The 112,144-nt window shown below is 61.3% G+C and carries 112 protein-coding genes, 1 tRNA gene, 1 other RNA gene, 7 pseudogenes and 1 riboswitch (2 of these 122 cut by a window edge); of the genes and pseudogenes, 63 read left to right on the top strand and 58 right to left on the bottom strand.

Features of this window, described 5'->3' with window-relative positions:
* Both SB772_RS15420 and SB772_RS15425 read left to right on the top strand, forming a co-directional pair.
* Positions 1 to 80, top strand: the final stretch of a protein-coding gene (locus SB772_RS15420; protein ID WP_410834109.1) for a YheT family hydrolase. 1,063 nt of this gene lie to the left of the window's left edge; the window shows 80 of its 1,143 coding nt (coding positions 1,064-1,143); the start codon falls outside the window, past its left edge; the stop codon is at positions 78 to 80.
* Positions 73 to 645: a DUF2946 family protein gene (locus SB772_RS15425; protein ID WP_410834110.1), complete on the top strand. Its 573-nt coding sequence runs from the start codon at positions 73 to 75 to the stop codon at positions 643 to 645. Before SB772_RS15420 ends, SB772_RS15425 begins: the two co-directional genes overlap by 8 nt.
* Positions 646 to 669: 24 nt before the next feature.
* On the opposite strand, the gene SB772_RS15430 is transcribed toward SB772_RS15425, so the two are convergent.
* Complete coding sequence (locus SB772_RS15430) at positions 670 to 2,379, bottom strand: M48 family metalloprotease (RefSeq protein WP_410834111.1); 1,710 nt, start codon at positions 2,377 to 2,379, stop codon at positions 670 to 672.
* 221 nt (positions 2,380 to 2,600) lie between these two features.
* On the opposite strand from SB772_RS15430, the gene moaC reads away from it, so the two are divergent.
* Positions 2,601 to 3,077, top strand: coding sequence for a cyclic pyranopterin monophosphate synthase MoaC (gene moaC / locus SB772_RS15435; RefSeq protein ID WP_410834112.1), 477 nt, complete (start codon positions 2,601 to 2,603; stop codon positions 3,075 to 3,077).
* A 57-nt stretch (positions 3,078 to 3,134) separates the two neighbouring features.
* On the opposite strand, the gene SB772_RS15440 is transcribed toward moaC, so the two are convergent.
* The 8 genes from SB772_RS15440 to recA form a co-directional block, all read right to left on the bottom strand.
* Positions 3,135 to 4,919 (bottom strand): PglL family O-oligosaccharyltransferase, encoded by a 1,785-nt coding sequence (locus tag SB772_RS15440; protein WP_410834113.1) that lies wholly within the window; start codon positions 4,917 to 4,919, stop codon positions 3,135 to 3,137.
* A 122-nt stretch (positions 4,920 to 5,041) separates the two neighbouring features.
* Positions 5,042 to 5,665: a pilin gene (locus SB772_RS15445; RefSeq protein ID WP_410834114.1), complete on the bottom strand. Its 624-nt coding sequence runs from the start codon at positions 5,663 to 5,665 to the stop codon at positions 5,042 to 5,044.
* Positions 5,666 to 5,801: 136 nt separating this feature from the next.
* The gene (locus SB772_RS15450; protein ID WP_410834115.1) at positions 5,802 to 6,506 is read right to left on the bottom strand and encodes a TerC family protein; all 705 of its coding nucleotides are present in this window, start codon (positions 6,504 to 6,506) and stop codon (positions 5,802 to 5,804) included.
* A 146-nt stretch (positions 6,507 to 6,652) separates the two neighbouring features.
* Positions 6,653 to 7,534 (bottom strand): succinate--CoA ligase subunit alpha, encoded by an 882-nt coding sequence (sucD, locus tag SB772_RS15455; RefSeq protein WP_410834116.1) that lies wholly within the window; start codon positions 7,532 to 7,534, stop codon positions 6,653 to 6,655.
* A gap of 118 nt (positions 7,535 to 7,652) precedes the next feature.
* Positions 7,653 to 8,822 (bottom strand): ADP-forming succinate--CoA ligase subunit beta, encoded by a 1,170-nt coding sequence (gene sucC, locus SB772_RS15460; protein WP_410834117.1) that lies wholly within the window; start codon positions 8,820 to 8,822, stop codon positions 7,653 to 7,655.
* Positions 8,819 to 9,565, bottom strand: coding sequence for a DUF2889 domain-containing protein (locus SB772_RS15465; RefSeq protein ID WP_410834118.1), 747 nt, complete (start codon positions 9,563 to 9,565; stop codon positions 8,819 to 8,821). The genes sucC and SB772_RS15465 overlap by 4 nt, the downstream gene beginning before the upstream one ends.
* Before the next feature lie 99 nt (positions 9,566 to 9,664).
* Positions 9,665 to 10,357, bottom strand: coding sequence for a recombination regulator RecX (gene recX / locus SB772_RS15470; protein WP_410834119.1), 693 nt, complete (start codon positions 10,355 to 10,357; stop codon positions 9,665 to 9,667).
* A 7-nt stretch (positions 10,358 to 10,364) separates the two neighbouring features.
* On the bottom strand, positions 10,365 to 11,441 hold the full coding sequence (recA, locus tag SB772_RS15475) for a recombinase RecA (RefSeq protein ID WP_410834120.1): 1,077 nt from the start codon (positions 11,439 to 11,441) through the stop codon (positions 10,365 to 10,367).
* A 235-nt stretch (positions 11,442 to 11,676) separates the two neighbouring features.
* Between recA and SB772_RS15480 the strand changes: the two genes are divergently transcribed.
* The 4 genes from SB772_RS15480 (at position 11,677) to SB772_RS15495 (ending at position 16,051) form a co-directional block, all read left to right on the top strand.
* Positions 11,677 to 12,444, top strand: a complete 768-nt coding sequence (locus SB772_RS15480) for a response regulator (protein ID WP_410834121.1) — start codon at positions 11,677 to 11,679, stop codon at positions 12,442 to 12,444.
* A gap of 9 nt (positions 12,445 to 12,453) precedes the next feature.
* On the top strand, positions 12,454 to 13,992 hold the full coding sequence (locus SB772_RS15485) for a sensor histidine kinase N-terminal domain-containing protein (RefSeq protein WP_410834122.1): 1,539 nt from the start codon (positions 12,454 to 12,456) through the stop codon (positions 13,990 to 13,992).
* A gap of 237 nt (positions 13,993 to 14,229) precedes the next feature.
* Positions 14,230 to 15,888, top strand: a complete 1,659-nt coding sequence (locus tag SB772_RS15490; protein WP_410834123.1) for an MFS transporter — start codon at positions 14,230 to 14,232, stop codon at positions 15,886 to 15,888.
* An 86-nt stretch (positions 15,889 to 15,974) separates the two neighbouring features.
* Positions 15,975 to 16,051 (top strand) — tRNA-Met (locus tag SB772_RS15495).
* 140 nt (positions 16,052 to 16,191) lie between these two features.
* Here SB772_RS15495 and SB772_RS15500 read toward each other — a convergent pair.
* On the bottom strand, positions 16,192 to 16,488 hold the full coding sequence (locus tag SB772_RS15500; protein WP_410834124.1) for a hypothetical protein: 297 nt from the start codon (positions 16,486 to 16,488) through the stop codon (positions 16,192 to 16,194).
* Between the two features lie 80 nt (positions 16,489 to 16,568).
* Here SB772_RS15500 and SB772_RS15505 point away from each other — a divergent pair, with 80 nt between their 5' ends.
* The 3 genes and pseudogenes from SB772_RS15505 (at position 16,569) to SB772_RS15515 (ending at position 19,214) form a co-directional block, all read left to right on the top strand.
* Positions 16,569 to 18,089, top strand: a complete 1,521-nt coding sequence (locus SB772_RS15505; protein ID WP_410834125.1) for a site-specific integrase — start codon at positions 16,569 to 16,571, stop codon at positions 18,087 to 18,089.
* Between the two features lie 250 nt (positions 18,090 to 18,339).
* Positions 18,340 to 18,618: pseudogene (locus SB772_RS15510) on the top strand (transposase domain-containing protein); the annotation flags it as partial.
* A gap of 2 nt (positions 18,619 to 18,620) precedes the next feature.
* Positions 18,621 to 19,214 carry a plasmid pRiA4b ORF-3 family protein gene (locus SB772_RS15515; RefSeq protein ID WP_410834126.1) on the top strand — a complete coding sequence of 198 codons (594 nt, stop codon included), beginning with the start codon at positions 18,621 to 18,623 and terminating at the stop codon, positions 19,212 to 19,214.
* A gap of 633 nt (positions 19,215 to 19,847) precedes the next feature.
* Here the strand turns inward: SB772_RS15515 and benD are convergent.
* The 5 genes from benD to catA form a co-directional block, all read right to left on the bottom strand.
* Entirely contained in the window at positions 19,848 to 20,624 is a 777-nt protein-coding gene (gene benD / locus SB772_RS15520; protein ID WP_410834127.1) for a benzoate diol dehydrogenase BenD, read from the bottom strand.
* Positions 20,621 to 21,643: a benzoate 1,2-dioxygenase electron transfer component BenC gene (benC, locus tag SB772_RS15525; protein WP_410834128.1), complete on the bottom strand. Its 1,023-nt coding sequence runs from the start codon at positions 21,641 to 21,643 to the stop codon at positions 20,621 to 20,623. Before benC ends, benD begins: the two co-directional genes overlap by 4 nt.
* A 39-nt stretch (positions 21,644 to 21,682) precedes the next feature.
* A complete protein-coding gene (gene benB, locus SB772_RS15530) occupies positions 21,683 to 22,171 on the bottom strand; it encodes a benzoate 1,2-dioxygenase small subunit (RefSeq protein ID WP_410834129.1) in 489 nt (162 codons plus the stop codon).
* Positions 22,168 to 23,526 (bottom strand): Rieske 2Fe-2S domain-containing protein, encoded by a 1,359-nt coding sequence (locus SB772_RS15535; protein ID WP_410834130.1) that lies wholly within the window; start codon positions 23,524 to 23,526, stop codon positions 22,168 to 22,170. The genes benB and SB772_RS15535 overlap by 4 nt, the downstream gene beginning before the upstream one ends.
* A gap of 113 nt (positions 23,527 to 23,639) precedes the next feature.
* Positions 23,640 to 24,575, bottom strand: coding sequence for a catechol 1,2-dioxygenase (gene catA, locus SB772_RS15540; protein ID WP_410834131.1), 936 nt, complete (start codon positions 24,573 to 24,575; stop codon positions 23,640 to 23,642).
* Positions 24,576 to 24,749: 174 nt separating this feature from the next.
* On the opposite strand from catA, the gene SB772_RS15545 reads away from it, so the two are divergent.
* The 3 genes from SB772_RS15545 to catC all read left to right on the top strand — a co-directional run bounded on the left by SB772_RS15545 (position 24,750) and on the right by catC (position 27,277).
* On the top strand, positions 24,750 to 25,673 hold the full coding sequence (locus SB772_RS15545) for a LysR family transcriptional regulator (RefSeq protein WP_410834132.1): 924 nt from the start codon (positions 24,750 to 24,752) through the stop codon (positions 25,671 to 25,673).
* A 105-nt stretch (positions 25,674 to 25,778) separates the two neighbouring features.
* On the top strand, positions 25,779 to 26,906 hold the full coding sequence (locus tag SB772_RS15550) for a muconate/chloromuconate family cycloisomerase (RefSeq protein ID WP_410834320.1): 1,128 nt from the start codon (positions 25,779 to 25,781) through the stop codon (positions 26,904 to 26,906).
* 92 nt (positions 26,907 to 26,998) lie between these two features.
* A complete protein-coding gene (catC, locus tag SB772_RS15555) occupies positions 26,999 to 27,277 on the top strand; it encodes a muconolactone Delta-isomerase (protein ID WP_410834133.1) in 279 nt (92 codons plus the stop codon).
* A gap of 486 nt (positions 27,278 to 27,763) precedes the next feature.
* Here the strand turns inward: catC and SB772_RS15560 are convergent, their stop codons facing one another.
* Positions 27,764 to 27,988, bottom strand: coding sequence for a hypothetical protein (locus tag SB772_RS15560; protein ID WP_410834134.1), 225 nt, complete (start codon positions 27,986 to 27,988; stop codon positions 27,764 to 27,766).
* Between the two features lie 473 nt (positions 27,989 to 28,461).
* Here SB772_RS15560 and SB772_RS15565 point away from each other — a divergent pair, with 473 nt between their 5' ends.
* The 4 genes from SB772_RS15565 (at position 28,462) to SB772_RS15580 (ending at position 31,966) form a co-directional block, all read left to right on the top strand.
* Positions 28,462 to 28,680: a hypothetical protein gene (locus SB772_RS15565; RefSeq protein ID WP_410834135.1), complete on the top strand. Its 219-nt coding sequence runs from the start codon at positions 28,462 to 28,464 to the stop codon at positions 28,678 to 28,680.
* Positions 28,681 to 29,059: 379 nt separating this feature from the next.
* The gene (locus SB772_RS15570; RefSeq protein ID WP_410834136.1) at positions 29,060 to 30,364 is read left to right on the top strand and encodes an MFS transporter; all 1,305 of its coding nucleotides are present in this window, start codon (positions 29,060 to 29,062) and stop codon (positions 30,362 to 30,364) included.
* Between the two features lie 617 nt (positions 30,365 to 30,981).
* Positions 30,982 to 31,662, top strand: a complete 681-nt coding sequence (locus SB772_RS15575) for a hypothetical protein (RefSeq protein ID WP_410834137.1) — start codon at positions 30,982 to 30,984, stop codon at positions 31,660 to 31,662.
* Positions 31,640 to 31,966, top strand: a complete 327-nt coding sequence (locus SB772_RS15580; RefSeq protein ID WP_410834138.1) for a hypothetical protein — start codon at positions 31,640 to 31,642, stop codon at positions 31,964 to 31,966. The genes SB772_RS15575 and SB772_RS15580 overlap by 23 nt, the downstream gene beginning before the upstream one ends.
* Positions 31,967 to 32,050: 84 nt before the next feature.
* On the opposite strand, the gene SB772_RS15585 is transcribed toward SB772_RS15580, so the two are convergent.
* The 7 genes and pseudogenes from SB772_RS15585 to SB772_RS15615 form a co-directional block, all read right to left on the bottom strand.
* On the bottom strand, positions 32,051 to 32,323 hold the full coding sequence (locus tag SB772_RS15585) for a hypothetical protein (protein WP_410834139.1): 273 nt from the start codon (positions 32,321 to 32,323) through the stop codon (positions 32,051 to 32,053).
* A 221-nt stretch (positions 32,324 to 32,544) separates the two neighbouring features.
* A pseudogene (locus SB772_RS15590) lies at positions 32,545 to 32,724 on the bottom strand (hypothetical protein); the annotation flags it as partial.
* A gap of 98 nt (positions 32,725 to 32,822) precedes the next feature.
* A complete protein-coding gene (locus SB772_RS15595; RefSeq protein ID WP_410834140.1) occupies positions 32,823 to 33,290 on the bottom strand; it encodes a hypothetical protein in 468 nt (155 codons plus the stop codon).
* Positions 33,291 to 33,505: 215 nt separating this feature from the next.
* On the bottom strand, positions 33,506 to 34,573 hold the full coding sequence (locus tag SB772_RS15600; RefSeq protein WP_410834141.1) for a 4-hydroxyphenylpyruvate dioxygenase family protein: 1,068 nt from the start codon (positions 34,571 to 34,573) through the stop codon (positions 33,506 to 33,508).
* A 52-nt stretch (positions 34,574 to 34,625) separates the two neighbouring features.
* Entirely contained in the window at positions 34,626 to 35,579 is a 954-nt protein-coding gene (locus tag SB772_RS15605) for an MBL fold metallo-hydrolase (protein ID WP_410834142.1), read from the bottom strand.
* A 144-nt stretch (positions 35,580 to 35,723) separates the two neighbouring features.
* Positions 35,724 to 36,137 carry a RidA family protein gene (locus SB772_RS15610; RefSeq protein ID WP_410834143.1) on the bottom strand — a complete coding sequence of 138 codons (414 nt, stop codon included), beginning with the start codon at positions 36,135 to 36,137 and terminating at the stop codon, positions 35,724 to 35,726.
* Between the two features lie 19 nt (positions 36,138 to 36,156).
* Positions 36,157 to 36,477 (bottom strand): annotated as a pseudogene (locus tag SB772_RS15615) (LysR family transcriptional regulator); the annotation flags it as partial.
* Between the two features lie 577 nt (positions 36,478 to 37,054).
* Here SB772_RS15615 and SB772_RS15620 point away from each other — a divergent pair.
* Positions 37,055 to 37,984 (top strand): lipid A biosynthesis lauroyl acyltransferase, encoded by a 930-nt coding sequence (locus SB772_RS15620; protein WP_410834144.1) that lies wholly within the window; start codon positions 37,055 to 37,057, stop codon positions 37,982 to 37,984.
* A 231-nt stretch (positions 37,985 to 38,215) separates the two neighbouring features.
* Here the strand turns inward: SB772_RS15620 and SB772_RS15625 are convergent, their stop codons facing one another.
* Complete coding sequence (locus SB772_RS15625; protein ID WP_410834145.1) at positions 38,216 to 39,697, bottom strand: PAS domain S-box protein; 1,482 nt, start codon at positions 39,695 to 39,697, stop codon at positions 38,216 to 38,218.
* A gap of 1,164 nt (positions 39,698 to 40,861) precedes the next feature.
* On the opposite strand from SB772_RS15625, the gene SB772_RS15630 reads away from it, so the two are divergent.
* The gene (locus SB772_RS15630; protein ID WP_410834146.1) at positions 40,862 to 42,175 is read left to right on the top strand and encodes a DUF2254 domain-containing protein; all 1,314 of its coding nucleotides are present in this window, start codon (positions 40,862 to 40,864) and stop codon (positions 42,173 to 42,175) included.
* A gap of 18 nt (positions 42,176 to 42,193) precedes the next feature.
* Positions 42,194 to 42,871, top strand: a complete 678-nt coding sequence (locus SB772_RS15635) for a carbonic anhydrase (protein ID WP_410834147.1) — start codon at positions 42,194 to 42,196, stop codon at positions 42,869 to 42,871.
* A 313-nt stretch (positions 42,872 to 43,184) separates the two neighbouring features.
* Here the strand turns inward: SB772_RS15635 and SB772_RS15640 are convergent.
* Positions 43,185 to 43,427: pseudogene (locus SB772_RS15640) on the bottom strand (MFS transporter); the annotation flags it as partial.
* A 209-nt stretch (positions 43,428 to 43,636) separates the two neighbouring features.
* Between SB772_RS15640 and arsH the strand changes: the two are divergent.
* The 3 genes from arsH to SB772_RS15655 are packed head-to-tail and all read left to right on the top strand — an operon-like array spanning position 43,637 to position 45,232.
* Positions 43,637 to 44,413, top strand: coding sequence for an arsenical resistance protein ArsH (arsH, locus tag SB772_RS15645; RefSeq protein ID WP_410834321.1), 777 nt, complete (start codon positions 43,637 to 43,639; stop codon positions 44,411 to 44,413).
* Positions 44,414 to 44,422: 9 nt separating this feature from the next.
* Positions 44,423 to 44,761: an ArsR/SmtB family transcription factor gene (locus SB772_RS15650; RefSeq protein ID WP_410834148.1), complete on the top strand. Its 339-nt coding sequence runs from the start codon at positions 44,423 to 44,425 to the stop codon at positions 44,759 to 44,761.
* Positions 44,762 to 45,232 carry an ArsI/CadI family heavy metal resistance metalloenzyme gene (locus tag SB772_RS15655; protein ID WP_410834149.1) on the top strand — a complete coding sequence of 157 codons (471 nt, stop codon included), beginning with the start codon at positions 44,762 to 44,764 and terminating at the stop codon, positions 45,230 to 45,232.
* 165 nt (positions 45,233 to 45,397) lie between these two features.
* On the opposite strand, the gene SB772_RS15660 is transcribed toward SB772_RS15655, so the two are convergent.
* Together SB772_RS15660 and SB772_RS15665 are read right to left on the bottom strand one after the other, a co-directional pair.
* Positions 45,398 to 45,739, bottom strand: coding sequence for a metalloregulator ArsR/SmtB family transcription factor (locus SB772_RS15660; RefSeq protein WP_315697086.1), 342 nt, complete (start codon positions 45,737 to 45,739; stop codon positions 45,398 to 45,400).
* Between the two features lie 88 nt (positions 45,740 to 45,827).
* A pseudogene (locus tag SB772_RS15665) lies at positions 45,828 to 45,977 on the bottom strand (DNA-binding response regulator); the annotation flags it as partial.
* 312 nt (positions 45,978 to 46,289) lie between these two features.
* Here SB772_RS15665 and SB772_RS15670 point away from each other — a divergent pair.
* Genes SB772_RS15670 through SB772_RS15680 form a run of 3 tightly spaced genes read left to right on the top strand, consistent with a single transcriptional unit; the run spans position 46,290 to position 48,135 of the window.
* Positions 46,290 to 46,814, top strand: a complete 525-nt coding sequence (locus tag SB772_RS15670) for an arsenate reductase ArsC (RefSeq protein WP_410834150.1) — start codon at positions 46,290 to 46,292, stop codon at positions 46,812 to 46,814.
* Positions 46,815 to 46,858: 44 nt separating this feature from the next.
* The gene (locus SB772_RS15675; protein WP_410834151.1) at positions 46,859 to 47,359 is read left to right on the top strand and encodes an arsenate reductase ArsC; all 501 of its coding nucleotides are present in this window, start codon (positions 46,859 to 46,861) and stop codon (positions 47,357 to 47,359) included.
* A gap of 41 nt (positions 47,360 to 47,400) precedes the next feature.
* On the top strand, positions 47,401 to 48,135 hold the full coding sequence (locus SB772_RS15680) for an aquaporin (RefSeq protein ID WP_410834152.1): 735 nt from the start codon (positions 47,401 to 47,403) through the stop codon (positions 48,133 to 48,135).
* Positions 48,136 to 48,188: 53 nt separating this feature from the next.
* On the opposite strand, the gene SB772_RS15685 is transcribed toward SB772_RS15680, so the two are convergent.
* Both SB772_RS15685 and SB772_RS15690 read right to left on the bottom strand, forming a co-directional pair.
* Positions 48,189 to 48,497 (bottom strand): acylphosphatase, encoded by a 309-nt coding sequence (locus tag SB772_RS15685; protein WP_410834153.1) that lies wholly within the window; start codon positions 48,495 to 48,497, stop codon positions 48,189 to 48,191.
* Positions 48,498 to 48,536: 39 nt separating this feature from the next.
* Positions 48,537 to 49,874, bottom strand: coding sequence for a sigma-54-dependent transcriptional regulator (locus SB772_RS15690; RefSeq protein ID WP_410834154.1), 1,338 nt, complete (start codon positions 49,872 to 49,874; stop codon positions 48,537 to 48,539).
* Positions 49,875 to 50,015: 141 nt separating this feature from the next.
* Here SB772_RS15690 and SB772_RS15695 point away from each other — a divergent pair, with 141 nt between their 5' ends.
* On the top strand, positions 50,016 to 50,540 hold the full coding sequence (locus SB772_RS15695) for an arsenate reductase (azurin) small subunit (RefSeq protein WP_410834155.1): 525 nt from the start codon (positions 50,016 to 50,018) through the stop codon (positions 50,538 to 50,540).
* Positions 50,541 to 50,556: 16 nt separating this feature from the next.
* Positions 50,557 to 53,037: pseudogene (locus SB772_RS15700) on the top strand (arsenate reductase (azurin) large subunit).
* Positions 53,038 to 53,184: 147 nt separating this feature from the next.
* Here SB772_RS15700 and arsC read toward each other — a convergent pair.
* Together arsC and SB772_RS15710 are read right to left on the bottom strand one after the other, a co-directional pair.
* A complete protein-coding gene (gene arsC / locus SB772_RS15705; protein ID WP_410834156.1) occupies positions 53,185 to 53,607 on the bottom strand; it encodes an arsenate reductase (glutaredoxin) in 423 nt (140 codons plus the stop codon).
* Between the two features lie 35 nt (positions 53,608 to 53,642).
* Positions 53,643 to 54,269: a class I SAM-dependent methyltransferase gene (locus SB772_RS15710; protein WP_410834157.1), complete on the bottom strand. Its 627-nt coding sequence runs from the start codon at positions 54,267 to 54,269 to the stop codon at positions 53,643 to 53,645.
* 249 nt (positions 54,270 to 54,518) lie between these two features.
* Here SB772_RS15710 and SB772_RS15715 point away from each other — a divergent pair, with 249 nt between their 5' ends.
* Positions 54,519 to 54,839, top strand: a complete 321-nt coding sequence (locus SB772_RS15715) for a hypothetical protein (RefSeq protein ID WP_410834158.1) — start codon at positions 54,519 to 54,521, stop codon at positions 54,837 to 54,839.
* 140 nt (positions 54,840 to 54,979) lie between these two features.
* Here SB772_RS15715 and SB772_RS15720 read toward each other — a convergent pair whose 3' ends face one another.
* On the bottom strand, positions 54,980 to 55,423 hold the full coding sequence (locus tag SB772_RS15720; RefSeq protein WP_410834159.1) for a MarR family winged helix-turn-helix transcriptional regulator: 444 nt from the start codon (positions 55,421 to 55,423) through the stop codon (positions 54,980 to 54,982).
* Between the two features lie 136 nt (positions 55,424 to 55,559).
* On the opposite strand from SB772_RS15720, the gene SB772_RS15725 reads away from it, so the two are divergent.
* Entirely contained in the window at positions 55,560 to 57,098 is a 1,539-nt protein-coding gene (locus tag SB772_RS15725) for a DHA2 family efflux MFS transporter permease subunit (RefSeq protein ID WP_410834160.1), read from the top strand.
* 26 nt (positions 57,099 to 57,124) lie between these two features.
* Here the strand turns inward: SB772_RS15725 and SB772_RS15730 are convergent, their stop codons facing one another.
* Complete coding sequence (locus SB772_RS15730; RefSeq protein WP_410834322.1) at positions 57,125 to 57,832, bottom strand: FadR/GntR family transcriptional regulator; 708 nt, start codon at positions 57,830 to 57,832, stop codon at positions 57,125 to 57,127.
* Between the two features lie 195 nt (positions 57,833 to 58,027).
* Between SB772_RS15730 and dgoD the strand changes: the two genes are divergently transcribed.
* From dgoD to SB772_RS15745, 3 genes and pseudogenes are all read left to right on the top strand, one after another.
* Positions 58,028 to 59,176: a galactonate dehydratase gene (dgoD, locus tag SB772_RS15735; RefSeq protein ID WP_410834161.1), complete on the top strand. Its 1,149-nt coding sequence runs from the start codon at positions 58,028 to 58,030 to the stop codon at positions 59,174 to 59,176.
* Between the two features lie 279 nt (positions 59,177 to 59,455).
* Entirely contained in the window at positions 59,456 to 59,758 is a 303-nt protein-coding gene (locus SB772_RS15740) for a hypothetical protein (protein WP_410834162.1), read from the top strand.
* Between the two features lie 28 nt (positions 59,759 to 59,786).
* Positions 59,787 to 59,957: pseudogene (locus SB772_RS15745) on the top strand (YodC family protein); the annotation flags it as partial.
* Between the two features lie 47 nt (positions 59,958 to 60,004).
* Here the strand turns inward: SB772_RS15745 and SB772_RS15750 are convergent.
* Together SB772_RS15750 and copC are read right to left on the bottom strand one after the other, a co-directional pair.
* Positions 60,005 to 60,934, bottom strand: coding sequence for a CopD family protein (locus SB772_RS15750; protein ID WP_410834163.1), 930 nt, complete (start codon positions 60,932 to 60,934; stop codon positions 60,005 to 60,007).
* Positions 60,931 to 61,308 carry a copper homeostasis periplasmic binding protein CopC gene (copC, locus tag SB772_RS15755; RefSeq protein WP_410834164.1) on the bottom strand — a complete coding sequence of 126 codons (378 nt, stop codon included), beginning with the start codon at positions 61,306 to 61,308 and terminating at the stop codon, positions 60,931 to 60,933. The genes SB772_RS15750 and copC overlap by 4 nt, the downstream gene beginning before the upstream one ends.
* A gap of 370 nt (positions 61,309 to 61,678) precedes the next feature.
* Between copC and SB772_RS15760 the strand changes: the two genes are divergently transcribed.
* From SB772_RS15760 to SB772_RS15775, 4 genes are all read left to right on the top strand, one after another.
* A complete protein-coding gene (locus SB772_RS15760; protein WP_410834165.1) occupies positions 61,679 to 62,410 on the top strand; it encodes a c-type cytochrome in 732 nt (243 codons plus the stop codon).
* Positions 62,411 to 62,431: 21 nt separating this feature from the next.
* Positions 62,432 to 63,730, top strand: coding sequence for a c-type cytochrome (locus tag SB772_RS15765; RefSeq protein ID WP_410834166.1), 1,299 nt, complete (start codon positions 62,432 to 62,434; stop codon positions 63,728 to 63,730).
* A gap of 120 nt (positions 63,731 to 63,850) precedes the next feature.
* The gene (trhA, locus tag SB772_RS15770; protein WP_410834167.1) at positions 63,851 to 64,471 is read left to right on the top strand and encodes a PAQR family membrane homeostasis protein TrhA; all 621 of its coding nucleotides are present in this window, start codon (positions 63,851 to 63,853) and stop codon (positions 64,469 to 64,471) included.
* A gap of 202 nt (positions 64,472 to 64,673) precedes the next feature.
* Positions 64,674 to 66,242, top strand: coding sequence for a DEAD/DEAH box helicase (locus SB772_RS15775; RefSeq protein ID WP_410834168.1), 1,569 nt, complete (start codon positions 64,674 to 64,676; stop codon positions 66,240 to 66,242).
* A gap of 34 nt (positions 66,243 to 66,276) precedes the next feature.
* Here the strand turns inward: SB772_RS15775 and SB772_RS15780 are convergent, their stop codons facing one another.
* The 4 genes from SB772_RS15780 to SB772_RS15795 form a co-directional block, all read right to left on the bottom strand.
* Positions 66,277 to 66,807 carry a hypothetical protein gene (locus SB772_RS15780; protein WP_410834169.1) on the bottom strand — a complete coding sequence of 177 codons (531 nt, stop codon included), beginning with the start codon at positions 66,805 to 66,807 and terminating at the stop codon, positions 66,277 to 66,279.
* Positions 66,808 to 66,925: 118 nt separating this feature from the next.
* Complete coding sequence (locus SB772_RS15785) at positions 66,926 to 67,753, bottom strand: ferritin-like domain-containing protein (protein WP_410834170.1); 828 nt, start codon at positions 67,751 to 67,753, stop codon at positions 66,926 to 66,928.
* 348 nt (positions 67,754 to 68,101) lie between these two features.
* Positions 68,102 to 68,461: a hypothetical protein gene (locus SB772_RS15790; RefSeq protein ID WP_410834328.1), complete on the bottom strand. Its 360-nt coding sequence runs from the start codon at positions 68,459 to 68,461 to the stop codon at positions 68,102 to 68,104.
* Complete coding sequence (locus tag SB772_RS15795) at positions 68,406 to 70,043, bottom strand: gamma-glutamyltransferase family protein (protein WP_410834171.1); 1,638 nt, start codon at positions 70,041 to 70,043, stop codon at positions 68,406 to 68,408. Before SB772_RS15795 ends, SB772_RS15790 begins: the two co-directional genes overlap by 56 nt.
* Before the next feature lie 309 nt (positions 70,044 to 70,352).
* Here SB772_RS15795 and SB772_RS15800 point away from each other — a divergent pair, with 309 nt between their 5' ends.
* From SB772_RS15800 to SB772_RS15810, 3 genes are all read left to right on the top strand, one after another.
* On the top strand, positions 70,353 to 71,132 hold the full coding sequence (locus SB772_RS15800; protein ID WP_410834172.1) for a DeoR/GlpR family DNA-binding transcription regulator: 780 nt from the start codon (positions 70,353 to 70,355) through the stop codon (positions 71,130 to 71,132).
* Positions 71,133 to 71,442: 310 nt separating this feature from the next.
* Positions 71,443 to 71,640, top strand: coding sequence for a hypothetical protein (locus tag SB772_RS15805; protein WP_410834173.1), 198 nt, complete (start codon positions 71,443 to 71,445; stop codon positions 71,638 to 71,640).
* 212 nt (positions 71,641 to 71,852) lie between these two features.
* Positions 71,853 to 72,485: a TetR/AcrR family transcriptional regulator gene (locus tag SB772_RS15810; RefSeq protein ID WP_410834174.1), complete on the top strand. Its 633-nt coding sequence runs from the start codon at positions 71,853 to 71,855 to the stop codon at positions 72,483 to 72,485.
* A 54-nt stretch (positions 72,486 to 72,539) separates the two neighbouring features.
* Here SB772_RS15810 and SB772_RS15815 read toward each other — a convergent pair whose 3' ends face one another.
* Positions 72,540 to 72,914, bottom strand: coding sequence for a hypothetical protein (locus tag SB772_RS15815; protein WP_410834175.1), 375 nt, complete (start codon positions 72,912 to 72,914; stop codon positions 72,540 to 72,542).
* Between the two features lie 200 nt (positions 72,915 to 73,114).
* Here SB772_RS15815 and glpD point away from each other — a divergent pair, with 200 nt between their 5' ends.
* From glpD to SB772_RS15835, 4 genes are all read left to right on the top strand, one after another.
* Positions 73,115 to 74,650, top strand: a complete 1,536-nt coding sequence (gene glpD / locus SB772_RS15820; protein ID WP_410834176.1) for a glycerol-3-phosphate dehydrogenase — start codon at positions 73,115 to 73,117, stop codon at positions 74,648 to 74,650.
* A gap of 161 nt (positions 74,651 to 74,811) precedes the next feature.
* Complete coding sequence (gene glpK / locus SB772_RS15825) at positions 74,812 to 76,311, top strand: glycerol kinase GlpK (protein WP_410834177.1); 1,500 nt, start codon at positions 74,812 to 74,814, stop codon at positions 76,309 to 76,311.
* A 94-nt stretch (positions 76,312 to 76,405) separates the two neighbouring features.
* The gene (locus SB772_RS15830; RefSeq protein WP_410834178.1) at positions 76,406 to 77,119 is read left to right on the top strand and encodes an MIP/aquaporin family protein; all 714 of its coding nucleotides are present in this window, start codon (positions 76,406 to 76,408) and stop codon (positions 77,117 to 77,119) included.
* Positions 77,120 to 77,259: 140 nt separating this feature from the next.
* Entirely contained in the window at positions 77,260 to 77,946 is a 687-nt protein-coding gene (locus tag SB772_RS15835) for an HAD family hydrolase (RefSeq protein ID WP_410834179.1), read from the top strand.
* A gap of 161 nt (positions 77,947 to 78,107) precedes the next feature.
* On the opposite strand, the gene ribB is transcribed toward SB772_RS15835, so the two are convergent.
* The 4 genes from ribB to SB772_RS15855 form a co-directional block, all read right to left on the bottom strand.
* Entirely contained in the window at positions 78,108 to 78,827 is a 720-nt protein-coding gene (gene ribB, locus SB772_RS15840) for a 3,4-dihydroxy-2-butanone-4-phosphate synthase (RefSeq protein ID WP_410834180.1), read from the bottom strand.
* Positions 78,828 to 78,950: 123 nt separating this feature from the next.
* Positions 78,951 to 79,326: riboswitch (FMN riboswitch) on the bottom strand.
* Positions 79,327 to 79,467: 141 nt separating this feature from the next.
* Positions 79,468 to 80,157: a helix-turn-helix domain-containing protein gene (locus SB772_RS15845; protein WP_410834181.1), complete on the bottom strand. Its 690-nt coding sequence runs from the start codon at positions 80,155 to 80,157 to the stop codon at positions 79,468 to 79,470.
* Positions 80,158 to 80,344: 187 nt separating this feature from the next.
* Positions 80,345 to 81,511: an MFS transporter gene (locus SB772_RS15850; protein WP_410834182.1), complete on the bottom strand. Its 1,167-nt coding sequence runs from the start codon at positions 81,509 to 81,511 to the stop codon at positions 80,345 to 80,347.
* A gap of 16 nt (positions 81,512 to 81,527) precedes the next feature.
* The gene (locus SB772_RS15855) at positions 81,528 to 81,944 is read right to left on the bottom strand and encodes a VOC family protein (protein WP_410834183.1); all 417 of its coding nucleotides are present in this window, start codon (positions 81,942 to 81,944) and stop codon (positions 81,528 to 81,530) included.
* A gap of 118 nt (positions 81,945 to 82,062) precedes the next feature.
* Here SB772_RS15855 and SB772_RS15860 point away from each other — a divergent pair, with 118 nt between their 5' ends.
* The 7 genes from SB772_RS15860 (at position 82,063) to lnt (ending at position 89,776) form a co-directional block, all read left to right on the top strand.
* Positions 82,063 to 83,046 (top strand): LysR family transcriptional regulator, encoded by a 984-nt coding sequence (locus tag SB772_RS15860; RefSeq protein ID WP_410834184.1) that lies wholly within the window; start codon positions 82,063 to 82,065, stop codon positions 83,044 to 83,046.
* Positions 83,047 to 83,195: 149 nt separating this feature from the next.
* A complete protein-coding gene (gene miaB, locus SB772_RS15865) occupies positions 83,196 to 84,596 on the top strand; it encodes a tRNA (N6-isopentenyl adenosine(37)-C2)-methylthiotransferase MiaB (protein WP_410834185.1) in 1,401 nt (466 codons plus the stop codon).
* A gap of 34 nt (positions 84,597 to 84,630) precedes the next feature.
* Positions 84,631 to 85,698, top strand: a complete 1,068-nt coding sequence (locus tag SB772_RS15870) for a PhoH family protein (protein WP_410834186.1) — start codon at positions 84,631 to 84,633, stop codon at positions 85,696 to 85,698.
* A 69-nt stretch (positions 85,699 to 85,767) separates the two neighbouring features.
* On the top strand, positions 85,768 to 86,229 hold the full coding sequence (gene ybeY, locus SB772_RS15875) for an rRNA maturation RNase YbeY (protein ID WP_410834187.1): 462 nt from the start codon (positions 85,768 to 85,770) through the stop codon (positions 86,227 to 86,229).
* A 27-nt stretch (positions 86,230 to 86,256) separates the two neighbouring features.
* Complete coding sequence (locus SB772_RS15880; protein WP_410834188.1) at positions 86,257 to 86,943, top strand: gamma-glutamylcyclotransferase; 687 nt, start codon at positions 86,257 to 86,259, stop codon at positions 86,941 to 86,943.
* A gap of 198 nt (positions 86,944 to 87,141) precedes the next feature.
* Complete coding sequence (locus SB772_RS15885) at positions 87,142 to 88,035, top strand: HlyC/CorC family transporter (protein ID WP_410834189.1); 894 nt, start codon at positions 87,142 to 87,144, stop codon at positions 88,033 to 88,035.
* A 49-nt stretch (positions 88,036 to 88,084) separates the two neighbouring features.
* The gene (lnt, locus tag SB772_RS15890; RefSeq protein WP_410834190.1) at positions 88,085 to 89,776 is read left to right on the top strand and encodes an apolipoprotein N-acyltransferase; all 1,692 of its coding nucleotides are present in this window, start codon (positions 88,085 to 88,087) and stop codon (positions 89,774 to 89,776) included.
* 79 nt (positions 89,777 to 89,855) lie between these two features.
* On the opposite strand, the gene SB772_RS15895 is transcribed toward lnt, so the two are convergent.
* Positions 89,856 to 90,470, bottom strand: a complete 615-nt coding sequence (locus SB772_RS15895; RefSeq protein ID WP_410834191.1) for a glutathione S-transferase C-terminal domain-containing protein — start codon at positions 90,468 to 90,470, stop codon at positions 89,856 to 89,858.
* Between the two features lie 310 nt (positions 90,471 to 90,780).
* Between SB772_RS15895 and SB772_RS15900 the strand changes: the two genes are divergently transcribed.
* From SB772_RS15900 to SB772_RS15940, 9 genes are all read left to right on the top strand, one after another.
* Entirely contained in the window at positions 90,781 to 92,187 is a 1,407-nt protein-coding gene (locus SB772_RS15900; protein WP_410834192.1) for an aminopeptidase P N-terminal domain-containing protein, read from the top strand.
* 6 nt (positions 92,188 to 92,193) lie between these two features.
* Entirely contained in the window at positions 92,194 to 93,420 is a 1,227-nt protein-coding gene (locus SB772_RS15905) for a UbiH/UbiF/VisC/COQ6 family ubiquinone biosynthesis hydroxylase (RefSeq protein WP_410834193.1), read from the top strand.
* 230 nt (positions 93,421 to 93,650) lie between these two features.
* Positions 93,651 to 94,718 carry a tRNA dihydrouridine synthase DusB gene (dusB, locus tag SB772_RS15910; protein ID WP_410834194.1) on the top strand — a complete coding sequence of 356 codons (1,068 nt, stop codon included), beginning with the start codon at positions 93,651 to 93,653 and terminating at the stop codon, positions 94,716 to 94,718.
* On the top strand, positions 94,715 to 94,948 hold the full coding sequence (locus SB772_RS15915) for a Fis family transcriptional regulator (RefSeq protein ID WP_007180440.1): 234 nt from the start codon (positions 94,715 to 94,717) through the stop codon (positions 94,946 to 94,948). The genes dusB and SB772_RS15915 overlap by 4 nt, the downstream gene beginning before the upstream one ends.
* Positions 94,949 to 94,994: 46 nt before the next feature.
* The gene (gene purH / locus SB772_RS15920) at positions 94,995 to 96,560 is read left to right on the top strand and encodes a bifunctional phosphoribosylaminoimidazolecarboxamide formyltransferase/IMP cyclohydrolase (protein WP_410834195.1); all 1,566 of its coding nucleotides are present in this window, start codon (positions 94,995 to 94,997) and stop codon (positions 96,558 to 96,560) included.
* A 200-nt stretch (positions 96,561 to 96,760) separates the two neighbouring features.
* Positions 96,761 to 97,303, top strand: a complete 543-nt coding sequence (gene ruvC, locus SB772_RS15925) for a crossover junction endodeoxyribonuclease RuvC (protein ID WP_410834196.1) — start codon at positions 96,761 to 96,763, stop codon at positions 97,301 to 97,303.
* A gap of 224 nt (positions 97,304 to 97,527) precedes the next feature.
* Positions 97,528 to 98,109, top strand: a complete 582-nt coding sequence (ruvA, locus tag SB772_RS15930) for a Holliday junction branch migration protein RuvA (RefSeq protein WP_063497311.1) — start codon at positions 97,528 to 97,530, stop codon at positions 98,107 to 98,109.
* A 158-nt stretch (positions 98,110 to 98,267) separates the two neighbouring features.
* Positions 98,268 to 99,332, top strand: a complete 1,065-nt coding sequence (gene ruvB, locus SB772_RS15935) for a Holliday junction branch migration DNA helicase RuvB (protein ID WP_410834197.1) — start codon at positions 98,268 to 98,270, stop codon at positions 99,330 to 99,332.
* Positions 99,333 to 99,365: 33 nt separating this feature from the next.
* The gene (locus SB772_RS15940) at positions 99,366 to 100,304 is read left to right on the top strand and encodes an oxygenase MpaB family protein (protein ID WP_410834198.1); all 939 of its coding nucleotides are present in this window, start codon (positions 99,366 to 99,368) and stop codon (positions 100,302 to 100,304) included.
* 24 nt (positions 100,305 to 100,328) lie between these two features.
* Here SB772_RS15940 and SB772_RS15945 read toward each other — a convergent pair whose 3' ends face one another.
* The 3 genes from SB772_RS15945 to tyrS form a co-directional block, all read right to left on the bottom strand.
* Positions 100,329 to 100,994 carry a histidine phosphatase family protein gene (locus tag SB772_RS15945; protein ID WP_410834199.1) on the bottom strand — a complete coding sequence of 222 codons (666 nt, stop codon included), beginning with the start codon at positions 100,992 to 100,994 and terminating at the stop codon, positions 100,329 to 100,331.
* A 108-nt stretch (positions 100,995 to 101,102) separates the two neighbouring features.
* Entirely contained in the window at positions 101,103 to 101,561 is a 459-nt protein-coding gene (dtd, locus tag SB772_RS15950) for a D-aminoacyl-tRNA deacylase (RefSeq protein WP_410834200.1), read from the bottom strand.
* Positions 101,562 to 101,598: 37 nt separating this feature from the next.
* The gene (tyrS, locus tag SB772_RS15955; RefSeq protein WP_410834201.1) at positions 101,599 to 102,843 is read right to left on the bottom strand and encodes a tyrosine--tRNA ligase; all 1,245 of its coding nucleotides are present in this window, start codon (positions 102,841 to 102,843) and stop codon (positions 101,599 to 101,601) included.
* Between the two features lie 226 nt (positions 102,844 to 103,069).
* Here tyrS and SB772_RS15960 point away from each other — a divergent pair, with 226 nt between their 5' ends.
* On the top strand, positions 103,070 to 104,200 hold the full coding sequence (locus SB772_RS15960; protein ID WP_410834202.1) for an anhydro-N-acetylmuramic acid kinase: 1,131 nt from the start codon (positions 103,070 to 103,072) through the stop codon (positions 104,198 to 104,200).
* 91 nt (positions 104,201 to 104,291) lie between these two features.
* Here the strand turns inward: SB772_RS15960 and erpA are convergent, their stop codons facing one another.
* Genes erpA through rplM form a run of 4 tightly spaced genes read right to left on the bottom strand, consistent with a single transcriptional unit; the run spans position 104,292 to position 105,758 of the window.
* A complete protein-coding gene (gene erpA, locus SB772_RS15965; RefSeq protein WP_007180424.1) occupies positions 104,292 to 104,657 on the bottom strand; it encodes an iron-sulfur cluster insertion protein ErpA in 366 nt (121 codons plus the stop codon).
* A 20-nt stretch (positions 104,658 to 104,677) separates the two neighbouring features.
* Positions 104,678 to 104,902, bottom strand: coding sequence for a hypothetical protein (locus tag SB772_RS15970; protein WP_410834203.1), 225 nt, complete (start codon positions 104,900 to 104,902; stop codon positions 104,678 to 104,680).
* Positions 104,903 to 104,925: 23 nt separating this feature from the next.
* Positions 104,926 to 105,318 (bottom strand): 30S ribosomal protein S9, encoded by a 393-nt coding sequence (gene rpsI / locus SB772_RS15975; protein ID WP_011489810.1) that lies wholly within the window; start codon positions 105,316 to 105,318, stop codon positions 104,926 to 104,928.
* Positions 105,319 to 105,329: 11 nt separating this feature from the next.
* A complete protein-coding gene (gene rplM, locus SB772_RS15980; protein WP_020069304.1) occupies positions 105,330 to 105,758 on the bottom strand; it encodes a 50S ribosomal protein L13 in 429 nt (142 codons plus the stop codon).
* Between the two features lie 683 nt (positions 105,759 to 106,441).
* Between rplM and SB772_RS15985 the strand changes: the two genes are divergently transcribed.
* Positions 106,442 to 106,864, top strand: coding sequence for an OsmC family protein (locus SB772_RS15985; RefSeq protein WP_410834204.1), 423 nt, complete (start codon positions 106,442 to 106,444; stop codon positions 106,862 to 106,864).
* Between the two features lie 97 nt (positions 106,865 to 106,961).
* On the opposite strand, the gene rnpB is transcribed toward SB772_RS15985, so the two are convergent.
* From rnpB to pyrC, 3 genes are all read right to left on the bottom strand, one after another.
* Positions 106,962 to 107,375, bottom strand: an RNA gene (rnpB, locus tag SB772_RS15990) — RNase P RNA component class A.
* Positions 107,376 to 107,480: 105 nt separating this feature from the next.
* Entirely contained in the window at positions 107,481 to 108,308 is an 828-nt protein-coding gene (locus tag SB772_RS15995) for a DUF3025 domain-containing protein (RefSeq protein ID WP_410834323.1), read from the bottom strand.
* 20 nt (positions 108,309 to 108,328) lie between these two features.
* On the bottom strand, positions 108,329 to 109,390 hold the full coding sequence (gene pyrC, locus SB772_RS16000; protein WP_410834205.1) for a dihydroorotase: 1,062 nt from the start codon (positions 109,388 to 109,390) through the stop codon (positions 108,329 to 108,331).
* 176 nt (positions 109,391 to 109,566) lie between these two features.
* On the opposite strand from pyrC, the gene SB772_RS16005 reads away from it, so the two are divergent.
* The gene (locus tag SB772_RS16005; RefSeq protein WP_410834206.1) at positions 109,567 to 110,487 is read left to right on the top strand and encodes a class II glutamine amidotransferase; all 921 of its coding nucleotides are present in this window, start codon (positions 109,567 to 109,569) and stop codon (positions 110,485 to 110,487) included.
* 113 nt (positions 110,488 to 110,600) lie between these two features.
* Here SB772_RS16005 and SB772_RS16010 read toward each other — a convergent pair whose 3' ends face one another.
* The 3 genes in view from SB772_RS16010 to SB772_RS16020 are tightly spaced (each overlapping or abutting the next) and all read right to left on the bottom strand, a layout consistent with a single transcriptional unit that may run on beyond the window.
* Positions 110,601 to 111,326 carry an amino acid ABC transporter ATP-binding protein gene (locus SB772_RS16010; RefSeq protein ID WP_410834207.1) on the bottom strand — a complete coding sequence of 242 codons (726 nt, stop codon included), beginning with the start codon at positions 111,324 to 111,326 and terminating at the stop codon, positions 110,601 to 110,603.
* The gene (gene gltK / locus SB772_RS16015) at positions 111,323 to 112,000 is read right to left on the bottom strand and encodes a glutamate/aspartate ABC transporter permease GltK (RefSeq protein ID WP_410834208.1); all 678 of its coding nucleotides are present in this window, start codon (positions 111,998 to 112,000) and stop codon (positions 111,323 to 111,325) included. Before gltK ends, SB772_RS16010 begins: the two co-directional genes overlap by 4 nt.
* Positions 112,000 to 112,144: the 3' portion of an amino acid ABC transporter permease gene (locus SB772_RS16020; RefSeq protein WP_410834209.1), read on the bottom strand. It continues 596 nt past the right edge of the window; only the last 145 of its 741 coding nucleotides appear in the window; its start codon lies off the right edge, out of view — the gene reads right to left on this strand; it ends in the stop codon at positions 112,000 to 112,002. Before SB772_RS16020 ends, gltK begins: the two co-directional genes overlap by 1 nt.

A 112,144-nucleotide genomic window follows, 5' to 3' on the forward strand; every position in this document is an offset into this window, starting at 1 on the left:
CCGGACCGTTCCCGGGCCGCATCGACTGGCTGTCGCGACGCGTGTTCGGCTACCTGGAGCGCCACGTCGATCATGGATGACATTGTCAGGCAGGCTTTGGCCAAATGGCCGAATGTGCCGAGTTGCACGGGTTGGTTGTTGCTCGACCGGCGCGGCAACTGGCGCATGAGGGATGAGGCCGCGCAGGCTAGTGGTGCGCCCGGTACGCCGATTCGGCATGCGGCGCTGCTCGCGTTTATCAATCGGAATTACGAGGCGGATGAACGTGGACAGTGGTTTTTTCAGAATGGGCCGCAGAGGGTTTACGTCGAGTTGGGGTATACGCCCTGGGTTGTGAGGTTATCCGCCGACGCTGGCGGCGTGCTTTCCTTGACTGATCAAACCGGTGGTGCTTTTGAGCCTTCGGCCGTGTTGGTCGATGATGACGGTGGAATTCTGTTTGTTGACGACTCCGTGCCGCCGAGAGTTGCCGTTTTGCACGATCACGATCTTGAAGTTTTTTCTGATCATGCAAGGTTGGCTGACGATGCCGTCAGCGGGGATTTTTTCTGGCGAAATGGGGTTGTTTTGCCGCTACGGCCGGTGCGGCGAAGTGACGTTGCTGCAAGGTTTGGGTTTGTTGTTAGCCCAGCAGTGGGGCAGTAGTTTTTTGCCTTTGGCAAAAACCATTTACCCCTTCTCTTCAAGCCGCTCCTCCCGATAGCGGTTCTCCATCTCATGTAATCGCGCGTCGACGGTGGCGAGATCATAGTATCCAATGGTCTTGATATCGCGCGCTTCCTTCAGTTGCCGGATGGCAGAAAGCCAAGCCCCTTCGAGGGCAAACTTTTCGGCAAGCGCCCGATGCTGCGTCAACGCATCGCCATTGCCGGCACTCGCCTGCGCGAGATATAACCACCACGCCGGCTGCTCCGGATAAGCACGCGTTTCCTTCAACGCCAACGCCTGCGCCTCAGCAAACCGCCGCATCGTCAACAACGTCCGGATATGCATGTCGATCGCGGCGTTAGACTGCGGCCACCGCTTCTGCGCGAGCTCGGCAAGGCGAGCCGCCTCGTCATCGCGCCCGGCGCGGCGCGCAATATCGGCAGCCAGCACGTCCAGACTCGGCGAACTACGCGCCGCCACACCTTCACTGCGCTCGCCCGCAACAAATACGGCACGAGAAGAAGCAAGCGACGCCGCCGCGTCGTCATAACGCTCGAGCAGCATCTGCCCATACGCGATGCCGTACCAGTTCGCGGCAACATTCAGCGCCGTCCGGTCCTCGATCTCGGAACGCAGCCGAGAAGTCTCATCGGCATATTCGCCGCGTGAGCGATCCTGAAGCAAGCGTGCCCTCGCCCGCACGAAACCATATTCGGACGCCTGGTGCGGTTGCCGGTACGGCGCGCGACGCGCACGGTCCTCCATGTCGGCGATCCGTTCGCCAGTCAGCGGATGCGTGCGCGCGTACGCCGGCACACCCGTGTCGCTCATCGAGGCACGGTCGAGCCGGCTGAAAAACGTCGCCATCGCGTACGGGTCGTAGCCGGCGCCGACCAGCAGCAGGAAACCGACGCGGTCCGCTTCGTGCTCGGCGGAACGCGAGAAGCGCAACTGGTTGTCGACCGCATATGCCTGGCCGCCGATCGCGATCGCACTGCCAAGATCACCGCTGTGCGCGATCACGCCCGCCAGAATCCCGAACAACAGGCCGGCGAGCGCGGCATAGCCGCTGCGCTCGCCGGTCGTGATCATCCGCGAGATGTGCCGCTGCAAGACGTGCCCCATCTCGTGCCCGAGCACGGACGCGAGTTCGGATTCGGTCTGCGTCGTTACGATCAAACCCGTGTTCACGCCGACGAAGCCGCCCGGCAACGAGAATGCATTGATCTGTGAATCGCGGATCGCGAAGAGGTCGAATTCCGGGCGATAGCCGCCGATATATTGCGCGTTGGCGGCCGCGGCGAGCTTCGTCGCGACCGAGTTCAGGTAGTCACGCACCAGCCAGTCGTCGAGATAGTCGGGGTCGCGGCGCAACTCGCGCATCACGCGTTCGCCGAGCTTGCGTTCGGCTTGCGGCGTCAGCGACCCCGCACCGCCATTGCCGAGGTCGGGCAGTTGCTGGGTGACGATCGGCGCGCGCCAGCCGGTGTTTGCGCCGGCGTTGCCAGAGAAGCGACTCTGGGCGCCGCCGTAGACACCGAACACGCCCTGCGCAATCTCCGGCGGCACGATGGGTTCAACATAGGCGTTCAGCGGACCGATTTCCATCGGCGGCCCTTCAGTCTGTGTGCCGATGCCGATGGTCGAAGCGCCGCGGGACTGCGCGAACGCGCCCGGCTGCGTCACGAGCGCGACGGATAACAACGCAGCAAGAAACCGTTTCGGACGCATCGCGAGGTCGGCAGGACGGAGTCGAAAGGCGACGCCCGCCACTCGGACTAAGATAGCGGGCATACGACAATTGTAATCAGTCACCGCGGCGATTCGGGCCACTTCGACGCCAGGCTCGCCAAGTGCGGCCCGATGACGCGCTCGACGCGGCAAGTTCAGCCCCGGCTGCCGATCGGCGTCGCCACGCTGCTATGATAGGCGCCCTCTGAAGGAGCCCAACCATGCCTGAACTCACCCATTTCGACGCCGCCGGCCAGGCGCATATGGTGGACGTCGGCGGCAAGCAGGAGACCAGGCGCATCGCTGTCGCGCGCGGCTCGATTCGCATGCTGCCGGAGACGTTCGCGCTGATCCGCGACGGCAACGCCAGGAAGGGCGACGTGATCGGCATCGCGCGCATCGCCGCGATCCAGGGCGCAAAGCGCACCGCCGATCTGATCCCGCTCTGTCATCCGCTCGCGCTGACGCGCGTCAAAGTGGACTTCGAACTCGATGAAACGCTGCCCGGCGTGCATTGCACGGCCCAGGTGGAGACGCTCGGACGCACCGGCGTGGAAATGGAAGCGCTGACCGCCGTGCAGGTCGGGCTGCTGACGGTGTACGACATGTGCAAGGCGGTGGATCGCGGCATGACGATCACCGAGGTGAAAGTGCTGGAGAAGCACGGCGGCAAGTCGGGGGACTGGGTGGCAGGTTAATGACGGCCACCGTCATCGCCCCACTTCATCGCTGAAGCTCAGGAACGACAGCGCGACTTATTCCTCGTCGCTGTCCTCGTCCTGATTGACGTTGCTCGGCGGCATTCCATACTGCTTCACCAATTCCGCCTTGAAGCCGGTCAGCGTCTTCTGCTCGTCGCACAGTTCGTACAGATAGCTCAACTGCGACGGCCAATCCTTCAATTCCTCGGCAAAAATCTTCAGGCGAGCGACAGAGTCGAACGCCGCCGCGGTATCGCCGCTCAACGCCTGCAGCACCGCATAGCGACGCAGCACCGTTTCGCCCGGCAATAGCGCTATCGCCTGCTTGTGCATCGCGAGCTTGTGTTGCAGGTCCATCGAATTCATCGGCAGCAGCGTCGCAAGACCATACTCGCCCCACGCCTGGAACAGGAACGACGGGTCCGCACGGTACTGTTCGGCGGGACGCGAGCCGTAATACAGCACCTCGGCACGCGTGTAATCGCGATACACCGGATACAGCGCCGCCACGCCGCCGAACACCACCGCCGCGAACACGCCGAACGACAGGCGGCCAGGCACGAGGCGCAGCGGGCGCGTCTCCAGCAAACCGAACACGAACATCGCCGGCAGCAGAAAGAACATGTATTGCTGCGGATATTCGACCAGCGCATGCATCACCAGAACGCCGATCAGCGCAATGCCGAACACGCGCGCGGCGGTGTGCGGCGCGCGCCCCACGCGCACCAGCCAGGCGACCAGGCCGAACAGCACGATCGCAAAGCCGATCAGGCCGGTTTTCGCGAGCAGATCGATAAAGATATCGTGCGAATTATTGGCGATCTCGACGCCGCCGAGCGTCTTCACAAACTCGTACTGGTAGCTCGGAAACTCGCCCCAGCCGACACCCAATAGCGGATGCGTCCTGAACATCGTCCAGCCGTACTTCCACAGCGCGAGACGCGGCGCGATCTGGCCGGCGTCCTTGAAACGGTCGGCCGCGGACTGTCCGAGTTCAAGGTGATAGTGCACGTTGGCCCAGCGGATCAACGCATTGATGACAAAGAACAGCACTGCCAGCGCAATCGGGATAAGCCATACGCGGTTACTGCGGCGTAGAAGCGGCTGATTGCGCGTCTGCGCAAACGCCATCCAGAGACCCGCAACCACGATTACACCCATCTGCAGCCAGGGGCCGCGCGACACGGTCAGCGCCAGGCCAACAGCAAAGATCGTGGACACCAGCAGCCAGAGGCCGACGGCAAGTTGCCGCGTCTGCACGAGGAACAGCGCACCCGCCATCGCGAACGCGATATAGGTGGCGAGGTGGTTCGCCTGCGCCATATTGCCGAACGGCCGGCGCTCGACGGTCACGTTATAGGCAACGACGAGCGGCGATACCCTCACCTCGAGGTGAAACAGCTGGATGACCTGGCAGAACACCGCAAACAGGCCGCCGACGATCAACGCCCAAGCTGCCCAGCGCAACGCGGTTTCGGTCATTTTTGCGCGTGTGAAGCCATAGCCGGCGTGCACGGCCATGAACGCGGCGAGCAGATAACCGCCACCGAGCCAATTCATCGATGGCTGCGTGACCGGCAACAACACCGATTGCGCGACCAGCACCAGCCCGAAAAACAGCGGCACCAGCGCGACCACCGGCGACGCAAACGTCATGCGCGGCTTGGCGCTCCACACGAGCAGTACGACGCCCGCGCCGGTCAGCAGATACAGCGCGAGTGCCGTGAATTCGGCATAAAACGTCGGAATCGGATATGTGTGGCCGACAACTGCATAAGGCAGCACCAACGCGAGAGCCAACAGAATGAGAGACAGGTAGCGCGCAAATGGGGTGGGCATTGAGTAACCGGAGGCGTCAGCAACCGGCGCACTATACAAAAAAATTCTTCCGCTGTGCGCCGGGTGCGCCGAAATATCCTGAAAATCAGCCTTTTAGGTTCGGCTACTACTCAGATAGCGACTCATGCGCGGCACTCCGGTGGTGCAAGATTCGACGGCAACGTCGGCGCATCGACCGGCGCGGGACCTGCACCCGGCGCAGGCAACGAAGACGCCGTCTTACCGCCGGTGAAACATTCCCACGCGAGCGCACCAGGCTGCGCCGAACCCTTGCTCAACGCGATCCGCGCGGTGGGCGCGTCGACGTTGTCGGGAACCGAAGGCACCAGCGTGAGCGTGTTCGAACCGGCCGGCGCCACGCGCGTCGTGAAAGCGACGGTGACCTGGCCGGTGTCGCCGTCGACGTGAATCGACTCGACGTTGCGGGTGGCCGGCGGCGATGCGTAACCGCCGCCGAACGCATTGCCGCTGGCGGCGTTCTCGGCCACCGCGAGGCGCGCGGACGCGGCCAGCGACAAGCCTTCGCCGACACGGCTGCGAGCCAGATGGTCCTGATACGCCGGAATCGCGTAAGCGGCGATCACTCCGACGATCGCGAGCACGATCATCAACTCGATCAGCGTAAAGCCGAAGCCGACACTGCGGCAGGCGTGTGCGAGCCGCGCGGCCCACAGCGCTCGCCGGGAGGTTGAGCGCGGCGAAAGCGTGGACTGTGAATAAGAGGAATACGGCAAAGTAACGATCATCGGCAGGCTCCTGAAACGAAAAACGCCTGTCCCGCAAATCGGGGACAGGCGCTTCCATCGTAGCCAGCGTCGCTCGTCCTACACAGTCGGCCGGACGGCTAACGTTGCGCCAGCACGGCAATGTTCCGCTCGAGGTCTAGGCCGCAGCGCGCTTCGCATTGCGGCGCTTGAGCAGGTAGCCGAGCAGCACGACGAACACCGCGCACGCGATGCTCATGCCGTACTCGGCAACCGGCGTATCGAGGATCGGCCAACGGTCGCCAGCCGGGTCGTTGATGATCAGACCGCCCGCAATCCAGCCGAGCAGCGCGGCACCGAGCGTGATGACGATCGGAAAGCGGTCGAGCAGCTTCAGCACCAACTGACTGCCCCACACGATCAGCGGAATGCTCACCACCAGCCCGAAAATCACCAATGCGAGACGATGTCCCGGATCGGCTGCCTCGGCGGCGCCGGCGATCGCGATCACGTTGTCGAGGCTCATTACCGCGTCCGCGAGAATGATTGTCTTGATCGCCGATATCAGCTTGTCGGCCGGCTTGACGTTCTCGTGAATATCATGCGCGGGCGCCATCAGGCGCACGCCGATCCACAGCAACAGCAGACCACCGGCGAATTTCAGCAGCGGCACGTCGAGCAGCGCGACCGCGAACGCGATCAGCGCGACGCGCAGCAGAATGGCGCCGGCCGTGCCCCACAGCACGCCCTTCGTGCGCTGCGCAGGCGGCAGATTGCGGCAGGCAAGCGCGATCACGACGGCATTGTCGCCGCCGAGCAGGATGTCGATGACGATGATCTGGATGACGGCGCCCCAATGGAGCGTGGCGAAGAACTCGAGCATGAACGGAGGGATAAAAGGAAGCTGAACGCTCGGCCAATAAAAAAGCGGAAGAGTCGAAAACTCCCCCGCTTTTTAAGACCGCACGCTTACGAAAGTGTTTCGTAAGCATATCAAAAAACGCGCCGCTACAGCGCGCGAATTTCGAATTACAGCATCGCCTTCAGAAGACGCGCCATTTCCGACGGGTTCTTCGTCACCTTGATGCCGCAAGCGTCCATGATTTCCAGCTTGGCTTCTGCCGTATCCGCACCGCCCGAGATCAGCGCGCCGGCGTGGCCCATGCGCTTGCCCGGAGGCGCCGTGACGCCGGCGATGAAGCCAACCACCGGCTTCTTCATGTTTTCCTTGATCCAGTACGCTGCGTTCGCTTCATCCGGACCGCCGATTTCGCCGATCATGATGACGGCGTCCGTTTCCGGATCGTCGTTGAACATCTTCATCACGTCGATGTGCTTCAGACCGTTGATCGGGTCGCCGCCGATACCGACTGCCGACGATTGGCCGAGGCCGATCGCCGTCAATTGGCCGACTGCTTCGTACGTCAGCGTGCCCGAACGCGACACGACGCCGATGCGGCCCTTGCGGTGGATGTGACCCGGCATAATGCCGATCTTCAGTTCGTCCGGCGTGATCGTGCCCGGGCAGTTCGGTCCGAGCAGCAGCGTCTTGCGGTTTTCGCGACGCATACGGTCCTTGATCTCGATCATGTCACGGACAGGAATGCCTTCCGTGATACAGATCGCCAGATCCAGGTCGGCTTCGACCGCTTCCCAGATCGCAGCCGCAGCGCCTGCCGGCGGCACGTAAATCACCGACACGGTCGCGCCCGTTTCAGCCTTGGCTTCAGCGACGCTTGCGTAGATAGGAATGCCTTCGAAATCTTCGCCGGCCTTCTTCGGGTTCACACCCGCGACATACGCCTCGCGGCCGTTTGCATATTCACGGCAGGCGCGCGTGTGGAACTGACCGGTCTTGCCGGTGATGCCCTGCGTGATGACCTTGGTGTCTTTGTTAATCAGAATCGACATGTATTGACCTCTGTTCGTTTGGCGTCGCGCTGTTGCGCCAAGGGACGAAATATTCTTCGCCCGCGTCGCTCACGCGCCGCCATTCGTAATCCTGGGTGGTAAACGCCGTGGACCTGGCTTACGCCTTGCCCGAAGCGGCCGCGACGACCTTCTGAGCAGCTTCTTCCATGCTGTCCGCCGAGATGATCGGCAGGCCGGATTCAGCGAGCATCTTCTTGCCGAGGTCTTCATTCGTGCCCTTCATGCGCACGACGAGCGGCACCTGCAGATGAACCGCCTTCGACGCGGCGATCACGCCTTCCGCGATCACGTCGCAGCGCATGATGCCGCCGAAGATGTTGACCAGGATCGCCGTCAGGTTCGGGTTCTTCAGCATCAGCTTGAACGCTTCGGTGACCTTCTCGGTCGTCGCGCCACCGCCCACGTCCAGGAAGTTCGCCGGTTCGCCGCCGAAGAGCTTGATGGTGTCCATCGTCGCCATTGCGAGGCCAGCGCCGTTCACGAGGCAGCCGATATTACCGTCGAGCGAGATGTACGCGAGATCGAACTTCGACGCTTCGACTTCAGCCGGATCTTCTTCGTCCAGATCGCGATACGCGACGATTTCCGGGTGACGGAACAGTGCGTTCGAATCGAAGTTGAACTTGGCGTCCAACGCGATGACCTTGCCGTCGCCGGTCAGGATCAGCGGGTTGATTTCGGCCAGCGATGCGTCGGTTTCCCAGAATGCCTTGTACAGACCTTGCAGGATCGCGCGCGCTTGCGGGATCGACGCGTCGGGCACGCCGATTTTCTTCGCGAGGTCGTCAGCTTCGGCGTCCTTCAGACCGGTCGACGGGTCGACAGCAACCTTGTGGATCAGCTCAGGCGTCTTTTCCGCGACTTCTTCGACGTCCATGCCGCCTTCGCTCGATGCCATCACGACGATCTTCTGCGAAACGCGATCGATCACCAGGCCGACATACAGTTCCTTCTTGATGTCAGCGCCTTCTTCGATCAGCAGACGATTCACCTTCTGGCCTTCCGGACCGGTCTGGTGCGTGACGAGCTGCATGCCGAGGATCTGGTTCGAGTATTCACGAACCTGCTCCAGCGACTTGGCGACCTTCACGCCGCCGCCCTTGCCACGGCCACCCGCGTGGATCTGAGCCTTCACGACCCATACCGGACCGCCGAGCTCTTCCGCGGCCTTGACCGCATCATCCACCGAGAAGACCGGCTTGCCGCGCGGTACCGCGACGCCGAATTTCCGCAGGATTTCCTTACCCTGGTACTCGTGAATCTTCATGCGTGATTCCCTTCAGTCTGAGAGTTGGATTGAACTTCGTTTGCGCTGCCGTCGTTCATGCCGGACGCGCCGCCGTTGCCTGCCTGGCGAGCCGCTCCGTCGCTTGACCCGGCCGCGCGATCCGCTGAACGCGGTGCGTGGCCATACCAGCGCGGATAAAACTGTTGCACCGCCTCGCCGTCGAAACGCAGCGCGTGGCAGCGTCCCAGTTGGAATGGCGGTTTGTCGTTGGAATGCTCGTCAGCGCTGTCTGCGCTTTTGGCCTGCCCGGTCCCTGAACTCGCTGTGCCACCCGGCGTGCCTTCATTGACGTTCCACACGTCGCCGGCGAAAGCCTGGATCGCGGCGGTCGGCAGGAGCGCGCACAACTCGGTGAGATGCGCGCAGCCAACCGTGCCGGCCAGCAAACGGGCAGCATCGCGACGGAAATTGTGGAACAGATTGAGCCCGATGAGGGCACGGTAGGCGGGATTGCTGGCCTGGCACAAACCCGGATAGGGCACCCAGTCGGACGACGCTTGCGCGTCGACGACATTGAGCTTGCGATCGATGGTGATGCGAAGCCAGAGTTCATGGATCGGCTGACCCTTGGGCCGGACGCCCGACGCTAGCACCACATCGCGCGGCTTTTCGTCGGTCAAGCACGCTTCCACATCCCACAGGCCATCGGCTCGCTCGTAAGCTTCCGCTCTGATTGCGCGACGGTGGCGCAACTGACGGGACACTGGCGGGGAGAGCGGCATGCGGAAAGGAAAGGCCGGATTGGAAAACCCACGAATTTTAGCATACTGGGTATTTGAGACAGGGCGGAATGCGCGAGGCCGCCCGGCGGGACGAGGCAGCTAGTCGCCGCTCCATTCCTCGTCGATACCTTTAAGAATTTTGCCGATCGTCGCGCCGGAGAAACCACGTGACGCCAGAAAACGCGTCTGTTTAGCCCGGTCGGCGGCCGTTTCGGGAAGCTGACCGAATTTCTTTCGCCAAACGGCTTGAGCACGAGCCAGCTCGGTTTCGCGCAATTGCGCGCTGGCTTCTTCGACCAGAGTCTGATCGACTGCGTGCTGCTTCAACTCGCCAACGATCCGGCTCGCGCCCAACCGCGACGAGCGCCGATGAATCAGGCTTTCCGCAAAACGCGAATCGGACAGCCAGTTTTCGGCTTCAAGCGCGTCGAGCAGGGTTTCGAGCGAATCGGTTTCTTCGACAAACGGCTTGAGCTTGCGCGCAAGTTCGACGCGGCTGTATTCACGCCGGGACAAGTAGCCGAGCGCGCGGCCTTTTAGAGAACGGGCGGGACGCTGGGACTTTTTGGAATCGCCCCGATCCGATTTCGCTTCGCCTGGTGCGCGGCGCGAACGGGTGTAGGTAGTTTCGGACGGGTCCGCCGCGGACTGCGCGGAAGAATCGGACTGCAAGCTCCCGCCTGCCGCCCGATCATGTGCGTCAAACGACTCGAACGGATCGAACGGATCGACGTCACGCGGGCCGCCCGCGTGACGTCCAGCATTGGACAACGGCCGGCCCTTGCGTATCACGCGACGGTTACTCTTCTTCGTCCGCGACTTCGACGCCTGCGCCGGTCACCGCTTCGGCCATCGCATTCACGCCCAGCGATTCACGGATACGGTTTTCGATTTCACGGGCGATGTCCGGATTTTCGCGCAGGAATTCGCGCGCGTTGTCCTTACCCTGACCGATCCGTTCACCGCTGTAGCTGTACCAGGCGCCGGCCTTGTCGACGATCTTCGCTTGCACGCCGAGGTCGATGATTTCGCCCTGACGCGAAATACCTTCGCCATACAGAATGTCGAAAATCGCTTCGCGGAACGGTGGCGACACCTTGTTCTTGACGACCTTCACGCGCGTTTCGTTGCCGATCACTTCGTCGTTCTTCTTGATCGAACCGATCCGGCGAATGTCCAGACGCACCGATGCGTAGAACTTCAGCGCGTTACCGCCCGTGGTGGTTTCCGGGTTGCCGAACATCACGCCGATCTTCATGCGAATCTGGTTGATGAAGATCACGAGGCAGTTCGTGCGCTTGATCGTGCCGGTAAGCTTGCGTAGCGCTTGCGACATCAGACGCGCTTGCAGACCCGGCAGCGAGTCGCCCATTTCGCCTTCGATTTCAGCCTTCGGCACGAGTGCCGCGACCGAGTCGATCACGATCATGTCGATCGAGCCCGAGCGCACCAGTGCGTCGGCGATTTCGAGCGCCTGTTCGCCGGTGTCCGGCTGCGAAACCAACAGGTCGTTCACGTTCACGCCGAGCTTGCGCGCGTACTGGATGTCCAGCGCGTGTTCCGCGTCGATAAACGCTGCCGTGCCGCCAAGCTTCTGCATTTCGGCGATGACTTGCAGCGTCAGCGTGGTTTTACCGGACGATTCCGGGCCATAGATTTCGACCACACGGCCACGCGGCAAACCGCCGACGCCCAAGGCGATGTCGAGGCCGAGCGATCCGGTTGAAACCACCTGGATGTCTTCGACTACCTCACCTGCGCCGAGCCGCATGACCGACCCTTTGCCGAACTGCTTTTCGATCTGCGCGAGTGCGGCAGCAAGTGCCTTGCTCTTTTCAGCAGTCAGTCCAGCCGAGCCTTTCTTGCTTTCTTCCATGAATCGTCCTTTGCTATGATGAACGGCGTCTGAGGCAGATGTGCAGCCCATGTTTGAAGGACAGCACACGAAACCCAGACACTGTATAAAAAAACAGTAGTTTTGGCAAGCACGATTCTCATGCGAACGCGCATTTTTACCGTCGCGCCGCCCAAACTACCCACAATAATTTTCGGAGACCGCCGCGCGCCCGGGGGACACCCCACGGTGCCGGCAATGCCCAGGCTGGCGCATCATGCGAATTCTGATTGCCGAAGACGACAGCATACTCGCGGACGGTCTGATTCGATCACTCCGCCAATCGGCCTATGCCGTCGATCACGTCAAGAGCGGCGTCGAGGCGGATACTGCCCTGTCGATGCAAACGTTCGACCTGCTGATTCTCGATCTCGGCCTGCCGCGCATGTCCGGGCTCGAGGTGCTGCGCCGCCTGCGCGCGCGCAATTCGACCGTGCCGGTACTGATCCTCACGGCCGCCGACAGCGTCGACGAACGCGTCAAAGGACTCGACCTCGGCGCCGACGATTACATGGCCAAACCCTTCGCGCTGAACGAACTCGAAGCGCGCGTGCGCGCGTTGACGCGGCGCGGCGCCGGCGGTGGCCCGACGGTGGTGCGGCATGGTTCGCTGTCGTTCGATCAGGTCGGCCGGATTGCCCATGTCAACGAGCAGGTGATCGACCTGTCGGCGCGCGAACTGGGGTTGCTCGAAGTGCTGCTGCAGCGGATCGGCAGGCTGGTGTCGAAGGAACAGCTCGTCGACCATCTGTGCGAATGGGGCGAAGAAGTCAGCAATAACGCGATCGAGGTCTACGTACACAGGCTGCGCAAGAAAATCGAGCCGAGCGGCGTACGCATCATCACCGTGCGCGGGCTGGGATATTGTCTTGAGAAAACCACGCTGCCGGCCAATGCAAACACGATTGCAACGCCTGCGGCCGACCCCGAGCCGCCCTCCTCGCCCCCGTCCGGCGCGATGCCGGCGAGCCACCACTACAAATAGAAGGCGCCCATGTCCGCACGCGCAGATCGCGCCACGGCGCACGCGGCGGACCTCGACGAGGCGCGCGACGAGCGCTACGCCAACCCGTTCGCCCCGCCCGACGAGACCGAAGCCGCCGCCCAGGCACGCCCGCGCTCGCTGTTCGGCGAGATTCTCGACTGGATGCTGGCGCCGCTGCTGTTGCTATGGCCGATGAGCCTCGCGGTCACCTATCTGGTCGCCAAGTCGATCGCCAATGGGCCGTTCGACCGCGCGCTCGAAACCGACGCCTACGTGCTCGCCCGCCAGATTCATCCGGTCAACGGCGTGGCTGAGCTGTCGCTGCCCGACTCCACCCGCGATTTTCTGCGCACCGACAACGTCGACAGCGTGTTCTATCAGGTGCTCGGCACGCGCGGCGAACTGGTGGGCGGCGAGCGCGACATGCCGCTGCCGCGCGAGGAAGACCGGCCGCAGCCCGGCCTCGTCGAATTTCGCGACGACGTGCTGCGCGGCAACGATATTCGCGTCGCCTACACGACCGTCGAGTTTCCGCAGACGCCCGGCGCGCAGCCGGTGCTGGTGCAAGTCGCCGAGACGCTCGACAAACGCAGCCAGCTGGCCAACGACATCATCAAAGGCGTGATCCTGCCGCAGTTCGTGATCTTGCCGCTGGCGATCCTGCTGGTGTGGTTCGGCCTGTCGCGCGGCCTCGCGCCGCTGCACGCGCTGCAGGCGCATATCCGCGCGCGCCGTCCTGACGACCTGTCGCCGCTCGAAGCACGCCGCGCGCCGCCGGAAATCGAGCCGCTGGTCACGTCGTTCAACGATCTGCTAACGCGCCTCGAACAGAATATGGAGCTGCAAAAGCGCTTCATCGCCGACGCCGCGCATCAGATGAAAACGCCGCTTGCCGGCCTGCGCACGCAGGCCGAGCTGGCACTGCGCCAGGACGCCTCCGAGGAAGTCCACCGTTCGCTCGAACAGATCGCCACCAGCTCCGAACACGCGGCGCGCCTTGTCACGCAGCTGCTTGCGTTGGCGCGCGCGGAGAACCGCATGTCGGGGCTGGTTTTCGCGCCGGTCGAGCTGACCGAGGTGGCGCGCAACGCCGTGCGCGACTGGGTTCAAGCCGCGCTCGCCAAGCAGATGGACCTCGGCTACGAAGCGCCCGACGAGCCGGTCGAAGTAGACGGCAATCCGGTCATGCTGCGCGAGATGCTGTCGAACCTGATCGACAACGCGATCCGCTACACGCCGGCTGGCGGGCGGATCACGGTGCGGGTACGTCGTGACGTACCGGCGCGGCTCGTGCATCTGGAAGTCGAAGACACCGGAATCGGCATTCCGGCGGCCGAGCGCGAGCGGGTCATCGAGCGCTTTTACCGGATTCTCGGCCGCGAAGGCGACGGTAGCGGCCTGGGGCTTGCGATCGTCCGCGAGATTGCGACGATGCACGGCGGCGAATTGACCATCGACGACAACGTCTACCAAACCTCGCCGCGGCTCGCCGGAACGCTTGTGCGCGTCAGCTTACGCGTGCTCGAACGAGTACGGGACTTACCCTAACACGCGAACGCCGAAAAAACCGGAAATCGCGCGAATACGGAAATTTAGACGAACGTTGTAGATATTTAGCCTCGCATTGACAGACGTTACGCGAACCCACCCACCTCATCCCGCCCCCTCATTTCACCCCGCCACGTCAGTACGCCGTAAGTTTCCACTCCAATAATCGGTTCCACGGGAACGCCTTTGCCGGCGAACCGTGTGTACGCGTGTACATATCAATATTGGAGACGACATATGGCTACCGTTGGCGGGCAACTCTCGCACGAGCCCATGACGCGAGAAGAGAAGCGGGTGATCTTCGCATCGTCGCTGGGTACGGTTTTCGAGTGGTATGACTTCTATCTGGCCGGTTCGCTCGCGGCCTTTATCAGCAAGAGCTTCTTCTCCGGCGTCAACCCAACCGCAGGCTTCATCTTCACGCTGCTCAGCTTCGCTGCGGGCTTCGCGGTGCGCCCGTTCGGCGCGATCGTGTTCGGGCGCCTCGGCGACATGGTCGGCCGCAAGTACACGTTCCTCATCACGATCGTGATCATGGGTCTGTCGACGTTCCTGGTCGGCTTCCTGCCGGGCTACGCGGCAATCGGCATCGCATCGCCGGTGATCTTCATCGCGATGCGGATGCTGCAAGGCCTTGCGCTCGGCGGCGAATACGGCGGCGCCGCCACGTACGTGGCCGAACATGCGCCCGCGGGACGCCGCGGCTTCTACACCGCATGGATCCAGACGACCGCGACGCTCGGCCTGTTCCTGTCGCTGCTGGTGATTCTCGGCGTGCGCACGACAATGGGCGAAGACGCGTTCGGGGCTTGGGGCTGGCGCATTCCGTTCGTCGCGTCGATCGCCCTGCTCGCCGTGTCTGTGTGGATCCGGCTGCAACTGCATGAATCGCCGGTGTTCGAGCGCATCAAGGCTGAAGGCAAGACCTCGAAGGCGCCGCTGTCCGAAGCATTCGGTCAGTGGAAGAACCTGAAGGTCGTGATTCTCGCGCTGATCGGCCTGACCGCCGGCCAGGCCGTGGTCTGGTACACGGGTCAGTTCTACACGCTGTTCTTCCTGACGCAGACGCTGAAGGTCGACGGCGCCACCGCCAACATCCTGATCGCCATCGCCCTGTTGATCGGCACACCGTTCTTCGTGTTCTTCGGTTCGCTGTCGGACCGGATCGGCCGCAAGCCGATCATCATGGCCGGACTGCTGATCGCCGCGTGCACGTACTTCCCGCTGTTCAAGGCGCTCGCGCACTACACGAACCCGGCATTGGAAACCGCCACTGTGAAGTCGCCGATCGTCGTGATCGCGAATCCGGACGAGTGCTCGTTCCAGTTCAACCCGGTCGGCACGTCGAAGTTCACGACCTCGTGCGACATCGCCAAGAGCGCGCTGTCGAAAGCTGGCTTGAACTACGAGAACGTCGCGGCGCCGGCGGGGACAATAGCGCAGATCAAGGTCGGCGATACCGTGGTCAACACGTACGACGGCAAAGCCGCCGACGCGAAAGACCTGGGCAAGGTGTTCGACAAGACCATCGCCACGACGCTCAAGACCGCCGGTTATCCGCCGAAGGCCGATCCGTCGCAGATCAACTGGCCGATGAGCGTGGTGATCCTGACGATCCTGGTGATCTACGTGACGATGGTGTACGGGCCGATCGCTGCCATGCTGGTGGAGATGTTCCCGACCCGCATCCGCTACACGTCGATGTCGCTGCCGTATCACATCGGCAATGGCTGGTTCGGCGGCTTCCTGCCGGCCACAGCGTTCGCGATCGTCGCGGCGAAGGGCAACATCTACTCGGGGCTGTGGTATCCGATTGTGATTGCTTTAGTCACGTTCGTGATCGGCATGCTGTTCGTCAAGGAAACCAAGGACTCGGACATCTACGCCCGCGACTAAAAACCTTGCTGGACCGGCCAGGTTGAAAAAGTTGAGCGCCGGGGGTTGACAGCCTCCGGCGCCATCCTCATAATCTCGCTTCTTTCGGCGAATTAGCTCAGTTGGTTAGAGCGACGGAATCATAATCCGCAGGTCCGGGGTTCGAGTCCCTGATTCGCCACCAGTTGCAAGAAAGAGCCGCGGCTTCTCACGAAGCCGCGGCTTTTTTGTTCTTGAACACCGGTAATGCGCCAGAAATAGCGCAGTACGCATCTAAATTTTAGATGACGCCGGTTTGCGAAGTCCGGGTGCTACACGCCACTGTTACCTTCCTGTGGAGAGCACCCGATGAAACACCCCTATCTGACCACCCGCGCCGGTTCGTCCCACTTCTACTTCCGGCGCAAGGTGCCGCTCAGGCTGCACGCCGTTCTCGAGAAAACTGAAGTCTGGTTGAGCCTGTAAACGCCGTGTCGCAGCGAGGCCATCACCCGCCTGCCGATGGCTGCCCTCGAATTCGAACGCCTCGTCGCCCCGGTACGGGCCGAAGCCGACGCCGCCACAGCGGCCGGCGAGCCGTGGTTGCCGCACGGCCTGCGCCCCGTCGACGATGAGCCCCATCCCTATCACCCCACCGTGCAGCCGCCCGGCACCACGCGCCTTTCCGCCGTGCAGATTCCCCGACTGGTGGAGCGCTCAAGGTGCATGCCCTCACCTGCGACGACGAGATGCGACCGACCTACTTTGCGGCGCCCCACCCGGACGCCCGTGACGACGACGGTCATGACGATGAGGCACACCGAAGCCTGCTGCTGGAGGCGCGCCGCCAGTTGCGCCGGGCCCGGGCGGCCGGGGACTTATCGGACGTCCGCGAGTCCGTCGAGGAGCATCTGACGTGGGAGCGCGCCTGGCTGCCCGCTGCGTCGACGGAGTTCGTCACGCTCCTGAAGGCCATTGCCGAAGCACAACTGGCTGTCGTTGAGGAAGAACAGCGGCGCATCGAGGGCGAAGTCAGTGAGACGCCCGAGCTGATTCCGCTGGTCGACGAAAACGATACGTGGGAGGCCGCCCTGAAATGCTGGAAGGAGGAGCGGATGCCCGCGCGGAAAACCGTCGACGACGTGATGAGGCAGATACAGCGCTTCAGGTCACATGTGGGCGACCTGCCCCTCTTAGTCTTGACCCCCGACCACATTGAAAGTTTCAAGGCGCTCTGCCTCGAGAAGGACGACGTCGAGCACGGCCGCGTGAACACGATTCTGTCGCTGCTGTCGCCGCTCATCAGACTTGCCATGCGCAAGAAGCTGACGAAGCTGGCAACCAACCCCTTCAGCGGCATGAAATTTGACGCGAAGGTGGTAGAGGCCAACCGGAAGACCGTACGCACCGCTTTCGCAATTGACCAGTTGAACCAGGTCTTCGCCTCTCCCGTTTGCACGCGTGGGCACCGCCCGGACAAGGGTGGCGGCGATGCGGCCTACTGGGCGCCGCTCGTCGGGCTGCATACGGGCGCACGCGTCGAGGACGTGTGCCGGCTCACGGTCGCCGATGTGGTCCAGCGTGATGGCGTATGGTGCTTCTACCTGCACGACACGAAGCGTGAAAGCCGTACCAGGCGCCGCGGCGTCATGCGCCACGTCCCGGTCCACCGTAACCTGCTGCGACTCGGCTGGCTGGACTATGTCGAATCCCGCCGACCGGCCGGCGGTTCGGCATGGCTCTTTCCTGACCTCTCGACCGACCAGTACGACAAACGCGGCGCAGTGTTCAGCAACTGGTTCAACGCCTACCTGCGCTCGCCCATCGGCATCCACGACCCCGCGCTCGTGTATCACGGTTTCCGCCACACCTTCCAGACGTTTGGCGAACTCGCGGGCATCAGCGGCCAGGTCATCGACGAGCTGATTGGGCACGCGCCGGACAGCCGCCACGGGTGGAAGGAGCGTGGCGAAAAGCGCCTTCCCTTTGAATTGCTCGTGCAGGCCATGGAAAAGCTCGATTTTCCGGGACTGGTGCTCGGCCAGCAGCCTGCCAACCATGATGTCCTGGTTGGCCGCCTCAGTTGTGCGGCCCTCAACGAAGAGGCCCCCGTTCCGGGCCTGCTGCAGGAGAAGGGAATGTCCGGGCGAAGCAGAAGCTCAGGCTCAACCGGCACGCGGCTCCCGTTACTTCACCGCACCGGAGGTAACCGCCGGTATGGCCATATAAATGCGGCTCGCTAGAGTTTTGAAAAGAGAGCTTCTTTACTACTAAAGAGGCTTCCTTCCCTAAAAGAAAAAGATAGAGCTTCTTGGGAGGGGACAACGCGGGCGTCTGCGACGCCCTGCCTGCTTCAAGGGTAAACAAGGTTCCGATTCAGAGATGCTTGAGCGCTGCCAGTATCAAACTGTCTAAAATTGATGGTGGAGAGCAGGTAGTAGATGAACCTGACGTCATTCCCGCGAAAGTCAGTAACATAAAGTGCCGTGTTGAGACGGGCGCATCGAGATCGACAACAATACGGCGGAGCGGGCTATCAGGCCGCTCGTGATCGGCCGGCGCAATTACCTGTTTGCCGGTTCTGACGGCGGTGGACAGAGTGCGGCGGTCATCTACAGCCTGATCGGCACGGCACGCCTGAATGGCGTCGAACCGTACGCATACCTGCGCACGGTGTTCGAGCGCATCGCCGAGCATCCCATCAACCGGATCGACGAGTTGCTGCTGTGGCGTTTGACGCCGGTGGAGCAGCCGGTCCAGCAGGCTGCGTGACAATGGCATCGACTCGCAAGCCCGCGTTACGCGCGGTCAATTCACAGATACCGGTCTACCAGCTGCACATCGAGCTGAAGTATCTGAAGCCGGCGGTCTGGAGACGGGTGCTGGTCCCCGCCTCGATCAAGCTGCCGAAGCTGCACGTCGTGCTGCTGTGGGCGATGGGCTGGGATGGCGGCCACCTGCACGAATTCGTGTTCGGCGACACCAACTACGGGATGCCCGATCCGGACTTCCCGAGTGACCCGCCGATGCTCAACGAAGCACGGGTGAGCCTGGGCCGTGCGCTCGGTGCGCTGAAGTCATTCACCTACATCTATGACTTCGGTGACAACTGGCAGCATCGTGTGAAGGTCGAGAAGGTCCTGCCGGCAGATCCTGAGCTGCACTCACCCATCTGCCTGGACGGCCGCAATGCCTGTCCGCCGGAAGATGCTGGCGGCGTACCCGGCTACATCGAGTTCCTCGACGCGATCATCGATCCCGCTCATGAGGAACACCAGCTGTTGCTCGACTGGTGTGGCGGTAGCTTCGATCCTGCTGCCTTTGACCTCCAGGACGTCAACGAACGCCTCTTCGAGATCAAATTCTGATCGTCAAGACGGCCGCCAAATGTCGCTTACTATCCAGGCATAAAACCCGGCATCTCTCCACCAAGAAATTGAGGACGATTCTAACTTGAATGCCGCATCGGCTCGCTGCCAGGCTTTAGTACATGGCCTGGAGGCGTCCAAAGCTACCTGACCAGCCTTGCCAGGGCAGGGCGGAGCCATCGACTCGTGCTGTGGCGAAGGTGACCTCGCCATGCGTGGGCGTCAGGCGACGGCACCGGTGAGGTGTCATCGTTCCGGTCACTCAAAGGACGCCCAAATCTGATGTCGGTAGATTCCAGCTGGTTTAGCCAGATTGAACACTAATGGGCACAACTTCGCGAGGGCGAATCCCCGCATCGCGGGAGAAGTGACCTCGTCCGTCTTGCCCACGAACAGCGTTCGTTGAATCCTCGCATCGCGGGAGAGCCTGCTTGAGGTCGCGAGAAGTCTATGGATTTTTTTTAGCCTTTTTTCCAGCTTCCATTCCCGCAGGGATAATGGCTTCGCGTTCGTTCATGCGATGCGTCTCCTACGAAAGCTCGACGGCTGGGACCATGCCGATGCACAATGTGGCGAGGCCCATGCCGCCGTTCTTCTCTAGTTCATAAGTCAGTTGGCCCGAGAATTCGTGGGTCAGCCGGTGTCACCACCGGCTACTGGCAACACGGTGCCGGTGATATAGCTGGCCTCGTCCGAAGCGAGGAACAGAATCGGAGCGACCTGTTCGTCGATGCTGCCGTAGCGCTTGAGAAAGGTTGATTCAGTGACCTGCTTCACTGCGTCGTCCATCCAGACTTTCTCCTGCTCGCTGTCGCCGGCGCTATTGCGAGGAACGCGTCGCGGAGGCACATCGGTCCCGCCCGGCGCGGTGGCGACCACACGGATGTTGTGCTCCGCGTACTCCATCGCCAGTGACTGCGTAATCGCATTGACACCGCCCTTGGCCGCCGAATACGGTACGCGGCGGATACCGCGCGTGGCATTCGAGGAGACGTTGACGATGGTTCCACTGCCGCCCTTGAGCAGGTGCGGCAACACAGCATGGCAGGCGTACAGCGTAGGCATCAGAGAGCGGCGAATTTCCGCGTCAATCTGCTCAGGTTCGAACTCAGCGAATGGACGCATGCGAATCGCGCCACCGACACCATTGATTAGTATGTCGATGCCGCCAAACTCGCGCACTGCAAAAGCCATCGCCGATGCCGCGCCTTTGTACGTCTCGAGGTCGGCGACGAAGCCGGCCGTGTCCGCGCTGCTCGCTTCGGCGGCAACCTCGGAGACAAAGTCGGCGCGGTCGACGAACAGCACCTTGCCGCCTTCGGCGGCTGCGCGAAGCGCGACCGCGCGACCGATGCCCTGCGCGGCGCCGGTGACCACCATGACCTTGCCAGCAAATCGTTGCGTGTTCATGCTGTTCCCGGTGCTGTGTTAGGAGTGAACTTCTCGTAGTGGAAGCTGTTGGGCTTCACGCCGTTGTCGTCGAAATGCTTACGCACTGCATCGACCATCGGCGGCGGCCCGCACAGGTACACGTCCACGTCACCATCATTTACGGCTTCCGCCGGCATGTGCTGCGTCACCCAGCCCTTGCGGGGATGGGTCGAATCCGTGTCGGCCACGACGGTGCTGTAGGCGAAATTCGGCAACTTTGCCACGTACGCGTCGATTGCATCGACCTGCACGAGGTCAAGGTCACGCGTTACGCCGTAAATCAGATGAACTTTTTGCTGCGAATTCGCACGAACCAGCACTTCAAGCATCGACAGGAACGGTGCCAGGCCTGTGCCGCCAGCGAGGAACAGCAACGGCCGCTCAACAGCGCGCAGATAGAAGCTGCCGAGCGGTCCGGTCAGCTCCACCTTGTTGCCTGCCTGCGCGGATTCGAGCCAGGTGCTCATCACGCCGCCAGGAATTTTCTTAATCAGAAAACTGATTTTCAATTCGCCCGGCGCCGACGAAAAAGAATATGAACGGTGCTGACCGCTGCCAGGAACGTCAATGTTGACATACTGGCCCGGCAGGAATACCGGCGCGGTCGCCTCCACATCCAGTTCGAGCACGATGGCCGCATCGTTGTGCGCTTCGACCTTTGATACGGTCGCGGTGAACTTGCTTTGCTCAGTCTTGCATGCGGTGGAAGATGCCGGCACCGCAATGACACAATCGCTTTCTGGCACCATCTGGCAGGTGAGTACGAGACCGCCTTCCTTCTCATCCTCGGTCAGCGCATCTTCGATGTAATCGTCGCCCAGGTCGTAGCTTCCGCTCTCGGCGCGGCACTTGCAGGTACCGCATACGCCATCCGAGCAATCCATCGGCAGGTTAATTTTTGCGCGAAAGGCGGCATCGAGTACCTTTTCGCCCGCCTTGCATGTAACGAAGCGGGTCACGCCGTCTTCAAAATTCAGTGCAATGTTGTAGCTGGACATCTTGCCTCCTGTACTTCTCATTTCCGCAGATGTTTGCGCTCAAACGTGATAAACGTCGAGCACCTGGCGGATGTAGTCGTCCTTCAACACGATGCGCTTGTAGCAAATCAACAGTTCATCGTTGACTTTGCGCAGAGTGACGAACATCGTGCCGAAAAACTGGTCGGTGGTTTTGTAACGATGGCTGAGCGTGTTGAAGTTGTAGCGCACGTCCACTTCGCTCTCGCGCTGGGCCAGCACTTCCACATTGGTGACGTTGTGGCTGGTTCGCGGTTCAGGCATCGAGGCACCACTGCGTTCGGTCTTGATGCGGAACACACGGTCTTCCAGGCCGCCACGGTCCGGGTAATACATCAGCGAAATTTGACTTTCGTGGTCGTCGGTGAGCTGGTCGTCGTCATCCCACGCCGGCATCCAGTAAGTGACGTCCTCGCTATAGCAGGCAAGCCAGTCGTCCCACTGACGGTCGTCGAGCAGGCGCGCTTCGCGGAACAGCACGTCGCAAATTTTCTGGTAATCGAAGCTCATGCCAGGGTCTCCCCTTGTTCCTTTTTGAGTGCGTCGCGCATCCGGTGCACCCAGTATTCGTGCTGGCACACAAACAGGCCTTCGTCTTCGCTACGCTCGCCTGAGATGAGCGGCTTCATACCCATGCTTTTCGCGTTTGCGTCGGGACCCTCGACCCACAACGTCGCCCCGCGCGAAAGGTCGTTCCACAACGCGGTGGTACCGGCATAGCCAGCCTGGCAGGCGCGGAACTCTTCGAGGTCGTCTGCGGTGCCCATGCCCGAGACGTTAAAGAAGTCTTCGTACTGGCGGATGCGGGTAGCCCGGTCGGCCGCGCTCTCGCCCTTCGGAGCGAAACAGAAGATGCTGACTTCGGTCTTGTCCACGCTGATTGGACGTACGACGCGAATCTGGGTGCTGAACTGGTCCATGAGGAACACGTTCGGATACAGACAAAGATTTCGGGTCTGGTTCACGATGAAATCCGCCTTCGCTTCGCCCACACGCTCCTTGATTTCATCGCGGTATTGATAGACCGGTCGCACTTCCGGGTTCATCGTCTTGGTCCACAGCAGGATGTGGCCATGGTCGAACCCGTACACTCCGGCTACCGACTTGCTCCAGCTGTTCGCATCCACGGCCTTGGTGCCCTCGACCTTGCGCCGGTCCATCGTCGCAGCGTAGTTCCAGTGCACGGTGCTGACGTGGTAGCCGTCGCAGCCGTTCTCCATCTGCATCTTCCAGTTACCGTCGTAGATGTACGATGAATTGCCGCGCAACACTTCCAGCCCGTCCGGGGCCTGGTCGACGATTTGGTCGATGATGACCTTGGTCTCGCCGAGGTAGTCCTCCAGTGGAATCGCGTCCGCGTTGAGGCTGCCGAACAGGAAGCCGCGATAGCTCTGGAAGAGTGCGACTTTTTTCAGGTCATGCGAGCCGTTGGTATTGAATTGCACCGGGTATGCGGTGGTCTTCACATCTTTCACTTTCAGCAGCTTGCCGGTGTTGGCGAAGCTCCAGCCGTGGAACGGACAGGTGAAGGTGCCTTTGTTGCCGTGCTTTTTACGGCACAGCATCGCGCCCTTGTGCGCGCAGGCGTTGATGACCGCATGCAGTTCGCCGCTCTTGTCGCGGGTGACTACCACAGGCTGGCGGCCAATCCAGGTGGTGTAGTAGTCGTTGATGTTGGGAATCTGGCTTTCATGCGCGAGATATACCCAGTTGCTCTCGAAAATGTGCTTCATTTCGAGCTCGAACAAATCAGTGTTCGTGAAGATGTCGCGGCGGCAACGGAATACACCGTTTTGCTTGTCGTCCTGAACGGCGGTGTGCAGCAGTTCATCAAGTTGCGAGGCTTTGTCGATAACGGCGGACATGAGTGCTCTCCCTACGCGTGCTTCAGGCGATGAAGCACGCGCATCGGTGTCGAAAGATTCTTGCGAAGGATTGAGCGGCAGCAGTGGTACGACGTAGCAGCCGCGTTGACCGGTTACGCCGTGGCAGATACACGCAGGCGATTGACGACCTGGTTATCCTTGCCCTGAATCAGCGGAGTCAACTCGATGTTGAACTCGATTTCCTTATACGTATCAGCCTTCATTGCCAGCGCAGTGCCGCCGGTCTTTTCGACCACATGGGGAATCAAATCCTCGCGGGTGGCGTAGGCAAAGTCGTCCCAAATCAACGGGTCGCCCTCAATGTTGATTTGCGTCGTCAGCTTGCGGTACTTGTCGGTGGTGACGAAGAAGTGCACATGCGCTGGGCGGTTGCCATGGCGGGCGAGCACGTTCAACAGTTGTTGGGTCGCGCCATGCGGCGGACAGCCGTAGCCGACCGGCATGAGTGTACGGAACTCGTACTTGCCATTGACATCGGTGCTGACCGCGCCACGAAGGTTGAACTCGCTCTGCGCGCCAGTCGGGTCGAAGTGCGAGTAGAAACCCTTGGAGTTGGCGTGCCAGCATTCGACCACCGCTCCTGCAACGGGCTTGCCATCTGGACCGGTTACCGTGCCGCGGATAACCAGTGGGCCGGCATCCTCGTCCGGATTGATATCGATTTTCGATACGCCATCGCGCACCGGCGCACCGGCGACATACAGCGGACCTTCGATGGTACGCGGCGTGCCGCCGGTGATTTCAGCCGCCTTGTCTTCCGCATCCATGCGGATGTCGAGGTATTTCTCCAGACCGAGACCAGCAGCAAGCAGCGCAGCTTCGCCGTCCTGGCCGAGCTTGTTGAAGTAGTGGACGCCAGCCCAGATTTCGTCGGGCGTCATGTCGAGGTCGTCGATGGCCTTGAACAGGTCGCCCAAAAGGCGATTGACAATCAGCTTTGCGCGAGCACTGCCGTCCTGGCTACCCACGTTAGCAGCAGCCTTCAGCAGGTCCTGCACTTCCTTCGTATCGAACACTTTGACGCTCATGTCTGCTCCTGAATCTCTATTTTCTGGTGGGGTAAACCCTTGGTTTAGCGCCCGCGTGAATATGCCTGAGAGGTATAATGGGGTGCTGAAACAGAGTGTGAATGCAGAATAATGGCGCCGGAATGCCCCGTCCAACACTGATTTAGTATCGGCCTATATCCACGAGGTATCGAAATGGAACTGCGGCATCTTCGCTATTTCGTCGCCGTAGCCGAAGAACGCAATTTCACGCGCGCGGCACAGCGACTGAACATGGCCCAACCGCCTTTGAGCCGTCAGATACAGCAGCTTGAAGAGATTCTTGAGGTGCAGCTATTCCAGCGCGACTCGCGCCCGTTGAAGCTAACCGAGACGGGTAAGTTCTTCTATGCTCATGCCGTCCAATTGCTGGCTCAGACGTCCGAACTCGAATCCATGACGCGGCGCGTGGGCAACATTGAGCGCAGCCTCTCTGTCGGTTTTGTGGGCTCGACGTTGTACGGAATGCTGCCCAAAATCATCCGGCGCTTCCGCGATGAGAACACTACAGTCGAACTCAGCCTCCATGAGATGTCGACGATGGACCAGATTCGAGCGCTGAAGGACGGTCAGATTGATGTCGGGTTCGGTCGCATTCGGCACGAGGACGCAAACATCCGTCGGGTGATTCTTCGCGAGGAGAAGATGATTGTTGCATTCCCGGAGGGCCATCCACTCTCACTGGTCAAGCCCGTCCTCGCTCTCAGCGACCTGGTCAACGAGACCTTGATTATTTTCCCTAAGGCGCCGCGCCCCAGTTATGCAGACCAGGTGCTGTCGGCATTCGAAGACCGCGGTCTCAAGCCTCGCCGGATATATGAAGTACGAGAGTTGCAGATTGCGCTAGGCCTCGTAGCAGCGGGGGAAGGAATTTCTGTCGTTCCGGGTAGTGTGTACGGCCTGAAGCGAGACGACGTGAGTTACAAGGAACTGGACGACCCCACTCTGGTTTCCCCAATCATCATGAGCATGCGTGCGCTCGACGAGTCGCGCGACATTCGGGAAATGCTTGAACTCATCTATCGGCTGTACGAGGAGGAAAGGATACCCCATGCACCTCGTCATGATTTTGGGCGGTGATATCTGCTATACCCCGGAGGTATGGCACTAGACGTCGATGGTGTTGGACAGGGGGTTATTGGGCACGCAATACTTCAGCAACCCCTCAACTCCAACATTCCAGGTATGAACGCCCAAATCACCTCCGTCGAAGCGATTCTGGTTGACCTCCCAACCATTCGCGCGCATCAGCTAGCAATGGCGACAATGCGGCAACAAACCTTGGTAATCGTCCGTCTGCGCTCAGGCGATGGCATCGAGGGTCTTGGCGAAGCGACTACGATTGGCGGTCTGTCGTACGGCGACGAGAGCCCCGAAGGCATCAAGCTGACCATCGATACATATCTTGCACCTGCAATTGTTGGGCAAGACGCGACCAACATCAACGACGCAATGCTCAAGCTGAACAAGGTTGCCCGGGGAAACCGGTTTGCCAAATGCGCAATTGAGACGGCTTTGCTGGACGCTCAGGGCAAGCGCCTGGGCGTTCCGGTTTCAACGCTTCTTGGCGGCGCTGTCCGCAAAACGCTTCCGGTCCTGTGGACGCTCGCAAGCGGCGATACCCAACGCGACATCGATGAAGCAGAAACGCTGCTCGCCGAACGTCGCCACAATACTTTCAAGCTGAAGATTGGTCGGCGTAGCGTTCGTGATGACGTAGCGCACGTATCGAAAATCAAAGCCGCGCTCGGCGACCGCGCCAAAGTCACGGTAGATGTGAATCAGGCTTGGAACGAGGTCGATGCAGCGCTGGGAATCGAAGCGCTTGAGGCTGCTGGCATTGACCTCATCGAGCAACCCACTCCGCGAGAGCAGCGCGGAGCGCTCGCCAGACTTGCATCGCGTTTCATCGTACCCATCATGGCAGACGAAGCGGTGACAGGCCCCGAGGATGCTCTTGAACTAGTGCGCTGTGCATGTGCGGACGTCTTCGCTTTGAAGATTGCGAAGTCCGGCGGAATCTACGGAATGATGCGCACAGCCGCCATTGCGGATGCCGCCGGCGTGACCTTGTATGGTGGCACGATGCTTGAAGGCAGCATTGGGTCGATTGCCTCGGCACACGGATTCGCTGCTCTCCCACAACTTGCCTGGGGCACAGAGTTGTTCGGACCGCTCTTGTTGAAAGACGACATCGTCACTGCGCGCCCCCAATATCGGGACTTCGACCTGCATCTGCCAGAGGGACCGGGCCTAGGCCTGCATATCGACGAGGAAAAGCTCGCTTTCTACCGTCGCGACAAAAATATCTGAGAGCACAGTCAATCTAGCACTAACCACATCAACCGATACCAATACTGTGCTGATGGACCTGAGAGACCCCACCTTTTTTAAATGAGAGACACATGCTTTATCTCGTAAGAATGGATGTAAACCTGCCACACGATATGCCGGTGGCTCAGGCCGATGAAATCAAGGCACGAGAAAAGGCCTACTCACAAGACCTCCAGCGGCAAGGCAAATGGCAGCAGCTACATCGCGTTGTCGGTGAGTATGCGAACTACAGCGTTTTCGACGTCGATTCGCACGACGAGTTGCACACCATCCTCTCAGGTCTACCATTGTTTCCATATATGTCGATGAAGGTGACCGCGCTTGCGCGCCATCCGTCGTCCGTCCGCTGAACCTGCAACGGATGCAGTGAATCGCGACGCCGACGGTGCTTTAGTGTTTACCGCCCCCAAAGGGAGCTGGTGAGTGTCGGCAATCACCGCTGAGCTGCTTGGCGTTGTCATCTGTTATGCCGCCCCCCCGAAGCGAATGTGCTTCAGTTGATTCCCGCAACATGTCAGGCGGTGTGGGAGGCCGCGGCCGACGTCAAACCTTCAGGTGCAACAGAGGCACAACGTGCGCGAGAGGCGGCAAAGTGAGCGATGCGACTTCCTCACCGCGGCGGTATGCGCCTTACGTGCGGCATTTGTACGTCCGTTTTCGTCCATGCTTTCGTATTCGTCCGGAAGGCGTCGACCAGGAAGTAAACCTTTCGCGCTGCGCTCGTGCTGCGGGAACATCGCTAAACTGCGGATTCGTAAACATGCTCCCGGTTGAGTCGTGGGATTGTTGCGTCTTTTGCTTTTCAGAAATGCAGCGCTTATGGAGCGGGTACTGCGCTAAGCTATCCCCGCATCGCAGTCGCCAGTGGCATTGCATCGCTCGTCCGACACGCCCTTACTGCCACCTGGATTTCCATGAAACACGTTCTCAAGAAAGCTCTTGCTGTTCTGCTCGTAGCCGCATTCGCTGCCCCGGCGGTGTCTTTCGCTGACATGCATCGCGACGAACGGCACGCCCCTGTGCGGCATCATTACCAACCTCACCATCAGTTTCAGCAGCACTACCGCTCGCATAGGTAAGCATCGCGCGCCAGCAACAGAGGCTCCGGTAGAGAACGGTTTTCCCTGGATGGGCAAACCGTTTGTTGGCTTTACGATTTATGTCTTGAACGTGCCTCTTTCTTTCCGGATGTGCCCGCATGTAACTGGTCACGCCGGCTATTTGTCGTGCGGTCGACCCGTATGACGTCATCCTGAAAAACGACGCACGTCCTCACGGGAGCAACCGTGGAGGCGTAGATAACAGAATCGTAATATGCCGGTCAGCGCATGGTTAGTATTGAACGGTCAAGATTAACTACGGGTTCCGACCTATGGCGGTCCCGCATTGCCATCCCCATTGCGGGTAGATACGTCATGAAACTCGTTGCATACAACGGACATTTTTAACGAGCCAGGCTGACGGAGAGAGCAGAGTTTCGCCTTGTCGATGGTCGACTCGGTGCGCCGCAGCGTCGGGTCACAGGAGATTTAGTATGAAACTAAGTGCCGGCACGTTTGTGCGACTGCGCCGTCTCGCTCCGGCTCTCGATGATGTACTCAACGCGCGCGAAGTCGAGCACGCCGACCAGGCAGTGGACCTTGCTTCACTTGCCCAGCTATGCTCGCAGCTGTTTGACACGTACCACAGCCAACGCCCGGGCCAGATTGCGCAGATAGCGCAAGCGCGACTCGAAGCCGTTGAGTCGCTGTAACGCGCAACCTCTGGACTGGCGGCGGGTTCAGGTATGGGCATCAAGGTCGCACCAGACGATTTCTGGACCGGTTACTCCAACCTTGCGTACATTAGCGGTTTCTCATCAGCACGCCAAAGATTGACAAGTCCTTCGTCAACGATATCGAAGAAGACGAAGACGCCCGGGCACTCACCCAAGCTGTCGTGTCGCCCTGGCAAAGCGTCGTATCTGGATGTGCTCGCTCCTCGCTTGCGTCAGCGATTCGACAACTGACCTTTCACGAGACAGACAGCGTGAAATCAAATCCTTCAGTATGCTGCCGGATGCGCGTCCGGCAATCGCGGTCCTCGCAGGACCTGAGGGTGCGAGCAGATAACTCCCAAAGCATTAAGAGACAATGAACGCTACAATCCTGAATCCCAGTATCGACCTGGACAAGTTGGAATCCCTCGCTTACTCCAAGGTCACCTGGCGTCTTCTCCCCTTTCTCTTCCTCTGCTACGTGGCGGCGTATCTGGACCGTGTCAACGTTGGCTTCGCCAAACTGCAGATGCTCAACGACCTGAAGTTCAGCGACACAGTCTATGGCCTTGGTGCTGGCATCTTCTTTATCGGTTACTTCTTCTTCGAGGTTCCCAGCAATGTGTTGATGCATCGCTTCGGCGCCCGCTTGTGGATAAGCCGAATCATGATTACATGGGCGGTTATTTCGTCCGCCACGCTTTACGTGTCAACGCCAACCTCATTTTATATATTGCGGTTTTTGCTTGGCATCGCCGAAGCCGGCTTCTTCCCCGGTATCGTTCTCTACCTGACCTACTGGTATCCGGCCGAGCGCCGTAGTCGTGTCAATGCGCTTTTCATGATGGGCATCCCCGTTGCAGGGGTCATCGGCGGCCCGCTGTCGGGCTGGATTATGCAGGCATTCAATGGCGTGCATGGCCTTGCAAACTGGCAGTGGCTCTTCCTGCTGGAAGCCATCCCCTCCATCGTTCTTGGCGTCATCACGCTCATCTATCTGCCGAACGGGATTCGCACCGCAAAGTGGCTCACGGAGCCCGAGAAGAAGCTTCTTGAGGAGAAGATTGCGCAGGACGGTGCTGGAAAGCTGCACGCCACGGTAGGAAGTGTCCTCGGCAACGGCCGCGTGTGGTTCATGGCCGCCATCTACTTCTGCTGCATGATGGGTCTCTATGGCGTGGGCTTCTATTTGCCGACGCTCATCAAGGCTGCCGGAGTGAAGGATGTGCTCGATGTTGGCATGCTGACCGCCATTCCTTACGCATGCGCGATTGTCGCCATGCTTCTGATTGCGCGAAGTGCAGACAGGCTGCGCGAGCGCCGCTGGCATTTTGCGGCCGCCGCCCTCATGGCAAGCGTGGGCCTCCTGCTTGCAACGGTCTTTGGTTCGAATGTTGAACTTGCGATGATTGCCCTGTCGTTCGGAACGGCGGGCGTACTCGCAACAATGCCAGTCTTCTGGGCGTGGCCGAGCGCCATGCTTGGCGGAAGCGCAGCAGCTGCGGGCATCGGGCTAATTAACTCGGTGGGCAACCTCGCCGGCTTCGTCAGTCCGACCATCGTCGGCTGGATGAAAGATGTGACGAACAGCACCAACGCAGGCATATACGTCATCGCCGCAGCCCTCTTCGCTGGCGCGTGCCTCGCGTTCCTTCAGCCGCGTGAAGTCCAGACTCGATAGACACTGACACTCATAATGAGCAAACCGGCAAAGTCGAGTTCCTTTTCACTGTCGAAATATTGCCGGCCGGTCTCCGCGTCGCACCGGCATGGCCCGAAAGGCGAGAGGCAGACGCCATGAGCCTGCCGGGAATGGCGCGCTTTACCGAACGTCATTGTCCCGAGAGGAATTCTCGTCTGCTATGCAGGGTATCGACTACGTGAGCAAGGATAAGAACTGTCGCCACGGCTATGAGTTCATAGGTTGCCGAAGGTGTATGACAGCACTGATAATCCAACCACCATTTGCCTCGTGGTCGCTTGACGTTCCTCATTTAGCAGTCGGCGGTCGTATCCCGGTACCGGCCGCCAAGCCTCCTTCATTTTAGAAATTTGAGGATATAACTGCCGCTAGCTATTCATTTGACACCCAATCCGGAGGTCAAATGCGTAGCAGTTCCCCAGCAAACCCGTTCGATAACGAAGCGCCAAATGGCGCTGTGAACAAGCGCGGTCGCAATCCATTGCGGTCAGATATACGGAGAACTGCCGCCAGCCTGACCGCCCGCACGAAGGTTGAATGCGGTGTGCGCCACGGCACGCAAATTGTTCCGCCGCGGTGCGGCAGGTGGCCACTCAATGACGGTGACGTTCGCCGTCAGCGCGGCAGAGGTCGCTTACACCGTGAGACTGGACCGAAACTGGGACACTTACAGGGGTGCATATAAGGGCTGGGCTGCAAACGAAGACCATCACCTGTTGTGCGTGCCCGCCGATTGGAGGCGCCGCGTTTTCGCCCGAGGACTCGCGACCGCGGGCGGCATGATGACCCTCGACGCACACGTGCTCGAAGCAGCCGGTGACATTAGGCTCTTCGCTGCGACCTGGGCGAGCCAAGGCCGCGGCGATAACGTCAAGGTTAATCGCGGCTTCATCGCCGCAGCCGATGGCGAGCATTATCACGCTGAAACCATAGAAATGGCTCTTCGCGGCATCCAAAGAAAAGGAAAAGCTAACGCGCAGCAGCGCTCATACCCCGGAGATTATGAGTCGACGGTCGAGGATTTCGTCAGGCGTTACAAACGATTTGTCGGCACCGTGACGCTGGACGATGTCCGCATGACCGGCAGCTGCGAATACGGAATTCGTTCATGGTCTGAGCGAGTTGGACTTGACTATGAGTTTGGCGAGGCACCCGTCCAGGCAGTCCTCGATGCGTTCCACCGTTTCCCTCAGGTTGAGGTGCGCCGCGCCGTGATACATGCGGTGCGACGCGCACGCCGAAGCCGAGCGGAGCATGTTCGGCTCCGCACCACCTGAGAAGCTCCGGCACCTGCAAAAACACACGGAGCGACACTATGCAGTCCATAGCGCTGAATTTCCTTTGGGTCTTCATGAAGCACGTGAAGCGGTATATTCAAACGAGCCATTCCAACACCGGGTCTCTTCGCAAAACCAGTACGCTTATAATTTCTCCATCAACTTCGGCGTGCGCAAGCCCATTGAAAGCGAAAGGTCGAACGGCGTAAGCCGTATCCGGTCGACTTCGCCGCCCGGCAGGGAGAACTTCGCTGGCGAGCACGCGATGGTGCCACCCGAGCCCGGAGAGCCTGCCCAGCGCTGAAGCGCTCGACTTAACGGTGTCGGCCAAAGCGTACCTCAGTACCTCATACCTCCGCGCACAGCGGTGTCGTGGAGGTTTTTACGGCTAATCTGCAAACGGGTTGCCGGTGTCTTTCACTTCGGTGTTGAGGTTGTATTCCGCACGCACGGCCTTGAGCACGCCCTCGATGTCGCGCTCGAAGCCGACCGCGTTGCCGAAGTGAGTCATGGTCCAGTTGCAGCCTGTCTTGTCAGCCTCTTGCAGTTGCGGCCGCGGCACACGAATCTTCACGCCATCCTCGACGATTTCCGGTAGCCGATGGATTCGCCGGTTGACCTCCTGCTGTAGCTGCGAAGCATTGAGCGTCTTGCGTATCATCCAGGTCTCCTTCCGTTGCTCAAGCCAGTCTAACGCAAGTGAGGCGTTTCGCGACCTGGCGCTAAAACGCAAAGTTCCCTGAGAGGGAGCAGGTGCTTTGGTTCGTCGGGGTGCGTCAGTAAGTCAGTACGCGACAATCACGACGCCGCTGCCGCCAAGGCCACGACCACCGATGCGCGCACCGCCGTCCCCGCCACCACCGATGTTCGCCTGGCCAATCGCTATGCCGCAAGTCGATGCTCGTAATACGGCCGCTCCCTGTCATCAAGTATCGCGTACTGTGCCGCCAAGTCAGACGCGTCTGGATTGAGCCATCGGTCGATGTTTTCCGGCTTAATAGGGATGATGCACCGGTCGTGACCCGCTGCAGCAATCTCTGGGGGCAGCTCATCTGTTACCGCTACAGCCCACGTCTGTGCTCGCCCCGCCGCCCAAATGCCCAGGCAGCGACGCCGTCAGCTTGCAAAGCGAACCTCATGCAAGGGCTGTGACACGACCTTCAGACTCGGGCATTAGGCGGCAGCGGCATGCCCAGCAAGACGCGTCCGTAGAGCTCCGCAGAAGGATTCACCTGCATCAGAAAGTGTGATGCCATACTGTGCATGTCGCGGAAGTATCTTTCCACCGGGCCAAGAGGCATGAGACTGCCACCAAGATTGCGCACCAAGTCGTCAGCAGCGGCGAGCGCCATGTCACAGATAATGGCGCCATCCGTTCGATATCGCGCGCGTTGCTCGACTGAGAACTCCTTTCCTGCTTCAGCCCAGTCCCACATCTCATCGACGTCATGCATGAGCAGATTGAATGCCCCTTCAATCTTCGCCGCGGCTTTACCGAGCTCGGCCAGTGTGAAGCGGTCCTCGGTTTGCCGCGAGTTCAAGCCGGCAGGAATCCGTTTTCGCACAGTGTCGGCATGGAAGTCCAGCAAGCCGTGCGCCACGGACGCAATGGAGGCAGCGACAGACATGACAAACAGGCTTGTGTGCGCAATGCGATAGGAGATGGTCCCGGATGTCCTGCTCTGTCATGATTTCATTCCTTCAAGACTCTCGGTGACCACGCTCAGGGAGTGGGGTTCATGGCGGTTAGAAAAGTCTCACAGGCGATACATTGGACACGCTCTTTGCGCCGCCTCATGAGGAACGCAGCAGGTGGCAGGGGCTGCGCCCCCGTGTCGCGGGGTCAATTGAGCGAGCCGCGCTGTTGCTGGTCCTTCTCCTGCGATTCGAACAGCGCCTTGAAATTACCTTCGCCAAATCCGTCTTCTCCACGGCGTTCAATGATTTCGAAGAAGACCGGTCCAATCTGGCGCTTCGTGAAACGCTGGAGCAGAATCTTCTGCGGACCCTTGCCGTCGACCAGGATGCCGCGCTCAGCTAGGTGCTTGATGTCAAGGCCGTGCCCCGGAAGACGCCCATCGATTCCGTCGTAATAGTTCTGCGATGGCGCCACCATGAACTCGATGCCGGCAGCGCTGAGCTTTTGAATCGTCTCTTCGATATCGGACGTCAGCAGCGCGATGTGTTGAATCCCTTCGCCACCGTAGTCGCGGATGAATTCATCGTTCTGGTTGAGCACACCGGGTTGGTCATGGGCAGCAGCTGCCACCGGAATTGACACGCGGCCGCACGGACTCACCATTGAGCGCGAGCGCATTCCGGACATGTGACCCTTGACTTCGAGATACTGCTTCTCCGCAAAACCAAACGTGTCGCGGTAGAAGTTGGCCCACAAATCGAGGTTCTTGGGGTGGACAATATTCGACGTATGGTCGACGGCCAGGATATTGGCGTCACCTTCCCGTGTGTTTCGAGCTTCGACCGGAAGCGAGAAGATTTCACGGAAGTCGGTGTCAACGAAGTACACGAGACTATCTCCGATACTGAGAATCGTCGGAGTGTCGAGGACAAATTCCCCTTCCTTTTCGGTAAAGGCGCTAACCGCACCGCCGGCCAATGCCTGCTCGTGCGCAGCCTGCGCGTTGTTGACACGGATGCCAATCGCCCGTACCGACGCGCCATGCTGGGACTCGAACGCATTCGGATTCCCGTTGACGATGAACGCGGCTGCGCCCTGCGTCATCAGGAGCATGTCACTCCTCGATTTACCGCGGAGGCGGAAACCAAGGTGCTCGAAGAGCTCGACGAGCTCCATGGGTCGGGATGAGACGAACTCGACAAACGCGAATCCGTTAGTTTTCACTCGAATATTCATGGCACTAGGTAGCATTCCAAAATATATGTTCTGCATTAAGCCGGATGAAGCAAGGTCTCATTCAACAATTTGCCCGCGCCCGACTGGCTTATGCTTCCAGCTGCTTCCACATCTCGACGTCGCGCTCTGCCGTCCAGATTCTCGGCCCATCGAAGCCGGTGGCTTCGTCATAGGCGCGTGACACGTCGAACGGCATGCAATGGTCAAAGATGACCCAGTCGCTGTAACGCGGTTTCATGAAGTCATAGACTTCGCGATAGATGGTCTTAAGGTCCTTGCCATCCGCGACACCGCGGTTTACCGCACCATACAAATCCGCGAGGAAAGCACGTGTGCCAGCCAGACCCTGACGCACTTCAGCGGCGTTCTTAAGAGCCGGTCCGCGTCCCGGAACCATTTTTTCTGCCTTGAAGTTCGACAGTGCGTCGAGCGTCGTTGGCCACGCGCGGAAATAGGCGTCGCCACAGTAAGGAGTCGACTGGTATTCGACCAGGTCGCCAGCAAAGAGAATCTTCTGCTCCGGCAACCAGGCGATGGTGTCACCTTTGGTATGACCGCGACCGACTTGCAGAATCATCACCTCCAGATTTCCCAGGTTGACGGTCATTTCGCCTTTGAACGTCATCGTCGGCCATACGAGGCCGGGCGGAATCGATTCAGCGTTACGGAAAAGGCGAGGGAAACGGCCGATTTCGCTGGCCTTGTCCTGCTCACCACGTTCGACAATCAGGTCATACGTGTCGCGGCTCGCGAGAATTTCCTGAGCCTGGTATGCCGACGCGCCGAACACGCGAACAGCATGATAGTGCGACAGCAAAACGTACTTGACAGGCTTATCGGTGACTTCGCGGATGCGGCGAATTACGTCTTGCGCCATTACAGGAGTCGCCTGCGTATCGATGACCATCACAGCGTCATCACCAATGATGACGCCGGTGTTCGGGTCGCCTTCTGCAGTGTAGGCGTAGGCGTTGTCTGAGAGTTTCTCGAACGAGACGACCTTATCTTCGAGGTCGCCATGCGAGGCGAATGCTTTGCCCATTTGGCTGGTTTCCGTTCATAAGGATGAACAACCCGCTCCTGCGTGTTGTGCTCGAATGCGCAACACGGTGGCCTGTCCACATCGTGGAGCGGTGGTCAATGGAGTATCGGTTCTGGCGCTTGACGCGGCCGACGAATGTGCAACTTACTTGCGGGTCGCAGCGACGACCTTGATTTCGACGATTAGCTCGGGACGAGCCAGCGCGGCAATACCGAGAATGGTCCATGCCGGGAAATCCGAGCGAATGTATTGTTCCTTCACTTCGCGGAAAGTGGCAAGTTGCGAGCCGACGTCGACGTGATAGGAAACCAGCTCGACAACATCCGTGAAATCAAGGTCCATGTGCTTGAGCACAGCTTCGATACGCTTGAATGCAACGTCGATTTGGTCCTTCGGGTCCTCCGGAATCGACCCATCAGCACGCAGGCCGATTTGCCCGGCTATGAACACCAGCCCATTGGCCGTCACAGCCGGCGAGTATTGGAACAGGTCGAAAATGCGATTGCTTCCAAAGTTTGCGTCATCTTCAGGAAGACGCAGGCGCTCGATTTTGCTCATGGCAGTCCTTCAATCACTGGTGACCAATGATGCATATCGTCAGATTTCCGACCAGCTTTTTGTCAAGATTTCGTGATTCACTTGAGAAGTTGCCGATTGCATCAAGAAGCTTACGGGCCGATTCCGCGAAACGCTCACCGCGACCGGTCAGCGAGAACCCACTGCGCCCGCGCTCGCAGAGACGAAATCCTAATCGAGTTTCCAAAGTAGTCAATTGAGCACTGATTGCCGGTTGACTAACATTCAAGGTCACCTGCGCAGCGGTGACGCCACGCGCATCCACGACGGCCAAGAATGTTCGAATCAAGCGCAGGTCAAGGTCCGAGATGTTCGATATCATGATTCTGGTTAATCTCTTACCGGGTATGGCTGTCGCATTCTATTCGAGACACGTGCTCTGAGTGCGCCAGAGGCTCATCCAGTCGACGGCGACGGGTCAGCGTGCCCGCTTCGTGAAACGTTCTCGCAATCCCATCGTCATCCGCAAGACCGCGCGCCGCCGGTCGCAAACAAACCCCCTACGGACGTTAATTAAGGGCTTCTCCTGATTGATACCTAGCGCAAATTCGTAGGTACACCTTGCCAAGTCATTTTCCGAGCAATGCGAAGTTTCAATGATGTCGACGAGCAGGTTCACGATGGGTGAGTAACACGGTAGACGACACATGAAGCCTCCGGGAGAATACCTCAGCTGTTAAGTGTGGATTTAGCGAAATCCGGCTTCTAGGACTCTGACTTTTCTCTGTCCACTTGCCTCAGTACAATCTACCCGACCAATAAACATGCTATCGCTAGATTACGCACATTATTTAACCTTTCTCCGACCAGAGCCAGCTCTCACGACGCCCGGAATTCGTTCTTTTGTGCTCAAATTTTGACACAGCGTTCGTGCGCTCGGGTGGTCACCGGTGCGCCGAATGCGCAGTGAAACAGCGCTATCCGCAGAGGTCTCGCGCAAGGGTCCGAGAGAAACGAATCTTTCGCGAAGACGCGACAGTCGCACCTTGCTACGAGCTTTTTCACTGCTTCCTTACCGATTGGTCGCGAGGCTTGGCAGCGCGCTGGGTGCAGCCTTGTATGCGTTTCCAAGCCACCGCAAACATGTGGTCCTGGTCAACCTGCGCCTCTGTTTCCCCGAGAAGACCGAGCGCGAATACGATGATCTCGCGAGGAACCACTTCCGTCACGTGGCGCGCAGCTATCTCGAGCGAGGCATTCAATGGTTCGGTAGCGCGCAATCGCTGAAAAATCTCGTCGAGATCGACAGCAAAATTGATCTTTACGACAAGGATGCTCCGCCTACCATTTTTATGGGCTTTCACTTCGTGGCCATTGAGGTTGGCTGCATCCTTTTCTCGACGCGCCTACCGGCCGCCTCCTTGTATACCCGCATGTCCAACACACGCTTGTGCTACCTCGCCAGGCAACAACGCGGCAGGTTTGGCGCTGAGATGATTGAGCGCTCAACGAGCGCCAGAAAGATCGTAGGACTACTGCGCTCAGGCAAACCAGTCATGCTCGCGGCGGACATGGATCACGGCATTGATAACTCTGTTTTTGTCCCATTCTTTGGCGTTCCCGCTTGCACGCTCACTTCCGTCTCGCGACTTGCAAGACTGGGGCACGCGCGCGTTGTACCGTTCGTGACTGAGGTGCTGCCGGATTACCGAGGATATAAGTTGACAGTTTTCGAACCGCTCGCCGATTTGCCATCCGGAAGCGACGCGGTTGACGCGCGTCGCATGAATGCGTTTCTTGAGGCGCAGATTCTGAAATATCCGGAGCAGTATTACTGGGTGCATCGACGCTTTAAGCATCGTCCACCGGGAACGGCAGGGGTGTATTGAGCAGGTCGTTTTGACAGCGAACGACCGAAGCTGGCTGACCGCTGCCGCATCTATCTGGCCGCAGTCAACCCAAGGCAGCCATACTGGCGCATACATCGGAATGTCCCTTATTCGCTCTTGTGAAAAGTTTTGGATCAGCGAACTTAGGCCCCCCGAGACGCCCTGGAGTGCCGTCATGTTGGCGCTGCGAAACTGCCGTCTTCGATCAGAAAGGCCGTTGAGCCGGGTCGATCACGGCACCGATTGCAAGGGGTCTCGCTGGGGGGCATCCACTACGGGTAACGTGAAATAGAGCGTCGCGCCTTGATCCGGATTGTTTTCAGCCCATAGCCGCCCGCCATGCATCTCGATAATGGTGCGGCTGATCGACAATCCGAGGCCTAGGCCTTTGGGCTTCGAGGTAACAAACGGGTTGAAGATTAGCGCGAGCTGGTCGCTGGGCAGGCCGTCCCCGCGGTCGCGCACCGCGACGCGCACTGCTCGCGGGCTCTGAAGCGTGATGGACACGGCCACCCTGCGATCGCTCGCCGGACGACCGTCCATCGCGTCGAACGCATTGAGCAAGAGATTGAGCATGACCTGCTGCAACTGCACCTTGTCGCCGTACACCGTGGCCGGATTGGCATTGTAGTCAACTGACATGCGCATACCGCGCGCGATCGCGTCATTTTGCAACAGCTGTAACGCGTCGCGGATCACAGCGACCGGATCGAGCGGCTCGATTTCCCGCTCGCCTTTCTTGAGGAACGCGCGAATCCGCTGGATTACATCGCTCGCGCGGTTGGTCTCCTGAACAACGTCTTTCAGTATCTCGCGCACTTCGGCCAGGTCGACCGGATCCGTTGCCATAAACCGCTGGGCGGCCTGCGTGTTGCTCAGAATCGCGGTAAGGGGCTGATTCAGTTCATGCGCGAGCGATACTGTTAGTTGACCGATCGTCGATACGCGCCTCAAATGGGCCAGTTCCTGCCGGTTTCGGTAAAGTTCATACCGCTCGGTTCTGTCGATGATGACCGCGAGCACAGTCTCTTCATCTCCGGATCGAACCGTCTTGAGTCCGGCCTCGACCGGGAACTCGGTTCCGTCCTTGCGCCGCGCGAACAGATCGCGAGGAGCCGGCACTACGGAAGCGTGTGCCATGCGTGAGATCTCGGGTTCCGGCGTGGCCCTCCTGTCGCTTAGCAGTTGCGAAACGAGCATAGTCGCAGGCTGTCCGCTCAGTTCGTCACGTCGATAGCCGAAGAGCGTTTCGGTCTGCGCGTTGACCAGCACAATCCGGCCGTGTTGATCAACCATAAGAATGGCAACTGGCAGGAATTCCAGAGCGCTCCGGAATTTTTCCTCGGCCTCCTTGCGGTCGGTGATGTCGACGCATGAACCAACATAGCCGAGAAACGTACCGTCGACGTCCTCCTGCGGCACGCCGGTATCGAGGATCCAGCGATATACGCCATCCCGTCTTCGCAGACGGTATTCCATCGTGAAATCCTTGCGCGCGTCAAACGATGAGACGTAAACGCTGAGGCAGCGTTCGAAATCGTCCGGGTGCACACCCTCTGACCACCCGTTGCCCATCTCCTGCTCCAACGTGCGACCCGTAAAATCCAGCCACCGCTTGTTGAAAAACGTACACAGCCGAGCCGTATCCGACATCCAGATCATCACCGGAGCCGCGCCCATCATCGTCCGGAAGCGCGTTTCGCTTTCCCGCATGGATTTTTCCTCTCGCGCGGCTTGTCGCGCTTGACGGGCCGGCACCCACGATACAGGCCCCTGGTGCGTAACTAACCTGATTCTGCGCCAATTATGCAACAATCGGTCCTTGCAATTATGCAAGGACCGCAGACAACAAAAACGGGGCGAAAGTGACTCCGTCGTAGTCGTGAAAGAGGCATGAAAAATGTATCGCGTGCTTACTTCACCGACTCCCGATCAGACGCGAAACGACGGCTGCCTGGATTCGACCTATGAGAAGCTTTGCATAACGCCGAAGAGCGGTCGTTCACACTGGGATCGGTGACCCTCTCTTCATGGCCGAAGAACAGCCTTTACGAACCGGGTCCAACGCGAACCTCGATCGCAGATCGCAGCAGCTATGCGAAAGACATAGACCGACCCTCTCCGGACCTTGAAACCGGCGTCGCCTCTACGGCTGCTTTGAGGTGGCGGATTCAACGGGGGATGCAATAGTTTGCTGGAATCGTTCGGCTGGCAAATCGTTGCCCACAACTCTTATTCGCGGTTTCAGAAAAACCGTTCACATTGTGTCAAGCGAAACGTTTGGGGTCGCCCGAGGCCCTGGCGAGGTGCCGCGATCGGCGTGGCTTCCCTGCTCGCGTCCGGACGCCGTCAGCCTTTGACATTCCGGAATCCATCGAGGTGCCATCGTGGAAACACGGCGTCCCTGACCTGTTGGACCAAGGTCTCATTGACCGGCGGGAAGTTCAGGTGTCGTATTGTTTCGGCAACGTTCAGCTGTTCGTCACCTCGTCCACGCCAGCGGAACTCTTCCCATGACCGGTGGGTTCGTTTGCGGTAGCAATCTGGCCTCAACCCGCGGAATCAGACAGTATTGGTACGGCAGATCAACCCACCTGCTGGCAGTGCTGGCCCTCCGATGTCGCGGGTGTTGGCAGAGGCGACGGTGTCGTCCGGGCGCCGGTGCAGTTCGTGCATGCAAGACAGGTGGTTTGGGACGTTTCAGCGGCGCGGGCCTGAGCACCGACGGGACATCAAGACGAGGGCCGGAGGAAGCGACCGTGGGGTAACCGCAGCCGTGCGCACGCCCGGTCGGGAGGCCTCCTTTGCATGCCACCTGGCGAACCGCGAAGACCTTTGGTCTCCCGCTGCAATATGGATCGAAGGGAGAGAGCGAACATGGACTGGAATCGCTGGTATAGCTTGAAGAGCTACCTGAGATCTTCGCTGTGGACTGTGCCGCTCATCGCAGTAGCGATCTATGCCGTGGTAAAACCTCTGACTGAAATGCTGGGAAGGTGGATGATCAGGCAAGCGATCCTTGATCCGAAAACCGGTTTTCTTGGACTGTCCATGACTGGGGCGCGGTCGTTACTTGGTGACATCGTTTCCGCAGACCTGGCGTTTCTGGTGTTTACGTTCGGTTCGCTGCTCGTCGCAATCCAGGTCGCTGGCGGGCAGTACACCCCGCGGATCATCGCGACGACACTGCTGCGCGATAACATCATCCGTGGCATCTCGGGATTGTTCGTTTTCACAATGCTGTTCGCCGATAGAACACTGAGCTGGATGGGTGAGAATGAAGTACACCAGCTTCAGGTGTTCATTGCAGCGCTATTCGGATTCGCTTCCGTCGTCGCGTTCCTTTTCCTGATTGACTACGCCGCGAAATCTCTGCGTCCCGTAAGCCTCGTAGCAGGCGTTGGGAAGCACGGGATGGCGGTCATAGAGAGCGTGTATCCCGCTCCGACTACGGGTGCAAGTACCTCGCCGGAACGTGACAAGGAGCGAGGCGTACCTGATCGCATTGTTCGTCACCGCGGCAAATCTGGCATCGTTCTGGCCGTGAATCTGGAAAGGCTGGTGGCCAAGGCGCGGCGCACTAACTCAATCATCGAATTTGTACCGCAAGTGGGTGATTTCGTCGCTGTGGGCGAACCCTTATTTTATTTGTACGGGAATTCTGGCGCAATTGATGAGAGGAGGCTCCGCACCCTGGTCGCTTTCGGGACGGAACGCACGATGGAGCAGGACCCTATGTTCGCGTTTCGGATCCTGGTCGATATTGCGCTGAAAGCGCTGTCGGCGGCGATCAACGATCCGACCACGGCCGTGCTTGCAGTCGACCAGGTGCACCGACTCTTGCGTGTGGTAGGCAAACGGTCTCTGCACATCGAAGAGATTGTGGATGGGTCAGGGCGGGTGCGGGTGATCTTGCGGACGCCCAATTGGGAAGACTTCGTGCATATCAGTTTTCGCGAAATACGACAGTACGGCGCGGGCAGCATTCAGATTGCGCGACGTCTACGCGCGGCCATAGAGAATCTCGTCCAGTGCCTTCCGGAACATCGTCATGACGCGTTGTGCGTCGAACTGGCACTGCTCGATCGCGCGATCGCCTCGACGCACCCTTTTCCCGAGGACCTGGCGTTGGCCCGCATCCCCGACTCGCAAGGGCTCGGAGGTTCGGCAGGCTCGACAGCAAACGACTAGCCCTTTCGGAGGCAAACCGTGGACAAACTCATAATGGGGATTGTCGAATTCCGCGAGAAAATGCTGCCGCAATACGCGCAGCAGTTCAGCAGACTGGCGCTCGCGCAGACGCCCGATGCGCTCTTCATCACCTGCTCGGACAGCCGGGTTGTGCCGGACCTGCTTGCCTCCACCCATCCGGGCGATCTGTTCACGATGCGCAACGTCGGCAACTTGATTCCACCGGCGACTGCCGATGGAGTCTCTACCGGCGACCTTTCAGAGGCAAGCGCGATCGAGTACGCAGTGCTGGTATTGAAAGTCGCGAACATTGTCGTGTGCGGGCATTCCGAGTGCGGCGCGATGAAAGCCGTGTATACGCGCAACGCCAAGCTGAAAGCGCCGAACCTCGACAAATGGCTGTACCACGCGAACAATGCAGCGTTTCGCCTCGAAAACGAAGGTCCGCTCAATGACCGGCTGAAACCGCACGATCAATTGTCGCAACTCAACGTACTTGTGCAGCTTGAGCATCTGATGACATACCCGATCGTTCACCAGCAGGTCACTGCGGGTGCACTGGTGTTGAGCGGCTGGTGGTTCGACATCGCGACTGGCGACATGTATGCCTATGAGCGTACGAGCCGCTCATTCGCAGTCATCGACCGTGCGATGGCTGATCGGATGATTGCGCGCCTTGCTGCGCGGGCGCCGTGAAGACGCATGAAGCCCGTCTACACAATTGCCATCCCGGGTCGATGGGCTATCCGTGGCGAGAATGGTCGAGCGGTGAGGGCTGATCGGAAACGCGACTGAAATGTTCTGCGCACGAAGGACCGCTGTAGGTGGCGGAGCCGACATTCGAATGGCCCCGTGAAGGCTCGGACCGATGTCCGGACATGGCCGATCGAGATCGTTCGGCAGCACGCTCATCCGTAACTGGAAGAACCACATCGGCCAGCGCCTGAATACGCTCGGAGTACCTGCTCAAGAACGGCAAGCTCTGGAGCGAATCGAAAGAAGAAGCAAAGCCTGCACTCGACGCAGCGAACCCGGAAACCAGCAGCCCAACGGAAAGCGCGGCGTTCGTGGCAGTCCTGCTCCACCCCATGGACTGCTCCATCGGCACTACCAGCAGGGAGAACGAGTAGTAGACGGAGCCCCATGAGACGAGTTGCGCCAGCGCCAAGGCCCATGTAACCAGTCGGTCCTGGCTGTCTGCCGGCGCTTTGTCTCCGCTGACGTTCTCGGTTCGACTCGACAGTGTGCTCATCTATCCGGCCTTTCCACTTCATTGTTGGGTTGCGGGCGCCGCCCAAGGGTGCACATACGCACCAATTATTTCACATTTCCAGAATACCGGAAATGTTATAGAATGCAAACGTCGAGCGAGGTGTTTCTTTCGAAAACACCTCGGGACTTGGTTTTGAACAGGGTCAATATCTCCATATAATTGGAAATATCAAATTGCAGGAACGCAACATGACAGTGCATGCAATCACCGGCGACGACGGCTTCCCTGCCGCGAAACCGGATTTTTTCGACACAGATATTGCCGCGCGCCTCGGCATGGAGGGGCAGCCGCCCGTCCGGATACTCCTGCTCTATGGCTCGCTGCGCGAGCGGTCGTACTCGCGGTTGCTCGTCGAAGAAGCCGCGCGCCTGCTGCAGACGCTCGGTGCAGAAACACGGATTTTCGACCCGCGTGGTCTGCCGCACGCCGACGATGTCGATGTGAAGAATCATCCGAAAGTGAAAGAGCTGCTTGAACTGTCCCTTTGGTCTGAAGGGCACGTCTGGTGCAGCCCGGAGCGTCACGGCACCATCACCGGCCTGATAAAGACACAGATTGACCATCTACCGCTGGTCAGCGGCGGTATCCGGCCGACGCAGGGGCGCACGCTTGCCGTCATGCAGGTGAGCGGCGGCTCGCAGTCGTTCAACTCCGTCAATCAACTGCGTCAGCTCGGACGATGGATGCGCATGTTCACCATCCCCAACCAGTCGTCTGTTGCCAAGGCCTTTGAGGAGTTCGAAGAGGACGGCCGGATGAAGCCTTCGTCCTACTACGACCGGCTGGTCGACGTGATGGAGGAACTCGTGAAGTTCACGCTGCTACTGCGCGGCCGTGCCGGGTATCTCGTAAACCGGTACAGCGAACGCGTGCAGGAGGACCGTCGGCTCGACCCTGCGACCGACCTCGCTTCCCGTGCAATCGCCGACTATTCCGTGAAGGAAGAGAAGGCGGGCAACCAATAAAGGTCTGCGATGGCAACTCTGGATTCGAAGCTGGCAGTCAAGGCGCTCGCGGCGCTTGCACACGAGACCCGTCTCGCGGTCTTTCGCCTTCTGGTGACCGCGGGCCGGTCGGGTATGAGTCCGGGTGCCATCGCTGAAAAACTGGGGCTCCCTGCGCCGACGCTGTCATTCCACCTGAAGGAACTCGCACACGCAGGGCTCATTGAGGGCAAGAGCCAGGGCCGGTTCATCATCTACTGCGCCAGCTATGACCACATGCAGACGCTCATGGATTTCCTGATGGAAAACTGCTGCGCGGCGGAGCAAGCAGAGCAATGCGGCTGCGCGACCAACGAAACGGAGGCCTAAATGAAGCGATTTCACGTGCACGTTGTTGTCCCGCAGCTCGACGAAAGCGTGCGTTTCTATAGCAGCATGTTCGGCGCGGAGCCTTCAGTGCTCAAGGGCGATTACGCGAAGTGGATGTTCGAGGACCCGCGCATGAATTTCGCCATCTCAGCGCGCGGCGGTGAAACGGGCGTCAATCACCTCGGCTTTCAGGTTGACAGCGACGATGAACTGGCCGCTTTGCGCGCACAGGTCGTGGCGGGAAGCGTCACCGTCGAGGACCAACCCGGCGCGCAGTGCTGCTACGCATCCTCGAACAAGTACTGGACGCAGGACCCGGCGGGCGTGCCGTGGGAGACGTACCACACGCTTGGCGGCATTCCCATGTTCGGGGCGGACAGCCGACAAGCCGCTTCTGAAGCGGGCGGAGCCTGTTGCGCCCCGGCGGCGACCATTCCGGCTGCAATTGAGAAAAAGGTCGGCTGCTGCTGAATCTGCGCCCTCAAAGCAAACGGCCGCCAAGGCGGCCGTCGCAGTCGGAACATTCTTCCCGCTTCGCCCGGGATTTACTCCAGGTGGAACCTGTTGCCCGCGGGCGCTGTGCTGGCGCATCCGATGGTGCAGCTTATAGAGCGGGTTGCCGGCATCGAACCGCAGTTATGCGGGTACCGGCTTGCACTTCACTTTCTTCCTCGGCTTGCAGTCGGCAGACTCCACGCCCTGACAGCAATTGTCGGTGAGGAAGCCGACGAGGTCGTTCATCTGTTCAATCTCAGGCGCGTAATAGACGAATCGGCCCTCCTGGCGTGACGTCACAAGCCCGGCATGCGTCAGTTCTTTCAGATGGAAAGACAGCGTCGCACTCGCCAGTTCCAGTTGCTCCTGAATGACGCCAACGCTCAACCCCTCCGGGCCGGCGGTCACAAGCAATCGAAAAATACCGAGGCGCGTCGGTTGGGCCAACGCGGACAGGGCTTTAATAGCGTCTTTTTCCTTCATGATGCGCAAGTCATAGGAATAAGCCGATGATTCTAACGCTATTGAGATGTCAGCGGAGCGACAGTTCATTTTTGTGCGTTGCCGCCTGCACGAGATCGTGCAGCACCTCCGACTCAACTGCGGTCGCGCCTTCGACGTTGCAAGCCTGCAGCGCGAGGTAACCTGCGTGCCTTATATTGACGGCCAGTAGTTCGGCAATCGCCGGCCCGTCTTCCACAATTAGAATGCTGGCAGGCACCTCATTTCCCTCTACTGCTACGACACCATCCACTAGACGTCGAACGAACTGCTTGTGCATACTGGGTACCCTCAGTCGACCATCATTTCTATACAACAAGATATATAGATACTTTCGGAATGCTAAGTATAGTTCGTGACGTTCGAGTGACAAGGCCGAGTCATCGTGAAATTTCTATGACCACGCAAAAAAACCGACTTTTTAGGAAGCCTCATCTGCTCTGCAAGAGCTTGTCACGGCAGTACATTTCCATTATATTGGAGATGTGGATATATATTTCGCCGTCGACGGCAGCGTCTGCTGGAGAATCCTGTGACCGAACATCAAAAATACAACGTGCTCTTCCTCTGCACTGGAAACTCCGCCCGCAGCGTGATGGCGGAGGCGCTTCTTGCTACGTTGGGACAAGGTCGCTTCCAGACCTTCAGTGCCGGCAGTCGTCCGACCGGAAAGGTCAATCCTTTCGCAATTGAGCAGGTTGCAAAAACGGGTTATGCCTTGTCAAATCTCCGCAGCAAGTCGTGGGATGAGTTTGCCAGGCCGGATGCCCCTCTCATGGACTTTATCGTCACTGTATGTGACCAGGCTGCTGGCGAGGTATGTCCGCTCTGGCCGGGACATCCGTCGTCAGCGCACTGGGGTTTCTACGACCCCGCTGCTATGGAGGGCACGGATGAAACAAAGCGCGCTGCATTCGAACAGGTCTTTCAGCAGATAAAGCATCGGGTCGAGGCGTTCCTTGAGGTACCGCTCGAGAGACTGGACGAAGCAGCGATTCGCGCAGAGTTGCAATGGGTCGGTCGCATCGATGTCACGGCGATTGGTACGACCTCGTAACAGCCACGAAGCTCTACCATCCAAAAATTCGCGTGGGGTTCAACATGAACGATAAGGTCTATAACGTGCTGTTCCTCTGCACCGGGAATTCGGCACGCAGCGTGCTCGCGGAGGCGCAGTTGAATTTTTTGGGCGGCGGCCGATTCAAGGCCTATTCTGCCGGCAGTCACCCAAAACCAGAGGTCAATCCGTTCACATTGGAACTCCTCACCCGGATGAAGTTGCCCACCGAGGGACTTCGGACGAAGTCCTGGGACGAGTTCGCCGCACCTGACGCGCCGGCGATGGACTTCGTGTTTACCGTATGCGACCAGGCGGCGGCAGAGCAGTGTCCTGTCTGGCCGGGACAGCCGATTACCGCGCATTGGGGTGTTCCTGACCCGGCCGCAGTACAGGGCTCGGACGAGGACAAAAGACGTGCCTTCAAGGATGCTGCCGCGTCGCTGCGCAAGCGGATCGAACTCTTGAAAAGCCTGCCGATGGCGTCCCTTGAGCGACTTGCGTTACAAAAGGAAGTGACCGCGATTGGGAAGACGCCGCTATGAGGTTACGACAGGCCATCGGTGCCGAGTTCGTCGGCTCCGCAATGCTCCTCGCAACCGTCGTGGGCTCCGGCATCATGGGAGAACGACTTGCCGGCGGCAACGTGGCAATCGCGCTCCTCGCCAACACCATCGCGACCGGGGCAGGTCTGGTCGCGCTCATCGCTACGTTTATCAGCGTCTCGGGCGCGCACTTCAACCCGTTGGTGACGCTCGCCGAGGTCTGCCTTGGCAAACTGCGTTGGAAGCACGCCGTAGCCTATATAGCAGCACAAGCCATCGGCGCTATTGCCGGAGTCATAGCCGCTCACGGGATGTTTGATCTGCCGTTGATAGAAGCATCGCGGCACGTTCGCACCGGTCCATCGCAATGGTGGAGCGAAGTCGTTGCCTCGTTCGGTTTGCTCACGGTCATTCTTAACGTCGCAAAACGACGCATGGAATTTATTCCGGTGGCGGTAGGCGGCTATATCACAGCAGCTTACTGGTTTACGGCTTCGACCTCGTTCGCCAACCCAACAGTCGCTATCGCACGTTCGCTCACGGACACCTTCGCGGGTATCCGGCCTGTCGACGCACCAGGATTCATCGTCAGTGAACTGGTGGGCGGCGCACTCGCAGTCCTCCTGTTCCGCTGGATGGAGCGTCCGCATGACCCGCCGGGAAGCGTGCCTAAAGAGGTCGACAAGGAAGGCACCCGTGACGACACCGGACGTCTGCGTGAAGAGACCGCTGAGCAGATTGACGATGCCGAATTCCGTGGCGCGCAGAGGCGCTAATGCCAACAGAAGGTTAAAGCGAACGTTCTTTCACCCTGGCGATTTGCCGGTCGTTAGAGGGTCGGCAAGCGTTCGAATCTGTCAAAGCGGGGAAACGGCGGCTCCACTTCGGTGACTTCAAGCTCGTCCACCAGCGCAGCGGACATGCCCTCGCTGAGCCAGGTGCACATGGCTGCGAGCTGCTCTGGCGAGCCTTGCAGCATCGCCTCGACCGAACCGTCCATGCGGTTACGGACCCAGCCAGTGGCGCCCAGTGCGTTAGCGCGGCGTACGCAGGCTTCCCGGTAGCCGATTCCCTGCACGTCGCCACGTACCCGCACCAGCCGGGTTTCAAGCATCCCATCATCGTCGTCAGGTTCCATGTGCGCGGTCTCGCAGAGTGTTGACGCAGTTCTCGCACCTCAATGCAGCGGCTCGGCTGCAATCGCATGCTTGCGCATCTTTTCCCACAAGCTCTTCCTGGAAATGCCAAGAGCGTGAGCGGTTTCGGATATGCGGCCCTGGTGCTGCAACAACGCTGCGCGAATGAACGCGCTTTCGCAGGCAGCCATATAGCCGTCAAGCGGCGCGTCCATATCCAGTGGCGCTGCGGCCTGAGAGCCGTCTTCCTCGAAAATATCGGACGAAAACAGCATGTTGCGGGAGCACACGATGCATGCACGCTCAAGACGATTCTGGAGCTCCCGCACGTTGCCGGGCCAGCGGTAGGTCGCGAGTCGAGCTTCTGCCGATGGGTGAAAAAGTTTCGTCGGTTCGCCAAGCCGGCTCGCGATATCGCGCACGAAACGGTGGGCAAGCCATAGAACGTCGTCGGGCCGGTCGCGAAGTGCCGGCACGCGTAGCTGCAGGATGTTGATACGGTAAAACAGGTCTTCCCGAAACGTCCCGACCCGGACTAGCTCGGCGAGGTCCCGATTCGTCGCGCAGATCAGCTGAAAGTTGGTTGCGACCTCTCTTTCGCCGCCTACTCTCGTGATGCACCGCTCCTGCAATGCACGCAGCAGCTTCACCTGCATCGACAACGGCAAATCACGTATCTCGTCGAGAAAGAGCGTGCCGCCATCCGCCCGCTCGAAGTACCCCTTCTTCACCCGCTCCGCGCCAGTGAACGCGCCTCTCTCGTGGCCGAAAAATTCGGATTCGAGAAGCGTCTCCGGAACGGCGCCACAGTTGACCGCGACAAACGGGAAAGCAACGCCCGGGGCGTGTCTATGAATGAACCGGGCCAATACTTCCTTGCCCACACCCGACTCGCCGGTAATCAGAATCGATTTGGCGCGACCCGCGATTCGCGGCACCAGGTCTGCGAGACGTCGCATGGCTCCGGAGACGCCGAGCTCGCTCTGTGCAGGCATGGCATGGTCCGGTATGCCTGTCCCCGTGAGGAGTCTGACCTTATCGACCAGCGCGCCAAAGTCGAACGGTTTCGTGATGTAGTCCGCAGCGCCGCTCTTCAGCAGAGACGCTGCTGTGTCGACTGATGCGTAGGCCGTGATGAAGACAAATGGCGGAACCGATGCGTGCGCGGCCATCGAACGTGAAAACAGGTCCTCACCTGAAATGTCGGGGAGCCGGATATCGCTGATGACGGCCTGATACGGCCGGTTCTGCAGGGCATCCAGGGCGGATTCGCCATCGGTATGCCAGTCCACGTCGAAGCCTTCGAGACGGAAGCGGTCGGCCAACGATTCCCCCATGATGGGGTCGTCCTCGACGACACAGATGAGGGTTGTCGACATGATGCTTTCCTGCTTCATGGAGAAGTCACCGGTAACAGCACGGCAAAGCACGTTCGACCCGGTGCGCTATCGACTGAAATTGTGCCACCGTTCAGTTGATGCTAACGACTACACGAGCAAGATTCAAGCGAGGAGGAGACCATGTCTGAACTAAAAATCCGGCGCCGCACATTCCTGAAACTCGGCGGCGGCTCAATTGCCGCGACCGCTGCGTCCGCACTGGTGCCAAAGGTGGCAACTGCCGCGAACCCGGTCGACACGAGCAGGACGAAACTCCCGTATCCAAGGAAGCCCGTGACACAGGTCGGACGAATGGCGCTCAACACGCCAGTCTCGTTCATCTATCCGTATACCGCTTCTCCATGCACGGCTCTCAAGCTGGGCAGCCGCGTTCCTGGCGGCGTCGGCCCGGATGGCGACATCGTTGCGTATAGCGCGATGTGCACGCACATGGGCTGCCCTGTCGCGTACGAGCCGACGACGAAGGTTTTCAAATGTCCTTGCCACTTCAGCATGTTCGATGCGGAGAAGGCCGGACAGATGATTGCCGGACAGGCCACCGAAAATCTGCACCGGGTCAGGCTGCACTACGACGAAAAGACAGGCACCATGTCCGCTGTGGGCATGGAAGGCCTGATATACGGCCGTCAGGCCAACGTTCTTTGAGTGCGAGGAGCTGAAAATGGCTACGGACAAGGACCGCATTGCGCTACCGCCGGTCACGGCCCAGCGAACCAATATGACCTGCCACTTCTGCATCGTTGGATGCGGATATCACGTGTACAAGTGGCCGGAAGACCAGGAAGGCGGTCGCGCGCCGAACCAGAACGCGCTCGGCGTCGATTTTCGCAAGCAGTTGCCACCGCTCACGCTGGTGATGACCCCCGCGATGGAGAATGTCGTCACCGACCGCGACGGTTCGCGCCACACCATCATGATTGTTCCGGACAAGAGTTGCGTCGTGAATAGCGGCTTGAGTTCGACGCGTGGCGGCAAGATGGCGACGTACATGTATACGGCGGACGGAATCACCCAGGAGCGCCTGCGGCATCCGCGCGTCTACGTGAGTGACCAGTGGGTCGATACGACGTGGGACCAGGCGATGGCGCTCTATGCCGGCCTGATGAAGAAGGTACTCGACAAGGACGGCCCGAACGGCATTGTCTTTTCTGCTTTCGACCATGGTGGTGCAGGTGGCGGATTCGAGAACACGTGGGGTTCCGGCAAACTGATGTTCACTGCGCTGCAGACCCCGATGGTTCGCATCCACAACCGCCCGGCGTACAACTCGGAATGTCATGCCACTCGTGAGATGAGCGTCGGCGAGCTGAACAATTCGTATGAGGATGCCGAGCTGGCCGATGTCATCTGGTCCATCGGCGCGAACTCGTACGAAACGCAGACGAACTATTTCCTGAATCATTGGGTGCCTAACCTGCAGGGGGGACGCTCGACAAGAAACGGAAATGGTTCCCAGGTGAAGCATTTCCAAAGACGAAAGTGGTATTCGTCGACCCGAGACGCACCCCGACCGTAGCAATCGCCGAGCAGGTGGCCGGGAAGGACAACGTGCTGCATCTGGACATCCAGCCGGGCACGGACATCGCCTTGTTCAACGGCCTTTTCACCTATGTGGTCCAGCAGGGATGGATTGACAAGGAGTTCATTGCCGCCCATACGAATGGGTTTGACGCTGCCGTCCAGGCCAACAAGCTGTCACTTGACGAGTGCAGCAAAATCACGGGCGTCCCTGTTGAAAAAATCAGGACTGCAGCGCAATGGTCGTACAAACCGAAAGGTGCGGGGCAGTTTCCGAGGACGATGCATACCTACGAAAAGGGCATCATCTGGGGCAACGACAATTATCTGATTCAGTCGTCGCTACTGGACATTGCTCTGGCCGCTCACAATGTCGGCCGGCGCGGCACAGGTTGCGTGCGGATGGGCGGACACCAGGAGGGATACACGAGACCTCCATACCCCGCAACACGAAGATATACATCGACCAGGAACTCATCCACGGCAAGGGACGGATGATGACGTGGTGGGCGTGCAACAACTTCCAGACGAGCAACAACGCGCAGCAACTGCGCGAGGTGGTCCTGCGCCGCTCGCAAATCGTCAAGGATGCGATGCACGGTGCACGCGGTGCGAGCATGGAGCAGATGGTCGACGTGATTTATGACGCAACCGGCAAGGGTGGTCTGTTCTGTTCGTGACGAACATCAACATCTATCCGACGAAACTGCAGGAAGCAGCGCATCTCATGCTGCCCGCAACCCACCCCGGAGAGATGAATCTGACTTCGATGAACGGCGAGCGCCGCATGCGCCTGTCCGAACGGTTCATGGACCCGCCTGGAACTGCGATGCCAGACTGTCTCATCGCAGCAAGCGTCGCCAGCACGCTGCGCGATATGTACCGCAAGGATGGCAACACGAAGATGGCCTCGCGGTTTGACGGCTTCGACCGGAAGACCGAGGAGGACGCGTTTAACGACGGATTCCGCCGTGCCGGCCAACCGGGCGTGGAAAAGATAGATAGCCAGGGCGGCAGTACCGGAAACCTGGTCACCTACGAACGGCTACGCATCATGGCCAACAACGGCGTGCAGTTGCCGGCAAAGGCGTGGGAAGGAGGCAAGCTGGTCGGTACCGAAATGATGTACATGGACGGCAAATTCGACACACCGGACGGCAAGGCCCAATTCAAGCCTTCGCCGTGGCCCGGTCTGCCGAAGACAGTCGCGGACCAGAAGGGGAAATACCGCTTCTGGATTAACAACGGCCGCACCAACGAAGTGTGGCAAACGGTGTACCACGACCAGTACAACGAATTCGTCCGTTCCCGGGACCCGATGGCCTACATCGAAATCAACCCAGCCGACGCGCAGGAGCTCGGAATAGGTGCCGGCGATATCGTTGAGGTCTACAACGATTTCGGGTCGACGTACGCGATGGCGTATCCTGTCGCCGAACAGAAGCATGACCAGACCTTCATGGTGTTCGGTCACATCAACGGCATCCAGGACAACGTCACGACCACATGGACGGACCGCAACATCATTCCCTACTACAAGGGCACATGGGCAAACATCCGTCGAGTCGGGTCGATGGAAGATTATAGGCAAACGGTCAGCTTCAAGAGTCGCCGTTTTACATAGGCGACGACGGCCGGCGCATTGCCGGCCGTATTCTCTCTTTCTGAGTCGGCGCCGTTCATCGGCGGCTGATGCCGCGCCTATGGCCGCTTCGCCGTCCATCACGGATGAGAACAATCCAGAGTTGTCCGCTCGCGCGGTTGTATTTCCCTACTTCGCGCGACGCCCGTGTTCATCGATAACAATCTCTCCGTCCTCTTTCGTGAATGGCACGTTCTGGGCCTCCGGCAGGATGTCAAGAACGACCTCGGACGGCCGGCACAACCGAACGCCATGCGGAGTCTCCACGAAAGGACGATTGATGAGTATTGGGTGCTCTAACATTGCATCCAGAAGCTGGTCGTCGCTAAGCAAGGGGTCATCCAGACCAAGTTCCGCGTAAGGCGTACCTTTCTGCCGCAATGTTTCGCGCACGCCGAGGCCGGACCTGGCGATAAGCTCCACCAGTCGTTCACGTGTCGGTGGTGTCTTCAGGTATTCAATGATGGTCGGTTCGATACCGGCATTGCGAATCATGGCCAGCGTGTTCCGCGAGGTGCCGCATTCCGGATTGTGGTAAATCGTGACGCTCATGGAGCTGAGTCCTCAAGAGAAGTTAAAGTTGCGAGCTACTCGAGCCCGCTTGAGGTCACGCAGTAGCAGTAAGTGAACTGTTGAATTGAACCCGCCGGCGTCTGATGAAGCTCCGTCAGATGTTTCACGAGTTCGAAGCGGGCGCCGAATTCATCGTGTAGAGCATCAGGGTCATATCGAACAACCTCGAGACCGCTGCAGTTGGTTGGACCTTCAGGACCAAAGGTCGCAACGATGACGTGGCCGCCGGGCCTAACGGCATTCGCGACTTGCCGCACGTATCCCGCACGCTCATTGGCATCGGTCAGGAAATGAAAGACAGCTCTGTCGTGCCACACGTCATATTCGTGCTGTACGAAAGGAAACTTCGTCACATCACCACACAACCAGTCTACGTCTGCCGATTTGCCTCCAAGACGCGCTCTTGCCACGGCCAACGCCGTCGAGGAAATATCAAGAACCGATGGCTTTTGATATCCGTGCGTCAGCAGGTCATCGACCAACGTAGACTCGCCGCCGCCGACATCGATGACGCGAGCGTCCCGATTAGGGGCAGCCCCTTCGATGAGTTGAAGTGAAAACTCCAGGTGGGGCCGATACCAGCTGACCTCGGTCGGCTGCTTCGTTTGATAAACCGTTTCCCAGTGAGCTTCCGATTTCACGATTTTCCCTTGTGCTGTCCTGTTTCGTCATATTAACTGAGGTACCCGCGTTGCGTGATTGTTCAAACTGCCCGTCGTGCAGACTCGCTCCCCGTCGGCGTGCCAGCATTCGGAAAGGCGGACGATTCTGCGCGCGCCATGAAGGCATGCCACGGCCGAAATCGAGAGCAAAAAATATTTTTGCCTGACCCGCTGCCGGGTCGAACGCGCTGCCGGCTTTCCAAACTGCAACTTCAAGGAGGTTTCTTGATGACGTTCCGTACCACCGCGGCTACCGCTTCCGCCGTCATTCTCTTCGCCGCGTCTTCGCTCGCCGCTCACGCCGAGACAGCGCCCGACGGCCAGTGGCGCGCCAATCCGACCACACTCTCCACGCTTTTGCAGGACGGCTACAAGATCGTCGCGGTGCTCAACAGTGCGCATGGCAGCGCCGGCTCCACCGACACTATTTTTGTCCAGCGCGACCAGAGCGCATTCAAATGCATCGACCCGTCGCAAGCCGAGGCCAAAACGAAGGCGGCATGTTTCGAACTGGTCCAGCCGTCGGGCGCCGCGTCTGAGCCGAAATAAACAGCGGACTTCGCCGCTGCGATCGATCGTCGTGTGCCGTGAAAAAAGAGCTAGCCCGCGTTAGCTCCCTCGCTATGTCCTGATTCGCGCCCCCGGCACGCGACTGCTGATTGCGTAACGCAAGCAGCGCACCCCCGCGCTCAACGATCGATCAACCGGCTCAGGTTTCCACGCACCCGCTGCAACAGCGCGATCAACTGTTTCGTCTCGTCGTCGCTGAACCCGTTCAGTGCTTCCAGCGCGACTTCGTCCCCTACTTTGCGCGCCTTGCCGAACGTACGCTCGGCCTTCGGCGTCACGCGCACCTGGCGCTCGCGGCGATCCTGCGGATTGGCCGAGCGCTCGATCCAGCCGCCCTCTTCCATCCGGTCCAGCAAGCGGCCTGCCGAGATCGGCGCGACTTCGAGCAGGTCCGCGAGGCGCGCCTGATTGATGTCGCCGTAATGCGCGAGGTAGGCCAGCGCGCGGCACTGCGCGCGCGTCAGATCGACCGACGACTTCGCGAGATCGTCGAACCGCTTGCCCGTCAGGCGGCCGACGTCGGAAATCAGAAAGCCGAAGCGCTCTTCGAGTTGGGTTTTCATGCGGCGATTATACGAAAGCCTTTCATTTGCCGAAGCCGAATCGGATGTCCGGCAGGCTCCGTGGAGATCCTGGTGGGCGCACGTTGGTGCAGTCGATATACTAAGCATGCTTACTATATCGACGACCCATTCAAACATGCCCTCCGAATCCCCGCCAGCGAGCGCTGCCGCCCCGCTCAACCGGCCGATGCTTACGATCGCGATCATGCTCGCGACGCTGATCCAGACGCTCGATAGCACGATCGCCAACGTCGCGCTCCCGCACATGCAAGGCACGCTGTCCGCGTCGCAGGATGAGATCACGTGGGTGCTGACCTCGTACATCGTCGCCGCCGCGATCGCCACGCCGTTGACCGGCTGGCTGTCCGACCGGTTGAGCGTCAGGCGTCTGCTGATCATTTCGATCGGCGGTTTTACGGTGGCGTCGGCGCTGTGCGGGCTGTCGGAAACGCTCACGCAAATCGTCGCGTCGCGTTTGCTGCAGGGGATTTTCGGCGCGTCGCTGGTGCCGCTGTCGCAATCGATCCTGCTCGACATCAACCCGCGCGAAAAGCAAGGCCAGGCGATGGCCGTGTGGGGCATGGGCGTGATGGTCGGACCGATTCTCGGGCCGACGCTCGGCGGCTGGCTTACCGATAGCTACAACTGGCGCTGGGTGTTTTTCATCAACGTCCCGATCGGTGCGTTCGCGCTGTTCGGCGTCGCGACCTTCCTGCCGGCGCAAGAATCGAAGCACGACGTGAAGTTCGATGCGTTCGGCTTTGCCACGCTGGGTCTCGCAATCGGCGCATTTCAGGCGATGCTCGACCGGGGCGAACAACTTGACTGGTTCGGCTCGCACGAGATCCTCATCGAGGCATTGATCGCGGCGATCAGCTTCGCGTTCTTCCTCGCGCACACGGCGACAGTCGGCAAAACATCGTTCTTCAAATATGAATTGCTGAAGGACCCAAACTTCGCCACCGGCACGTTCTTCATCTTCGTGATCGGCGCGGTGATGTACGCGACGCGCGCGTTGCTGCCGCCGATGTTGCAAAACCTGATGAACTACCCGGTTGCGACCACCGGCCTCGTCACTGCGCCAAGCGGCGCGGGCACGATGATCGCGATGCTGTTGGCCGGGCGGCTATTGAGACGAATCGACGCGCGGCTCTTGTTGCTGGCGGGCTTTCTGATCTCCGCGTTCGCACTCTGGCAGATGATGCATTACACGATCGTGCTGTCGGCGTCGGACATCGTCTGGCCGGGCGTGATTCAGGGCTTTGGCCTCGGCCTCGTGTTCGTGCCGCTGAGCGCGCTGACCTTCTCGACGCTGAGGCCCGAACTGCGCGCGGACGGCACCGCGACGTATAGCCTGATGCGCAACATCGGCAGCAGTATCGGCATTTCGATCGTGCAGACGCTGATGACGCGCAACACGCAGGTCTCGCACGCGGACCTCGCCGCCAACGTCACTGTTTTCAATCCGGCGATCCAGCCGATGCTCAACAGCGGTTCGAACTACGACCTCGCGGCATTGAACGTGTCGATCACGCAGCAGGCGTCGATGATTGCTTATCTGAACGACTTCAAGCTGATGTTCATGGCGACGCTGCTGGTGATTCCACTGCTGTTGCTGATCCGGCCCGCGCGTAAGGCACCGGATGCATCGCTCGCGCATGCGGCGATGGATTGATCCGCAGACCGCCTCGACCACAGCGGTCACCCCTCGATTCTTCCTCGCGTCACGCCCAGCAACCCCGCCATCGCCTCGCGCGCCGCCGCGGCATCGCGCGCGCGGATCGCTTCGAACACCGCCGAATGCTCGGCCAGCGACGCGTTGAACACATCCGCGCGTTTCGCATTGAGCCGCAATTGCGCTTCCAGCGTGCGCTCGATCAGCGTGCCGAGCGGAATCAGCAGTTCGTTGCTGCAGGCGCTCAGCACGCACAAATGAAACTGCAGATCGGCGCGCACCCATTCATCGACATTGCGCGCCGCGACCATCGCCGCATGTGCCGTTGCCAGCGCATCGAAAGTCTCATCGGTGTGCGAGGCCGCCGCCAGACCCGCTGCGTACGGCTCGATCATCTCGCGCATTTCCTGCAACTTGAGCGCGAACGCCATCGGCTCGGCGACGCGCGAGTACCAGTCGAGCACATCGGCATCGAGCAGATTCCATGCATTTTTTGGCCGCACGCGCGTGCCCACGCGCGGCCGCGATTCGATCAATCCTTTCGACGTCAACGTGCGCAGCGCCTCGCGCAGCACCGTGCGGCTCACGCCGAACGTCTCCATCAACGCCGCCTCACGCGGCAGGATCGAGTCGGGCGCGTAGTCGCCACGCAGAATCGCGGTCGCCAGCAGATGGGCGACGCGCCCATGCAGATCGTGCTGAATAGCTTTCTCCCAGCAGCCTTGCGGCGTTATTTGATATCGGAACCAAGGCCGGAACGAGCGGGATTATCCGGTATCCGAGCCCTCGCACGTACTGCGTCGGATCCGTCGAATCAATCCCAAACTTTCACCAATAGTACTATTAATAGTACTTAAACAGCGTTTTGTTGTAGCATGTGAATCCTCGAAATATTCCGCTGACGGGCAAGCCGCAAGGAGACGCACACCATGAAAATCACCAGGCTCGAAACCTTCATCGTTCCGCCACGCTGGTGCTTCCTCAAGATCGAGACTGACGAAGGCATCGTCGGCTGGGGCGAGCCGGTGGTCGAAGGGCGCGCGCATACGGTGGCGGCTGCCGTCGAGGAACTGTCCGACTATCTGATCGGCAAGGATCCGCTGCTGATCGAAGATCACTGGCAGGTGATGTACCGCGCCGGCTTCTACCGCGGCGGTCCAATCACGATGAGCGCGATCGCCGGTGTCGACCAGGCGCTATGGGACATCAAGGGCAAGCATCACGGCGTGCCGGTTCATGCGCTGCTCGGCGGCCAGGTGCGCGACAGGATCAAGGTGTATTCGTGGATCGGCGGCGACCGCCCGAGCGACGTCGCGAACAACGCACGCGCCGTGGTCGAACGCGGCTTCAAGGCAGTGAAGATGAACGGCTCGGAAGAGCTGCAGATCATCGACACCTTCGATAAAGTGCAAGGCGTGATCAACAACGTCGCCGCGGTGCGCGAGGCGGTCGGGCCGAACATCGGCATCGGCGTGGACTTCCATGGCCGCGTGCACAAGCCGATGGCGAAGGTGCTGGCGAAAGAACTCGACCCGTACAAGCTGCTCTTCATCGAAGAGCCGGTGCTGTCGGAGAACGCCGAAGCATTGCGCGACATCGTCAATCAGACCAATACGCCGATCGCGCTCGGCGAGCGTCTGTATTCGCGCTGGGACTTCAAGCACATTCTGTCGGGCGGCTACGTCGACATCATTCAGCCGGATGCGTCGCATGCGGGCGGTATCACCGAGTGCCGCAAGATCGCGTCGATGGCCGAGGCGTACGACGTCGCGCTCGCCTTGCACTGCCCGCTCGGCCCGATCGCCCTGGCGACGTGTCTTCAGATCGACGCCGTGAGCTACAACGCATTCATCCAGGAACAGAGCCTCGGCATCCACTACAACCAGGGTAACGATCTGCTCGACTACATCAAGAATCCGGAAGTCTTCAAATACGAAGACGGCTTCGTGTCGATTCCGCAAGGCCCGGGCCTCGGCATCGAAGTGAACGAAGAGAAGGTGCGCGAGATGGCGAAGGTCGGCCACCGCTGGCGCAATCCGGTGTGGCGCCATGAGGATGGCAGCGTCGCGGAATGGTGATTGCGTGAACGGGAACGCCGCCTGAGGGCGGCGTTCTGTTTTGAACGACCCGTGGCGCCGGCGCGCGTTACGAAAAGTGTGGCGCACGCCCGTCTCAGTTACGTAACATTCTCGACCGAAACGGTCGAAACAAGTCGTTTCCGGCCCTTTCCGTGCTCCGCTGCGGATCGCACAAAGCCTTGCCCACAAAGGCTTTCGCGCCGTTTGTTCGGCACCGGACATACGCTTGGCCCGCTCCTTGCTCAAATGCATTCAAACGACAATGCATCGGGGAGCATCATGGGCGAGTTCCTTCCAGACTATCTGCTGCGCGAACAGGCCGCCGTTGGCGCGCTAGTGGTGTTCGGCGTGCTTCGCATTTTCGGCGCGGCGCTCGCATTCGATCGCGGCTGGCGCATCCCGGTGGTCGAAAAATGCTTCATCGCGGCCGCCGTGCTGTACTGCCTGCCGCAACTCTACGACCTGCTGACGCATATGTACGGCTCACGCGCCGCGGTCGCGGAACTGGAAGGCAAGGCAGCGGGCTGTGCGATCGCGCTGTTCTGCGCGCCGATCCTCGGACATCGGCTCGGCCTTGAATAACCCCGCATTCATCGATCGGATGTTCTCCATGCGACAGGCAAAAAGACCCGCGTACCGCACCGGCGACGTACTGATGCTGAAGTCCGGCGGACGTCCGATGACAGCCACCTGGGCCGGCCCGGTGGTGTTCGCGCCTGGCAACTGGCTGATCTGCCAATGGTTCGGCGACGATGGCGAACTGCATCAGGACATGTTTCCGGAAGAAACGCTGGAACGGGCACAGAACGCGCTCGCCGCCCGGGCAACTCAGCCCAACGCCGCGAACGCCGGAACGCTATGCGCCAGTACGGCCGCAGCGACGAACACGCCGATCATCGCCAGCGCTTCCAGATACAGCACGTTGACGAAGGTATGCGCATCCATCGTCGATGCGGTGCGGCGCAAACGCGGCAGCGCCAGGAAACGGTTGAGGCCGCCGAGCACGAGAGCCAGCGCGACCAGCGCGAGCTTCAGCGTCAGCACATGACCCCAGGTGCTGATCTCGATCGCCTCGAACGAGCCACCCGAACCGCGCACGCCATTGAATATGCCGGTCAGCAGCACGAAGCCGACCGCCACTAGCGACACGTTCGACACCTGGGTCGCCGTGCGGATCAGGATGCCACGCGCAGTGGAGATGCCAAGCGCGGGCAGAACCGATAGTCCGGCTGCCATCGCCAGCCCGCCCCAAACGCCCGTGACCAGCACGTGCAGCGTCTGCAAGCCGATCGCCGCCGAAGCCGGTCCGGCATCGGCGGCATGCCCGAGCGATGCCTTGCCCGCGGCGATTGCAATCACCGCCAGCCACAGCAGCGCGTTGCGCACCATGCCCGTGTGATGAGCCATGGCGGTTCCGAGCAACACGAGCGCACCCGCGAACGCCACGCTCCAGCCGTAGCCGACATGCGTTTGCGTCAGCACGGTCGGCACCACGCCGATCGCTGCGGGCAACGCGACGCCGCTCATCGACGCCGCCTGGTACAGCAGCCAGCCGAGATCCGCGAGCACCAGCACGACGGTGGCCGTCAGCATCGACCGTTGCGCGCGCAACCAGGCGGGCCGCGCCGGTGCGATCTTGGCCTGCGCGTCCTTTGCGAGCCAAGCGCCGAGTAACGCCGAACCCACCGCAAACGCAAACGCGACATTCATGAGCGCGGCCATAGCGACCTGCCCGATCCACAGTCCGTCGATGCTCATTTGACGGTGAACGCGAAGTCGCCTTGGGTACGGTGGCCGTCCGTGGCGACCGCGGTCCAGTGCACCGCGTAGCGGCCCGCCGCCAACGACGGCAGCGCCAGGCGCATGACCTTGGCTTCGTTCTTGTCGACTTGCGAGGCAGCCGGCGCGATAGCCTTACCGCTCGCATCGCTCAGTGCGAGCTTGCTGAAAGCCGGCTCGAGCGGCTCGGTGAAATGAATCGTCACTTCGGCGGGCGCGGTAACTTCGGCGTTCGCCGCCGGCTCGCTCGACACGAGATGCGCATGCGCGAAAGCCGCGGGCGTCAGCGCCAGCGCCACCGCGCCGACTGTCAACGCACGCAGCGCCGGACGAGAAAAATCGAATAGCTTCATGAAAGGCCCATAGCTTGTGAAAAAGGAAAACGATAGACGTTGAGCCGATGGACGCTTCTGCCGGAGACAAGCCGGCGCGCCCGGAAGTGTACGCTTCGATGGTTGCCACGCACGTCGGTTCAACCTGCTTTGTTATTCGAGCCGCGAGGTTCACTGCTTGCAAGCTCGATCACGCACGCAAAATTGAGATGACTGGCAAGCCATGTCAACCACAATGCGCGGCAAACTGTCGCATACCTGTGACAGCAGGAACCTTCTCTATTGTGGCAAATAGTCACCATCACCCTTCGATGATAGAATGCTGCGTCGCCGCAGCGCCGTCTGCCCTTCACACCGAGCCGCTCGAAGTTCGGTCAGGTCCCCGATTTTGATGGAGTTACGCGTGTCTTCAAGACGCATTTTCCGCCCGTTGCTTGCCCTTCTGCTGATCGGCTCCGCGGGCGTCTATAGCGCTGCGAAAGCGCAGACTCAACCGAAGGCCCCCGATACGATGGAAGCGCGTGTGCAAGGTTGCACGGCCTGCCACGGCTCGCACGGCCAAGGTACTGACAATGATTATTTCCCGCGTCTGGCGGGCAAACCTGCGGACTATCTGTACAACCAGTTGCAGAACTTCCGTGAAGGGCGCCGCAAGTACCCGCCGATGAACTACCTCGTCACGTATCTGTCGGACGACTACCTTCATCAGATCGCCACTTACTTCTCCCAGCAACGTCCGCCGTACCCGACGCCGGCCAAGCCGACCGTGTCGGCGGCTATCGTTGCGCGCGGCCAGCAGATCGTGCTGCAGGGCGACGCATCGAAACAGATTCCGGCTTGCGCGGCTTGCCACGGCAAGGCGCTGACCGGTATGGAACCCGCTATCCCGGGTCTGGTCGGTCTGCACTCTGACTACATCAGCGCGCAGTTGGGCGCATGGCGTTCGGGCTCGCGCCACGCAATCGCGCCTGATTGCATGCATACCATCGCTACGCGTCTTACCGATGAAGACGTGAACGCTGTCGCTGCATGGCTTTCCACACAGACGGCTCCGCAAAACCCCGTGCCGGCTCCGGCCCGCTCGATGAAGACTCCGCTTGCCTGCGGCAGCGAACCGCAATAAGGCACCGGGAGAGACACTCAAATGAAACGCAAGTCTTTGTTCGCCCTCTCGGCAGTCGTCGTCGTAGCGGCTGCCGCACTCGTTCCCGTCCTGTGGTCGGGCGGCGATAACCTGCATAACGGCACGGCCATGGCGGCCACGCCCGCCGACCAGGCCGCGCTGATCAAGAAGGGCGAGTACCTCGCCCGCGCCGGTGACTGTATCGCGTGCCACACGGTACGCGGCGGCAAGGAATTCGCCGGCGGCCTGCCGATGGCTACGCCGTTCGGCACGATGTTCACACCGAACATCACGCCTGACGACCAGTACGGCATCGGCAAGTGGACGCAAGACGACTTCTATCGCGCGATGCACACCGGCCGTTCGAAAGACGGCAGCCTGCTGTATCCGGGCTTCCCGTTCACGAGCTACACGAAGGTCACGCGCGCCGACTCGGACGCGATCTACGCGTACCTGCGCTCGGTCACGCCGGTCAACGTCGCCAGCCGTCCGCACGAACTGAAGTTCCCGTTCAACAACCGCAACCTGCTGATCGGCTGGCGCACGCTGTTCTTCCGTGAAGGCGAGTACAAGGCCGATCCGACCAAGTCGGTCGAATGGAACCGCGGCGCGTATCTGATCGAAGGCCTCGGCCACTGCGGCATGTGCCACACGTCGATCAACGCAATGGGCGGTCCGGTCAATTCGGCTGCATTTGCGGGCGGTCTGATCCCGCTGCAGAACTGGTACGCACCTTCATTGACGTCGAACAAGGAAGCAGGCCTCGGCGACTGGGAGATCAAAGATATCTCGGATCTGCTGAAGACCGGCGTGTCGCAGCGCGGCGCGGTGTTCGGCCCGATGGCTGAAGTGGTCCACAACAGCCTGCAGTACATGTCGGACGACGACATCCGCGCCATGTCGACGTATCTGAAGACGATTCCGCAAAAGAGCGAGGCGCCGGAGCCGTTGCAACTCGAAACGTCGGAAAAGTTCGGCGGCGAACTGTTGAAGCAAGGTCAGAAGATCTACGCTGACAACTGCGCGAAGTGTCACGCGGAAAATGGCCTCGGCAAGCCGTCGGCCTTCCCGCCGCTCGCGAACAACCAGTCGATCCAGATGCCGTCGGCGGTCAACCCGATCCGTATGGTGCTGAACGGCGGTTACCCGCCGAGCACGGCTGGCAACCCGCATCCGTACGGCATGCCGCCGTTCGCGCAGGCGCTGTCGAATCAGGAAGTCGCGGCCGTTGTGACGTACATCCGTATGTCGTGGGGCAACCACGGCACGGCCGTGTCGCCGCAGCAAGTGGCTGATCTGCGTTCGGCGCCGCTCGACTAGGCAGCGTTAGATGCACCCGGGGCGCGGCCTGCGAAAAACGCGGCCGCGCCCTTCGTTTTTTCAGGACCGGTATCATGTGGGCACGTTTGCCCTTATGAAACCGCGCAGGAGGAAAGAGCCGTGCATGTCGGTGAGCGTTTTAACAGCATTACCCACCTCGTCGGCGCCGTGCTGTCGGTGGCGGGGCTTGCTGCGCTCGTGACGATGGGCGCGCTCGACGGCGACGCGTACAAGGTGGTCAGTTTCAGTGTCTACGGTGCGATGCTGTTCGTGCTGTATGCTATCTCGACGCTTTACCACAGCGTGCGCAACCCGCGCGTAAAAGCCGTTCTGCAAAAATGCGACCATTCGGCGATCTACCTGCTGATCGCCGGCAGCTACACCCCGTTCACGCTTGTCACGTTGCGCGGACCGTGGGGCTGGTCGCTATTCGGCGTAAGCTGGGGGCTTGCCGCCCTCGGTATCGTGCAGGAACTGACGCTCGGGCGACGCACCCGCAGCGTTTCGATGGTGCTGTATGTATTGATGGGGTGGCTCGCGCTCGTTGCCGTCCGCCCGCTGGTTCAAGCCTTACCGGCAGCGGGTACCGCCTGGCTCGTGGCCGGCGGAGTCATCTACAGCGTCGGCATCTACTTCTTCATTAACGACGAGCGCATCCGGCACGGACATGGTATCTGGCACCTGTTCGTACTGGCGGGCAGTCTGTGTCAATTCGTCAGTGTCGCGCGCTACGTCGCGTGACACGCCACGGCGGCGAAATGCAACTTAAGGCCAGTCAACGTGTCTGCATAGCGCGTTGAAGCATTCGGCACGCGTCTGAGCGTGCCGCCGATTTCTCAGCGACCGGAACTGGGCTTTGGCCTCGAACGCGCCATGCAGGCGCGTTCATGCCGCGCCTGGGCTCGTTTGTGCCGTTCGCAAAACTGCATTGCAAAGAGCTTTTATGTCTTTTGATTCCCTCGGCTTGTCCGAACCGTTGGTCCGCGCTGTACACGAACTCGGCTACACCACGCCGACTCCGATCCAGACGCAAGCGATTCCCGCCGTGCTCAACGGCGGCGATCTGCTGGCCGGCGCGCAAACCGGCACCGGCAAGACCGCCGGCTTTACGCTGCCGATCCTGCAGCGTCTGAACACCATGCCCGCCGTCGCCACGGCCTCGGGCAAGCGCGCCGTACGCGCGCTGATCCTCACGCCGACGCGTGAACTGGCCGCACAGGTCGAAGAAAGCGTGCGCGCCTACGGCAAGTATCTGAAGCTGAAGTCGACCGTGATGTTCGGCGGCGTCGGCATCAATCCGCAAATCGGCGCGCTGCGCAGCGGCGTGGACATCGTCGTCGCGACGCCGGGCCGTTTGCTCGACCACATGCAGCAGAAGACCATCGATCTGTCGCATCTCGAGATCCTCGTGCTCGACGAGGCCGACCGCATGCTCGACATGGGCTTCATCCACGACATCAAGCGGGTGCTCGCGAAGTTGCCGCCGAAGCGTCAGAACCTGCTGTTCTCGGCCACCTTCTCCGACGAGATCAAGACCCTTGCCGACAACCTGCTCGACTCGCCGGCACTGATCGAAGTCGCACGCCGCAACACGACGGCTGAGACGGTCGCGCAAAAGATTCACCCGGTCGATCGCGACAAGAAGCGCGAACTGCTCACGCATCTGATCAAGCAGCACAACTGGTTCCAGGTGCTGGTGTTCACGCGCACGAAGCACGGCGCGAACCGCCTCGCAGAACAGCTGACCAAAGACAGCATCAGCGCACTGGCGATTCACGGCAACAAGAGCCAGTCGGCCCGTACGCGCGCGCTCGCCGAGTTCAAGGACGGCACGCTGCAAGTGCTGGTCGCGACCGACATCGCGGCACGCGGCATCGACATCGACCAACTGCCGCATGTGGTCAACTTCGACCTGCCGAACGTGCCGGAAGATTACGTGCATCGCATCGGCCGCACGGGTCGTGCAGGCGCGACGGGCGAAGCGATCTCGCTGGTGTGTGTCGACGAACTGCAGTTGCTGAAGGACATCGAGAAGCTGATCAAGCGTCCGGTGCCGCAGGAAGTGATTGCGGGCTTCGAGCCGGATCCGAATGCGAAGCCGGAGCCGATTCTGCGCCGCGGCCAGGGTGGTGGCGGCGGTGGCGGCGGTGGCCGTCAGCCGCGTCAGGGTCAAGGCGCCCCGAAGCGCGACGGCGCCCGGCGCGACGGCGCTTCGCCGGCGAAACCGGCGCAACATTCGGGTCAGCGTCCGGCGAATGGTCAGCAGCAACCAAGGCCGCAAGGTGCGAAGCCTGCGGGTGCCGGCGGTCAGCCGCGCCGGGATGGCCAACGTCACGACGACAAGCCGCGCGCAGCGGCGCATGAAGGCAGCGCCGCGCAACATGCCCCGCGCAAACCGCAGGGCGGTAAGCCGCAAGGCGGCAATCCGGGTGCATTGCTGGGCGGCGCGAAGCCGCGCAACGATGCGCCGCGTGGCGGCCAACCGTCGCGCAGCGGCCAGCGCGGCCGGTGAGATTTAAAGCCGTTGACCGGCTGACCGCGAGGCTTTAATCCCTGCGGTTAGCCGCAGCGGCTACCTGCTTCAGGTGCTCGATCTGCCGTTCCCATCGATCGAGCACCGCCTTCCCTTCGCCTTGCAGTTCGAACGTGATGCCGCCTGTCAGGCGCGCATAACGAACGCTTTGCGCCTCACCGGTATCGATCGAGCCGATCAGATACACGAGGCCGCTGTCATCGCCTTCGACGGTCGTTAGCGGCGTCACAAGCAACTGCACCTGATAAAACGCCTCATCGCAAACAAACGTCAGCGCGGCCCGTCCGCTTTGCGCGATCGCGCGCGCGGCCCGCGCTTGTGGCCATAACGCGATGCACAGCGTGCGCGAATCGGGCGCATACAACTCGCCGACGCCGAGCAGCGACGTGCGCACATGACCGTTCGCATCTACCGTCAGCAGCGACGCGGTGAAGCCCGTCTTGCTCGCGAGCGACGAGCCGTCGAATAGCGTGCGCACAGCGTCGGGCCATTCGTCGAACACGGTCTGTTCGAGCGGACGTTCGGGTACGGGTGAATCGCTCATCGTCTTGGTCCGGTCAGTGAAGGTCGCGCGGGTCTGAAAGCACATCATGCCTTGAAAAACGAATGGCCCGCACAAGCGGGCCATTCGTTTTCATACCGTTACGTCAGAGCTAAGAGGTTCAGCGAAAAAACACATGTTGCGTGATTTTCGCGAGCGGGTAATGCACGCCCGGCTGAATCCTGGCCGGCAGATCGAGCGGCTTGAGCAGCATCTTCACGCACATGTCCGCCGACAGATTGCGGCGCACCAGCGCGTTGATCCGTGCCGCGCGCTCACGGTTATAAGCCGAATCGTGCACGCGCTCAGGATAACGAATCGCGAATACATGCCGCAACGCGATCTCCGAGTCTTCGTTCTTGATCTCCATCACGCGGCGCATCAACGCGCCGAGCACGGCGAGACGGCCGTTGCCTTCAATCTTGTTGTACTTTTTGAAGTACTTGAAAAAGTGCTTGTAGTGACGGACTTCGTCGGTACGGATGTTGTCGGTGATCTGCTTGAGCACCGGTTCGTCCGAACATTCGCCGATCGCGCGATACAGCGTAGCCGTGCCTGTTTCCACGACGCAGCGCGCCACCATCTCGAGCGCGCGGCTCTTTTCGAAGTCTTCCACAGAACAGGTCAGCGAATACTCTTCGAAGAAATTGCGGAACGCCGTGTCCCAGTCGAACTCGGGCCAGACGTAAGCGACGTACGTCTTGAGCGCACGGCCGTGCTGCAATTCTTCCGGCTCCCATTCGCTGTTGAGCCAGGCCGAGACTTCCGGATCGCCGTCGAAGAAGGTGCTCAGATTGCTGGTGTAGAGATCCGAACCGCTTTCGATAAACGAAGCGGCGCACAACAGCAGCAGCAGATCTTCGTTAGCGACGGCCTTCTGGCGATCTATGCGGGTAAGGTCGATATCCTCGATCCGCCAGGGCATCACATGGTTCAGCTCGGTGTGCATCGTGTCTTGCTCCCAAAGCTGTATCGACTCGTGGAGCGTGCTCGAAACCGTCCGCTCTCGTCGGGACGGTCCGCCGCGTCAGATACAGCGCCTTGAATTAGAGTTAACCCCTTGTATCTTGCATCTTAGCCGGTGTTTCGCAACTCTGCAGATAACCCAGCACAGACCATGCCGGGCTGCTGCAGTTCCAATATCAAGGTAGTCGAATTATTCAGTCAGAAATAAAAAGGCGCGCGGACAGCGCAAAAAAGCCAGCCCAAAGAGCTGGCTCGTGTGTGGATGCATTGCCTCGAAGTCAGGCGCCGCAATGCTCGCCGCGCTGCAATAGACAGCCGCAAAGGCGCTTGATTACGCGTGCTGAATCCGGTCGACATGCTGTACGCGCCGCATACGCCACGCGACAACGAGCGACTTACCCGACAGCGCTGCGGCAATCAACACGTAGCAATTTGGCGCAAGCTTGTCACCGGTCAAATGTATAAACGTCTCCATGATCATCGGCGCAAAGCCACCGAAGATCGTCACGCCAATGCTGTAACCGATTGAAAGACCGGTCGAGCACATTTGCGTGGGGAATATCTCGGATATCAGCGAGGACTTCGGCCACGAATAAGCGGCCTTGAAGATGCCGGCCGCGCTTCGTTCGAATCGCCTAGAACCCGGCTGCCAGCCCGTCGCGACGGCTATCGCTCGCCGCCACGTAGCCACGCTCCGGATCGTGACGGTCGAGCTTCCAGATGTACTGGCCGGAGCCGAAGTCCATGTACGGATCGTCGATCGACTTGATCGTGTGACCCAGGTTCTGCAACGCCGCCGCGGTCTTCGGATCGAGCGCCGATTCGATGTCGATCGTGAAGTCGCGGTTGACCTTCCAGCGCGGCGCATCGCACGCCGCCTGCGGCTGCTGACCGTAGTCGAGCATCCGCACGATCGATTGCAAATGACCTTGCGGCTGCATGTCGCCGCCCATCACGCCGAAGCTCATCACCGCTTCCTGCTTGCCGTCCACCTGCTGCGTGAGGAACGACGGGATGATCGTATGGAACGGCCGCTTGCCGCCTTCTACTACATTCGGCGACTTCGGGTCCATCGAGAAACCGCAGCCACGGTTCTGCAGCGCGATGCCGCTGTCCGGCACCACGATGCCCGAGCCGAAGCCCATATAGTTCGACTGGATGAAGCTCACCATCATGCCGCGCTCGTCGGCCACCGACATGTAGATCGTGCCGCCGGCCTTCGGCATGCCGAAGTCGAAGTGGGTTGCGCGCCTGGGATCGATCAGCCTCGCGCGCGACGTGAGGTACGCGTCGTCGAGCATCTGCTCGGGCGTCACTTCCATCGACCGCGGATCGGCGACGTAGCGGTACACATCGGCGAACGCCAGCTTCATCGCTTCGATCTGCAAATGCTGCGATTCGACGTTGTCGACCTTCAGCGGGCTCACGTCGAATTTTTCGAGGATGCCGAGCGCGATCAACGCCGCGATGCCCTGGCCGTTCGGCGGAATTTCGTGCACGGTGTAGCCGCGATAATCCTTGCCGATCGGCTCGACCCAATCCGCGCGGTAATTGCGCAGATCGTCGACGCTCAGCGCGCCGCCGCCTTCACGCGCAAAGGCGGCGATCTGCTCGGCGATCTCGCCTTCGTAGTAAGCGCGCGGGCCTTGCTCGGCGAGCGTGCGCAGCGTCTTCGCGTGGCCGGGAAAGCGCACCAGTTCGCTGACTTCCGGCGCGCGGCCGCGCGGCATGAAGGTTTGCGCGAAGCCCGGCTGGTCCTTCAACTCGGGCACCGCCGCCGCCCATTTGTACGCGACGATGCTCGCAACCGCATGACCGCGCTCGGCGATTTCAATGGCCGGCTCCATCAGATCGGCAAACGGCAGCGAACCGAATTTCTGGTGCAGCGCTTCCCAGCCGGCGATCACGCCCGGCACCGTTACCGCGTCCCAGCCACGTTTGGGCTGCTTCGCAAGGCCGTTTTCCTCGCCGTACTTGCGCTTGAAGTAATCGACACTCCACTCTGCCGGCGCCACACCCGACGCATTCAGGCCATGCAGCTTCTTGCCGTCCCACACCAGCGCGAACGCATCGCCGCCCAGGCCGCAGGACACCGGCTCGACCACAGTGATGGCGGCAGCCGCCGCGATCGCCGCATCGACGGCATTGCCGCCCTTCCACAGCATCCGCAGCCCGGCTTGCGCAGCGAGCGGATGCGACGTCGAAACGATGTTGCGCGCGAAGACAGGCAGACGCGGTGTCGGATAGGGGTTTTGCCAGTTGAAACCAGTCATGTCGAACACTCTCGAAAGCACGCACCACCGCCCAGGGGACGCCGGAAACCGTGGTAGGACGGTGAAATGGGGAACCTTGGATTGCAGCGCGATCCGGGATAAAAAACAAATTCATTTATCAAATGAATAAATGCGTAAATAGCCCTGAATGAGTCGGCGCCGATCTCACGCGTGCCGCACGAGTTGGCAGACAAGGCATGCGATGGTCTTACAATACGTTCACTCCTATTCATGCATCGCTTGCTCCCCGGCACGAGGCACCGCGCCGATGGCCTGGCGGCACCGACAAAAACCCACGACCCGAGACACATGACCCGAGACCCCCGCCTGACTCTCAATGCCCGGCAACAGGAATTGCTGGAGTGGGTGCAACGCGACGGCTTCGTGACCGTGGACGACCTCGCGGCCCACTTCGACGTGACGCCGCAGACGATCCGCCGCGACGTCAACTGGCTCGCCGACATGAACCTGCTGCGCCGCTATCACGGCGGCGCGAGTCTGCCGACGAGTTCCGAGAACGTCTCGTACTCCGCGCGTCAGCGGATGTTCCATGAAGAAAAACGGCGCATCGCGGCGCTAGTGGCCACTCACATCCCCGATCAGGCTTCCCTCTTCATCAACCTCGGCACCACCACCGAAGAAGTCGCGCGTGCGCTCAACCGGCATCGCGGTTTGCGCGTGATTACCAACAATCTGAACGTCGCCAGCATGATGAGCGGCTATCCGGATTGCGAAGTGCTCGTGACGGGCGGCATCGTGCGGCCTTGGGACAAAGGGATCGTCGGCGAACTGGCAATCGACTTCATCCGCCAGTTCAAGGTGGACTTCGCGATCATCGGCACGTCGAGCATCGAGACGGACGGGACGCTGCGCGATTTCGACACGCGCGAAGTGCGCGTCGCCGAGGCGATCATCCAGCACGCACGCACGGTCTTCCTCGCCGCCGACAATTCGAAGTTCGGCCGCCCCGCTCTGGTTCGCCAAGGTCATCTGGATCAGATCGACGCACTTTTCACCGACGCCGCACCGCCCGCCGAGATGGCCGAAACGCTGACCGCCGCCGGCTGTCAGGTGTACATCGCGGAGTAAGTCCAGGCATCTTCCGCCATGTTGCAGCGCACGCAAAACTTCGAGTGAAATCAAGAATTTGGCCGCCGTCCCAAACCGCCTCTGCATGGCGCAATTGTCAAAGGAAAAATTTACTGGGGCCCATTTGGTGTTTAACGTCCGGTTGACTACACTCCAGTTCCCCGGCGTCCGTTCCGCGTTATGCGTGGTGCCGGTTGCGTAAACCTGTGTGTATTAGCCGTATTTCCCGCCTGATCCTCTAGCGGACTTCACTGGCATATGGCCAGTCGCCGGCAAGGCCGTCCGCGTTAGCTTGACCTGGAGAGAAACGATGCTGAGTCCGCATGAATTCGCCACGTTGTTGCTCGTCAAGGACGCTCCCAATCAAGTCGATATGGAGCGAGAAGAACTTGACGCCCTGCTGGAGCGCCAACTCGTACAACTCGAACGGCTCGCGTCGGGCAACGAACAATGGCGCGTGACCGAAACCGGCGACAACGCAATTCGAGCCATCAAGCGTTTTTCGTAGCGTCTTTTCCGGAACGTCGGCCTGTGCGGTCGACGTTCGGCAGCATGAAGACGGGTTGCGCGCCGGCTGTTGCCGTTGTCATTGGGTGCGCGCACTTGAAAGCTGCCTCGCCTTCTCTTTCTGCAAGACTGTCGGTCCGCTCAAGCGGACGTTTTGTTGTGCCCAATTCATTTACACAGTAAATTGACGCGACGGACCCTCTGCCTTCGCGTATGCCCAAAACGCTCTCCTCCGACGACATCCAGCAATTCCGCGAAGCCATGCGGCGCGTAGCCGAGAACGCCTTCGCCACGCGCGGAGCGCAGGGCGTGACGATGCGCGAACTGGCGAAGGAGCTGGGTTGCAGCGCGATGACGCCCTACCGCTACTTCCGCGACAAGGACGAGATCCTCGCGATGGTCCGCGCCGCGGCGTTCAACCGCTTCGCGGCGCGTCTGGAGGCAGCCGCCAGGCAGGCCCCGGAGACCGACCACTCGGCCGTCAGCGACGCGTACGTAACGTTCGCGCTCGACGAACCGCACGCGTACCGCTTGATGTTCGATCTGACGCAGCAGGAAAGCGGCTACCCGGACCTCGCGGCCGCCTCGCAACGGGCGTGGCATATGCTTGGTGCGCATTTCGAGCGGCTCGTCGCCGCGGGCATTCTGGAAGGCGATCCACAGTTGATCGGCTACGCGTACTGGGCGAGCCTGCACGGTTTTACGATGCTGGCGCTCGCCAATCATCTGCCGCTGCCGCAAGCGCAGCAGCCCCCCGCGAGCAAGGCGCCGACGCGCGAGGCCGTGCTCGCGCAGATTCGCCAGATGTTGTGGCGCGGCGCGCAACCGCAGCGCGCCCAGGCCTGAGCGCGCTAATCAGGAAACTGCGCAGGAGCCTGAGCAGGAAACCGAGCGAAAAACTCAGCCGCTGCGCAAGGTCGGATCGACCGCCGCGCGCCAGCTCAACGCCTTGGCACGCTGGTCGGTAAAGAATGTGACCCACTGATTGCGCGCCTGCGGGTCGCTGCTCGCGCCCAGGCTCGCGTGGTGCTGCGCGATCGACGCCTGGAACGCACAGTAATCTTCCTTCGATAACCTGCCGCGCCGATTCGCCACGTACGCATCGAACAGCGTCACGTAGACGCCTTGCGCGTCGTTGCCGTAGTCGACCGTCTGGGCGCTGCACATCTGTTGCAGCGACGCGAACGACGGCGCGCCCCTCGTCCCGTTCAAGCTCGGCGTGCTGACGCATCCCGCGACAAGCGCTGCCGCGCCGATCATCCAAAGTCCACGCATGAATTCACCTCGATATGGCTGCTGCCGAGAGTATCGTCCGTGGCCGCGCGTTGCGCCACCACCTTGGCTAATCGTTAGAGGAATGCCTAGCCAAACCGAACTTTACTTTTTCGAATATGTTCATTAAAGTTCGAAAACGAACACTATCGGTTCGATAGTTTTTCCAAACGGCTTCCGAATACGGCGTAGGGGACAAGCAGGTGACGCAAGGCTCAAAGTACGATTTGCTCGTCGTGGGCGGCGGGATCAACGGCGCAGGCATCGCACGCGATGCGGCGGGCCGTGGCCTGTCGGTGTTGCTCTGCGAACAGGATGATCTGGCGGCGCATACGTCGTCGGCCAGCACGAAGCTGATTCACGGCGGCCTGCGCTACCTCGAATACCGCGAGTTCGGGCTGGTGCGCAAAGCCTTGCAGGAGCGCGAAACGCTGCTGCGCGCGGCGCCGCACATCATGTGGCCGCTGCGCTTCGTGATGCCGCACATGCCCGATCTGCGCCCGGCCTGGCTGATTCGCGCCGGCCTCTTCCTTTACGACCACCTCGCCAAACGCGAACTGCTGCCCGGCTCGCGCGGCATCGATATGCGCCGCCATCCGGCGGGCACGCCGCTGGTCGATTCGATCAAACGCGGTTTCGTGTATTCGGACGGCTGGGTCAACGACGCGCGTCTGGTCGTGCTGAACGCGCTGGACGCGCAGGAACGCGGCGCGAAGATTCTCACGCGCACCAAGCTGCTAAGCTCGGTGCGCGCCGGCGGCGAATGGCGCGCGCAACTCAAGCGCGCCGACGGCACGATCCTCGACGTGCGCGCCGCCTCGATTGCGAACGCGGCGGGCCCGTGGGTCGGCGAACTGCTGCAAGGGGCACTCGGCCGGGAAGCGACGCACAGCGTGCGCCTCGTGAAAGGCAGCCACATCGTCACGCGGCGCCTGTTCGAACACGATCATGCGTATATCTTCCAGAACCCGGACAAGCGGATCATCTTCGCGATTCCGTACGAGCACGATTACACGCTGATCGGCACGACCGATATCGAGTATCGCGGTGACCCGTCGCAAGTCGCGATCACGCCGGACGAAACGCAGTATCTGTGCGATTCGATCAACCGCTATTTCAAGCAGAAGATCACGCCGCAAGACGTGCGCTGGACCTACTCGGGCGTGCGTCCACTGCTCGAAGAAGAAGGCGCGGACAACCCGTCGGCGGTCACGCGCGATTACTCGCTCGAACTCGACGCACCCGCGGGCGAAGCACCGCTTCTGTCGGTGTTCGGCGGCAAGATCACGACATTCCGCAAGCTGGCCGAAGAAGCGGTCGACAAACTCGCGCAAGCGCTGCAAAACAACGCGCCTTCGTGGACGGCGGGAGCGCCGCTGCCGGGCGGCGATATTCCGCAAGCCAACTTCGAGCGCTTTCTCGCCCAGTTCAAGCAACAGCATGCGTGGCTGCCCGCCGACCTGGCACATCGTCTTGCTCGCGCGTACGGCACGCGCGTCAAGGATGTGATCGGCAACGCGCGCTCGCTCGCCGAACTCGGCAACGCATACGCTCCCGGCCTCTACGAAGCCGAACTCGTTTATCTGCGCGACATCGAATGGGCGCGCAGCGCGCAGGACGTGTTGTGGCGCCGCTCGAAGCTCGGTTTGCACGTCGAACCCGGCACGCTCGAGTCGGTCATGCACGAGATCGACGCGTGGTTCGCTCGCGATCTCGTTAGACAAAAGCAGAACGCGTAAGGCCATCGCAACGCGGCCCGATCGCACCACCTGAAAGCTTTTCGGCTACGGACAAAGCCGGGACGCACCACTGCAAGCTGTTGCAGCCCGCTTAAAACAACAAGCCGTTCCCGTCGCCGGTTGGCATTCCGGCGATTCATAAAACGCATGGAGAAGACACAATGCAGGATCAATACATCCTCGCGCTCGACCAAGGCACCACCAGCTCCCGCGCAATGCTATTCGACCGGCTCGGCAATGTCGTGTCGACCGCTCAGAAAGAATTCCAGCAAATCTATCCGCGCCCGGGCTGGGTCGAGCACGATCCGCAGGAAATCTGGTCGACCCAGGCTGGCGTCGCCGCCGAAGCCGTCACGCGCGCCGGCATGAACGGCACCTCGATCGCCGCGATCGGCATCACCAATCAGCGCGAAACCACCATCGTGTGGGACCGCGAAACCGGGCATCCGATCTACAACGCGATCGTCTGGCAAGACCGCCGCACCGCCGACTTCTGCGACCAGCTAAAAGAGCAGGGTCTCGAAGCAAAAGTCCGCGCGAAAACCGGCCTGCCGATCGACTCGTATTTCTCGGCGACCAAGATCCGCTGGATTCTCGACAACGTCGAAGGCGCGCGCGAAAAGGCGAAGCAAGGACGCCTCGCGTTCGGTACGGTCGACAGCTGGCTGGTGTGGAATTTCACCAAGGGCGGCCTGCACGTCACCGATGTGACCAACGCGTCGCGCACGATGCTGTTCAACATTCACACGCTGAAGTGGGACGACGAACTGCTCGAGGCGCTCGACATTCCGCGCAGCATGTTGCCGGAAGTGCGTGCTTCGTCGGAAGTGTACGGGCCGACCAAGACCACCGTGTTCGCGTCGAAGATTCCGCTCGCGGGCATCGCCGGCGACCAGCACGCCGCGCTGTTCGGTCAGATGTGCACGCAGTCGGGCATGGTGAAGAACACCTACGGCACGGGCTGCTTCCTCGTGATGAACACCGGCGACAAGCCGATCGAATCGAAGAACAACCTCGTCACCACGATCGCGTGGCAGATCGGCGACCAGATCAATTACGCGCTCGAAGGCAGCATCTTTATCGGCGGCGCCGTGGTGCAATGGCTGCGCGACGGCCTCGGCATCATCAAGAATGCTGCGGAAACCGAAACGATGGCGCGCAGCGTGCCGCATAGCGACGGCGTGTATCTGGTGCCCGCGTTTGCCGGCCTCGGCGCGCCGCACTGGAATCCACGCGCTCGCGGCACGCTGTTCGGCGTGACGCGCGGCACGACCTCGGCGCATATCGCCCGCGCCGCGCTCGATTCGATCGCGTACCAATCGCTCGACGTGCTGAAGGCGATGGAAGCCGACTCCGGTATTCGCATCGGCGAGCTGCGCGTGGACGGCGGCGCTTGCGCGAACAATCTGCTGATGCAGTTCCAGGCCGACATTCTCGGCGTCGACGCAGTCCGCCCGCAGGTTTCGGAAACGACCGCATTGGGCGCGGCGTATCTGGCCGGCCTCGCGGTCGGCTACTGGAAGGACGTCGACGAACTGCAAAGCCAGTGGAAGCTCGATCGCCGCTTCACGCCCGCGCTGGCACAAGCCGAGGTCAAGGAATGCCTCGACGGCTGGCAGCGCGCGATTCGCGCCGCGAAGGCCTGGGCCGACACGCCCTGAGCGCGCGTTTCACCGTTCCATAAAACACCTTTCGACATAACGAAGCCGCTTCCTCCAGCGGCTTCCCTAATAACTATATTTCGGATAACCAACCATGTCTCCTTACATTGCGGAATTCATCGGCACAGCCCTTCTGGTGCTGCTCGGCGACGGCGCGGTCGCCAACGTGCTGCTCGCGCGCACCAAAGGTAAAGGCGCGGACCTGATCGTAATCGTGATGGGCTGGGCGATGGCGGTGTTCATCGCCGTGTACGTCACCGCTTCTTTTAGCGGCGCGCACCTGAATCCTGTCGTGACGATCAGCCTCGCGCTGGCCGGCAAGTTCGCCTGGGCCAAGGTCCCCGGCTACGTCGCGGCGCAGATGCTCGGCGGTATGGCGGGCGCCTTGCTCGTGTGGGTCGCGTATCGTCAGCACTTCGCGAAAGAAGGCGATGCCGACGTGAAGCTCGGCGTGTTCTGCACGTCGCCGGCGATTCGCAGCGTGCCGCATAACCTGCTGACCGAAATGATCGCGACCTTCGTGCTGATTCTCGGCGTGCTGTATCTGGCGTCGCCGCAAGTCGGCCTGGGTGCGCTCGACGCACTGCCGGTCGGCTTGCTGGTGCTCGGCATCGGCATCTCGCTCGGCGGCCCGACCGGTTACGCGATGAGCCCGGCGCGCGACCTGTCGCCGCGCCTGATGCATGCGCTGCTGCCGATTCCGGGCAAGCGCAACAGCGACTGGCGTTATTCCTGGATTCCGGTCTGCGGCCCGCTGCTGGGCGGCGCGGTGGCGGCAGCGCTGTATATGTACCTGCACGCGCATTGATTGCGCCGTAAGGAAACGCGAGGACGGGAAGCGACGGCGCCGCGCAGGCGGCGCCAAAGCACGTATCATGTTGCTTTCAATCTCCGCGCATGAGCTTGCAACCGTCTTGCTCATGCGCTTCCCGCTTTCCGTTTTAGCGCATGATCGACCACCTCATTTGTGACTGCGACGGCGTGCTCGTCGACAGCGAAATCATCGCTGACCACGTGCTCCTCGAAACGCTGTCCGCCACCTTCCCCGGCCTCGACTTCGAACCGGTCGTCAAAACGGCCTTCGGCCAGCAGATGTCGCGCTTTCTCGAAGGCATCGAAAAGTCGTTCGACGTCACCCTGCCGGCGGATTTCCTTAACACCATCGAACACAATGTCGAGCTGGCGCTCGCGGCGTCGCTCAGTCCGATCAACGGCGTGCGCGACGCGTTGCAACGCGTGACGCTGCCGGCCGCCGTCGTGTCGAACAGCCGGATGGCGCGTGTGAACGCGTCGGTGCGGCGCGCGGGCTTGCAGCAGATTTTCGGCGAGCGGATTTTCAGCGCCGAACAGGTTGCGCGGCCAAAGCCGTTTCCGGATGTGTATCTGTTCGCCGCCAGGACGCTGGGTGTGGAGCCGTCCCGCTGCATCGTCGTGGAAGATAGTGTGGCTGGGTTGAATGCAGCACGTGCCGCGGGCATGAAGACGATCGCCTTCGTCGGCGCAAGTCATATTCCCGACGGCTATGCGGACGCGCTGCGCAAGATGGGCATGACACGCATCATGAAACATATGGATGAGCTGCCCGCGTTGATCGACGCAGGCCTGCGCGGTGAGTTCGGCGACGTGCAGTCGTAGCGGCTAACGGCTCGCTGTGATCGCAACAAAAAAGCCAGCTGGATCCGAACTCCCCCCGCAACGTTGAACACCCGTCCAACGATTTGGGCTGCAGTTCAGATCGCCGGCTTTTTTATCGAACAATCTTTTTTATCGAACAACCGTCAGCGCTGAGACGCGCATCACGCCTCGTCGGCCACGCATTCACGCGCCGTCGCCAGCGCCTGGCGGAACTCCACCAATTCCGCGATCGTCAGCATCGGCAGATTGTGTTGCGTGGCGAAGCGCTCCACATCCGCGCCGCGCGTCATCGTGCCGTCCGCGTTCATCAATTCGCACAGCACGCCGGCCGGCTTCAACCCCGCGAGAGTCGCCAGATCCACCGTGCCTTCGGTGTGGCCGCGGCGCGCCAGCACGCCGCCCGGCATCGCACGCAACGGGAACACGTGGCCCGGACGCACGATGTCGGCAGGCTTCGCCGTATCGGCGATTGCGGCGCGGATCGTCGTCACGCGATCGAGCGCGGACACGCCGGTCGTCACCCCGTCGCGCGCTTCGATCGAGACGGTGAACGCGGTGCCATGACGGCTTTCGTTGTTGACGGCCATCGGCGGCAGTTCGAGCGCGCGGATCTTGTCGTCGGGCAGGCACAGACAGACGATGCCGCTGCATTCGCGGATCAGCAACGCCATGGTTTCGACGGAAAGACGCTCGGCGGAAACGATCAGATCGGCTTCATTCTCGCGGTCGTGATCGTCTTGCAAGACCACGGCGCGGCCATCGCGCATCGCTTGCAAGGCAGCGGCGATACGCGGTGGAACGGCTTCGGTGGCGAGCAACGGGAGATCGGCGAATGCATCTATTGCAATCGTCGACGGAGCAGGAAAAGTGGCAAAAGACATAGTTGAAACGCTCGTCGCAAAAGTTGGGCGAAAAACGTTTCAGGGCATTGCAAACAGACAAAGACGCGCCGTTGAGCGCCGCTTGACCAACCAGCGGCGCGACGGAAACGAACATGACTATCTGCACATCTTCTTCCATCCGGACTCTAACCGTCGGCTCTGGCTTCTCACCAGATCTGCTGACCCCGTGTCGACCAGAGTTAGTGCTTTAGCACTTACTCTGGTCCCATGCATCGCTGTCGACCAGAGTTAGTGCTTTAGCACTTACTCTGGTCCCATGCATCGCTGTCGACCCGAGTTAGTGCTTTAGCACTTACTCTGGTCCCATGCAAAGCTGTCGACCCGAGTTATTGCTTTAGCACTTACCCGGGTCCCATGCAACGTAGTTGCACAGTTCCAAACACATTGACGACGCGGGCGCTCGCGGGCTCGCCGGCTAACGCTGTCGCGCTGCCGGCATACCGCCGGTGGGGAATTTCACCCCGCCCTGAAGACGCACTGATTGCCGGATCGACCGGCGGGCCAAGCATACAACAGTCGCGCCGGACGTGCAGCGCAACCCCTACTAATTAGACGGACACCTCTGCTTAACAGCGCAAGCGCAAGCGGGACCAAACCCGCGCCGCCAAGCCTCATTCCATTAAACCGGCGCGGTCTGCCGAGTCGCATCGTGCGCTGCAGGCACATCCCAACGCGGCGGCGATTCCGCCTTCAGCGTCACACGAAACGCGCGCGCTTCGGTGTCGCCGGGATTGCGCAGGCTATGCGGCTGGTCGGCATCGAAGACGATCGCATCGCCCGTTGCCAGCAATTGACGCTGATCGTGCACGCTGACTTCCAGCGTGCCTTCGCTCACCACCAGATTCACGGTCGTGCCCGGCGCGCGGCGCGTGCCGGCCTCGGTATGCAGCGGCGCGATCCGCAACTCGTGAAACTCGACGGCGCTCGGCTCGGCGTCGGGATAAAGCGGCCGGGCCGAATAACGCCCGTTCGAACTGACCACGCGCGACGAACGTTCAGCCGGCAAATGCTCGAAGCCGTTAGTCGCGTGACGCCGCAAAAAAGCCGCCACCGAGACCTTCAACGCCGCCGCGACCTTGCACAGCACCTTGATCGACGGCACGCTGCGCGCCGACTCGATCTGCGCGAGCATCGCTCGTGAGACGCCCGAAGCGCGGGCCAGGGCGTCGAGTGACAGTTGCCGCTCGGCGCGCAAACGGGCGAGATTCACGCCGACCAGATGTTCAAGTGCATCGAAGGGTTCGGTGGCACGCGGCGACGCTTCGGTGTCGGCCGCGGGATCGCGAACCAGCGCAAGCGGGGAATGCATGATTGCCTCCAGGAGCGCCGCCGGACGGCGGGCAAGCGGTTAGTGGAAGCAAGATAGCACCGCCCCTGGCAGCGCCCAACGAAGTTATCTTCACACTGTTATCAGCATTGCGGAGGACGATGCCCGCAAAGCTTGTGCGAATTTTTTATATGGACGCCCGCATGCCGGTCCGTACGCTCGGGCGCATTCAGGCACGCTGCGCGACGGCCGACGCCGGCGCATCCATGCGCGCCGCGAACCAAGTCAGCAGCAAAGCCACCACGCTGACCGCTGCCGCAACCCAGGGCAGCGTATCGAGCGAATGGCCGTGATCGATCACGAGACCGCCGAGCCACGCGCCACCCGCATTGCCGACGTTGAACGCACCGATGTTCAACGTGGAAGCCAGGTTCGGCGCCGCGGCCGCTTTCTCGACTACGCGCATCTGCAACGGCGGCACGGTCGCGAACGCGGCGATACCCCACACGAACACGGTGATCGCCGCGGCCACCTGCGAGTGGCTGGTGCGCGCGAAGATCGCCATCACCACCGCGAGCGCGACCAGAATGCCCATCAGCGAAGGCATCAGCGCGCGGTCGGCGAGCTTGCCGCCCATCGTATTGCCGATCGTCAGGCCGATACCGAACAGCACCAGAATCAGCGTCACGCCGCGCGGCGAGAAGCCGCTGACCTGCTCGAGGATCGGCGCGATGTAGGTGAACACCACGAATACGCCGCCGAAGCCGAGCACCGTCATCGCGAGTGCGGTCCAGACTTGCGGGTCCTTCAGCACGCGCACTTCATGACCCAGCCCGACCGGACCGGAATCGTGACGGTTCGGCACCAGCGCCGACACGCCCGCCAGCGACAGCACGCCCAATACGCTGACGATCCAGAACGCCGCGCGCCAGCCGAATTGCTGGCCAATGAAGGTGCCGAACGGCACGCCGAGCACATTGGCCAGCGTCAAGCCGGTGAACATTAGCGCAATCGCGCTCGCGCGCTTTTCGGCCGGCACGAGCGAAGCCGCCACCACCGCGCCGATACCGAAGAACGAACCGTGCGCGAACGACGTCACCACACGCGCGATCATCAGCACGGAATAGCTGGAAGCAACCGCGCACAACACGTTGCCGACGATGAACACACCCATCAGCAACTGCAGCGCGAGCTTGCGCGGCATCTTGCTGGTGATCACCGCGAGCAGTGGCGCGCCGACCGCGACGCCGAGCGCGTAGCCGCTCACGAGCAAACCAGCCGACGGAATCGACACCGCCAGATCGTGCGCGACCTCGGGAAGCAAGCCCATGATCACGAACTCGGTGGTGCCGATAGCAAATGCGCTAATCGCCAGCGCCAGTAATGGAATGGGCATCTTTCTTCTCCAGGTTCTAAAGTTGCGCGTGGTGAGTGTGCTGAGCGTGGCGTAGCGCGGTCACGAATTCGATGACCACGCCCGGCGCGAGCGCGACGAACAGTTGCCATTCAGCTTGCTGCGGGCCGATTGGCGGCACTTCGGCGAGCTGGTAGGGCACGTCCGCCCTGTGCAGCCGGTCGAGCAACGCCTGCCATTCGCCGGCGCTCTCCAGCCGGAACGCAACGTGATCGATGCGCGGCGCCGTCCTTCCCGGCTGGACCGGCACCGTCGCGTCGATCAGATGAATCACCGGCCGGCCGTTCGCATACAGCCAGTTGCCGTCGATCGAAAACGGCGGCCGCGCGCCATCCGTCAACCCGACAACCTCGACGAAAAAACGTCGGGTGGTGTCGAGATCGGCGGTGACGATCGTCGCGTGATCGAGTTGCATGGCGTCGGCGGCTCAGCGGACATCAGGGTTTTCGAGGAGTGCATTGTCGGCGCCGAACATGGTTTTGATAATTGGCGTAGCATTTGAAGCATTTTCAAATACTTTTTGAAAGACCGCGATGGATAACCTCGGTGACATTCGCCTGTTCGTCGAAGCGGCGCAGCAAGGTAGCCTGTCGGCGGCGGGCCGCAAGATGGGCCTGACGCCAGCCGCCGCCAGCGCGCGGCTGGCCAAGCTCGAAGCCGGCCTGAAAGCGCGCCTGTTCGAGCGCACCACCCGCCAGTTGCGCCTCACCGACGAAGGCCGCCTGTACCTCAACTGCTGCCGCCAGGCGCTGCAATCGCTCGACGACGCCGAAGCCGCGCTGCAAGCCGGCCAGGGCGTGGTGCGCGGCAAGGTGCGGATTTCCGCGACCTCCGACTTCGGCCGCAATCTGCTGATGCATTGGCTCGACGAGTTCAACGCGCGCTACCCGGAGGTGACTTTCGCGCTCACGCTGTCGGACTCGCTGTCGAATCTGGTGCAGGAAGACATCGACCTCGCGATCCGCTTCGGCGTGCCGCAGGACAGTTCGCTGGTCGCGCGCAAACTGGCGCCGAACCGGCGCGTGCTGTGCGCGTCGCCGGACTACATCGCGCGGCGCGGTGAGCCGAAGGATCCGCACGATCTGGCGAGTTTCGACTGCATCGTGCTCGGCACGGCGTCCGGGCCCGTCAACGAATGGCGCTTCACGCGCGGCGACGAAGTGCAGCACTACACCGTGCCGCTCGACACCGCGCGCGAGACCAACGACGGCGCGGTCGCCCGCGAGTGGGCGCTGCGCGGTTATGGCATCGTGATCAAGTCGATGTGGGACGTGGAAGCGGACTTGCGCGCCGACGGCCTGAAAATCCTGCTGCCGGAGTGGCGCTATCCCGACGCGCCGCTGCACGCGCTCTATCACCGCAACCGCTTCATGGCGCCGCGCGTGCGCGTGCTGCTGGATTTCCTGGGCGAGCGCTTCGCGCAGGTATCGGACGAGCTGGAAAGCCTGCTGGGCCTGCCGCCGGCACGACCGGAAGCCCGGGCCGCCGCAGAAACCTCATCCGATGAAGGGCTATAATATCCAGCTACGCTGCAAACGTGCATTGAAAGTGGACCAAAAACGCAACCCACGCCCCGCGGCCCGTCCGCATGCCGCCCGCACGTTTGGCGCCTCTTTTACCTTTTAAACGACGCCCCCAGGTTAACCACTGCGACCGGCGAAATTCGATGACCAAGAAAGTTTATGTAAAGACCTTTGGCTGCCAGATGAACGAGTACGACTCCGACAAAATGGTCGACGTACTCGGCGCGGCTGAAGGCCTCGTCAAGACGGACACCCCGGAAGACGCGGACGTCATTCTGTTCAACACCTGCTCGGTGCGCGAAAAAGCGCAAGAGAAAGTCTTCTCCGACCTCGGCCGCGTGCGCGAGCTGAAGGAAGCGAATCCGAATCTGATCATCGGCGTCGGCGGTTGCGTGGCGAGCCAGGAAGGTGCGTCGATCGTCGCGCGCGCGCCGTATGTCGATCTGGTGTTCGGTCCGCAAACGCTGCACCGTTTGCCGCAGATGATCGATAAGCGCCGCGCAAGCGGCCGCGCGCAAGTCGATATCTCGTTCCCGGAAATCGAAAAATTCGATCACCTGCCGCCGGCGCGCGTCGACGGCCCGAGCGCGTTCGTGTCGATCATGGAAGGCTGCAGCAAGTACTGCAGCTACTGCGTCGTGCCCTACACGCGCGGCGAAGAAGTGTCGCGTCCGCTGGATGACGTGCTGACCGAAATCGCCGGCCTCGCCGACCAGGGCGTGCGTGAAGTCACGCTGCTCGGCCAGAATGTGAATGCCTACCGTGCCGGTCTCACGCTCGGCTCGTCTGAAATCGCCGACTTCGCCACACTGATCGAATACGTCGCCGATATTCCGGGCATCGAACGGATTCGCTACACCACGTCGCATCCGAAGGAATTCACGCAGCGCCTGATCGACACCTACGCGAAAGTGCCGAAGCTGGTCAGCCACCTGCACCTTCCGGTGCAGCACGGCTCAGACCGCATTTTGATGGCGATGAAGCGCGGCTACACGGTGCTCGAATACAAGTCGGTGATCCGCAAGCTGCGCGCGATCCGCCCCGACCTGTCGCTGTCGACCGACATGATCGTCGGCTTCCCCGGCGAGACGGAAGAAGACTTCGACAAGATGATGACGCTGGTGAACGAGATGAAGTACGACACCAGCTTCTCGTTCATCTACAGCCCGCGCCCCGGCACGCCGGCAGCGAATCTGCAAGACGACACGCCGCGCGAAGTGAAGCTCAAACGCCTGCAACATTTGCAGGCCACTATCGAAGAAAACGTGCAGCGCATCAGCGATTCGATGGTCGGCAAGGTCGAGCGGATTCTGGTCGAGCGCCCGGCGCGCAAGGACCCGAACGAACTCGCGGGCCGTACCGAGAACAATCGCGTGGTGAATTTCCCGGCGCCGATCGCGTCGCACGCACGGCTGATCGGCCAGATGGTCGACGTGAAAATCGTCCACGCGTACCCACATTCGCTACGCGGCGAACTCGTGCTGGTGCACGACGACACGCGCCCCGAAGGAAGTCCCCTTGCGGGACCCGCCACCACCCACTAAGCCGTTTCGAAACCGACAGGATCGATCCACCGCCTTGAAGACCACTCAGCAGCATCTGGAATTCACCGCACCGCGCGAAGACAACGCGCGGCTCGCCAACCTCTGCGGACCGCTCGATGAAAATCTGCGGCAGATCGAGCAGGCGCTCGACGTGACGCTGCAACGCCGTGGCCATCGCATCGCGATTCGTGGACGCGGCGCGAAACTCGCGCTCACCGCGCTCGAAAACTTCTACAACAACGCGCGCGAGCCGCTGTCGGTCGACGACATCCAGCTCGCGCTCGTCGAAGTGCGCCATCCGGCGCGCCATCGCGCGAACGGTAATGGCAGCGAAGCGGTCGATGCGCGTTTCCCCGGCAATCCGGACCATCCGTTCGACCAACCGGCCGACAACGATGACGAAGACCTCGAAGAACTCGGCCCGAAGCTGTACACGCGGCGCGCCGATCTGCGCGGCCGCACGCCGGCGCAACGCGAGTATCTGAAGCAGATCGTCTCGCACGACGTGACTTTCGGCGTCGGTCCGGCAGGTACGGGCAAGACGTATCTCGCGGTCGCTTGCGCGGTGGACGCGCTGGAGCGCGATCAGGTCAAGCGCATCGTGCTGACGCGTCCGGCCGTCGAAGCGGGCGAACGCCTCGGTTTCCTGCCGGGCGATCTGGCGCAGAAGGTCGATCCGTATCTGCGCCCGCTGTACGACGCGCTGTACGACCTGCTCGGCTTCGACAAGACCGCGAAGATGTTCGAGCGGCAGATGATCGAAATTGCGCCGCTCGCGTACATGCGCGGTCGCACGCTGAACCACGCGTTCATCATCCTCGACGAAGCTCAGAACACCACGCCCGAACAGATGAAAATGTTCCTCACGCGGATCGGCTTCGGCTCGAAGGCGGTGGTCACCGGCGACACGACGCAGGTGGATTTGCCGCGCGGCGCGAAAAGCGGGCTGATCGAGGCGCAGCAGGTGCTGGCGGACGTGCGCGGCATTGCGCTCACGCGCTTCACCAGCGCGGACGTAGTGCGGCATCCGCTGGTCGCGCGAATTGTGGAGGCGTACGATGCGCATTCGCAGAAAGCCGCCGGTCCGGCGGATTCTCGCTGATTGGCGTCGATTGCCGTTGAAAATGCGGTTGAAAATGCCGTCGCAAAGAAAGCAACAAATCGATCACGCATGAGCCGCGCGCCGAAACTGACGTTGAATCTGCAATTCCCCGCCGCCAGGACCTGGCCGGAACACAAGGCGCTGCTGCCACGCGCCGCTGTGGCCGGCTGGATCCGCGCGGCGCTCTTCGCGGACGGCGAACTGACGGTGCGTTTCGTCGACGCCGACGAAGGCCGCACGCTGAACCGCACCTATCGCGGCAAGGATTACGCGACTAACGTGTTGACCTTCGCGTACGCCGAATCCGAAGACGATCCGGTGACCGGCGACCTGATCCTGTGCTGTCCGGTGGTCGAAAAAGAAGCCGCCGAGCAGGGCAAGCCGCTCGTCGCGCACTATGCGCATCTGCTGGTGCACGGCACGCTCCATGCACAAGGCTACGATCACGAGGTCGAGGAGGAAGCCGAGGAAATGGAAGCGATCGAAACTGAAATTCTCGGCAAGCTCGGCTTCCCCGATCCTTATCGATAGCCGCCGACATCGTCGTTTAAAGCCGCCGTGAGCACCTCTTCCCCCGCAGCCGACACCCGCCAGCCCTGTCCGGATTACCCGCCGGCGCTCGGCGAGTCGCGGCTGCTGACGGACGAGGAGTTGCGCGCGTCGCTCGAATGCACGTTGCGCGACTGGGACGGGAAAAGCGATCTGTGGCTGTTCGGCTATGGCTCGCTGATCTGGAATCCCGGCCTGCCCGCCGTCGAAGCGACCCGCTCCAAGGTGCATGGTTATCACCGCGGGCTGTATCTGTGGTCGCGGGTCAATCGCGGCACGCCCGAACAACCGGGCCTCGTGCTGGCGCTCGATCGCGGCGGCTCCTGCACCGGTATTGCGTTTCGCCTGGCCGCCGAGGGCGCGATGCCGCATCTCGACGCCCTGTGGCGCCGTGAAATGGCGATGGGTTCGTATCGTCCGGCATGGCTGCCGTGCGTGCTCGCCGACGGCCGGCGCGTCGATGCGCTCGCCTTCGTGATGCGCCGCGACGTGCCCACCTACACAGGCAAACTGCGCGACGAGATCGTCAAAACCGTGTTCGGTTGCGCCAGCGGCCGCTACGGCACGACGCTCGACTACGTCAGCCGCACCGTGCATGCGCTGCGCGAAAGCGGCATGCCGGATCGCGCGCTGGAAGCGCTGCTCGAGCGCTGCCGTGAGGAAAGCGGCGAGGCAAGGCAGGAAGCAAGGCAGTAGCCAAGCCGCACTTTTTTGCTTCAGAACGCTTTTCCTCGCGTTATCAGTTAGGATTGACCTACGCCCCGCGGTTAGCGACGGGGCAGTTTCACGGCTGCTTCACTCATCGCCTCGCCCGGCGGGACACGGTCCTGCCATGTGCGTGGTGTATCCTTAATGCTCTGCAACAGCGCGCCCAGTCTTGCCGGGCGCACTACCATGAACGACACGTATCCCAGTCGACGCCAAATCGACAAACCGCAGGAAAAGCGCTCACTCCTCGAGCGACTGACCGACTTCATCTCGCCTGAGCCCGAATCGCGCGGCGAACTTCTGGAAATTCTGCAGGACGCGCACGAGCGCAACCTGATCGATGCCGACTCGCTGTCGATGATCGAGGGCGTGTTCCAGGTTTCCGAACTCAGCGCGCGCGACATCATGGTGCCGCGCGCACAAATGGACGCGATCAACATCGCGGACAATCCCGCCGAATTCATCCCTTACGTGCTGGAAAAAGCACACTCGCGCTATCCGGTTTTTGAAGGCAATCGCGACAACATCATCGGCGTGCTGCTGGCCAAAGACCTGCTGCGCTATTACGCCGAAGAGGAATTCGACGTGCGCGGCATGCTGCGACCCGCCGTGTTCATTCCGGAGTCGAAACGCCTGAACGTGCTGCTGCACGACTTTCGCGTGAATCGCAATCACCTCGCGGTCGTGGTCGACGAATACGGCGGCGTTGCCGGTCTGATCACGATCGAGGACGTGCTGGAACAGATCGTCGGCGATATCGAAGACGAATACGATTTCGACGAGGAAAGCGGCAACATCATCGCCTCGCCGGACGGCCGGTTCCGCGTGCGCGCGCTCACCGAGATCGAGCAGTTCAACGAGGCGTTCGGCACGCATTACCCGGACGAGGAAGTCGATACGATCGGGGGCCTCGTCACGCATCACTTCGGACGCGTGCCGCATCGCGGCGAAAAGGTCCGCATCGACGATCTGATCTTCGAGATTCTGCGCGGCGACGCCCGCCAGATTCACATGTTGCTGGTGCGCCGCGATCCGCTTGCCGGCCAGCGCGAGCGCGACGCACAGCACGTGCAGACCTGAGCCGTTTCACTTCTTCGTTTCTTCAACTTCTTACGCCGACCGCGCAATAATGGCCGACCCGATTACTTCCCGTTCGCGCCGCGGCGTGAGTTCCCCTGCCGCCCAGGAAACACGCGGCCGCGCGCTGCCCCGCTGGCACTATCTCGTCGCTTTGGCCGCCGGTGCGGCCAACACGCTTTCGTTTGCGCCGACGCCGCACGGCGGCTGGCTCGAACTCGTGATCTTCACGTTTTTCTTCACATGGCTCACGCGCACGACGAGCTGGAAGAGCGCCGCGCTGACGGGCGGCGCATTTGGCTTCGGCAACTTCGTCACGGGCGTGTGGTGGCTGTACGTCAGCATGCATGACTACGGCGGCATGGCCGCGCCGCTGGCGGGCGCGGCGGTCGTGCTGTTCTCGTTGTACCTGGCGCTTTATCCGGCACTGGCCGCGGGCGTCTGGTCGTTCTGCGCCGGCCATGCGCGCAACGGCGCACTCGATGACGACAAACCCTTCTCCCCGACCTTGCACGGCGCGCTGGCTTTTGCCAGTGCCTGGGCGATCGGCGAATGGTTGCGCGGCACCGTGTTCACCGGTTTTCCGTGGCTCGCGAGCGGTTATGCGCAGGTCGACGGTCCGCTCGCCGGCTTTGCGCCAGTGGCGGGCGTATACGGCGTCGGCTGGATGCTGGCGCTGGTGGCGGCGTTGATCGCGCAGGCGTTGATGCGTGTGCGCGAGCCGCTCGATACTGCTCGAGGCGGCATTGGGGCTAAGCGCGGTGGCGCGCGCGTTGCCGTGCCGGCGCTGATCGCGCTCGCGCTGCTGGCGGCCGGCCTGCTGCTGCCGCTCGCGCAATGGACCGTGCCGGCCAACGCGGCGCTCACCGTGCGCCTGCTGCAAGGCAACGTGAAGCAGGAAATGAAGTTCGAGGAAGCGGGCATGCGCGCCGCGATCGATCAGTTTCAGCAGATGATTACGTCGAAGCCCGCCGACCTGGTCGTCACGCCGGAAACGGCGATTCCGGTACTCGCGCAGCAATTGCCGCCGCAGTTTGCGTCGGCGGTGCGCAACTTTTCGGATACCACGGGCACTGCGGTCCTGTTCGGCGCGATCGGCGGCACCATTACGCCCGAAGGTCAGGTGATCGACTATACGAACAGCCTGTTCGGCGTTACGCCGGGCACCCGCGACATATATCGCTACGATAAGCACCACCTCGTGCCGTTCGGCGAATTCGTGCCATGGGGGTTCCGCTGGTTCGTGAATCTGATGCGCATTCCGCTAGGCGATTTCGCGCGTGGCGCGCTGGTGCAGAAACCGTTCATCGTGCATAACCAGCCGGTCGCCGTCGATATTTGCTATGAGGATATTTTTGGCGAAGAGATCGCGCGAAGCATCCGCGAGAGCGATACGCCCGCGGGCGTGCTGATCAACTCGACGAATCTCGCCTGGTTCGGCGACACGATCGCGCTCGATCAGCATTTGCAGATTGCACGGATGCGTTCGCTGGAGACCGGCCGGCCGATGCTGCGCGCGACCAATACCGGCACGACGGCTGCGATCGATGCAAACGGCAAGGTGCTGGGGCGCCTGACGCCTTACACAGTCGGTTCGCTCGATGTGACGATACAAGGCACGTCAGGCAGGACGCCTTACGTGACGAGCGGCAACAACACAGTGCTGGCGGTTTCGTTGTTCCTGCTGGCGTTCGGATTTGCGTTCGGGCCGGGGATTGCGCGGCGGCGCAACGGTAAGAATTGAAGCATCATTTTGCGATCTTGCGTCAATCGCAGACGATCGTCATTCAAACATCACTCGCCGCGCGACCCACACCGCTCGTTTAGTTCGCCGGCATAGTATCGATAAACGACTGGCGCAGCGACAGCTTCTGGAAATGCTTGTCCAGATTCGGATACGCTTCGCGCCAGTTCAGCTCGGGCATGCGGAAATCGAGGTAGCCCAGCGCGCAACCCACTGCGATATCCGCGAGCGTGTAGTGATTGCCCGTGCACCAGGGCTTGCTGCCCAATCCCTGCGACATCGCGACCAGGCCTTCGTCGATCTTGCGTTGCTGCCGCGCGACCCACGCGTCCACGCGCTGCTCGGGCGCGCGCTGGGTGCCCTCGAGGCGAATCAGCACCGCCGCGTCCAGCACGCCGTCGGCCAACGCCTCCCAGCAGCGCACCTCGACGCGCTCGCGCCCCGACTGCGGAATCAGCTTGCCGACCGGCGAGAGCGTATCGACGTACTCGCAGATCACCCGCGAATCGAACACCGCTTCGCCGTCTTCCATGACGAGACACGGCACCTTGCCGATCGGGTTGAAGGTGTGAATCGTGGTATCCGGCGCCCAGACGTTCTCCAGCACCAGCTCGTAGTCGATCTTCTTGTCGGCCAGCACGATGCGCGCTTTACGCACGAACGGGCTGCCGAGCGAACCGATGAGTTTCATCATCACATCTGCCCTTTTCTTGAATTCGGCGAAAGTATAAGTGGTCGGCGGCATTCCGAGTGCGGCGCCCCATCTTCGCAAGCCACGTGGATGCTGGCTGTGGATGGATAGCAACATTGCCGTGCCGGAGGCCGGGCGTCTATCAGGCTAAACGGCCGATTGACTGAAAGACGGGCACGAGGCGCGCGGCGCTGCCGCCGTCGCGCGTCTTATCGGCACACTGCGCCCGCCTGCGGTGCGAGGCAAGCTCTCCCACCTCGACCACCCGTATCCGCACAAAAAAAGTCCGCGCATTGGGCGCTACAATCGCACGATGAACCAGCCGACCGAACCCACCATCGCCATCGACGTTTACCGCACGCGCCGCGAGCGCGTACTCGCCGCGCTGCGCGCAGCGGGCGGCGGCGTCGCCATCGTACCCACCGCGCCGGAAAAGCTGCGCAACCGGGACGCCGACTATCCTTACCGGCACGACAGCTACTTCTACTACCTCACCGGCTTCACCGAACCCGAAGCGCTGCTGGTGCTCGATGCAAGCGCCGCGCCGGGCGCGCCGGCCTCGATCCTGTTCTGCCGCGAGAAGAACGTCGAGCGGGAGACGTGGGAAGGCTTCCGCTTCGGCCCGGAGGGCGCGCGTGAGGCGTTCGGCTTCGACGCCGCATTCGCGATCGGCGAAGTCGATGCGCAACTGCCGCGCATTCTGGCGGACAAGCCGTCGCTGCATTACGCGCTCGGCACGTCCGCGCAGCTGGACCAACAGGTACGCGGCTGGCTCGACGCGGTGCGCGCGCAGGGCCGCAGCGGCATCGTCGCGCCCGCCGCCGCGCGCGATCTCATCCCGTTGCTCGACGACATGCGGCTCATCAAGGACGATCACGAACTCGCGATCATGCGCCGTGCCGGAAAGATTTCCGCGCAAGCGCATCGCCGCGCGATGGCCGCCTGCCGGCCCGGCGTGCGCGAGTACGAACTCGAAGCCGAGCTGCTGTACACCTTCCGCAAATTCGGCGCGCAGGCGCCGGCTTACACGTCGATCGTGGCCGCGGGCGCGAACGCCTGCGTGCTGCACTACCCGGCCGGCAACGCCATCGCGCGGGACGGCGACCTGATCCTGATCGATGCGGCCTGCGAACTCGACGGCTACGCGTCCGACATCACCCGCACCTTCCCCGCCAGCGGCCGCTTCACGCCGGCGCAGCGCGAGTTGTACGACATCGTGCTGGCCGCGCAGCAGGCCGCCGTCGACGCCACCCACGCCGGCGCCAGCTTCGACGATCCGCACCAGGCCGCCGTGCGCGTGCTGTCGCAAGGCCTGCTCGACACGGGCATCGTCGACCGCACGAAATTCAAGTCGGTCGACGACGTGATCGCCGAGCGCGCCTATGCGCCGTTCTATATGCACCGCACCGGCCACTGGATCGGCATGGACGTGCACGATTGCGGCGACTACCGCGAGCGCGGCGCGGCGCGCGACGAAGCGGGCGCGCTGCCGTGGCGCACGCTGCAAGCATCGATGACGCTGACCGTCGAGCCCGGTCTGTATATCCGTCCGACCGAAGGCGTGCCGGAGCGCTACTGGAACATCGGCATCCGCATCGAGGACGACGCGATCGTCACGCCGAACGGCTGCGAGTTGATCACGCGCGACGTGCCGGTAGCCGCCGACGAGATCGAAGCGTTGATGCAGGAAGCCCGCGCGGCTCATGAAGCAAGGAAGTAACCCGCAATGAACGACGTTTCCCAGCCGGCAGTGATTCTGAAACCCGCCGCGTCCGACGCCTCATTCGATTTTGACGTGACCATCGTCGGTGCCGGCCCGGTGGGACTCGCGCTGGCCGGATGGCTGATGCGCCGCAGCGCGACGCAGGCGCTGAAGATCGCGCTGATCGATGCGCGCGAGCCGGAGGACTCGATCGCCGATCCGCGCGCGATTGCCGTGTCGCACGGTAGCCGGATGATTCTCGAACCGCTGCGCTGGCCCGCCGACGCCACCGCGATCCAGCGCATCCATGTGTCGCAGCGCGGCCATTTCGGCCGCACGCTGATCGATCACAGCGAACACGGTTTGCCGGCGCTCGGCTACGTGCTGCGCTACGGCTCGATCGTGCATGGGCTCGCCGAAGCGGTCCACGCAAGTCCGGTGCACTGGTTCCGCTCGACTTCCGCGTCAGCGCCGGTTCAGGAGCATGACGGGCTCACGCTGCCGGTCGAAACCGCGGGCGTCACGCGCCATCTGCGCACGCGCATTCTGGTGAACGCCGAGGGCGGCTTGTTCGGCGACCAGAAAACCGGCAAAAGCGCCGGCAAAGGCGGCACGCGCGATTACGGGCAAACCGCGCTGGTCGGCACGGTCAGCGTGTCGGCGCCGCAACCGCATGTTGCGTGGGAGCGCTTCACGTCGCAAGGGCCGATCGCGCTGCTGCCGATGGGCGGCGTGCGCGGCGCGGACTACGCGCTGGTCTGGTGCTGCGCCCCCGACGAAGCCGCGCGCCGCACGCAACTCTCCGACGAGGCATTCCTGCGCGAGCTCGGCGCCGCCTTCGGCGACCGCATGGGCCGCTTTAGGCAGATCAAAGGGCGCGCGTCGTTTCCGTTGGGGTTGAACACGATCGATACGCTGGTGAAAGGCCGCGTGGTCGCAATCGGCAACGCGGCGCAGACGCTGCATCCGGTGGCGGGTCAAGGTCTGAACCTAGGACTGCGTGACGCGCACGCGCTCGCCGACGCGCTGTCGGCAGAAGGCGCCACGCCGCTCGCGCTGGCCGGGTTCGCCCAGCGCCGCGCGCTGGACCGGCGCCTGACGATCGGCGCCACCGACACGCTCGCGCGTCTCTTCACCATTGACTTCCCGCCCCTGGCGATCGTGCGCGGCCTCGCCCTCATCGCACTCGAATTCGTGCCGCCGGTGAAAACCGCGCTGGCACGGCAAATGATGTTCGGCCAGCGCCGCTGAGCGCGCCGCCCGCTCGCGCTGTATCGTCATGCCGGCGCAGCATGCGAGCGGTGCCGGTTCTATGACCCGGAGCACTTTCATAGAAGATTTAATGAGTTACGACAGGCTCAAGTCGGGTGCCGGCTATCCGTTAACGCTAAAATAGCTGTTTTCCCTCGCATTTCGCGAACGCTCCGATTGAAAGAATCCGAAAAGAAACTGAAACAATCGGCTGCGCGCGCGACCACGTCATGCCTACTCTCGGCTCCCACAATCTGCGCAATAACCTGTTCGTCGCCCCGATGGCGGGCGTGACCGACCGGCCGTTCCGGCAGCTTTGCAAGCGGCTGGGCGCGGGTTACGCGGTGTCGGAAATGGTCGCGTCGAACGCACAATTGTGGAAAAGCGAGAAGACCATGCGCCGCGCCAATCACGCGGGCGAGGTCGAGCCGATCGCCGTGCAGATCGCCGGCGCCGATCCGGCCATGATGGCCGAAGCGGCTCGCTACAACGTTGCCAACGGCGCGCAGATCATCGACATCAACATGGGTTGCCCGGCCAAAAAGGTCTGCAACGTCGCGGCCGGTTCGGCGCTGCTGCAGAACGAACCGCTGGTGCAACGCATCGTCGAGGCGGTGGTCGGCGCGGTGGGCGCGGGGCCCGATGCGGTGCCCGTCACGCTGAAAATCCGCACCGGCTGGGACCGCGACAACAAGAATGCGTTGAGCGTTGCGCGTCTGGCCGAAGCCGCCGGCATTTCGATGCTGACCGTGCACGGCCGCACGCGCGCCGACCTGTATCACGGCGACGCCGAATACGAGACCATCGCCGCGGTGAAGGCGGCGGTGCGCATTCCGGTGGTCGCCAACGGCGACATTGCGTCGCCGCAAAAGGCGCGCGAGGTGCTCGCCGCCACCGGCGCCGACGCAATCATGATCGGCCGCGCGGCACAGGGGCGCCCGTGGCTGTTCCGCGAAATCGAACATTTCCTGCAAACGGGCGAGTTGCTGCCGCCGCCGCGCATCGACGAAATCCAGCAGGTGATGAACGAGCATCTCGAGGATCACTACGCGTTCTACGGCGAATTCACGGGTGTGCGCACTGCGCGCAAGCACATCGGCTGGTACACTCGCGGCCTTTCTGGCGCCAACGTGTTCCGGCATCGCATGAATACGCTGGACACCACGCGCGAACAACTCCTCGCCGTCAACGAGTTCTTCGACGCACAAAAGGCGATTTCCGACCGCCTCGTCTACGTCGAAGAAACGCTCAACAAGAACGACGGCGAGCCGGACCAAACCGACCGACTAGCAGCATGAGCAAGAACAATATCGAACAATCTGTCCGCGACAGCCTGGGCATGTATTTCCAGGATCTCGACGGCTCCAATCCGCACGACGTCTACGACATGGTTATTTCGTGCGTAGAAAAACCGTTGCTCGAGGTGGTGCTCGAGCAGGCCGGCGGCAATCAGTCGCTGGCCGCCGAGTATCTCGGCATCAACCGCAATACGCTGCGCAAGAAGTTGCAACAGCACGGTTTGTTGTAGTTTCCCGGCGCCCCGCCACGTTTTCCTTCGGCTTTTCGTCTTCATCATGATCAAGCAAGCGCTCATCTCCGTTTCCGACAAGTCCGGCATCGTCGACTTCGCCAAATCGCTGTCGGACCTCGGCGTCAAGATCCTGTCGACCGGCGGCACCGCGAAACTGCTCGCGGACGCGGGTCTCTCCGTCACCGAAGTCGCCGATTACACGGGCTTCCCGGAAATGCTGGACGGGCGCGTGAAAACGCTGCATCCGAAGGTGCATGGCGGGATTCTCGCGCGCCGCGATCTGCCTGAACACATGGCTGCGCTTGAAAAGCACGACATCCCGACGATCGACCTGCTGGTCGTGAATCTGTACCCGTTCGTGCAGACTGTGTCGAAGGAAGAGTGCTCGCTGGAAGACGCGATCGAGAACATCGACATCGGCGGCCCGACCATGCTGCGTTCCGCTGCGAAGAATCATCGCGACGTGACGGTGGTGGTCGATCCGGCCGATTACGCGACGGTGCTCGACGAAATGCGCGCGAACGGCAACACGGTTGCGTACAAGACCAATTTCCGTCTGGCGACCAAGGTGTTCGCGCACACCGCGCAGTACGACGGCGCGATCACGAACTACCTGACGAGCCTGACCGACGAACTGCAACACACGTCGCGCAACGCTTACCCGGCTACCTTCAACCTGGCGTTCGACAAGGTGCAGGATCTGCGCTACGGCGAGAACCCGCACCAGAGCGCCGCGTTCTATCGCGACCTGTCGGTGCCGGCCGGCGCGCTGGCGAACTACTGCCAGTTGCAAGGCAAGGAACTGTCGTACAACAACATCGCCGATTCCGATGCAGCCTGGGAATGCGTGAAGACCTTCGACGCGCCGGCCTGCGTGATCGTCAAGCACGCGAATCCGTGCGGCGTGGCAGTGGGCGCGGACGCGAACGAAGCGTATGCGAAGGCGTTCCAGACGGATCCGACCTCGGCGTTCGGCGGCATCATCGCGTTCAACCGCGAAGTCGACGAAGCGACCGCGCAAGTGGTGGCCAAGCAGTTCGTCGAAGTGCTGATCGCGCCGTCGTTCAGCGCTGCGGCCCGCCAGATGTTCGCGGCCAAGCAGAACGTACGGTTGCTGGAAATCGCCTTGGGCGAGGGCCATAACGCGTTCGATCTGAAGCGCGTCGGCGGCGGTCTGCTGGTGCAATCGCTCGATTCGAAGAACGTGCAGCCGCGCGAACTGCGCGTCGTCACGAAGCGTCACCCGACGCCGAAGGAAATGGACGATCTGCTGTTCGCCTGGCGCGTCGCGAAGTACGTGAAGTCGAACGCGATCGTGTTCTGCGGCAACGGCATGACGCTCGGCGTCGGCGCCGGCCAGATGAGCCGCGTGGACTCGGCGCGCATCGCCAGCATCAAGGCGCAGAACGCAGGTTTGACGCTGAGCGGTTCGGCAGTGGCATCGGATGCATTCTTCCCGTTCCGCGACGGTCTCGACGTGGTGGTGGCTGCAGGCGCGACCTGCGTGATCCAGCCGGGCGGCTCGATGCGCGACGACGAAGTGATCGCTGCGGCTGACGAGCACAACATCGCGATGGTGGTAACCGGCGTGCGTCACTTCCGGCATTGATTGGTTCAGGTTCAGGCTGGGCGGACGGTGCCGGCTTCCTGGTGAAGCGACCGTCACCGGCCTAGCTTGAGCGAAGCGGCCCGGCAGAGTTTTCTGCCGGGCCGTTTTTATTCCGGCGACATCACAGCACACCGGCCGCCATGCGGCGGGTTCGTTGTAGTATCGCAAGCACTTCGTCTTTACCGCACGTGCGGCACCTCATGAGAATTCTCGGCATCGACCCCGGCTTGCGCGTAACCGGCTTTGGCGTGATCGATCAAAGCGGACACACGCTCAGCTACGTCGCGAGCGGCGTCATCAAGACCGCCGACGCCGATCTGCCGTCGCGCCTCGGCACCATTTTCGACGGCATTTCGACGTTGATCCGTCAGCATTCGCCCGACCAGTCCGCGATCGAAAAGGTGTTCGTCAACGTCAACCCGCAATCCACGTTGCTGCTCGGCCAGGCGCGCGGCGCCGCGATCTGCGGACTGGTGGCCGGCGGCGTGCCGGTCGCCGAATATACGGCCCTGCAATTGAAGCAGGCGGTGGTTGGCTATGGCCGCGCGACCAAGGAGCAGATGCAGCAGATGGTGGTGCGCTTGCTGAACCTCTCCGGCGCGCCCGGCACCGACGCCGCCGATGCGCTCGGCATGGCGATCTGCCACGCGCATGGCGGCACCACGCTCAGTACGCTGGGCGGCATTGCGCCTTCGCTGGCGAAAAAAGGTTTGCGGGTGCGGCGCGGGCGCCTGGTGGGATAGCCGAAGTCGCGCTCAGCTCCGGCTCGCCAGCGCCAGCCGGCAGGCAGGCAATCTCAGTCCAGGGGGCCGCCTCGCGCCGGTCAACCGCGATTGCGCATAACACCGCACGCGTCGCCGGCCCGATTCGCCGTCGTTATTTCTCGCCGCGCTTTTGCATCGTGCCGCCGTGCCTGCCGCGCACTCGCTGCGCTACACTCGCCCTTTCTCTCAAGATTGAATCCGCCATGATCGGTCGCATTGCCGGCGTTCTGCTGGAAAAAAACCCGCCGCATCTGCTCGTCGACTGCAACGGCGTCGGCTACGAAGTCGATGTGCCGATGAGCACGTTCTACAACCTGCCGTCGAACGGCGAACGCGTCGTGCTGCTCACGCAAATGATCGTGCGCGAAGACGCGCATCTGCTGTACGGTTTCGGCACCGCTGAGGAACGCTCGACCTTCCGCGAGCTGCTGAAGATCACCGGCATCGGTGCGCGTATGGCGCTCGCGGTGTTGTCGGGCATGAGCGTGCACGAACTGGCGCAGACCGTCACGATGCAGGACGCGGCGCGTCTGACGCGCGTGCCTGGCATCGGCAAGAAGACGGCGGAGCGGCTGCTCCTCGAACTGAAGGGCAAGATCGGCGCCGATCTCGGCGCGATGGCGGGCGCGGCGTCGGCATCGGACCACGCCTCCGATATCCTGAACGCACTGATCGCATTGGGTTACTCCGAAAAGGAAGCGTTGGCGGCCATCAAGAACGTGCCGGCCGGCACCGGTGTTTCCGAGGGCATCAAGCTCGCGTTGAAGGCGCTATCTAAGGGCTGACCAAAGGCCTAGCCTCAAGCCTCGGTGGTTAGCCCCGCGTGCGATGGGTATAGCTTCGCATACGCCTGCCGGCCGCGCACCCTGGCCATTCGGCCGGGTTCTGCAACGGGCGGCCCCCCAAGGGGCTTCCTTCGCGGCGCCCGCGGTACAATGGCCGCATGATCGAAACCGACAAACTCGCCGCCGAGCGCATCATCGCGGCCACGCCCGTCTCGCCGAACGAAGAAGCGTTCGAGCGCGCGTTGCGCCCGCGCCAGCTCGAAGAATATGTCGGGCAGGAAAAAGTGCGCGGTCAGCTGGAAATTTTCATCGAGGCTGCCAAGCGCCGTTCCGAATCGCTCGACCACGTCTTGCTGTTCGGCCCGCCCGGTCTCGGCAAGACCACGCTCGCGCACATCATCGCGCGGGAAATGGGCGTCAATCTGCGGCAAACCTCCGGTCCGGTGCTTGAACGCGCGGGCGACCTCGCCGCGCTGCTCACCAATCTCGAAGCCAACGACGTGTTGTTCATCGACGAAATTCACCGGCTTTCGCCGGTCGTCGAGGAAATTCTGTACCCGGCGCTGGAGGATTATCAGATCGACATCATGATCGGCGAAGGGCCGGCCGCGCGTAGCGTGAAGCTGGATCTGCAGCCGTTCACGCTGGTCGGCGCGACCACCCGCGCGGGCATGCTGACCAATCCGCTGCGTGACCGTTTCGGCATCGTCGCGCGGCTCGAGTTTTATAACGCCGAGGAACTGGCGCGTATTGTCACGCGTTCGGCGTCGCTGCTGCATGCACAGATCCATCCTGACGGCGCGTTCGAAATCGCCAGGCGCGCACGCGGCACGCCGCGGATCGCGAACCGGCTGCTGCGCCGCGTGCGCGATTTCGCCGAAGTGAAAGCCGACGGCAACATCACCGCGCAGGTCGCCGACGCCGCGCTCAGAATGCTCGACGTAGATGCGGTCGGCTTTGACCTGATGGACCGCAAGCTGCTCGAAGCGATCCTGCACAAGTTCGACGGCGGCCCGGTCGGCGTCGACAATCTGGCGGCGGCGATCGGCGAAGAGCGCGACACGATCGAAGACGTGCTCGAACCGTATCTGATCCAGCAAGGCTTCTTGCAGCGCACGCCGCGCGGCCGAATCGCCACGCTGCTGACGTATCGCCATTTCGGTCTCGCCGCGCCTGATGCTTCGAGCCCTGTGCCCGGCCTGTGGGATTCGGCCGCGTCCTGAGCCGGTTATCCGTCGCGTGAGGCCGATCTAGCCATGTCCGATCAAGCCAGGCAGCCCGCCTCTCGTGGCGGTCTCGCGCAATGGCTCGCTGCGAGGATCCGCTCGAAGCTCGCAGCCGGCGTCACGCATCTGACGAGCGGCAGCGGCCCGATGCTCGACTATTCATCGCCACCGGGCGATCCCGGACTGTTCGGGCCCGATTCCGTGTGCTGGAAAGTCCACGCCGACTTCACGTCGATGATGACCGGCGGCATCAGCGCGCTTCTGCTCCAGGCATTGCATCCGCTGGCGCTGGCCGGCGTGTGGGATCACTCGTCGTTTCGCACTGACATTCCTGGCCGGTTGCGCCGCACCGCGACCTTCATCGCCGGCACGACTTATGGCAACCGGCACGATGCGTTAGCTCTGATCGAGCGCGTTAAACGGATTCACCTCGGCGTGACCGGCATAGCGCCCGATGGCCGCCCGTACCGCGCGAGCGATCCTGCGTTGCTGACGTGGGTGCACGTGGCGGAAGTATCGAGCTTCATGACGGCGCACTTAAGATATGTGAATCCGTCGCTGCCGGTGGCCGTGCAGGATCGGTACTTCGCGGAAACCGCGCGTATCGCCGAGATGCTCGGTGCGTCGCATATTCCGCGCTCGCGCGCCGGAATCGACGCTTACCTGCTCGCCATGCAACCCGAACTGGTGGCCAGCGAGCGCACCCGCGAAGTCGTGAAGGTTCTGATCAACGCGCCGGCTCCGAGCGTGGCGATGCGGCCCGCCGGGACGTTGATGTTCAATGCCGGCGTCGATCTGTTGCCCGATTGGGCGCAAGCAATGCTCGGGTTTGAACGCTTCGCGGGTGTGCGCCGCGCGTTCGCGAGGCCCGGCGTCAGATTGGCCGCGCCCGTGATCCGCTGGGCGCTGGTGAACGGCGTCTCGAAGCGCGCGCGCCGGCGCGTTGCCTCCGCGCGAGAATCGGACTGAACGGCGCGAACCGACTCGTACAGATTAACGCGCCGGCACCTTCCTGAAGCTGTCGTCCTCGCTCGCCGCATCGAGATGCGCGACGTCTGCCCACGAAACGATCGTTGCCTTACCACCGTCGAAATCCACCATGTTGACGCTTGTGTTCAGTAACGCGTAATCGCGCGGCGCGTCGAGCGGCAAAGCGCAAGCAAACCGGCGCACGCAATCCAGCACGCCGCCATGCGCGACACACGCGATCCGGCCGCCCGGATGCGCGGCAACGACCGGCTCGATCGCGTGCAGCACGCGATGGTAGAACGCGCGTTGCGATTCGCCGTCCGGCGGCGCGAAACCTGGATCGCGGGTTTGCCAGTGCGCATACTCATCGGGAAAACGGATCGCGATCTCGTCGCTGTCATGCCCCTGGAACGCACCATACGAACGCTCACGCAAGCCCTCGCGCAGTTGCAGCGGCAAGCCGAGCGCATCCGCGATCGGTTGCGCCGTTTGCTGCGCGCGTTGCAGATCGCTCGAATAGATCGCATCGAGCCGCGCGCCCTGCTTTGCGTCGTCCGCCATGCGGCGCGCGAGCCGTTGCGCTTGTGCCAGGCCGGTTGTCGCAAGCGGAATGTCGATGTGCCCTTGAATGCGCTTGATGCGGTTCCAGTCGGTCTCGCCGTGCCGGATAAACAGAATCTGCGTGGTCATGGAATGAAAGTGGGCGACAGTAGCCGGTTATGCCGAGCCGCTATTGTCGCAAAAAGCGGTAGGTGGAGTTGATGCAAGCGCCGCTGGGCGAAAAACGTCAGCGGCACTTCAGGCGTGTGTTTGCAACCAGAACGTGACCGGTCCATCGTTGACGAGCGACACCTGCATATCGGCGCCGAATTCACCCGTCTCGACGATCGGATGCTTCGCGCGAGCGGACGATACGAAGTAATCGAACAGGCGCTTGCCTTCGTCAGGCGGCGCCGCCGGTGTGAAGCTCGGGCGCAGGCCGCTATTGGTGTCCGCGGCCAACGTGAACTGCGAAACGAGCAGCAGACCGCCTGCGCGCCCGGCGCCATCGAGATTCTGTACGGACAGATTCATCTTGCCGACCGCATCGCTGAATACGCGGTAGCCGAGCACCTTCGCCAGCAGCCGGTCGGCTGCCGCGTCGGTGTCGCCGCGTTCGGCGCACACGAGCGCGAGCAGGCCCGCATCGATCGCGCCTGTCACACGTTCGCCGACGCGCACTTCCGCGCGCCGCACACGTTGGATCAGCGCGATCAACGGCTCGACTCCGAATGCATCGGCAAAAGCGCGGCCATCAAGCCGTCAGCGTGACGCGCGCAAAACGGCGCTTGCCGACCTGCACGACGAACTCGCCGGCTTCGACTTTCAGTCCCTTATCGGACACGGTCGCGCCATCGATCTTCACGCCGCCCTGCTCGATGTTGCGCAGCGCTTCGCTAGTCGACGGCACGAGGTTGGCCTGCTTGAGCAACTGGCCGATCGCGAGCGGCGCGCCCGCGAGCATCACCGCAGGAATATCGTCCGGCACACCGCCCTTCGCGCGATGGTTGAAGTCTTCGAGCGCGCGCTCGGCATCGGCCTGCGAGTGGAAGCGCGCGACGATTTCCTGGCCGAGCATCACCTTGAAATCGCGTGGATTGCGGCCCGCTTCGATCTCACGCTTGAAGCCGGCGATCTCTTCCATCGGGCGGAACGATAGCAGTTCGAAGTAACGCCACATCAGCACATCGGAAATGCTCATCAGCTTGCCGAACATGTCATTCGGTTTTTCGCTGATGCCAATGTAGTTATTCTTCGACTTCGACATCTTTTCGACGCCGTCGAGTCCTTCGAGCAGCGGCATCGTCAAGATGCACTGTTGTTCCTGGCCGTATTGCTTCTGCAATTCACGGCCGACCAGCAGGTTGAATTTCTGGTCCGTGCCGCCGAGTTCGAGGTCGGCATTCAGTGCGACCGAGTCGTAGCCTTGCATCAACGGGTACAGGAACTCGTGGATCGAGATCGGCACGCCGCCCTGGAAACGCTTGGTGAAATCTTCGCGCTCGAGAATACGCGCTACCGTGTAGCGCGACGCGAGCTTGATCATGCCGTCGGCGCCGAGCGGCATCGACCATTCGCTGTTGTAGCGGATTTCCGTCTTTTCGCGGTCGAGCACCAGTGCGGCCTGCTCGAAATAGGTCTTTGCGTTCGATTCGATCTGCTCGCGCGTGAGCGGCGGGCGCGTGGCGTTACGGCCCGACGGATCGCCGATCAGCGAGGTGAAATCACCGATCAGGAAAATCACGGTGTGGCCGAGGTCCTGCAACTGACGCATTTTATTCAGCACGACCGTGTGGCCGATGTGGATATCCGGCGCGGTCGGATCGAGACCCAGCTTGACGCGCAGCGGCGTGCCGGTCGCCTGGCTCTTCGCGAGCTTTTGCGCGAATTCGTCTTCGATCAGCAGTTCGTCGACGCCGCGTTTGGTGACCGCGAGCGCGTGACGGACTTCGTCGGTGATCGGGAAGGCGGGGCTGGGCTTGATGGACTCGGTGCTCATGCGGGAAACGTGAAGTCGCGAAAAAAGGAGATTGTCCCATAGATGCGCGCCGCCGCGCCCACTGACTCAGCCACAACGCGCCCAACGCCAGCCGATTGCTGCTGATTCAAGCGCGAATCAGGCGCTAATCGAGCGCGGGGCCGGCATCCAAAGCTTTATGTTCCGCCTCGCTAGTGCTGATAATCTGCTAAAACGGTCGCAACGAACCATCGAGAGGAGCAGCAACGTGGCGCAAGACCCCGCAGACGGCGTCTACTTTGGACTGATGTCCGGCACAAGCATGGACGGCGTGGACGGCGTGGCCGTCGAATTTGCCAAAGGGAAACCGCCGGTTGTACGGGCCGAGGCGTTCGTCGGCTTCGCGGCAGGCTTGCGCGAGGCGCTGTTCGCGCTGCAACAGCCGGGCGACAACGAGATCGAACGAGAGGCGCAGGCGGCCAATGCGCTCGCCACCCGCTACACGGTGTGCTGCCACGAACTGCTGCGCAGCGGCCGATTGTCCGCCGCCGAGGTCCGCGCAATCGGCGTGCATGGCCAGACGGTGCGGCATCGGCCGGAGAAAGGATACACGCGGCAGATCAACAACCCGGCACTGCTTGCGGAAATGATGCACATCGATGTGGTCGCCGATTTCCGCAGCCGCGATGTCGCGGCCGGCGGCCAGGGTGCGCCGCTCGTACCGGCGTTTCACGCCACGGTATTCGGCGCGAAAAACGAAACGCGGGTGGTCTGCAATCTTGGCGGCATCAGCAACATCACGATCCTGAACGCGACGGGCGGCGTACGCGGCTTCGACTGCGGGCCGGCCAACGCGCTGCTGGACGAGTGGGCACAGCGCCATCTGGGCAAACCGTTCGACGAAAACGGCCATTTCGCGGCGAGCGGCCAAGTCGATCGCGCGCTGCTCTGCGCATTGCTCGACGAACCCTTTTTCGCGCAACAACCGCCGAAAAGCACCGGCCGCGACCTGTTCAACCCCGAATGGCTCGACGCCAGGCTCAAGCCGTTCGCCACGCTTTCCCCCGCCGACGTGCAAGCAACGCTGGTCGCGCTGACCGCGGTGACAGTCGCGCGCGAAATCGAGCGGCATGCGTCGGACGCCAGAGCGGTTTATGTTTGCGGCGGAGGCGCGCGCAACCAGGAACTGATGAGGGCGCTGCAGGCGGCGCTGGAGGAAAGCGGCGTGAGCGGCGTGCCTGTGCTGACCACCGACGCCCTCGGCGTGCCGCCAAGCCAGGTTGAGCCTCTGGCGTTCGCGTGGCTGGCGATGCGTTGCGTGGCGCGCCTGCCGGGCAATTTGCCGGCCGTCACCGGTGCGGCCGCCGAGCGCGTGCTGGGGGCGATTTATCCGCATTGACGGCGCGCTTCAGGTTCAGGCAATAAGAAACGGGGCCGAAGCCCCGTTTCTCTACTACCTCTCGCCCTAAAGGGGCATCAAACCGCTGCCATCAAACCGAGAACGACGAACCGCAACCACAGGTGGTCGTGGCATTCGGGTTCTTGATGACGAACTGCGCGCCGTTGATGTCGTCCTTGTAGTCGATCTCAGCGCCGACCAGATACTGGTAGCTCATCGAATCGATCAGCAGCTGGACGCCGCTCTTGTTCATGACGGTGTCGTCTTCGTTGACGGCTTCGTCGAACGTAAAACCGTACTGAAAGCCCGAGCAGCCGCCGCCCTGCACGAAAACGCGCAGTTTGAGGTCCGCATTGCCTTCTTCTTCGATCAGTTGCTTGACCTTGTCAGCCGCTGCGTCGGTGAAAACGAAGGGGGCGGGCATCTCGGTCACGGGTGTATCGGTGACTGCGTTCATTCGAACTCTCCAAAAAGCTTTTAACCGCCATTGTAGGGCTGATCTCGATATCGTGCTGAAGCCCACAAAATCAATGGGTTCTTCCAGGAAAATCGTTTGATGGCGCCATCGTCGCCGCCAGTCTGCCCGCTCTCGCGCCACACGGCCGCAGCAGCAACGAAACGACCGACGCAGAACAGGGGGAAACCCATAAAAAAAGCCGCCTTCGCGAAAGCGTCGGCGGCTTTTGCAGCGATCCGGCCCAAGGGCCGGATCGCACCCGAAGCGATTAACGCTTCGAGAATTGCTTCCTGCGGCGTGCCTTGTGGAAGCCGACCTTCTTACGTTCGACTTCACGAGCGTCACGCGTGACGAAACCAGCTTTCGACAGTTCCGGCTTCAGCGTTGCGTCATAGTCCATCAGCGCGCGGGTGATGCCGTGGCGAACCGCACCGGCTTGACCCGTTTCACCGCCACCCGTCACGTTGACTTTGATGTCGAACGTGACGCCGTGGTTCGTGAGTTCCAGCGGCTGACGCACGATCATCAGCGACGTTTCGCGCGAGAAGTAATCGGCGATAGGCTTGCCGTTCACAACGATATCGCCCTTGCCTGCCTTGATGAACACACGTGCGACGGCGCTCTTGCGGCGGCCCGTGCCGTAATTCCAGTTACCGATCATGTGGGCTCCCCTTAGATCTCGAGCGCTTTCGGCTGTTGCGCCGAATGCGGATGCGTTGCTTCGGCGTAGACCTTCAGCTTCTTGATCATCGCGTAGCCGAGCGGGCCCTTCGGCAGCATGCCCTTGACCGCTTTTTCGAGCGCCCGGCCCGGGAAGCGTTCCTGCATTTTGCCGAACGTCGTTTCATAGATACCGCCCGGGTAACCCGAGTGGCGATAGTACTTCTTGTCAGTAGCCTTGTTGCCCGTGACTTTCAGCTTGCCGGCGTTGATAACGATGATGAAATCACCGGTGTCGACGTGGGGAGTGAATTCAGGCTTGTGCTTGCCGCGAAGACGGTGTGCCACTTCGCTGGCGACACGCCCGAGAACCTTATCCGTCGCGTCAATCACGTACCATTCGCGCGTCACCTCATGGGCTTTTGCGGAAAACGTCTTCATGATCGATCCAAAAAAATTGCTGCGCCCAATGTTTTTTTTCCTGCTTGTAGTGTGCGCATCGAGGCGCGTGCAGGCTCTCCCTGTTCTTCCTCCGCGGGCGCGGATGCGGAAAAGCCTTGGATTATAAAGGAATTTGTCACACCAAGTCAAAATGTCCAGCTGTTTTGGATAGGCAGACGTGTTGCGCGGGTGGCCAAGGCAGCAACCATGCGGCCTTCGTGCCGAGCCGTGAAACCGTGCCTTGAAGGCAAAAGCGAAGACGAAAAAAAACCCGAACGAGCGGTTCGGGTTTAATCCACCAAAGGAGGAGGTGGAGGAGACAGCGGAGGTTGCAGAACTGCTGCAACCGATGGGGACGATTATATGAGGCACCCTTGTGCGATGCAAGAACATTTGCATTGCGAAATGCAATTTCATTATATGGGAAGCACAAAAGCTGACCGCAAACGGAAAATTCTTTTTAAAATCAAGCACGAAAGCTTCCAAGAGCGGTCGCAAAGGCAGACATCGACTAGAGTAAAACCCCTAATCCCTTCAGTGCATTCCCGAACTAGCCAAACATGCCGCACCGCAACACGCAAGCCGTCACTGAGCATAATTTCCCGCCGAAGTCCCTCCGGGCGGACACGCAAACGCCGGGCTACAATGCCGTCTCGAATAAGCGAAGCGCGGTGGAGCACAGCATGGAATGCAAAGTGAGCTGGATGGGGCAGGACGGAATGGCGTTCGCCGCCGAGACGGGCAGCGGCCATCTGGTCGCGATGGACGGCGCGCCGGAAGGCGGCGGCCGCAACCTTGCGCCGCGTCCGATGGAAATGGTTCTGCTCGGCACGGGCGGCTGCACGGCGTACGACGTCGTGATGATCCTGAAGAAAAGTCGCCAGGAAATCGCCGGCTGCTCAGTGACGCTGAAGGCGGAACGCGCGAGCGAAGATCCGAAGGTGTTCACCAAGATCCACTTCCACTTCACCGTGACCGGCAAGAATCTGAATCCGGCTACCGTGGAACGGGCGATCAATCTGTCACACGACAAATACTGCTCGGCGTCGATCATGATTGCGAAAACCGCCGAACTGTCGCACTCGTTCGATATCGTCGCGGGCTAAGCGCGGCGCGGCTCGCCGGCTCCGGCGCAAGTAGCCGAAGGAGCGCGCCACAAAGAAAATGCCGGCGTCCGTGTGGACGCCGGCATTTTTCATTGGGTGGCAAAGCAGGCCGATAAGCCGGATTCTGTGCACGCGCAACGTCCGAAAACGCGACGCGCGTGGCAGCCATTCCTCTAGGCGCGCCATTACTGACGCGCTCAAGCTTCCTACCCGCAGACGAGACGGGGGCCCCGTCCTGCATCTCGAAGATGCGCGCCTGCCTACTTGGAATTGCTCCGGGTGGAGGTTACCGTGCCGGTCTGCCTTGCAGCAGCCGCGGTGCGCTCTTACCGCACCGTTTCACCCTTACCTGATCCCGACTTTCGCCGGGCCATCGGCGGTTTGCTTTCTGTTGCCCTGTTCCGCGTGTCGCCACGGATGGCCGTTAGCCATCACCCTGCCCTGTGGAGTCCGGACTTTCCTCGCCCTCTTTGGCCGAAGCCGCGGAGGCCGCGACTGCCTGGCCCGCTTTGCTGGGGCCGATTTTACCACTGCGACGGGCGGCAAGCCGCTTGCGCGGCGGAAATAGCCGAATGGGCGTCGTCGCGTACGGCGCCGCGCCTGGCCTGCGGCGGTCTTAGCGCCAGCGGCGGCCGGCGCGGAACACCGAGGCGTCGTCGTAAAACGCGGGCGTTTCGTTGTCCGGCCACCAGCCCGGAATGCCCAACACGGGTAATGGCGCGAACAGGCGGCTCGTCAATGCGTCGGTATTCAGCAGCGCAGTGCCGACCGCTTCGTCTAGCCACGCGTCGCGCGCCAAGGCGGGCCACCCAAAGTATTCGGTGGGTACGTCGACGATCCAGGCGTGCCCCGTGCAAGCCTTGAACGGCGCGATCAGTTTTTCCAGCAACGCATGCCCGAAGCAGCGCACTTCACAATGCACGCCCCACGCATCACGCCGCGAGACCAGCAGCGTCTGCCAATCGAATCCGCGCAAGGCGGCACTCAATGCCGGATCCGCGCAGGCGAACAGCAACGCGTTTTCGTCAAGCAGAGTCAGCATATCGCGCACGCCGCCGCGGGTCGGGCCGACGCCTGAAACGTCGATTGCCGCAGACTGACGCGCGTTCAGCGCCGCCTTGATGCGCGGAAACGCAAACCACATCGACGCGTTGAAGAAGTCGTGCAGATTGTGGCGAGTCGGCACGCAGCCGGTCGACGCGATGTGCGCCTCGTAAGCCGCGCCCGGAGGCAAATCGTCCTGCGCGATGAACGCCAGGCGCTGGCCGCGCCCCGTGCGCTGCTGCATCGCGCCAGCATCCGCGTTCATTTCATCGAGCAACGCCGCGTAGCTCGTCAGCGCGGCCTGCTGCCAGCGGGCGCCGCGCCCGGCAAACTGCGCGAACCACGGCTTCGACCAGTCGATATCGGCGAAACCCACACGCGCCGCCTCCCGCACCTGCATCGCCTGCATCTGCTCCAACCTCAGACCAGCCGCCAGCCAATCGACTCGCCACCACGCAACGGCACGACCGGCGTATCGCCGACCGGCAACTCAGCCGGCAGAGTCCATTCCTCGCGACGCAACGTGACCTTTTCCGCGCTGCGCGGCAGTCCGTAGAAATCTGCCCCGAAGAAGCTCGCGAAGCCTTCGAGCTTATCCAGCGCGCCCGCTTTGTCGAACGCTTCCGCATACAGTTCGAGCGCGTGCAGCGCCGTGTAGCAGCCCGCGCAGCCGCACGCGTGCTCCTTCAAACCCTTCGGATGCGGCGCGCTATCCGTGCCGAGGAAGAAACGCGGATTGCCCGAGGTCGCCGCCTCGACCAGCGCCACGCGATGCGTCTCGCGCTTGAGCACCGGCAGGCAGTAGTAATGCGGGCGGATGCCGCCCTGGAAGATCGCATTGCGGTTGTACAGCAGATGGTGCGCGGTGATCGTTGCGCCCAGCAGCCCCGGCGCCACGCCGGCTTCGCGGATGTAGTCGACTGCATCCTTCGTGGTGATGTGCTCGAACACCACCTTGAGCGCCGGAAACTCGCGGCGCAGCGGCGTCATCACACGATCGATAAACACTTTCTCGCGGTCGAACAGATCGATCGACGAATCCGTCACTTCGCCGTGCACCAGCAGCGGCATGCCGGTTTCCTGCATCGCTTCGAGCGTTTTCGCGCACTTCATGATGTCGGTGACGCCCGCGTCCGAATTAGTCGTGGCGCCTGCGGGGTACAGCTTTATGCCATGCACAAAGCCGCTTTCGCGCGCGCGGCGGATTTCGCCGGGCGGCGTATTGTCCGTGAGATACAGCGTCATCAGCGGTTCGAACTTCACGCCGGCCGGAATCGCGGCGACGACGCGCTCGCGATACGCCCGCGCCATCGCGGTGGTGGTGACCGGCGGCTTGAGGTTCGGCATGATGATTGCGCGGCCGAACTGGCGCGCGGTGTCCGGCAGCACGGCGGCAAGCATCTCGCCGTCGCGGACATGCAGATGCCAATCGTCCGGGCGAGCGAGCGTGAGGGAATCGAGGGAAGCGTTGGAAGCAGTCATGGCGGGAGGGGAACGAACCTCGGCGACAAAGCCAATCGACGGCTGCAAACTGCGGCAAACCGCGGTGTTGCGGCCTGAACACACGTCAATTTAGCTATTTGGCGGTTCTGGCTCGGTGATATGCTAGGGAAATCATTATTGTAACGGCTCGCCCCGTTCACAGGCTCACCCGTAACATGTGCCAACTTCTCGGAATGAACTGCGCCGCGCCGACGGACGTCACGTTCTCGTTCACCGGTTTTGCGGCGCGCGGCGGCGTCACCGATCATCATGCGGACGGCTGGGGCATCGCCTTCTTCGAAGACAAAGCCTGCCGCCTGTTCATCGACCATCAATCGTCGGCCACCTCGCCGATCGCCGAGATGGTCAAGCGCTACCCGATCAAATCGAAGAACACGATTGCGCATATCCGCAAGGCGACGCAAGGGCACATCCTGCTGGAGAACTGCCATCCGTTCATGCGTGAGTTGTGGGGGCGTCACTGGATCTTCGCGCACAACGGCGACCTGAAAAATTATTCGCCAACGCTGACGGGCGTCTATCAGCCGGTCGGCACGACCGATAGCGAACTCGCGTTTTGCGCGCTGCTGCAAGGTTTGCGCAAGACTTTCCCGGGCTGCCAGCCGCCGCTCGACGAACTGTTCGCGGCGCTGGAAACGCTCACGCGCGAGATCACGCAATTCGGCGTATTCAACTTCCTGATGTCGAACGGCCAGGCGTTGTTCGCGCACTGCTCGACACATCTGCACTTCATCGTGCGACGCTGGCCGTTCTCGACCGCGCATCTCGTCGATGCGGACGTGTCGATCGATTTCGCGAAGTACACGACGCCGGAAGACCGCGTCGCCGTGATTGCGACGCAACCGCTCACCGATAACGAAGTGTGGACCGCGTTCAAACCCGGCGATCTGATGATGTTCCAGCACGGCGAAGTGATCGACCGCGTCAATCTGCCGGTACCGCCTTCCGTGCTCGAGAAGCTGCGCAACCCGGCACTGGATGCATCGGCTTCGGCAACGACGATCGCGGCGTCAGCATTGACAGAGTCGGAAGTCGATCTGGAAGCGGCGGACGACGCCGCTGCGTTCGAATCCTGATCCCGCTGCGTTAATCCCCGAACGCACGAAACAAAAAAGCCGCTGCTTCTCACAAAGCAGCGGCTTTTTTTCCACTGAAGGACGAAAGCGGCACAACGTGCCGCGGGCAAACCTCAGTGCAGGATCTTCGCCAGAAAATCCTTCGCGCGATCCGACTTCGGGTTCGCGAAGAAGTCTTCCTTGCGGTCGTCTTCCACGATCAAGCCCTTGTCCATGAAGATCACGCGGTGCGCGACCTTCTTCGCAAAGCCCATTTCGTGCGTGACGCACATCATCGTCATGCCTTCCTGCGCGAGCTCGACCATCACGTCGAGCACTTCGTTGATCATTTCCGGATCGAGCGCAGAGGTCGGCTCGTCGAACAGCATCGCGATCGGGTCCATCGACAACGCGCGTGCAATCGCCACACGCTGCTGCTGACCGCCCGACAACTGCCCCGGAAACTTATCCGCATGCGCACGCAGACCGACGCGATCGAGCAGCTTGTAGCCCTTCGCCGTGGCTTCTTCGTTCGAACGGCCGAGCACCTTCACCTGCGCGAGTGTCAGGTTCTGCACGATCGACAGATGCGGGAACAGTTCGAAGTGCTGGAACACCATGCCGACTTTCGCGCGCAGCTTCGACAGATTGGTTTTCTTGTCGGTCAGCGATTGACCGTTGATGACGATCTCGCCCTTCTGGAACGGCTCGAGGCCGTTCACGGTTTTGATCAGCGTGGACTTGCCCGAGCCCGACGGGCCGCACACCACCACCACTTCACCTTTTTTGACTTCCGTGGTGCAGTCGGTCAGCACTTGAAACTGGCCGTACCACTTCGAAACATTCTTGATAGAGATCATCTTGCGACCTTTTTCTGAAGACTTTTGACGAGGCTCGACGCGATCACGCAGATCACGAAATAACACGCGCCCGCGAACAGTACCATTTCGACATTCGTACCGTCACGGTCGCCAATATTCGTGGCGGTGCGGAAGAAGTCGGCGAGGCTGATCACGTAGACGAGCGACGTATCCTGAAACAGCACGATACCTTGCGTAAGCAAGAGCGGCACCATCGCGCGGAACGCCTGCGGCAGCACGATGAGGCGCATCGCCTGCGGGTAGCTCATGCCGAGCGCAAACGCCGCATTGACCTGCCCGCGCGGCACCGACTGGATACCGGCGCGGATGATCTCCGAATAGTACGCCGCCTCGAACAGCGAAAAGGCGACCATCGCCGACGCGAGCCGGATGTCGATATCCGGCGAAAGCCCAAGCACGTTCTGCAGCACCTGCGGCACGATCAGGAAGAACCACAGCAGCACCATCACCAGCGGGATCGAACGGAACACCGTGACGTAGCCCTTCGCGAACCATTCGAACGGCTTGAAAGGCGACAGCCGCATGATCGCGAGAATGGTGCCCCAGATGATGCCGATCACGATTGCGATCAATGTGATCTTGACAGTGATGACGGCGCCGGTCCACAGCGTAGGCAGTGCGCCCGGAATACCGCTCCAGTCGAAATGGTGCATCACTTGCCTCCGATATAGCCGGGCAACCGGGTCTTGTGTTCGACCCAGCGCATCAGTTGCATCACGACCAGATTGATCAGCACGTATGCCAGCGTGACAGCGATAAACGACTCATACGACTGCGACGTGTAGTCGACCAGTTGG

Source organism: Paraburkholderia sp. SIMBA_030 (assembly GCF_046535245.1).
In the GTDB taxonomy this organism is placed as follows: domain Bacteria; phylum Pseudomonadota; class Gammaproteobacteria; order Burkholderiales; family Burkholderiaceae; genus Paraburkholderia.

Bases quoted from the DNA above. Each gene is read 5' to 3' on its own strand.
- SB772_RS15425 (WP_410834110.1), top strand. From the start codon at position 73: ATGGATGACATTGTCAGGCAGGCTTTGGCCAAATGGCCGAATGTGCCG.
- SB772_RS15430 (WP_410834111.1), bottom strand. From the start codon at position 2,379: ATGCGTCCGAAACGGTTTCTTGCTGCGTTGTTATCCGTCGCGCTCGTG.
- moaC (WP_410834112.1), top strand. From the start codon at position 2,601: ATGCCTGAACTCACCCATTTCGACGCCGCCGGCCAGGCGCATATGGTG.
- SB772_RS15440 (WP_410834113.1), bottom strand. From the start codon at position 4,919: ATGCCCACCCCATTTGCGCGCTACCTGTCTCTCATTCTGTTGGCTCTC.
- SB772_RS15445 (WP_410834114.1), bottom strand. From the start codon at position 5,665: ATGATCGTTACTTTGCCGTATTCCTCTTATTCACAGTCCACGCTTTCG.
- SB772_RS15450 (WP_410834115.1), bottom strand. From the start codon at position 6,506: ATGCTCGAGTTCTTCGCCACGCTCCATTGGGGCGCCGTCATCCAGATC.
- sucD (WP_410834116.1), bottom strand. From the start codon at position 7,534: ATGTCGATTCTGATTAACAAAGACACCAAGGTCATCACGCAGGGCATC.
- sucC (WP_410834117.1), bottom strand. From the start codon at position 8,822: ATGAAGATTCACGAGTACCAGGGTAAGGAAATCCTGCGGAAATTCGGC.
- SB772_RS15465 (WP_410834118.1), bottom strand. From the start codon at position 9,565: ATGCCGCTCTCCCCGCCAGTGTCCCGTCAGTTGCGCCACCGTCGCGCA.
- recA (WP_410834120.1), bottom strand. From the start codon at position 11,441: ATGGAAGAAAGCAAGAAAGGCTCGGCTGGACTGACTGCTGAAAAGAGC.
- SB772_RS15480 (WP_410834121.1), top strand. From the start codon at position 11,677: ATGCGAATTCTGATTGCCGAAGACGACAGCATACTCGCGGACGGTCTG.
- SB772_RS15485 (WP_410834122.1), top strand. From the start codon at position 12,454: ATGTCCGCACGCGCAGATCGCGCCACGGCGCACGCGGCGGACCTCGAC.
- SB772_RS15490 (WP_410834123.1), top strand. From the start codon at position 14,230: ATGGCTACCGTTGGCGGGCAACTCTCGCACGAGCCCATGACGCGAGAA.
- SB772_RS15500 (WP_410834124.1), bottom strand. From the start codon at position 16,488: ATGGGGCTCATCGTCGACGGGGCGCAGGCCGTGCGGCAACCACGGCTC.
- SB772_RS15515 (WP_410834126.1), top strand. From the start codon at position 18,621: ATGGCATCGACTCGCAAGCCCGCGTTACGCGCGGTCAATTCACAGATA.
- benD (WP_410834127.1), bottom strand. From the start codon at position 20,624: ATGAACACGCAACGATTTGCTGGCAAGGTCATGGTGGTCACCGGCGCC.
- benC (WP_410834128.1), bottom strand. From the start codon at position 21,643: ATGTCCAGCTACAACATTGCACTGAATTTTGAAGACGGCGTGACCCGC.
- benB (WP_410834129.1), bottom strand. From the start codon at position 22,171: ATGAGCTTCGATTACCAGAAAATTTGCGACGTGCTGTTCCGCGAAGCG.
- SB772_RS15535 (WP_410834130.1), bottom strand. From the start codon at position 23,526: ATGTCCGCCGTTATCGACAAAGCCTCGCAACTTGATGAACTGCTGCAC.
- catA (WP_410834131.1), bottom strand. From the start codon at position 24,575: ATGAGCGTCAAAGTGTTCGATACGAAGGAAGTGCAGGACCTGCTGAAG.
- SB772_RS15545 (WP_410834132.1), top strand. From the start codon at position 24,750: ATGGAACTGCGGCATCTTCGCTATTTCGTCGCCGTAGCCGAAGAACGC.
- SB772_RS15550 (WP_410834320.1), top strand. From the start codon at position 25,779: ATGAACGCCCAAATCACCTCCGTCGAAGCGATTCTGGTTGACCTCCCA.
- catC (WP_410834133.1), top strand. From the start codon at position 26,999: ATGCTTTATCTCGTAAGAATGGATGTAAACCTGCCACACGATATGCCG.
- SB772_RS15565 (WP_410834135.1), top strand. From the start codon at position 28,462: ATGAAACTAAGTGCCGGCACGTTTGTGCGACTGCGCCGTCTCGCTCCG.
- SB772_RS15570 (WP_410834136.1), top strand. From the start codon at position 29,060: ATGAACGCTACAATCCTGAATCCCAGTATCGACCTGGACAAGTTGGAA.
- SB772_RS15575 (WP_410834137.1), top strand. From the start codon at position 30,982: ATGACGGTGACGTTCGCCGTCAGCGCGGCAGAGGTCGCTTACACCGTG.
- SB772_RS15580 (WP_410834138.1), top strand. From the start codon at position 31,640: ATGTTCGGCTCCGCACCACCTGAGAAGCTCCGGCACCTGCAAAAACAC.
- SB772_RS15585 (WP_410834139.1), bottom strand. From the start codon at position 32,323: ATGATACGCAAGACGCTCAATGCTTCGCAGCTACAGCAGGAGGTCAAC.
- SB772_RS15595 (WP_410834140.1), bottom strand. From the start codon at position 33,290: ATGTCTGTCGCTGCCTCCATTGCGTCCGTGGCGCACGGCTTGCTGGAC.
- SB772_RS15600 (WP_410834141.1), bottom strand. From the start codon at position 34,573: ATGCAGAACATATATTTTGGAATGCTACCTAGTGCCATGAATATTCGA.
- SB772_RS15605 (WP_410834142.1), bottom strand. From the start codon at position 35,579: ATGGGCAAAGCATTCGCCTCGCATGGCGACCTCGAAGATAAGGTCGTC.
- SB772_RS15610 (WP_410834143.1), bottom strand. From the start codon at position 36,137: ATGAGCAAAATCGAGCGCCTGCGTCTTCCTGAAGATGACGCAAACTTT.
- SB772_RS15620 (WP_410834144.1), top strand. From the start codon at position 37,055: ATGCGCAGTGAAACAGCGCTATCCGCAGAGGTCTCGCGCAAGGGTCCG.
- SB772_RS15625 (WP_410834145.1), bottom strand. From the start codon at position 39,697: ATGCGGGAAAGCGAAACGCGCTTCCGGACGATGATGGGCGCGGCTCCG.
- SB772_RS15630 (WP_410834146.1), top strand. From the start codon at position 40,862: ATGGACTGGAATCGCTGGTATAGCTTGAAGAGCTACCTGAGATCTTCG.
- arsH (WP_410834321.1), top strand. From the start codon at position 43,637: ATGACAGTGCATGCAATCACCGGCGACGACGGCTTCCCTGCCGCGAAA.
- SB772_RS15650 (WP_410834148.1), top strand. From the start codon at position 44,423: ATGGCAACTCTGGATTCGAAGCTGGCAGTCAAGGCGCTCGCGGCGCTT.
- SB772_RS15655 (WP_410834149.1), top strand. From the start codon at position 44,762: ATGAAGCGATTTCACGTGCACGTTGTTGTCCCGCAGCTCGACGAAAGC.
- SB772_RS15660 (WP_315697086.1), bottom strand. From the start codon at position 45,739: ATGAAGGAAAAAGACGCTATTAAAGCCCTGTCCGCGTTGGCCCAACCG.
- SB772_RS15675 (WP_410834151.1), top strand. From the start codon at position 46,859: ATGAACGATAAGGTCTATAACGTGCTGTTCCTCTGCACCGGGAATTCG.
- SB772_RS15680 (WP_410834152.1), top strand. From the start codon at position 47,401: ATGCTCCTCGCAACCGTCGTGGGCTCCGGCATCATGGGAGAACGACTT.
- SB772_RS15685 (WP_410834153.1), bottom strand. From the start codon at position 48,497: ATGGAACCTGACGACGATGATGGGATGCTTGAAACCCGGCTGGTGCGG.
- SB772_RS15690 (WP_410834154.1), bottom strand. From the start codon at position 49,874: ATGTCGACAACCCTCATCTGTGTCGTCGAGGACGACCCCATCATGGGG.
- SB772_RS15695 (WP_410834155.1), top strand. From the start codon at position 50,016: ATGTCTGAACTAAAAATCCGGCGCCGCACATTCCTGAAACTCGGCGGC.
- arsC (WP_410834156.1), bottom strand. From the start codon at position 53,607: ATGAGCGTCACGATTTACCACAATCCGGAATGCGGCACCTCGCGGAAC.
- SB772_RS15715 (WP_410834158.1), top strand. From the start codon at position 54,519: ATGACGTTCCGTACCACCGCGGCTACCGCTTCCGCCGTCATTCTCTTC.
- SB772_RS15720 (WP_410834159.1), bottom strand. From the start codon at position 55,423: ATGAAAACCCAACTCGAAGAGCGCTTCGGCTTTCTGATTTCCGACGTC.
- SB772_RS15725 (WP_410834160.1), top strand. From the start codon at position 55,560: ATGCCCTCCGAATCCCCGCCAGCGAGCGCTGCCGCCCCGCTCAACCGG.
- dgoD (WP_410834161.1), top strand. From the start codon at position 58,028: ATGAAAATCACCAGGCTCGAAACCTTCATCGTTCCGCCACGCTGGTGC.
- SB772_RS15740 (WP_410834162.1), top strand. From the start codon at position 59,456: ATGGGCGAGTTCCTTCCAGACTATCTGCTGCGCGAACAGGCCGCCGTT.
- SB772_RS15750 (WP_410834163.1), bottom strand. From the start codon at position 60,934: ATGAGCATCGACGGACTGTGGATCGGGCAGGTCGCTATGGCCGCGCTC.
- copC (WP_410834164.1), bottom strand. From the start codon at position 61,308: ATGAAGCTATTCGATTTTTCTCGTCCGGCGCTGCGTGCGTTGACAGTC.
- SB772_RS15760 (WP_410834165.1), top strand. From the start codon at position 61,679: ATGGAGTTACGCGTGTCTTCAAGACGCATTTTCCGCCCGTTGCTTGCC.
- SB772_RS15765 (WP_410834166.1), top strand. From the start codon at position 62,432: ATGAAACGCAAGTCTTTGTTCGCCCTCTCGGCAGTCGTCGTCGTAGCG.
- SB772_RS15775 (WP_410834168.1), top strand. From the start codon at position 64,674: ATGTCTTTTGATTCCCTCGGCTTGTCCGAACCGTTGGTCCGCGCTGTA.
- SB772_RS15780 (WP_410834169.1), bottom strand. From the start codon at position 66,807: ATGAGCGATTCACCCGTACCCGAACGTCCGCTCGAACAGACCGTGTTC.
- SB772_RS15785 (WP_410834170.1), bottom strand. From the start codon at position 67,753: ATGCACACCGAGCTGAACCATGTGATGCCCTGGCGGATCGAGGATATC.
- SB772_RS15795 (WP_410834171.1), bottom strand. From the start codon at position 70,043: ATGACTGGTTTCAACTGGCAAAACCCCTATCCGACACCGCGTCTGCCT.
- SB772_RS15800 (WP_410834172.1), top strand. From the start codon at position 70,353: ATGACCCGAGACCCCCGCCTGACTCTCAATGCCCGGCAACAGGAATTG.
- SB772_RS15805 (WP_410834173.1), top strand. From the start codon at position 71,443: ATGCTGAGTCCGCATGAATTCGCCACGTTGTTGCTCGTCAAGGACGCT.
- SB772_RS15810 (WP_410834174.1), top strand. From the start codon at position 71,853: ATGCCCAAAACGCTCTCCTCCGACGACATCCAGCAATTCCGCGAAGCC.
- SB772_RS15815 (WP_410834175.1), bottom strand. From the start codon at position 72,914: ATGCGTGGACTTTGGATGATCGGCGCGGCAGCGCTTGTCGCGGGATGC.
- glpK (WP_410834177.1), top strand. From the start codon at position 74,812: ATGCAGGATCAATACATCCTCGCGCTCGACCAAGGCACCACCAGCTCC.
- SB772_RS15830 (WP_410834178.1), top strand. From the start codon at position 76,406: ATGTCTCCTTACATTGCGGAATTCATCGGCACAGCCCTTCTGGTGCTG.
- SB772_RS15835 (WP_410834179.1), top strand. From the start codon at position 77,260: ATGATCGACCACCTCATTTGTGACTGCGACGGCGTGCTCGTCGACAGC.
- ribB (WP_410834180.1), bottom strand. From the start codon at position 78,827: ATGTCTTTTGCCACTTTTCCTGCTCCGTCGACGATTGCAATAGATGCA.
- SB772_RS15845 (WP_410834181.1), bottom strand. From the start codon at position 80,157: ATGCATTCCCCGCTTGCGCTGGTTCGCGATCCCGCGGCCGACACCGAA.
- SB772_RS15850 (WP_410834182.1), bottom strand. From the start codon at position 81,511: ATGCCCATTCCATTACTGGCGCTGGCGATTAGCGCATTTGCTATCGGC.
- SB772_RS15855 (WP_410834183.1), bottom strand. From the start codon at position 81,944: ATGCAACTCGATCACGCGACGATCGTCACCGCCGATCTCGACACCACC.
- SB772_RS15860 (WP_410834184.1), top strand. From the start codon at position 82,063: ATGGATAACCTCGGTGACATTCGCCTGTTCGTCGAAGCGGCGCAGCAA.
- miaB (WP_410834185.1), top strand. From the start codon at position 83,196: ATGACCAAGAAAGTTTATGTAAAGACCTTTGGCTGCCAGATGAACGAG.
- ybeY (WP_410834187.1), top strand. From the start codon at position 85,768: ATGAGCCGCGCGCCGAAACTGACGTTGAATCTGCAATTCCCCGCCGCC.
- SB772_RS15885 (WP_410834189.1), top strand. From the start codon at position 87,142: ATGAACGACACGTATCCCAGTCGACGCCAAATCGACAAACCGCAGGAA.
- lnt (WP_410834190.1), top strand. From the start codon at position 88,085: ATGGCCGACCCGATTACTTCCCGTTCGCGCCGCGGCGTGAGTTCCCCT.
- SB772_RS15895 (WP_410834191.1), bottom strand. From the start codon at position 90,470: ATGATGAAACTCATCGGTTCGCTCGGCAGCCCGTTCGTGCGTAAAGCG.
- SB772_RS15900 (WP_410834192.1), top strand. From the start codon at position 90,781: ATGAACCAGCCGACCGAACCCACCATCGCCATCGACGTTTACCGCACG.
- SB772_RS15905 (WP_410834193.1), top strand. From the start codon at position 92,194: ATGAACGACGTTTCCCAGCCGGCAGTGATTCTGAAACCCGCCGCGTCC.
- dusB (WP_410834194.1), top strand. From the start codon at position 93,651: ATGCCTACTCTCGGCTCCCACAATCTGCGCAATAACCTGTTCGTCGCC.
- SB772_RS15915 (WP_007180440.1), top strand. From the start codon at position 94,715: ATGAGCAAGAACAATATCGAACAATCTGTCCGCGACAGCCTGGGCATG.
- purH (WP_410834195.1), top strand. From the start codon at position 94,995: ATGATCAAGCAAGCGCTCATCTCCGTTTCCGACAAGTCCGGCATCGTC.
- ruvC (WP_410834196.1), top strand. From the start codon at position 96,761: ATGAGAATTCTCGGCATCGACCCCGGCTTGCGCGTAACCGGCTTTGGC.
- ruvA (WP_063497311.1), top strand. From the start codon at position 97,528: ATGATCGGTCGCATTGCCGGCGTTCTGCTGGAAAAAAACCCGCCGCAT.
- ruvB (WP_410834197.1), top strand. From the start codon at position 98,268: ATGATCGAAACCGACAAACTCGCCGCCGAGCGCATCATCGCGGCCACG.
- SB772_RS15940 (WP_410834198.1), top strand. From the start codon at position 99,366: ATGTCCGATCAAGCCAGGCAGCCCGCCTCTCGTGGCGGTCTCGCGCAA.
- SB772_RS15945 (WP_410834199.1), bottom strand. From the start codon at position 100,994: ATGACCACGCAGATTCTGTTTATCCGGCACGGCGAGACCGACTGGAAC.
- tyrS (WP_410834201.1), bottom strand. From the start codon at position 102,843: ATGAGCACCGAGTCCATCAAGCCCAGCCCCGCCTTCCCGATCACCGAC.
- erpA (WP_007180424.1), bottom strand. From the start codon at position 104,657: ATGAACGCAGTCACCGATACACCCGTGACCGAGATGCCCGCCCCCTTC.
- rpsI (WP_011489810.1), bottom strand. From the start codon at position 105,318: ATGATCGGTAACTGGAATTACGGCACGGGCCGCCGCAAGAGCGCCGTC.
- rplM (WP_020069304.1), bottom strand. From the start codon at position 105,758: ATGAAGACGTTTTCCGCAAAAGCCCATGAGGTGACGCGCGAATGGTAC.
- SB772_RS15985 (WP_410834204.1), top strand. From the start codon at position 106,442: ATGGAATGCAAAGTGAGCTGGATGGGGCAGGACGGAATGGCGTTCGCC.
- SB772_RS15995 (WP_410834323.1), bottom strand. From the start codon at position 108,308: ATGCAGGTGCGGGAGGCGGCGCGTGTGGGTTTCGCCGATATCGACTGG.
- pyrC (WP_410834205.1), bottom strand. From the start codon at position 109,390: ATGACTGCTTCCAACGCTTCCCTCGATTCCCTCACGCTCGCTCGCCCG.
- SB772_RS16005 (WP_410834206.1), top strand. From the start codon at position 109,567: ATGTGCCAACTTCTCGGAATGAACTGCGCCGCGCCGACGGACGTCACG.
- SB772_RS16010 (WP_410834207.1), bottom strand. From the start codon at position 111,326: ATGATCTCTATCAAGAATGTTTCGAAGTGGTACGGCCAGTTTCAAGTG.
- gltK (WP_410834208.1), bottom strand. From the start codon at position 112,000: ATGCACCATTTCGACTGGAGCGGTATTCCGGGCGCACTGCCTACGCTG.